At 60.2% G+C, this 115,343-nt stretch carries 94 protein-coding genes (2 of these 94 cut by a window edge); 52 read left to right on the plus strand and 42 right to left on the minus strand.

What is annotated here, in order from left to right; translation table 11 throughout:
• Nucleotides 1–394, plus strand: partial view of an acetylglutamate kinase gene (gene argB, locus K0H48_RS27015; RefSeq protein ID WP_138813307.1) — the final stretch only. The gene continues 512 nt to the left of window position 1, outside the view; 394 of the gene's 906 nt are visible here — the last part of the coding sequence; the start codon falls outside the window, past its left edge; its stop codon occupies nucleotides 392–394.
• A gap of 165 nt (nucleotides 395–559) precedes the next feature.
• On the opposite strand, the gene pyrE is transcribed toward argB, so the two are convergent.
• Nucleotides 560–1,204, minus strand: coding sequence for an orotate phosphoribosyltransferase (gene pyrE / locus K0H48_RS27020; protein WP_219270058.1), 645 nt, complete (start codon nucleotides 1,202–1,204; stop codon nucleotides 560–562).
• A gap of 82 nt (nucleotides 1,205–1,286) precedes the next feature.
• On the opposite strand from pyrE, the gene K0H48_RS27025 reads away from it, so the two are divergent.
• On the plus strand, nucleotides 1,287–2,066 hold the full coding sequence (locus K0H48_RS27025) for an exodeoxyribonuclease III (RefSeq protein ID WP_003176915.1): 780 nt from the start codon (nucleotides 1,287–1,289) through the stop codon (nucleotides 2,064–2,066).
• 58 nt (nucleotides 2,067–2,124) lie between these two features.
• Here K0H48_RS27025 and K0H48_RS27030 read toward each other — a convergent pair whose 3' ends face one another.
• A complete protein-coding gene (locus tag K0H48_RS27030; RefSeq protein ID WP_138813306.1) occupies nucleotides 2,125–2,493 on the minus strand; it encodes a DUF4870 domain-containing protein in 369 nt (122 codons plus the stop codon).
• Between the two features lie 22 nt (nucleotides 2,494–2,515).
• Nucleotides 2,516–3,238, minus strand: coding sequence for a ribonuclease PH (gene rph, locus K0H48_RS27035; protein WP_003213280.1), 723 nt, complete (start codon nucleotides 3,236–3,238; stop codon nucleotides 2,516–2,518).
• A 217-nt stretch (nucleotides 3,239–3,455) separates the two neighbouring features.
• On the opposite strand from rph, the gene K0H48_RS27040 reads away from it, so the two are divergent.
• The 6 genes from K0H48_RS27040 to K0H48_RS27065 all read left to right on the plus strand — a co-directional run bounded on the left by K0H48_RS27040 (nucleotide 3,456) and on the right by K0H48_RS27065 (nucleotide 8,752).
• The gene (locus K0H48_RS27040) at nucleotides 3,456–4,319 is read left to right on the plus strand and encodes a YicC/YloC family endoribonuclease (RefSeq protein WP_219270060.1); all 864 of its coding nucleotides are present in this window, start codon (nucleotides 3,456–3,458) and stop codon (nucleotides 4,317–4,319) included.
• Nucleotides 4,320–4,329: 10 nt separating this feature from the next.
• Nucleotides 4,330–4,950, plus strand: a complete 621-nt coding sequence (gene gmk / locus K0H48_RS27045) for a guanylate kinase (protein ID WP_219270062.1) — start codon at nucleotides 4,330–4,332, stop codon at nucleotides 4,948–4,950.
• A 167-nt stretch (nucleotides 4,951–5,117) separates the two neighbouring features.
• Nucleotides 5,118–5,381: a DNA-directed RNA polymerase subunit omega gene (rpoZ, locus tag K0H48_RS27050; protein WP_003176920.1), complete on the plus strand. Its 264-nt coding sequence runs from the start codon at nucleotides 5,118–5,120 to the stop codon at nucleotides 5,379–5,381.
• A gap of 60 nt (nucleotides 5,382–5,441) precedes the next feature.
• On the plus strand, nucleotides 5,442–7,547 hold the full coding sequence (gene spoT / locus K0H48_RS27055; protein ID WP_219270064.1) for a bifunctional GTP diphosphokinase/guanosine-3',5'-bis pyrophosphate 3'-pyrophosphohydrolase: 2,106 nt from the start codon (nucleotides 5,442–5,444) through the stop codon (nucleotides 7,545–7,547).
• 24 nt (nucleotides 7,548–7,571) lie between these two features.
• Nucleotides 7,572–7,952, plus strand: coding sequence for a RidA family protein (locus K0H48_RS27060; RefSeq protein ID WP_003176922.1), 381 nt, complete (start codon nucleotides 7,572–7,574; stop codon nucleotides 7,950–7,952).
• Between the two features lie 56 nt (nucleotides 7,953–8,008).
• A complete protein-coding gene (locus K0H48_RS27065) occupies nucleotides 8,009–8,752 on the plus strand; it encodes a hypothetical protein (RefSeq protein WP_219270066.1) in 744 nt (247 codons plus the stop codon).
• Between the two features lie 124 nt (nucleotides 8,753–8,876).
• On the opposite strand, the gene K0H48_RS27070 is transcribed toward K0H48_RS27065, so the two are convergent.
• Complete coding sequence (locus K0H48_RS27070) at nucleotides 8,877–9,728, minus strand: SDR family oxidoreductase (RefSeq protein WP_219270068.1); 852 nt, start codon at nucleotides 9,726–9,728, stop codon at nucleotides 8,877–8,879.
• A gap of 189 nt (nucleotides 9,729–9,917) precedes the next feature.
• On the opposite strand from K0H48_RS27070, the gene exbB reads away from it, so the two are divergent.
• The 9 genes from exbB (at nucleotide 9,918) to K0H48_RS27115 (ending at nucleotide 19,978) form a co-directional block, all read left to right on the plus strand.
• Entirely contained in the window at nucleotides 9,918–10,901 is a 984-nt protein-coding gene (exbB, locus tag K0H48_RS27075; protein WP_138813302.1) for a tonB-system energizer ExbB, read from the plus strand.
• 6 nt (nucleotides 10,902–10,907) lie between these two features.
• Entirely contained in the window at nucleotides 10,908–11,333 is a 426-nt protein-coding gene (gene exbD / locus K0H48_RS27080; RefSeq protein ID WP_003195519.1) for a TonB system transport protein ExbD, read from the plus strand.
• The gene (locus tag K0H48_RS27085; RefSeq protein ID WP_219270070.1) at nucleotides 11,330–12,079 is read left to right on the plus strand and encodes an energy transducer TonB; all 750 of its coding nucleotides are present in this window, start codon (nucleotides 11,330–11,332) and stop codon (nucleotides 12,077–12,079) included. Before exbD ends, K0H48_RS27085 begins: the two co-directional genes overlap by 4 nt.
• A gap of 232 nt (nucleotides 12,080–12,311) precedes the next feature.
• The gene (locus tag K0H48_RS27090) at nucleotides 12,312–13,232 is read left to right on the plus strand and encodes a hydrogen peroxide-inducible genes activator (protein WP_003213305.1); all 921 of its coding nucleotides are present in this window, start codon (nucleotides 12,312–12,314) and stop codon (nucleotides 13,230–13,232) included.
• A gap of 8 nt (nucleotides 13,233–13,240) precedes the next feature.
• On the plus strand, nucleotides 13,241–15,316 hold the full coding sequence (gene recG / locus K0H48_RS27095; RefSeq protein WP_138813299.1) for an ATP-dependent DNA helicase RecG: 2,076 nt from the start codon (nucleotides 13,241–13,243) through the stop codon (nucleotides 15,314–15,316).
• A gap of 77 nt (nucleotides 15,317–15,393) precedes the next feature.
• Nucleotides 15,394–16,794: an aminoacyl-tRNA deacylase and HDOD domain-containing protein gene (locus tag K0H48_RS27100; RefSeq protein ID WP_219270072.1), complete on the plus strand. Its 1,401-nt coding sequence runs from the start codon at nucleotides 15,394–15,396 to the stop codon at nucleotides 16,792–16,794.
• Nucleotides 16,795–17,206: 412 nt separating this feature from the next.
• Complete coding sequence (locus K0H48_RS27105; RefSeq protein WP_219270074.1) at nucleotides 17,207–18,013, plus strand: hypothetical protein; 807 nt, start codon at nucleotides 17,207–17,209, stop codon at nucleotides 18,011–18,013.
• 164 nt (nucleotides 18,014–18,177) lie between these two features.
• Complete coding sequence (locus K0H48_RS27110; protein WP_219270076.1) at nucleotides 18,178–18,948, plus strand: hypothetical protein; 771 nt, start codon at nucleotides 18,178–18,180, stop codon at nucleotides 18,946–18,948.
• Between the two features lie 139 nt (nucleotides 18,949–19,087).
• A complete protein-coding gene (locus tag K0H48_RS27115) occupies nucleotides 19,088–19,978 on the plus strand; it encodes a calcium-binding protein (RefSeq protein ID WP_219270078.1) in 891 nt (296 codons plus the stop codon).
• A 58-nt stretch (nucleotides 19,979–20,036) separates the two neighbouring features.
• Here K0H48_RS27115 and K0H48_RS27120 read toward each other — a convergent pair whose 3' ends face one another.
• From K0H48_RS27120 to tagH, 13 genes are all read right to left on the minus strand, one after another.
• Complete coding sequence (locus K0H48_RS27120; RefSeq protein ID WP_219270080.1) at nucleotides 20,037–20,417, minus strand: helicase; 381 nt, start codon at nucleotides 20,415–20,417, stop codon at nucleotides 20,037–20,039.
• Nucleotides 20,418–20,541: 124 nt separating this feature from the next.
• Nucleotides 20,542–21,468, minus strand: a complete 927-nt coding sequence (tagQ, locus tag K0H48_RS27125) for a type VI secretion system-associated lipoprotein TagQ (RefSeq protein WP_138813295.1) — start codon at nucleotides 21,466–21,468, stop codon at nucleotides 20,542–20,544.
• Nucleotides 21,469–21,552: 84 nt separating this feature from the next.
• Complete coding sequence (locus K0H48_RS27130; RefSeq protein WP_219270082.1) at nucleotides 21,553–23,265, minus strand: SUMF1/EgtB/PvdO family nonheme iron enzyme; 1,713 nt, start codon at nucleotides 23,263–23,265, stop codon at nucleotides 21,553–21,555.
• Nucleotides 23,258–24,442, minus strand: a complete 1,185-nt coding sequence (locus tag K0H48_RS27135) for an FtsX-like permease family protein (RefSeq protein ID WP_219270084.1) — start codon at nucleotides 24,440–24,442, stop codon at nucleotides 23,258–23,260. Before K0H48_RS27135 ends, K0H48_RS27130 begins: the two co-directional genes overlap by 8 nt.
• The gene (locus K0H48_RS27140; protein WP_219270086.1) at nucleotides 24,442–25,146 is read right to left on the minus strand and encodes an ABC transporter ATP-binding protein; all 705 of its coding nucleotides are present in this window, start codon (nucleotides 25,144–25,146) and stop codon (nucleotides 24,442–24,444) included. Before K0H48_RS27140 ends, K0H48_RS27135 begins: the two co-directional genes overlap by 1 nt.
• Nucleotides 25,146–28,124 (minus strand): serine/threonine-protein kinase, encoded by a 2,979-nt coding sequence (locus K0H48_RS27145; protein ID WP_219270088.1) that lies wholly within the window; start codon nucleotides 28,122–28,124, stop codon nucleotides 25,146–25,148. The genes K0H48_RS27140 and K0H48_RS27145 overlap by 1 nt, the downstream gene beginning before the upstream one ends.
• Nucleotides 28,121–28,840, minus strand: a complete 720-nt coding sequence (locus K0H48_RS27150; protein ID WP_219270090.1) for a PP2C family serine/threonine-protein phosphatase — start codon at nucleotides 28,838–28,840, stop codon at nucleotides 28,121–28,123. The genes K0H48_RS27145 and K0H48_RS27150 overlap by 4 nt, the downstream gene beginning before the upstream one ends.
• Nucleotides 28,841–29,494 (minus strand): type VI secretion system-associated protein TagF, encoded by a 654-nt coding sequence (tagF, locus tag K0H48_RS27155; protein ID WP_219270094.1) that lies wholly within the window; start codon nucleotides 29,492–29,494, stop codon nucleotides 28,841–28,843.
• On the minus strand, nucleotides 29,491–32,991 hold the full coding sequence (gene tssM / locus K0H48_RS27160; RefSeq protein ID WP_219270096.1) for a type VI secretion system membrane subunit TssM: 3,501 nt from the start codon (nucleotides 32,989–32,991) through the stop codon (nucleotides 29,491–29,493). The genes tagF and tssM overlap by 4 nt, the downstream gene beginning before the upstream one ends.
• Nucleotides 32,988–34,277 (minus strand): DotU family type VI secretion system protein, encoded by a 1,290-nt coding sequence (locus K0H48_RS27165; protein WP_058421128.1) that lies wholly within the window; start codon nucleotides 34,275–34,277, stop codon nucleotides 32,988–32,990. Before K0H48_RS27165 ends, tssM begins: the two co-directional genes overlap by 4 nt.
• A 6-nt stretch (nucleotides 34,278–34,283) precedes the next feature.
• Nucleotides 34,284–35,618, minus strand: coding sequence for a type VI secretion system baseplate subunit TssK (tssK, locus tag K0H48_RS27170; RefSeq protein WP_219270100.1), 1,335 nt, complete (start codon nucleotides 35,616–35,618; stop codon nucleotides 34,284–34,286).
• Nucleotides 35,619–35,636: 18 nt separating this feature from the next.
• The gene (gene tssJ / locus K0H48_RS27175) at nucleotides 35,637–36,146 is read right to left on the minus strand and encodes a type VI secretion system lipoprotein TssJ (protein ID WP_138813286.1); all 510 of its coding nucleotides are present in this window, start codon (nucleotides 36,144–36,146) and stop codon (nucleotides 35,637–35,639) included.
• A gap of 56 nt (nucleotides 36,147–36,202) precedes the next feature.
• Entirely contained in the window at nucleotides 36,203–37,525 is a 1,323-nt protein-coding gene (gene tagH, locus K0H48_RS27180) for a type VI secretion system-associated FHA domain protein TagH (protein ID WP_219270102.1), read from the minus strand.
• A 393-nt stretch (nucleotides 37,526–37,918) separates the two neighbouring features.
• On the opposite strand from tagH, the gene tssA reads away from it, so the two are divergent.
• From tssA to K0H48_RS27240, 12 genes are all read left to right on the plus strand, one after another.
• Nucleotides 37,919–38,938 carry a type VI secretion system protein TssA gene (tssA, locus tag K0H48_RS27185; RefSeq protein WP_219270104.1) on the plus strand — a complete coding sequence of 340 codons (1,020 nt, stop codon included), beginning with the start codon at nucleotides 37,919–37,921 and terminating at the stop codon, nucleotides 38,936–38,938.
• Nucleotides 38,939–38,992: 54 nt separating this feature from the next.
• A complete protein-coding gene (gene tssB, locus K0H48_RS27190) occupies nucleotides 38,993–39,499 on the plus strand; it encodes a type VI secretion system contractile sheath small subunit (protein ID WP_017135823.1) in 507 nt (168 codons plus the stop codon).
• 2 nt (nucleotides 39,500–39,501) lie between these two features.
• Nucleotides 39,502–40,998, plus strand: coding sequence for a type VI secretion system contractile sheath large subunit (tssC, locus tag K0H48_RS27195; protein ID WP_017135822.1), 1,497 nt, complete (start codon nucleotides 39,502–39,504; stop codon nucleotides 40,996–40,998).
• Nucleotides 40,999–41,147: 149 nt separating this feature from the next.
• A complete protein-coding gene (locus K0H48_RS27200; protein ID WP_005792512.1) occupies nucleotides 41,148–41,636 on the plus strand; it encodes a type VI secretion system tube protein Hcp in 489 nt (162 codons plus the stop codon).
• Between the two features lie 78 nt (nucleotides 41,637–41,714).
• Nucleotides 41,715–42,230 carry a type VI secretion system baseplate subunit TssE gene (gene tssE, locus K0H48_RS27205; protein ID WP_219270106.1) on the plus strand — a complete coding sequence of 172 codons (516 nt, stop codon included), beginning with the start codon at nucleotides 41,715–41,717 and terminating at the stop codon, nucleotides 42,228–42,230.
• Nucleotides 42,227–44,086 carry a type VI secretion system baseplate subunit TssF gene (gene tssF / locus K0H48_RS27210; RefSeq protein WP_219270108.1) on the plus strand — a complete coding sequence of 620 codons (1,860 nt, stop codon included), beginning with the start codon at nucleotides 42,227–42,229 and terminating at the stop codon, nucleotides 44,084–44,086. The genes tssE and tssF overlap by 4 nt, the downstream gene beginning before the upstream one ends.
• Entirely contained in the window at nucleotides 44,050–45,093 is a 1,044-nt protein-coding gene (gene tssG / locus K0H48_RS27215) for a type VI secretion system baseplate subunit TssG (protein ID WP_138813282.1), read from the plus strand. The genes tssF and tssG overlap by 37 nt, the downstream gene beginning before the upstream one ends.
• Nucleotides 45,086–47,743, plus strand: a complete 2,658-nt coding sequence (gene tssH / locus K0H48_RS27220) for a type VI secretion system ATPase TssH (protein WP_219270110.1) — start codon at nucleotides 45,086–45,088, stop codon at nucleotides 47,741–47,743. The genes tssG and tssH overlap by 8 nt, the downstream gene beginning before the upstream one ends.
• 188 nt (nucleotides 47,744–47,931) lie before the next feature.
• On the plus strand, nucleotides 47,932–49,872 hold the full coding sequence (locus K0H48_RS27225) for a type VI secretion system Vgr family protein (RefSeq protein ID WP_219270112.1): 1,941 nt from the start codon (nucleotides 47,932–47,934) through the stop codon (nucleotides 49,870–49,872).
• Between the two features lie 15 nt (nucleotides 49,873–49,887).
• Nucleotides 49,888–50,322, plus strand: coding sequence for a DcrB-related protein (locus tag K0H48_RS27230; protein ID WP_138449941.1), 435 nt, complete (start codon nucleotides 49,888–49,890; stop codon nucleotides 50,320–50,322).
• Nucleotides 50,323–50,334: 12 nt separating this feature from the next.
• A complete protein-coding gene (locus K0H48_RS27235) occupies nucleotides 50,335–54,777 on the plus strand; it encodes an RHS repeat-associated core domain-containing protein (RefSeq protein ID WP_219337438.1) in 4,443 nt (1,480 codons plus the stop codon).
• Nucleotides 54,778–54,785: 8 nt separating this feature from the next.
• Nucleotides 54,786–55,448 (plus strand): hypothetical protein, encoded by a 663-nt coding sequence (locus K0H48_RS27240; RefSeq protein WP_219337439.1) that lies wholly within the window; start codon nucleotides 54,786–54,788, stop codon nucleotides 55,446–55,448.
• 89 nt (nucleotides 55,449–55,537) lie between these two features.
• Here K0H48_RS27240 and K0H48_RS27245 read toward each other — a convergent pair whose 3' ends face one another.
• The 3 genes from K0H48_RS27245 to K0H48_RS27255 form a co-directional block, all read right to left on the minus strand.
• Entirely contained in the window at nucleotides 55,538–55,813 is a 276-nt protein-coding gene (locus K0H48_RS27245; protein WP_003213368.1) for an HU family DNA-binding protein, read from the minus strand.
• Between the two features lie 191 nt (nucleotides 55,814–56,004).
• Complete coding sequence (locus tag K0H48_RS27250; protein WP_219337440.1) at nucleotides 56,005–57,153, minus strand: NAD(P)/FAD-dependent oxidoreductase; 1,149 nt, start codon at nucleotides 57,151–57,153, stop codon at nucleotides 56,005–56,007.
• 36 nt (nucleotides 57,154–57,189) lie between these two features.
• Nucleotides 57,190–57,357, minus strand: coding sequence for a rubredoxin (locus K0H48_RS27255; protein ID WP_003213373.1), 168 nt, complete (start codon nucleotides 57,355–57,357; stop codon nucleotides 57,190–57,192).
• Between the two features lie 195 nt (nucleotides 57,358–57,552).
• On the opposite strand from K0H48_RS27255, the gene K0H48_RS27260 reads away from it, so the two are divergent.
• Complete coding sequence (locus K0H48_RS27260; protein ID WP_219337441.1) at nucleotides 57,553–58,116, plus strand: chorismate lyase; 564 nt, start codon at nucleotides 57,553–57,555, stop codon at nucleotides 58,114–58,116.
• Nucleotides 58,116–59,006, plus strand: coding sequence for a 4-hydroxybenzoate octaprenyltransferase (ubiA, locus tag K0H48_RS27265; RefSeq protein WP_219337442.1), 891 nt, complete (start codon nucleotides 58,116–58,118; stop codon nucleotides 59,004–59,006). Before K0H48_RS27260 ends, ubiA begins: the two co-directional genes overlap by 1 nt.
• Before the next feature lie 121 nt (nucleotides 59,007–59,127).
• Here ubiA and K0H48_RS27270 read toward each other — a convergent pair whose 3' ends face one another.
• Complete coding sequence (locus K0H48_RS27270) at nucleotides 59,128–59,505, minus strand: hypothetical protein (protein ID WP_219337443.1); 378 nt, start codon at nucleotides 59,503–59,505, stop codon at nucleotides 59,128–59,130.
• A 154-nt stretch (nucleotides 59,506–59,659) separates the two neighbouring features.
• On the opposite strand from K0H48_RS27270, the gene phoB reads away from it, so the two are divergent.
• The 3 genes from phoB (at nucleotide 59,660) to K0H48_RS27285 (ending at nucleotide 63,327) form a co-directional block, all read left to right on the plus strand.
• Nucleotides 59,660–60,349, plus strand: coding sequence for a phosphate regulon transcriptional regulator PhoB (phoB, locus tag K0H48_RS27275; protein ID WP_003195617.1), 690 nt, complete (start codon nucleotides 59,660–59,662; stop codon nucleotides 60,347–60,349).
• Between the two features lie 81 nt (nucleotides 60,350–60,430).
• Entirely contained in the window at nucleotides 60,431–61,717 is a 1,287-nt protein-coding gene (phoR, locus tag K0H48_RS27280; RefSeq protein ID WP_257627137.1) for a phosphate regulon sensor histidine kinase PhoR, read from the plus strand.
• A gap of 269 nt (nucleotides 61,718–61,986) precedes the next feature.
• Nucleotides 61,987–63,327 carry a hemolysin family protein gene (locus K0H48_RS27285; RefSeq protein ID WP_017135804.1) on the plus strand — a complete coding sequence of 447 codons (1,341 nt, stop codon included), beginning with the start codon at nucleotides 61,987–61,989 and terminating at the stop codon, nucleotides 63,325–63,327.
• A gap of 4 nt (nucleotides 63,328–63,331) precedes the next feature.
• Here K0H48_RS27285 and K0H48_RS27290 read toward each other — a convergent pair whose 3' ends face one another.
• The 11 genes from K0H48_RS27290 to K0H48_RS27340 all read right to left on the minus strand — a co-directional run bounded on the left by K0H48_RS27290 (nucleotide 63,332) and on the right by K0H48_RS27340 (nucleotide 76,003).
• Nucleotides 63,332–64,003, minus strand: coding sequence for a peptidoglycan DD-metalloendopeptidase family protein (locus K0H48_RS27290; RefSeq protein WP_219337445.1), 672 nt, complete (start codon nucleotides 64,001–64,003; stop codon nucleotides 63,332–63,334).
• Between the two features lie 53 nt (nucleotides 64,004–64,056).
• A complete protein-coding gene (locus K0H48_RS27295; RefSeq protein ID WP_219337446.1) occupies nucleotides 64,057–64,356 on the minus strand; it encodes a helix-turn-helix domain-containing protein in 300 nt (99 codons plus the stop codon).
• 4 nt (nucleotides 64,357–64,360) lie between these two features.
• Nucleotides 64,361–64,684: a type II toxin-antitoxin system RelE/ParE family toxin gene (locus K0H48_RS27300; protein ID WP_219337447.1), complete on the minus strand. Its 324-nt coding sequence runs from the start codon at nucleotides 64,682–64,684 to the stop codon at nucleotides 64,361–64,363.
• Between the two features lie 187 nt (nucleotides 64,685–64,871).
• Nucleotides 64,872–65,768, minus strand: coding sequence for a response regulator (locus K0H48_RS27305; RefSeq protein WP_219337448.1), 897 nt, complete (start codon nucleotides 65,766–65,768; stop codon nucleotides 64,872–64,874).
• Between the two features lie 168 nt (nucleotides 65,769–65,936).
• The gene (gene phoU, locus K0H48_RS27310; protein ID WP_053258703.1) at nucleotides 65,937–66,698 is read right to left on the minus strand and encodes a phosphate signaling complex protein PhoU; all 762 of its coding nucleotides are present in this window, start codon (nucleotides 66,696–66,698) and stop codon (nucleotides 65,937–65,939) included.
• Nucleotides 66,699–66,769: 71 nt separating this feature from the next.
• Nucleotides 66,770–67,603, minus strand: coding sequence for a phosphate ABC transporter ATP-binding protein PstB (pstB, locus tag K0H48_RS27315; RefSeq protein WP_048723523.1), 834 nt, complete (start codon nucleotides 67,601–67,603; stop codon nucleotides 66,770–66,772).
• Between the two features lie 191 nt (nucleotides 67,604–67,794).
• On the minus strand, nucleotides 67,795–69,465 hold the full coding sequence (gene pstA, locus K0H48_RS27320) for a phosphate ABC transporter permease PstA (RefSeq protein ID WP_219337449.1): 1,671 nt from the start codon (nucleotides 69,463–69,465) through the stop codon (nucleotides 67,795–67,797).
• 15 nt (nucleotides 69,466–69,480) lie between these two features.
• Nucleotides 69,481–71,514, minus strand: coding sequence for an ABC transporter permease subunit (locus tag K0H48_RS27325; RefSeq protein ID WP_219337620.1), 2,034 nt, complete (start codon nucleotides 71,512–71,514; stop codon nucleotides 69,481–69,483).
• 487 nt (nucleotides 71,515–72,001) lie between these two features.
• Complete coding sequence (locus tag K0H48_RS27330; protein ID WP_003213401.1) at nucleotides 72,002–72,991, minus strand: phosphate ABC transporter substrate-binding protein PstS; 990 nt, start codon at nucleotides 72,989–72,991, stop codon at nucleotides 72,002–72,004.
• 330 nt (nucleotides 72,992–73,321) lie between these two features.
• Entirely contained in the window at nucleotides 73,322–74,611 is a 1,290-nt protein-coding gene (locus K0H48_RS27335) for an MFS transporter (protein ID WP_219337450.1), read from the minus strand.
• Nucleotides 74,612–74,713: 102 nt separating this feature from the next.
• A complete protein-coding gene (locus tag K0H48_RS27340; RefSeq protein WP_219337451.1) occupies nucleotides 74,714–76,003 on the minus strand; it encodes an MFS transporter in 1,290 nt (429 codons plus the stop codon).
• A 384-nt stretch (nucleotides 76,004–76,387) separates the two neighbouring features.
• Between K0H48_RS27340 and K0H48_RS27345 the strand changes: the two genes are divergently transcribed.
• Together K0H48_RS27345 and K0H48_RS27350 are read left to right on the plus strand one after the other, a co-directional pair.
• Nucleotides 76,388–76,792, plus strand: a complete 405-nt coding sequence (locus tag K0H48_RS27345; protein ID WP_138813263.1) for an acyl-CoA thioesterase — start codon at nucleotides 76,388–76,390, stop codon at nucleotides 76,790–76,792.
• A gap of 57 nt (nucleotides 76,793–76,849) precedes the next feature.
• The gene (locus K0H48_RS27350) at nucleotides 76,850–77,749 is read left to right on the plus strand and encodes a D-hexose-6-phosphate mutarotase (RefSeq protein WP_219337452.1); all 900 of its coding nucleotides are present in this window, start codon (nucleotides 76,850–76,852) and stop codon (nucleotides 77,747–77,749) included.
• A 121-nt stretch (nucleotides 77,750–77,870) separates the two neighbouring features.
• On the opposite strand, the gene K0H48_RS27355 is transcribed toward K0H48_RS27350, so the two are convergent.
• From K0H48_RS27355 to purE, 4 genes are all read right to left on the minus strand, one after another.
• Nucleotides 77,871–78,407, minus strand: coding sequence for a DUF3299 domain-containing protein (locus K0H48_RS27355; RefSeq protein WP_017135795.1), 537 nt, complete (start codon nucleotides 78,405–78,407; stop codon nucleotides 77,871–77,873).
• Between the two features lie 78 nt (nucleotides 78,408–78,485).
• On the minus strand, nucleotides 78,486–78,731 hold the full coding sequence (locus K0H48_RS27360) for a GlsB/YeaQ/YmgE family stress response membrane protein (RefSeq protein ID WP_058424295.1): 246 nt from the start codon (nucleotides 78,729–78,731) through the stop codon (nucleotides 78,486–78,488).
• A 105-nt stretch (nucleotides 78,732–78,836) separates the two neighbouring features.
• Nucleotides 78,837–79,922 carry a 5-(carboxyamino)imidazole ribonucleotide synthase gene (locus K0H48_RS27365; RefSeq protein ID WP_219337453.1) on the minus strand — a complete coding sequence of 362 codons (1,086 nt, stop codon included), beginning with the start codon at nucleotides 79,920–79,922 and terminating at the stop codon, nucleotides 78,837–78,839.
• Between the two features lie 12 nt (nucleotides 79,923–79,934).
• Nucleotides 79,935–80,426, minus strand: coding sequence for a 5-(carboxyamino)imidazole ribonucleotide mutase (purE, locus tag K0H48_RS27370; RefSeq protein WP_003195648.1), 492 nt, complete (start codon nucleotides 80,424–80,426; stop codon nucleotides 79,935–79,937).
• Nucleotides 80,427–80,788: 362 nt separating this feature from the next.
• On the opposite strand from purE, the gene K0H48_RS27375 reads away from it, so the two are divergent.
• Nucleotides 80,789–81,442: a reprolysin-like metallopeptidase gene (locus K0H48_RS27375; RefSeq protein WP_219337454.1), complete on the plus strand. Its 654-nt coding sequence runs from the start codon at nucleotides 80,789–80,791 to the stop codon at nucleotides 81,440–81,442.
• Between the two features lie 62 nt (nucleotides 81,443–81,504).
• Here the strand turns inward: K0H48_RS27375 and K0H48_RS27380 are convergent, their stop codons facing one another.
• Nucleotides 81,505–82,419 carry a LysR substrate-binding domain-containing protein gene (locus tag K0H48_RS27380; RefSeq protein ID WP_219337455.1) on the minus strand — a complete coding sequence of 305 codons (915 nt, stop codon included), beginning with the start codon at nucleotides 82,417–82,419 and terminating at the stop codon, nucleotides 81,505–81,507.
• Between the two features lie 182 nt (nucleotides 82,420–82,601).
• On the opposite strand from K0H48_RS27380, the gene aspA reads away from it, so the two are divergent.
• The 8 genes from aspA (at nucleotide 82,602) to K0H48_RS27420 (ending at nucleotide 99,771) form a co-directional block, all read left to right on the plus strand.
• Nucleotides 82,602–84,026 (plus strand): aspartate ammonia-lyase, encoded by a 1,425-nt coding sequence (gene aspA, locus K0H48_RS27385; protein WP_017135792.1) that lies wholly within the window; start codon nucleotides 82,602–82,604, stop codon nucleotides 84,024–84,026.
• A 392-nt stretch (nucleotides 84,027–84,418) separates the two neighbouring features.
• Nucleotides 84,419–85,864: a sodium:alanine symporter family protein gene (locus K0H48_RS27390; protein WP_219337456.1), complete on the plus strand. Its 1,446-nt coding sequence runs from the start codon at nucleotides 84,419–84,421 to the stop codon at nucleotides 85,862–85,864.
• Between the two features lie 76 nt (nucleotides 85,865–85,940).
• Nucleotides 85,941–86,918: an asparaginase gene (locus tag K0H48_RS27395; RefSeq protein ID WP_219337457.1), complete on the plus strand. Its 978-nt coding sequence runs from the start codon at nucleotides 85,941–85,943 to the stop codon at nucleotides 86,916–86,918.
• Nucleotides 86,919–86,968: 50 nt separating this feature from the next.
• Nucleotides 86,969–87,955 (plus strand): AraC family transcriptional regulator, encoded by a 987-nt coding sequence (locus tag K0H48_RS27400; RefSeq protein WP_219337458.1) that lies wholly within the window; start codon nucleotides 86,969–86,971, stop codon nucleotides 87,953–87,955.
• A gap of 132 nt (nucleotides 87,956–88,087) precedes the next feature.
• Nucleotides 88,088–89,122, plus strand: coding sequence for a histone deacetylase family protein (locus K0H48_RS27405; protein WP_219337459.1), 1,035 nt, complete (start codon nucleotides 88,088–88,090; stop codon nucleotides 89,120–89,122).
• Nucleotides 89,119–90,210 carry a polyamine ABC transporter substrate-binding protein gene (locus tag K0H48_RS27410; RefSeq protein ID WP_219337460.1) on the plus strand — a complete coding sequence of 364 codons (1,092 nt, stop codon included), beginning with the start codon at nucleotides 89,119–89,121 and terminating at the stop codon, nucleotides 90,208–90,210. The genes K0H48_RS27405 and K0H48_RS27410 overlap by 4 nt, the downstream gene beginning before the upstream one ends.
• 154 nt (nucleotides 90,211–90,364) lie before the next feature.
• The gene (locus K0H48_RS27415) at nucleotides 90,365–94,972 is read left to right on the plus strand and encodes a DUF6543 domain-containing protein (protein ID WP_219337461.1); all 4,608 of its coding nucleotides are present in this window, start codon (nucleotides 90,365–90,367) and stop codon (nucleotides 94,970–94,972) included.
• A 179-nt stretch (nucleotides 94,973–95,151) separates the two neighbouring features.
• Complete coding sequence (locus K0H48_RS27420; RefSeq protein ID WP_219337462.1) at nucleotides 95,152–99,771, plus strand: DUF6543 domain-containing protein; 4,620 nt, start codon at nucleotides 95,152–95,154, stop codon at nucleotides 99,769–99,771.
• Nucleotides 99,772–99,784: 13 nt separating this feature from the next.
• Here the strand turns inward: K0H48_RS27420 and K0H48_RS27425 are convergent, their stop codons facing one another.
• Nucleotides 99,785–101,323, minus strand: coding sequence for a PLP-dependent aminotransferase family protein (locus K0H48_RS27425; RefSeq protein ID WP_219337463.1), 1,539 nt, complete (start codon nucleotides 101,321–101,323; stop codon nucleotides 99,785–99,787).
• Between the two features lie 87 nt (nucleotides 101,324–101,410).
• Between K0H48_RS27425 and K0H48_RS27430 the strand changes: the two genes are divergently transcribed.
• The 3 genes from K0H48_RS27430 to K0H48_RS27440 are packed head-to-tail and all read left to right on the plus strand — an operon-like array spanning nucleotide 101,411 to nucleotide 103,174.
• Nucleotides 101,411–102,049: an FMN-binding negative transcriptional regulator gene (locus K0H48_RS27430; RefSeq protein ID WP_219337464.1), complete on the plus strand. Its 639-nt coding sequence runs from the start codon at nucleotides 101,411–101,413 to the stop codon at nucleotides 102,047–102,049.
• Nucleotides 102,046–102,492: a GNAT family N-acetyltransferase gene (locus K0H48_RS27435; RefSeq protein WP_219337465.1), complete on the plus strand. Its 447-nt coding sequence runs from the start codon at nucleotides 102,046–102,048 to the stop codon at nucleotides 102,490–102,492. The genes K0H48_RS27430 and K0H48_RS27435 overlap by 4 nt, the downstream gene beginning before the upstream one ends.
• Before the next feature lie 10 nt (nucleotides 102,493–102,502).
• Nucleotides 102,503–103,174, plus strand: coding sequence for a GNAT family N-acetyltransferase (locus K0H48_RS27440; protein ID WP_219337466.1), 672 nt, complete (start codon nucleotides 102,503–102,505; stop codon nucleotides 103,172–103,174).
• Nucleotides 103,175–103,309: 135 nt separating this feature from the next.
• Here the strand turns inward: K0H48_RS27440 and K0H48_RS27445 are convergent, their stop codons facing one another.
• Together K0H48_RS27445 and K0H48_RS27450 are read right to left on the minus strand one after the other, a co-directional pair.
• Nucleotides 103,310–103,585 (minus strand): helix-turn-helix domain-containing protein, encoded by a 276-nt coding sequence (locus tag K0H48_RS27445; RefSeq protein ID WP_219337467.1) that lies wholly within the window; start codon nucleotides 103,583–103,585, stop codon nucleotides 103,310–103,312.
• On the minus strand, nucleotides 103,582–104,922 hold the full coding sequence (locus K0H48_RS27450) for a type II toxin-antitoxin system HipA family toxin (protein WP_219337468.1): 1,341 nt from the start codon (nucleotides 104,920–104,922) through the stop codon (nucleotides 103,582–103,584). Before K0H48_RS27450 ends, K0H48_RS27445 begins: the two co-directional genes overlap by 4 nt.
• Nucleotides 104,923–105,145: 223 nt before the next feature.
• On the opposite strand from K0H48_RS27450, the gene K0H48_RS27455 reads away from it, so the two are divergent.
• The 3 genes from K0H48_RS27455 to K0H48_RS27465 all read left to right on the plus strand — a co-directional run bounded on the left by K0H48_RS27455 (nucleotide 105,146) and on the right by K0H48_RS27465 (nucleotide 111,016).
• Complete coding sequence (locus K0H48_RS27455; protein WP_219337469.1) at nucleotides 105,146–108,115, plus strand: autotransporter domain-containing protein; 2,970 nt, start codon at nucleotides 105,146–105,148, stop codon at nucleotides 108,113–108,115.
• A gap of 109 nt (nucleotides 108,116–108,224) precedes the next feature.
• A complete protein-coding gene (locus K0H48_RS27460) occupies nucleotides 108,225–109,496 on the plus strand; it encodes an autotransporter domain-containing protein (RefSeq protein WP_219337470.1) in 1,272 nt (423 codons plus the stop codon).
• A 194-nt stretch (nucleotides 109,497–109,690) separates the two neighbouring features.
• On the plus strand, nucleotides 109,691–111,016 hold the full coding sequence (locus K0H48_RS27465; RefSeq protein ID WP_219337471.1) for a hypothetical protein: 1,326 nt from the start codon (nucleotides 109,691–109,693) through the stop codon (nucleotides 111,014–111,016).
• 67 nt (nucleotides 111,017–111,083) lie between these two features.
• On the opposite strand, the gene oadA is transcribed toward K0H48_RS27465, so the two are convergent.
• Nucleotides 111,084–112,892 carry a sodium-extruding oxaloacetate decarboxylase subunit alpha gene (oadA, locus tag K0H48_RS27470; RefSeq protein WP_219337472.1) on the minus strand — a complete coding sequence of 603 codons (1,809 nt, stop codon included), beginning with the start codon at nucleotides 112,890–112,892 and terminating at the stop codon, nucleotides 111,084–111,086.
• Between the two features lie 11 nt (nucleotides 112,893–112,903).
• Nucleotides 112,904–114,319: an acetyl-CoA carboxylase biotin carboxylase subunit gene (locus tag K0H48_RS27475; protein ID WP_003213442.1), complete on the minus strand. Its 1,416-nt coding sequence runs from the start codon at nucleotides 114,317–114,319 to the stop codon at nucleotides 112,904–112,906.
• A 195-nt stretch (nucleotides 114,320–114,514) separates the two neighbouring features.
• Here K0H48_RS27475 and K0H48_RS27480 point away from each other — a divergent pair, with 195 nt between their 5' ends.
• Nucleotides 114,515–115,343 carry the 5' portion of a LysR family transcriptional regulator gene (locus K0H48_RS27480; RefSeq protein WP_219337473.1) on the plus strand. The gene runs 146 nt beyond the window's last position, so the window shows 829 of its 975 coding nt (coding positions 1–829); the start codon lies at nucleotides 114,515–114,517; its stop codon lies off the right edge, out of view.

Below are 115,343 nucleotides of genomic sequence, written 5' to 3' on the forward strand. Positions count from 1 at the left end.
CCTGCTGGTCAAGGGCGATTTCATCCCGGTGATCGCGCCAATCGGCGTGGGCGCCAACGGTGAGTCCTACAACATCAACGCCGACCTGGTGGCCGGCAAAGTAGCTGAAGCGCTGAAGGCTGAGAAGCTGATGCTGCTGACCAACATCGCCGGCCTGATGGACAAGGAAGGCAAGGTGTTGACCGGCTTGACCACTCAACAAGTGGACGAACTGATCGCCGATGGCACCATTTACGGCGGCATGCTGCCCAAAATCCGTTGCGCACTGGAAGCCGTGCAAGGCGGCGTGGGCAGCTCGCTGATCCTGGATGGCCGCGTACCGAACGCGATTTTGCTGGAAATCTTCACCGATACCGGTGTGGGCACGCTGATCAGTAACCGCAAGCGGCCTTAAACGGCAAAAACAAAAGGCCCCGCTCAATCACATTGAGCGGGGCCTTTTGTTTGCACAGTTCCAATGTGGGAGCTGGCTTGCCTGCGATGACGGCGGCACATTCAAGAACTGCACCGCCTGACACACCGCTATCGCGGGCAAGCCCGCTCCCACATGGGTTCGGTGTCAGACGCCGAACTGCTCGCGGTACGCACGCACCGCCGGCAAATGCTGCTTGAGCTGCGCATCATCTTCCAGGTATTGCAGCACCTGGTTCAGCGACACGATGCTCACCACCGGAATACCGAAATCACGCTCCACTTCCTGGATTGCCGACAACTCACCGTTGCCGCGCTCCTGGCGGTTCAGCGCGATCAGCACGCCGGCGGCCTTGGCGCCTTCCTGGGAGGCGATGATCTGCATCACTTCACGGATGGCGGTGCCGGCGGTGATCACATCGTCGATGATCAGCACGTCGCCCTGGAGCGGAGCACCGACCAGGCTGCCGCCTTCGCCGTGAGCCTTGGCCTCTTTGCGGTTGAAGCACCATGGCAAATCCAGCTCATGATGTTCAGCCAGGGCCACGGCGGTCGCGGCCGCCAAAGGGATGCCCTTATAGGCTGGGCCGAACAGCACGTCGAAGGAAATACCGCTGTCAACGATGGCTGCCGCGTAGAAACGACCCAGCTGAGCCAGGGCCGAACCCGAGTTGAACAAGCCTGCATTGAAGAAGTAAGGGCTGGTGCGCCCAGACTTCAACGTGAACTCACCGAAGCGTAAAACGCCGCGATCGATGGCAAAACGAATGAAATCGCGTTGATACGCCTGCATGAAAAAAGCCTCAGATACCACGGATTTAGCTAATTAGGTAGACGGCGTGTATCATACACGCACGCGATTTTTGGGGCCATTTATGCGGATCATCAGTGTGAACGTCAATGGTATTCAGGCTGCAGTCGAGCGTGGTTTGCTCAGTTGGCTGCAAGCACAGAATGCCGACGTCATCTGCCTGCAGGACACCCGCGCCTCCGCCTTTGAACTGGACGACCCAGCCTTCCAACTGGATGGCTACTTCCTTTATGCCTGTGATGCCGAAGTCCCTGCCCAAGGTGGCGTGGCTCTGTACTCACGGTTGCAACCCAAGGCGGTCATCAGCGGCCTCGGCTTCGAGACAGCCGACCGCTACGGGCGCTACCTGCAAGCCGATTTCGACAAGGTCAGCATCGCGACCTTGCTGCTCCCTTCGGGGCAGAACGGCGATGAAGACTTGAACCAGAAGTTCAAGCTAATGGACGATTTCGCCCGTTACCTGGATAAACAGCGACGCAAACGTCGCGAGTACATTTACTGTGGCTCGCTGTACGTGGCGCAACAGAAGCTGGATATCAAGAACTGGCGCGACAGCCAGCAATCACCGGGCTTCCTGGCGCCGGAACGGGCCTGGATGGACGAGATTGTCGGCAACATGGGTTATGTGGATGCCCTGCGCGAAGTCAGCCGTGAAGGCGACCAGTACAGCTGGTGGCCGGATAACGAACAGGCTGAGATGCTCAACCTGGGCTGGCGTTTCGACTACCAGTTGCTGACCCCCGGCCTGCGCCGGTTTGTCCGCAGCGCACGCTTGCCGCGTCAACCGCGCTTTTCGCAGCACGCGCCGCTGATCGTGGACTACGACTGGACATTGACCATCTAAGGTCTTTTTCCAGGCACAAAAAAACCGACATCGCTGTCGGTTTTTTTGTGCCTGTTCATTATTTGACCACTCGCCAGGTCAGTGGGTAGCGATAGGCTATCCCCTTGTTGGCCTTGATGCTGCCGATGATCGTCAGCACCACCGTGGCAATCGCCAGGGCAAACATCAGGAAAAACCCGATAACTGCGAACGCCAGCACGATGCACGCCATCCAGGCGATGGCCACGGTGATCTGGAAGTTCAGGGCTTCCTTGCCCTGATCGTCAATGAACGGGTCCACTTCCTTCTTCATCTGCCACAGGATCAGTGGCCCCACGACACTGCCGAAGGGGAACACAAACCCCAGAAACGCCGAGAGATGACACAACATGGCCCCCTGGCGCACTTCGTAGGAAGGCGTAGGCACCGGCATTTGGCTGTCATTCATGGCGCTTCTCCTTGAGGCGGGCTCAGTCGGCCAGTGCGGCGTTCTGCAGTTCGAAGATTTCGGTCATGCCTTTCTGGGCCAGGGCGAGCATGGCGTTCAGGTCGGCTGGCTGGAATGGCGCGCCTTCGGCGGTGCCCTGCACTTCGATGAAACCACCGGTGCTGGTCATCACCACGTTCAGGTCGGTCTCGGCGGCCGAGTCTTCCAGGTAGTCCAGGTCCAGCACAGGCTCGCCTTGATACATGCCTACCGACACCGCGGCGATCATCTGCTTGAGCGGGTCGCCGCCTTTGAGGCCGCCGCGCTTCTTGATCACTTTAAGCGCATCCACCAAGGCCACCATGGCGCCGGTGATGGAGGCGGTGCGGGTGCCACCGTCAGCCTGGATGACGTCGCAATCGACGTACAGGGTCACGTCGCCCAGCTTGGACATGTCCAGGGCTGCGCGCAGCGAGCGGCCGATAAGGCGCTGGATTTCCAGGGTGCGGCCGCCTTGCTTGCCACGGCTGGCCTCACGCTGGTTACGCTCACCGGTAGCGCGCGGCAGCATGCCGTACTCGGCAGTCAACCAACCCTGGCCCTGGCCCTTGAGGAAACGCGGCACGCCGTTTTCGACGCTGACGGTGCAAATCACTTTGGTATCGCCAAACTCGACCAGTACAGATCCCTCGGCGTGTTTGGTGTAGTTGCGGGTAATGCGGATCGAGCGGAGCTGATCGGCAGCGCGACCACTTGGACGTTTCATAGGGGATACCTGTACGAAGGACGAAAAACTGCCGAGCATTATAGAGCCGCGAACCGTTTCGGGGCACTTCTAAAAAATTCGGTTACGAATGTTCAGACTATTGCCCATTGTTTGGGCGCGCTCGCCCCACTGCGCTACAATCCTGCGCCTTCGCAGCCTGTCGGCTCCAACTTACTTATCAGCCCGTATTTGCGGGACTGCATCGCGAGGTACTTCCATGGTGCACAGCATGACCGCCTTCGCCCGCGTCGAAAAAGCCGGCGCCCAGGGCACCCTGAGCTGGGAGCTGCGCTCGGTCAACAGCCGTTACCTGGAGCCGCACCTGCGCCTGCCGGAATCGTTCCGCGACCTCGAAGGCGCGGTGCGTGAAGCGTTGCGCCAGGGCATCTCGCGGGGCAAGCTGGAATGCACCCTGCGTTTTACCGAAGAAACCACCGGCAAACCGCTGCAGGTCGACCGTGACCGCGCCGCGCAACTGGTAGCCGCCGCCGAAACCATCGCCGGCCTGATCAAGCAGCCGGCCGCGTTGAACCCGCTGGAAGTGCTGGCCTGGCCCGGCGTACTGGTGGCCGATGCCACCGACCCGCAAGCCCTCAATGCCGAAGCCCTCGCCCTGTTTACCCAGGGTTTGAAGGAGCTCAAGGCCGGCCGCGAGCGCGAAGGCGCCGAACTGGCCCGCCTGATCAGCGAGCGCCTGACCTCGATCGAAGAAGACGTGGTCACCCTGCGCGAGCTGGTGCCGCAGATGCTTGCTACCCAGCGCCAAAAGGTCCTGGACCGCTTCACCGACATGAAGGCCGACCTCGACCCCGTGCGCCTGGAGCAGGAAATGGTGTTGCTGGCGCAAAAAAGCGACGTAGCCGAAGAACTCGACCGCCTGAGCACCCACATCCTTGAAGTGCGCCGCGTGCTCAAGTCCGCCGGTGCCGCCGGTCGGCGCCTGGACTTCCTGATGCAGGAACTCAACCGCGAAGCCAATACACTGGGGTCCAAGGCCTTTGATCCGCGCAGCACCACGGCTGCGGTCAACCTCAAAGTGTTGATCGAGCAGATGCGCGAACAAGTACAGAATATTGAGTAAGGCAAATTCCATGACCCACAGCACCGGCACCCTTTACATCATTTCCGCCCCTTCGGGCGCGGGCAAGAGCAGTTTGGTCAAAGCCCTGACCGACGCTGACGAGCAGATCCGCATTTCGGTCTCGCACACCACCCGGGCCATGCGTCCAGGTGACGTGAACGGCGTGCACTATCACTTCGTCGAGCATACTGAGTTCGTCAAGATGATCGAACACGGCGACTTCCTGGAACGCGCCGAAGTCTACGACAACCTCTATGGCACGTCGCGGAGCCATCTGCAGCAGACGCTGGACGAAGGCCACGACCTGATCCTGGAAATCGACTGGCAAGGTGCCGAGCAAGTGCGCCAACTGATGCCCAATGCGCGCTCGATCTTCATTCTGCCGCCGTCCTTGGAGGCGTTGCACCAGCGCCTGACCAACCGTGGCCAGGACAGCGACGAGATCATCGAAGGCCGCATGCGCAAAGCTGTCAGCGAAATGAGCCACTACGTCGACTACGACTACCTGATCATCAACGACGATTTTGCCCACGCCCTGGATGATTTGAAGGCTATTTTCCGCACCAATCAGCTCCAGCAAAAGCGTCAACAGCAGCGTTTTGGCAAATTACTGGCTGAACTGCTCGGTTGATTGGCTCTTCCCAAAACCGCTGCAAGGGCTTTACATTGGCACTTGTAGCGGTTTAGCGAGGGCACGGGGAAAATCAGCGCTTCCCTAAACGCTGGTGATTTTTTAAACTGTTTAGTCCGCTCGCCCAACCGGGCAGCGCGCATCTTGCATTCGCTCCGAGGAATACCATGGCCCGCGTAACCGTTGAAGACTGCCTAGAACACGTGGATAACCGCTTTGAGCTGGTCATGCTCTCTACCAAGCGTGCCCGTCAACTGGCCACCGGCGGCAAAGAGCCTCTGGTCCAGTGGGAAAACGACAAGCCTACCGTTGTAGCCCTGCGTGAAATCGCTGAAGGCCTGATGAGCTACGAGTTCATCGCCAACGCTGAAATCGTTGAAGACGAACCGCTGTTTGCAGCGTTCGAGGACGAGTCCAACGAGGCCGTCTAAGCCTATGCCTGGTCGACGTAGCACGGCGCGGGGTCACAGCCAACGGCAGGAGTTCATACTTTGCCGAGCATAGACGCCCTCGCCGATCGCTTATCGGCCTACCTCGGCCCAGACCAGGTCAACCTGGTCCGCCGAGCGTATTTCTACGCCGAACAAGCCCACGACGGCCAACGCCGCCGAAGCGGTGAGGCGTATGTCACGCATCCTCTTGCGGTGGCCAATATTCTTGCCGACATGCACATGGACCATCAGAGCCTGATGGCCGCGATGCTGCATGACGTGATCGAAGACACCGGCATCGCCAAGGAAGCGCTCAGCGCCCAATTTGGCGAAACCGTGGCCGAACTGGTCGACGGGGTCAGCAAGCTGACCCAGATGAACTTCGAGACCAAGGCCGAAGCCCAGGCAGAAAACTTCCAGAAAATGGCCATGGCCATGGCACGGGATATCCGTGTGATTCTGGTCAAGCTGGCCGACCGCCTGCACAACATGCGCACGCTGGAAGTGCTGTCCGGCGAAAAACGCCGGCGCATCGCCAAGGAAACCCTGGAAATCTACGCGCCCATCGCCAACCGGCTGGGCATGCATGCCATTCGTATCGAATTCGAAGACCTCGGTTTCAAGGCCATGCACCCAATGCGCTCGGCGCGCATCTACCAGGCAGTCAAGCGCGCACGCGGCAACCGCAAGGAAATCGTCAACAAGATCGAAGAGTCGCTGAGCCACTGCCTGGCGATCGACGAGATTGAAGGCGAAGTCAGCGGCCGGCAAAAACACATCTACGGCATCTACAAGAAGATGCGCGGCAAGCGCCGGGCCTTCAACGAGATCATGGACGTGTACGCGTTCCGGATCATCGTCGACAAGGTAGACACCTGCTACCGCGTGCTGGGCGCTGTACATAATTTGTACAAACCCCTGCCGGGCCGCTTCAAGGACTACATCGCCATTCCCAAGGCCAACGGCTATCAGTCGCTGCATACCACGCTGTTCGGTATGCACGGGGTGCCGATCGAGATCCAGATCCGTACGCGGGAAATGGAAGAAATGGCCAACAACGGCATCGCCGCCCACTGGCTATACAAGTCCAGCGGCGACGAACAGCCAAAAGGCACGCACGCCCGTGCTCGCCAGTGGGTCAAAGGCGTGCTGGAAATGCAGCAACGTGCTGGCAACTCCCTGGAATTTATCGAAAGCGTGAAGATCGACCTGTTTCCGGACGAGGTCTACGTGTTCACGCCCAAAGGCCGAATCATGGAGCTGCCCAAAGGCTCCACGGCGGTCGACTTTGCCTACGCGGTGCACACCGACGTCGGTAACAGCTGCATCGCCTGCCGGATCAACCGTCGTCTCGCGCCGCTGTCCGAACCGCTGCAAAGCGGCTCCACGGTCGAGATTGTCAGTGCACCAGGCGCGCGCCCGAACCCGGCCTGGCTCAACTTCGTGGTGACCGGCAAAGCGCGGACACATATCCGCCACGCCCTGAAGTTGCAACGCCGCTCCGAATCCATCAGCCTCGGCGAACGCCTGCTGAACAAGGTCCTCAACGGTTTCGACAGCGCCCTGGACAAGACCCCGGCAGAGCGCGTGCAAGCGATGCTCCATGAGTACCGCCAGGAAACCATCGAAGACCTGCTCGAAGATATCGGCCTGGGCAACCGCATGGCCTACGTCGTAGCTCGCCGCTTGCTCGGCGAAGGCGAGCAGTTGCCAAGCCCGGAAGGCCCGCTGGCGATTCGCGGTACCGAAGGCCTGGTACTCAGCTATGCCAAGTGCTGTACGCCGATCCCGGGCGACCCGATTGTCGGGCACTTGTCGGCGGGCAAAGGCATGGTGGTGCACCTGGACAACTGCCGCAATATCACCGAAATCCGCCACAACCCGGAAAAATGCATCCAGCTTTCCTGGGCCAAGGACGTGACCGGCGAATTCAACGTCGAGCTGCGGGTAGAGCTGGAACATCAGCGTGGCCTGATCGCCTTGCTGGCCAGCAGCGTCAACGCGGCCGACGGCAATATCGAAAAAATCAGCATGGATGAACGCGATGGCCGCATCAGCGTGGTCCAGCTGGTGGTCAGCGTCCACGACCGTGTGCACCTGGCCCGCGTGATCAAGAAACTGCGCGCCCTGACCGGAGTGATCCGCATCACCCGCATGCGTGCATAGCCCCTCTCTTACAAGGAGCAACTCATGACCAAGACTGTTATCACCAGCGACAAAGCCCCGGCCGCCATTGGCACTTACTCCCAGGCGATCAAAGCCGGCAACACCGTCTACATGTCCGGCCAGATCCCGCTGGACCCAAAGACCATGGAACTGGTTGAAGGCTTCGAAGCACAAACCGTACAAGTCTTCGAAAACCTGAAATCCGTAGCCGAAGCCGCCGGTGGTTCGTTCAAGGACATCGTCAAGCTGAACATCTTCCTCACCGACCTGAGCCACTTCGCCAAGGTCAACGAGATCATGGGCAAGTACTTCGAACAGCCGTACCCAGCCCGCGCCGCCATCGGCGTTGCCGCCCTGCCAAAGGGCGCACAGGTCGAGATGGACGCAATTCTGGTCATCGAGTAAAACACCCGGCGCAGCCTCAACAGGTTGCGCCGACTTCGTTTCAGAAGGATTTCATGATGCGCAAAGCGCTTGTAGCCACTTCGTTGCTCGCCCTGTTGCTCGGCGGCTGCGCCAGCAACCCCGCCGACCTGGATGTAAGCGGCACCTGGATCAACCAGGCCGCCATCAACGCGGCAGCCAAGGGCGGCCCTTTGCGTGAAGCGTTGCAGAGTTTTGGCCCGAACCTCGAATGGGAGGTCAACACCAAGGCTTTGCAGGCGCGCTACTACAACGGTTTTGAAGTCGCCGAAGGCAAGTTGCTCGGCGATAAATCCGGCGCCTGGAGCGTCGAGTTCTACGGCAGCTCCGCCACCGAACTCAAGCGCAAAGGCAAACAACTGCTGCAAGTGGCCAACGACAACGAGCCCGAGCAGTTGTTCGCCCGTGCCAAGGATCCCGCCCCGGAAGGCGCGCCACTGGGTGCCAACTTCGAACGGGCACTGTATGCAGCCTATATGGGCGGCGACTGGAAGATTACCGACGGCACCGGCGATGGCGCCACGGTGCAGTTCCAGGCCGACGGCAAGGTCGCCGGCCTGCCAGGCGTCGACCGCTACTCACTGTGCCTGGCGGGCGACTGCGCCTCCATGAGCGGCGGCTATGACAGCATCTGGCTGCAACTGAATGGCCAGGGCAACCCGTGGATCTTCACGCGCAAGGGCAAGCAGTTGGCGATATACCAAGCGATCAACACCGCCCTGGCTGACGAGGTGCCGCAGTTCACGCCCGGCCCGCGCCAATGGCTGCTTGAGAAGAAATAACAGCAAAATACATATCTCAATGTGGGAGCGGGCTTGCTCGCGAATACGGTGTGTCAGCCAGCATATTCATCGACTGATTCACCGCATTCGCGAGCAAGCCCGCTACCACATTTTTGACCGAGTTTCAGCCTTTCAATATCGCCGCATACCCTTCGCGATAACTCGGGTAGGTCGGCACCCAACCCAACGCCTTCGCCCGGGCATTACTGCACTGCTTACTGCCCGCACGCCGTACGCTGGCGTCATCCGCCCAGTCCGTTACGCCCAGGTATTCACGCAACCAACCGACCACCTCGGCCAATGGCGCCGGGGCGTCGTCGACGCCGATGTAGACCTTGCCCAGCGAGCCGCCCTGCTCTACACGACGCAGCAAAAAGGCCAGCAAACCCGCCGCATCATCCGCGTGAATCCGGTTGCCATATAAAGGCGGATCGATTGCCACGCGATAGCCTTGACGCACTTGGGTCAGCAACCATTCACGACCGGGGCCGTAAATACCGGTCAAGCGCACGATGCTCGCCGGGATGCCGCTATTGAGGGCCACCTGCTCGGCTTCCAGCATGACCTGGCCGGAATAGCCCGTCGCCTTGGTATCAGACGTTTCGTCGACCCATTCGCCGTTCTGCTGGCCATAAACACTGCTGCTGGAAACAAACAGCAGGTGCTTGGGCTCCTGGCCGTAATCACTCAGCCACTCCAACACATGCTGCAACCCTTGCACATACGCTGCTCGATAACCGGCCTCATCGTGGTCGGTGGCGGCTGCGCAATACACCAGGTAATCCACCCCACCGATCGGCCAGGTGTCAGGGCAATCCTTTTTAAACAGGTCGCCGGCAATGCCGATCACGCCATCGGGAAGCTTTGAAATATCACGGCGCAGGCCATGAACCTCCCAATTCGCGGCGAGTAATTGGCTAGCCAGCCGACTACCCACATCGCCGCAACCGGCAATCACAACAGAAGGCGCAGACATCATAAAACTCCGTTCTCAAAGGTCTAGATTAGCCTTCGCAGATGACGAGCGGCCAGAAAAAGCACAAATAAAGTTACTGTATTACTTCTGTTAACAAGAATTACTTGCAATAATAACCGCCCATTTGTCCTCGACCCCCAAGGGTCTGGCAGGACGATCACTCATTTTTTTCTCTCAGGTCCGGCCAGCATGACACGTAATACAAACCCCGCTTCGCCAACCAAGCTTCACAGCCCTTCCCGCGCCTGGCGTGCGATTGCTGCGCTGCTGTTCAGCGTACTGCTGGCACCGACCGCCGCCTTCGCTGATGCCACCGCCCCAGCTGCACCGGCTGCTGCCGAGCACACTGGCGCCACGCCAGCCGCTCCTGTTGCTGCGCCGGTTGCCACCGACCCGGCCCAGGCTGCAGGCGACGTCGCACCGGCCGACGAAACCGGTGTAGTGCTGGAAGAAGACAACAGCCTGGGCATGGCCCACGACCTGTCGCCGTGGGGCATGTACCAGAACGCTGACGTGGTGGTAAAAGCCGTGATGATCGGCCTGGCCATCGCCTCGATCATCACCTGGACCATCTGGATCGCCAAGGGCTTCGAGCTGCTGGGCGCCAAGCGCCGCCTGCGTACTGAGATCGTCCACCTGAAAAAAGCCACCACCCTCAAGGAAGCCAGCGACACCGCGACCAAGAAGGGCACCCTGGCCAACCTGCTGGTACACGACGCGCTGGAAGAAATGCGCCTGTCGGTCAATACCCGCGAAAAAGAAGGCATCAAGGAACGCGTCAGCTTCCGCCTCGAGCGCCTGGTTGCAGCCTGTGGCCGTAACATGAGCAGCGGCACCGGCGTGCTGGCTACCATCGGTTCCACCGCACCGTTTGTCGGCCTGTTCGGCACCGTGTGGGGCATCATGAACAGCTTCATCGGCATCGCCAAAACCCAGACCACCAACCTCGCCGTCGTCGCTCCCGGCATTGCCGAAGCCCTGCTGGCAACCGCCCTGGGCCTGGTTGCAGCAATCCCTGCGGTGGTGATCTACAACGTTTTCGCCCGTTCGATTGCCGGCTACAAGGCCCAGGTATCGGACGCGTCGGCAGAAGTCCTGCTGCTGGTGAGCCGCGACCTCGATCACCTGCCTACCGAGCGCAGCTCGCAACCGCACATGGTGAAAGTGGGGTAATCGGCCATGGGCCTGCATTTGAATCAAGGCGACGACGAGCTCGTCGAGAACCACGAGATCAACGTCACGCCGTTTATCGACGTAATGCTCGTGCTGCTGATCATCTTCATGGTGGCCGCTCCGCTGGCGACCGTGGATATCAAGGTCGACCTGCCCGCGTCCAGCGCCAAGCCTGCGCCGCGGCCGGAGAAGCCGATTTTCCTCAGCGTCAAGGCGGACCAACGCCTGTTCCTGGGCGAAGAAGAAGTCAAAGCTGAAACCTTGGGCCCGGTGCTCGACGCCAAGACCCAAGGTAAAAAAGACACGACGATCTTCTTCCAGGCCGACAAAGGCGTGGACTACGGCGACCTGATGAGCGTGATGGATGCCCTGCGGGCAGCCGGCTACCTCAAGGTAGGCCTGGTCGGACTAGAGACGGCAGCCAAGAAATGATCACGACGCGCCACAAACTGACGCGTTATGGCACCAGCCTCGCCGTCGTGCTGGGCGTGCATGCCGTCGCGATCATCATCGCGCTCCAATGGTCCGCGCCGCACCCGGTAACGTTGCCACCGGCGGCCATGGTCATCGACCTGGCGCCAATGCCTGCACCGCCGCCGCCGGCGCCGCCCAAGGTTGTCACGCCGCCGCAGCCGCCTGCACCCGTGGAAGAGCTGCCTTTGCCGAAACTGGCCGAGGCGCCCAAGCCAACGATCCAGGTGCCCAAGCCGGTCAAACCCAAACCCAAACCTCAGCCGCCCAAACCGGTGGAGAAGAAACCCGAGCCGCCCAAGGAAAAACCTTCCGAAGAGCCGCCGAGCGAATCGCCACAGAACAATGCGCCGGCTGAAAAATCGGCTCAACCGACTCCTGGCCCGTCGCCACAACAGATCGCGGCGAAAGCGTCCTGGGAAGGCACTCTGCTGGCGCACCTGCAGAAGTACAAGAAGTACCCGCCAGGTGCCCAACAGCGTGGCAAGGAAGGTTTGAACCGCCTGCGCTTTGTGGTCGATGCCGAAGGCAATGTGCTGTCCTACGAGCTGGTGGGCCGCTCCGGCAACGCCGACCTGGACCGTGCGACCCTGGACATGATCCGTCGTGCCCAGCCACTGCCCAAGCCACCGGCCGACATGCTGAAAGGCGGCAGCGTCGAAATCGTCGCGCCATTTGTTTACAACATTGAGAAGCGCCGCCGGTAAGCGGCAAACGGGAACCAGCTTGTGTGGGAGCTGGCTTGCCTGCGATGCAGACACCTTGGTCTATAAGTGATACCGAGGTGATCCTATCGCAGGCAAGCCAGCTCCCACATTTGGTTTCATCACTTCAGCAAAATCCTCAACATTCCCCGCTCAATCCCCATCAAAGTTCTGATAACGTGCGTCTATCGATTGCAGCCGGTATGCTTGGCCCGCAACCTCATGGACGCCCGCTATGACTCTTACAGAATTACGCTACATCGTGACCCTCGCCCAAGAGCAGCACTTCGGCCACGCGGCCGAGCGTTGCCATGTCAGCCAGCCGACGCTGTCGGTGGGTGTGAAAAAGCTTGAAGACGAACTCGGTGTGCTGATTTTCGAGCGCAGCAAGAGCGCCGTGCGCCTGACTCCAGTGGGCGAAGGTATCGTCGCCCAGGCGCAAAAAGTGCTGGAACAAGCCCAAAGCATTCGCGAACTGGCCCAGGCCGGCAAGAACCAGCTGACCGCACCGCTCAAAGTCGGCGCCATCTACACCGTCGGCCCGTACCTGTTCCCGCACCTGATTCCGCAACTGCACCGCGTTGCGCCGCAGATGCCGCTGTATATCGAAGAAAACTTCACCCACGTACTGCGCGACAAACTGCGCAATGGCGAGTTGGACGCGATCATCATCGCCCTGCCGTTCAACGAAGCAGACGTGTTGACCCTGCCACTCTACGATGAGCCGTTCTACGTGCTGATGCCGGCCTCCCACCCGTGGACGCAAAAAGACACCATCGACGCCGGCTTGCTCAACGACAAGAGCCTGCTGCTGCTCGGTGAAGGCCACTGCTTCCGCGACCAGGTACTGGAAGCCTGCCCGACCCTGACCAAGGGCAACGACGGCGCCAAACACACCACCGTGGAATCCAGCTCCCTGGAAACCATCCGTCACATGGTTGCGTCGGGCCTGGGCATTTCGATTCTGCCGCTGTCGGCTGTAGACAGCCATCACTACGCCCCTGGCGTAATCGCTGTACGCCCTCTCACGCCGCCGGTGCCGTTCCGTACCGTGGCGATTGCCTGGCGCGCCAGTTTTCCACGCCCCAAAGCCATTGAAATCCTGGCCGACTCGATCCGACTGTGTTCGGTGGCCAAGCCGCCTGCTGCGAGCTAAGTAGACGTATGACTGAGCTGTCGCAGGTGTCGGTGACGGCACTTAAAGGTGTCGGTGAAGCCATGGCCGAGAAGTTGGCCAAGGTCGGCCTGGAAAACCTCCAGGACGTGCTGTTCCACCTGCCCCTGCGTTACCAGGACCGCACGCGCGTCGTGCCCATCGGGCACTTGCGCCCTGGGCAGGATGCAGTGGTCGAAGGCACCGTCAGCGGCGCCGACGTGGTGATGGGCAAGCGCCGCAGTTTAGTTGTACGCCTGCAGGACGGCACCGGCGGCCTTAGCCTGCGCTTCTACCATTTCAGCAACGCGCAAAAGGACGGCCTTAAGCGCGGTACCCGCGTGCGTTGCTATGGCGAAGCACGCCCCGGCGCCTCCGGCCTGGAAATCTACCACCCGGAGTACCGTGCCATCACGGGTGACGAGCCGCCGCCGGTCGACACCACGCTCACGCCGATCTACCCGCTGACCGAAGGCCTGACTCAGCAACGCCTGCGCCAGCTGTGTATGCAAACGCTAACGATGCTCGGCCCCAAAAGCCTGCCCGACTGGTTACCTCTGGAGCTGGCGCGCGACTACCAACTGGCGCCGCTGGACGATGCGATTCGCTACCTGCATAACCCACCCGCCGACGCTGACGTCGACGAACTCGCACTGGGCCACCATTGGGCTCAGCATCGTCTGGCCTTCGAAGAACTGCTGACGCATCAACTGTCCCAGCAGCGCCTGCGCGAAAGCATGCGCTCCCTGCGCGCGCCGGCGATGCCCAAGGCCACGCGGCTGCCTGCGCAATACCTGGCCAACCTTGGCTTTGCACCCACCGGCGCGCAGCAACGCGTAGGTAATGAAATCGCCTACGACCTCAGCCAGCACGAACCCATGTTGCGGTTGATCCAGGGCGATGTGGGTGCGGGCAAGACCGTGGTCGCCGCCCTCGCCGCCTTGCAGGCATTGGAAGCTGGTTACCAGGTGGCGCTGATGGCGCCTACCGAAATCCTCGCCGAGCAGCACTTCATCACCTTCAAGCGTTGGCTCGAACCCTTGGGCCTGGAAGTGGCGTGGCTGGCCGGCAAGCTCAAGGGCAAGGTCCGCGCCGCAGCGCTGGAACAGATCGCGGGGGGCGCGCCGATGGTGGTGGGTACCCACGCGCTGTTCCAGGACGAAGTGCAGTTCAAGAACCTCGCCCTGGTGATCATCGACGAACAGCACCGCTTTGGCGTGCAACAGCGCCTGGCCCTGCGCCAGAAAGGCGTGGGCGGCCGGATGAATCCGCACCAGTTGATCATGACCGCCACACCGATCCCACGCACCCTGGCGATGAGCGCCTACGCCGACCTCGACACTTCGATTCTCGATGAGCTGCCGCCCGGCCGTACGCCGGTCAACACCGTGCTGGTCACCGACACGCGCCGCGTAGAAGTGATCGAGCGCGTGCGCGGCGCCTGCGCCGAAGGCCGCCAGGCGTACTGGGTCTGCACGCTGATCGAAGAATCCGAAGAGCTGACCTGCCAGGCCGCCGAGACCACGTTTGAGGACCTTACCAGCGCCCTGGGCGAGCTGAAGGTCGGGCTGATTCACGGGCGCATGAAGCCTGCAGAAAAAGCCGCAGTGATGGCCGAGTTTAAAGCTGGCAACCTGCAACTGCTGGTGGCAACCACCGTGATTGAAGTCGGCGTGGACGTGCCCAACGCCAGCCTGATGATCATCGAAAACCCCGAGCGCCTGGGCCTGGCCCAACTGCACCAACTGCGCGGCCGTGTCGGCCGGGGCAGCGCCGCCAGCCACTGCGTGCTGCTGTACCATCCGCCGCTGTCGCAGATCGGCCGTCAGCGCCTGGGCATCATGCGCGAGACCAACGACGGTTTTATCATCGCCGAAAAAGACCTCGAACTGCGCGGCCCCGGCGAAATGCTTGGCACACGCCAGACCGGCTTGCTGCAATTCAAGGTCGCCGACCTGATGCGCGATGCCGACTTGCTGCCTGCCGTGCGTGATGCGGCGCAAGCGCTGCTGGAGCGTTGGCCCGAGCATGTCAGCCCCTTGCTGGATCGCTGGCTCAGGCATGGGCAGCAATACGGCCAAGTGTGACGCCTGACTCACTTATCCAACCAACAGTTGTATCAAGCTGGTTATACTTCGATGACTGTACGAAATTGGATCAGGCCATGTCAGAAGTTGCCCTCGCCACAGCCCCACTGACCGCCCCGCCGGTCATTCGGGCTCTGCTCGCAAAGCTCGCCATCCCCTACACGGAAGTGACCGAAGACGCCGGCCTGAATCCCGCACGAAAGGTCCAGGCGGTACTGCTGGAAGATGCCGTGGGCGCACTCATGGTGCTGTTCCCGCAGAGCCAGTTGCTCGACCTCAACCGCCTGGCTGAACTCACCGGCCGCCGTCTCACGGCCGTGTCGCCGGACCGCATCGAGCGCATGCTGGCCAAACATGACCTGAGCTTGTTGCCGGGCCTGCCGGTCCTGACCAGCTCGCCGTGCCTGTATGAAGGCAGCCTGCTCAGCGAGCCAAGCCTGTTGGTACATTCCGGTGAAGCCGGGCTACTGCTGGAAATCGCCAGCAGCGATTTCAAGAGCATGCTCACCAAGGCCAGCGCCGGGCACTTCGGCGAGCCGCTGAGCAACATCCGCCCCAACCTCGACCGCCCAAACGATGACCGCGAGGAAATCACCCAGGCAATGCAGGCGTTCACCGCCCGCCGAATCCAGCAGCGCCTGGAAGCGACCATCGAGATTCCGCCGCTGGCCGACACCGCGCAGAAAATCATCAAACTGCGCGTCGACCCCAACGCCACCATCGATGACATCACCAGCGTCGTCGAAACCGACCCGGCCCTCGCTGCCCAAGTGGTGAGCTGGGCAGCGTCGCCGTACTACGCCTCGCCGGGCAAGATTCGTTCAGTGGAAGACGCCATCGTGCGCGTGCTGGGCTTTGATCTGGTGATCAACCTGGCACTCGGCCTGGCCCTGGGCAAAACCCTGAGCCTGCCCAAGGATCATCCACACCAGTCCACGCCTTACTGGCACCAGTCGATCTACACCGCCGCCGTCATCGAAGGCCTGACCCGCGCCATGCCGCGCGCCCAGCGCCCGGAAGCTGGCCTGACTTATCTGGCCGGCCTGTTGCACAACTTCGGTTACCTGCTGCTGGCCCACGTGTTCCCGCCGCACTTCTCGCTGATTTGCCGTCACTTGGAGGTCAACCCGCACCTGTGCCACAGCTATGTCGAGCAGCACCTGCTGGGCATCAGCCGCGAGCAGATCGGCGCCTGGCTGATGCGCTACTGGGACATGCCGGACGAACTGTCCACCGCCCTGCGCTTTCAGCACGACCCGACCTATGACGGGCAATATGCTGAATATCCGAACCTGGTGTGCTTGGCGGTACGTTTGCTGCGCAGTCGTGGAATTGGTTCCGGGCCGGATGAGGCGATACCCGACGCACTGATCGAACGTTTGGGCTTGAGCCGGGAAAAGGCTGAAGAAGTGGTCGACAAAGTACTGGATGCGGAAGTGCTGTTGCGCGAGCTGGCGTCTCAATTCAGCCAGGGCTGAAACTGTGGACGGTTACACGCTATCGCAGCATTGCTGCGACGGATCCCTTCGGCCTGGCTGAAGCACTAAGCTCTTCATTTATCTCGGGGTCCCATTTCCCCGAGGTTGATGAAAACACCCAACCATTGCAGATGCACGCCAAAGTTATACTTTGAAACTATCATTCAACTTAATAGTTTGCATCTCATTTCAAGAGACCCATTAAACGCATTACACCACCATCCCCCACGGATAAACAGCTGTTACTTTTTGAAGTCAAAATCGCCAGACAACAAATAGTTTTTTGACTAACATCTTTTCCTGTACACACAATTAAGTTAACTCACTCACCGCTCCCCATTTCGACACTCAAGCGTTTCGAACGAGTTAACCAAAACAAGTAACAAGTTACAACTTGTACAGGAATCAAATTATGATGATCGCCTCCAGTTCTTTCTCGTCCCTGTATGATATTTTTGCCGCAGCCACAAACGCAAATCAGCCTACAGCAAAGTCCAAGGACGTAAAAATAGAATATTCTCACACCCCTTTTACCGACACCGCAGAAATCAATGTAACGGGTGGTAAGTCCAACATCAGAATATCCGAAGATATTAATGGCGCATTTATTGCCAACATCAATGATGTCCTCTACGACCTGGGAATAGACAACAAAAGAACCAATGCAATAAAAATCAATACTGATAGTTTCGACGACACGATAATATTTGAAGATGGCGTCAAGGTTAAGGCCTATATTCATTCAGGGGCCGGTAACGACTATGTAAGAACAGGCGACCGCCGCAGTAGAGTAGACGCGGGGGACGGCGACAACGAGGTGCACTTGGGCGTCGAAGGCGGAACGGCGCGAGGCGGGAACGGTAATGACAAGCTGTACGGGGGAGGTATGTGGAATACGCTAGAGGGTGGAAGTGGAAATAATACTTTGTCCACAAGCCCGGACGCGCGCTCCACAACTTATATAACATCTGCTGGAGCAACGGATACGGTATCGGCTCTCGCTGGCATCGTAGATATTAAAGTGTCGGGCGGCGCCGACATTCACATCGCCGGCGGTCTTGAAAAACTCAGCATTTCGTTGGGTCAAAGCTCAACGGGCTCCACTATTACTTTGGATGACCCTCAGGACCTTCACAAGCTCCAACATATTCAGTCTGACTTCAAAATTCTTGGCAGCGTCCCTGACAAAGATGCGTTGCGGGTCAGACAAGACACATGAAGTTGCTAATACCCCCTTAGGGGTTCGCCCCTTGGCAACATCAACAACAGATTATTCTCAGGCAATCTCCACTGCACATACAACCACAGCAAGACCAGACTCACGGCTCAATCAGCTCCTGCTATTGAGACTTTCTATACCTTAATTAAATTTGGAACTCTCTTATGACCACCATCTCACCCTTCGCATTCACGCTCCTTCCAGCGCACTACCATCAGCCCAAGCCCATACAGAAAAGCCCGGTAACCATCATTCACGATGGAGATTCAAATGGTCAAATCGTCAACATCATAATCACTGATCGGCGGGCCGACATCAGGATTAACAAAGCTATTGACGGAAACCTCGTTGCAGTTATAAACGGCAGGCCACACGCGCTGGGTATACCAAACTCTGAACGTCATACCGTCAACATCACTACAGGCCACTACAATGATGATATAACCATCGATGACAATGTTATGACTTCAGTCCACGTAAAATCAGGAAGCGGTAGCGATTTTATAAAAACTGGAGGTGGCTTTGCTAACGTGGACGCCGGAAAGGGCGATGACCAAGTACAGCTCAGCACGGGTGGCGGGCATGCACACGGCGGGGCTGGCGACGACAAACTGTTTGGCGGCTCTGGCGATAGCAGGCTTTACGGTGACACGGGTGAAAACTACTTTTTCACCGATATAGCTGCACACGCACCCAAACTGACTCAAATATACTCATCGGGGACCAATGACAGAATACGCGCCCAAGCCGGCCAGGTGAACGTTACCGTTTACAGTGGAAAACCCAAAATTGATGTATTTCCAGATGCATCAGTTACCGTTGATCTTTATTCAAGCTCTGGCGGTTCTGAAATTAAGATTAAGAACAGTCATCTCAGGCCAAACAACGTCATCATTCCTAGGCTACGGAATACTGTTACCATTGTTGAAGATTAAATCAACTCTCCTCCATAGCAGTCGTTCGGGGCTCTTGCTGCCCCGACAGCCGACAACATTTAGCGAAGGCACCATCGCGCTTGATTAGTCCACATAAAGGGCGCAGGTAAAACCACATAATTAGCTCTGGATTCTGCTTATGTCTATTACATCCACCTCCCAAAACTTTATAACTAGCAATCCTATTATCTCCTACCCGCAACCTACAGCTACTGAGCCTTCTATAAATGTAAACGGCACTCTCACACCTCGCAGGGATCAATATGGCTCAGTATTGGTTGTAACGACTCCGGACCCAGGGGTACCCATAAACGTTATCGGCCGCGCCTATCACCCCGCCTCCGACATTAAAATTTACACAGGACACGTGGATGATAAGATCGATATAAAAGTTATGAATGATCGCGTAGTAGCTATTATCAATGGGCAAGCCGTCAACTTGGACATCAATGCTTCTAACTCCGACGGCAACCAAGGCAAACTGTTCATAGATAGCGGCGGCGGTGATGACAATGTAACGATAGGTCCTGACGTCAAGGTCAATGTAACCATTCACACTGGCCCAGGCAAAGACACCGTGAGCACGGGAGGCGGCTACGCTCAAGTACATCTGGGCGACGGCAATGATACCGGCAAGCTAGGCTCTGGCGGGGGAGAATTACACGGTGAAAACGGAGATGATATTTTAACAGGCGGTACAGGCAGTAATTTTATTAATGGTGGCGCGGGAAAAAACACCATAATGGGTGGTAAACCCAGCGACTCATCTCGAACGGCGATATCAGCCGTAGGAACAAGCGACACTATCATAGGCCGCTCTGACGACACGTATATTCAGACCAAGGCTCAATTCACAGTTATAAAACTTTACAGGCAATTTGATACCGAAGTCGATATTCATGAAACTGCCGGAAACACCGAAACCAATGAATATAAGAGCCGGCAACACGAGGCCGATGGAGATATACGGTTTTCAGGCAGATTCGACCCAACCAAAGACCGTCGAATACGCGTGAACCTAGAGGACTAACGGTCTCCTTACGCAGGCTCTCCTCGGGGCCTTCAGTGCCCCCGAGGACTCCAAAAAGCTACCTAGCTGTCTTTTTGCGCGGTTTCAAATACTTGGTCAGCCCCTGGAACCAGATCACCAGCGCCGGGTCGCCCTTGATCTGGATCGACTTGTCCTGAATCCCCGTCATGAACGCCAGTTGCTTGTTCTTCGCCTGCATCGTGGCGAAACCGTAGGCGGCATCTTTAAAGGCAATAGCAAAGGCCGGCGCTGGGTGAACACCTGAGCGGCTGGTGATGCGCTGGTCTTTGACGATGAAGTGACGGGCAACTTTGCCGTCGAGAGTCTGCAACTGGAACGCCAGGTCTTTGTCACCCAGCTGTTGCTGAAAGGCAGGATTGGTGCGGCTGGCTTTGCCCATCATCAGGCCCAGCACCCACAGAAGAAGACGAAATTTCATGCACACAGCCTCAGTGTATTTATTAAGTGGCCGCAGCAGTGTAACGATTTACCGACAGAACGCCACCGATCTCGCGCTTTAGCAGGAGATCGGCAGGCGTTTAACGCTTATAGCAACATGTTGCTTAAACGTTAGGGCACGGCACTGGCGCCCAGTCGGCCAGGTTCGGATCGCGGCAGGTGCCTTCGATCTGCGCCTTACCGGCGCTGGCGACCTGCTTGCTTTCAGCCTGCTTGGTTTGCACGGTCTGAATACTCTTCTCGGTGGTCACCGCTTCTTTCGGCACGGTTGGCAGCACCGGTTTTTTCGCGACTTTGGCAGGCGTCTTGCCTTTCTTCGCCGGCACCACCTGCGGCGTCGTGTCGGCCTGGGCCACGGTCACTACGTCAGCACGCTGCACACCCACTTGTTTCAGGTCTTGCTCGTAAGCCTGGGTGTAGTTGTTCAAGTCTTCGCTGGCCTTGCCGTTCACTGCAACGATCAGGTCATTGGACTCTTTCAAGCCAGCCACGATCTCCGCCAGGCGCTTGCGGCCTTCGGTGTCGTTGACGGTCTTGGCCTTGCGATCATTCACCAGCTTGGTGAATGCGCTCTGGTAGCACTGCTGGGATGCCTTGGCATACGCGGTGCTGCGGTCGATGTCAGAGGCGCTCTTGTTGAAGTCGGTGGAGTAGGACGCGATGCGCTGGTTGTCATCGGTGATCTGCTTCTGACGCTCGGTGTAGTAACCCGCCGCGCCACCCGCCAGGGCGCCGCCCGCTGCACCAATGGCAGCATTACGGCCGCGCTTGTCGGAGTCGCCGGTCAGCGCGCCCAGCAATGCACCGCCGGCTGCGCCCAGGGCGGCACCGGTGACGACCGACTTGGTCATGTTCGAATCGGTTGCACGCAGGTGCTGCACCGGCTCGTAGCAGTTGGGGTAGTACTCGACCTTGGTGCTCGACGCGACCTTGGAGGCCGGCGACGTAGCGCAACCTGTCAACACGGTGCTGAAACCGGCTGCGATCAGCAGCAGGTGACGCTTGGAAACCGCCTTACGGGAAAAAAGCATAGGTGTGTTCTCTGTTAAGTTTGACTTGCCCAGCACGGCCCACCGCCGCCTGAGTCCCTTCCAAGCTCGCCGCACAACCAACGGTCAAGACCGCTGACCGCTCGCTGCGAGCAGTTCCTTCAAGATCGCTGCCGGGTCGGCCCGCTGTTGCTTGCGGTAGTTGCCGACATGGCGAACGAACAGTGTCGCGCGCGTCACCAGGCTCTTGCCGAGCACTGGCTTGCGATCCAACTCTTCCTTGATCCTTTGAAACTGGGCCTGGATCACCGCATCGGTGTAGCGCGTGCCGGTTGCCAGGTTGTCGATATAAATCGCCACCGCGCCGTCGAGGGCGCTGCGGCCATTAGTGATGGCCATGTCGAACAGTTGCGCGCTGGCCTCATCCTTGTTGTCTTTGGCCTGCTGGCGGCTCTTCTGCAAGTTGGCCAGGCGGATGTTGTAGTTGCTGATGGTCTCGGCCACCAACGCGGCCGACTGGATAAGGTTGCCCGCCGCTTCTTCGCGTTGCTTGGCAATCATCGAGACGTTGCGTTTCAGCTCTTCGTTGACCAGGCCGAGTTCGGCTTGCAGCTTGGGGTCGACGCTGGCGGCGATGATGCTGTCCAGGCGCTTGGTCGGGTCCTGGGCGTCATCGATGGCGTCAGTCAGCGAGGCCAGGCGGCCTTCTTTCTGCCACTGGGCAAACAGTTCCTTGTAGCGCGAGCGCGGCGCCGACAGTGCACCGATTGCCACGCGAAAACCGGTGGTTTCGTTGCTTTGTTCGGTGCCATCGGCCGCGAACAACGGGTACTCGCGGCGCATGCCGGTAAACAGCGTGCCCTCGCCTTCCAGGTAGTTGCCACCCTTGACCACAAACCCGCCGTAGGTGCCCTGGCGGCGCCCGGCATGCACCAGCTGGAACGATTCCTGGACCATTTCTGCCGCGTTGCCGATCACGTCAAACAGGCCGATAGGGTTGGGCAATTTGGTACCGATGGGCATCAAGCGCGCCGCCTGACCGGTGCCGCCGGCGACCTGGTTGAACACCGCGTAATCTCCCAGCGGGCCGTCGCTTTCGCTGCCTTCGACGCGGCGTGGGAACAGGCGCCCTTCCAGCTCTTGACGGCTCACCGCCTGGCCACCGCGTGCGGCGTATTCCCATTCCACTTCGGTGGGCAGGCGCACAAAACCCAGGCCGCCATCTTCGGCCGAAGAACCGCGACCACTCACCGGCAGCAACTCACGGTGGTATTTCATCAGCCAGGCGCTGTACACCGCCGAAAAACGTTCAGCCTCGAAACGCGACAGTTTTACCTTGGGCAAACGCGCGGCCATGCCGGTCGGTGCATCACAGGCCGGAGCCGGTTCGCCGCTGGCCAGTGACTGTGCCTGGGACATCACCTGCGCATACTGGCGGGCCGTCACTTCGTACTTGCCGATGAAATACAGCATCGGCTTGAGCGGGGTTTTGGCGTCGGTTTTCGGCATCAACGGCGCGATGACTGTGTTCCAGCCCTTGGGCAAGTCCTTGAGGGTGAACTGGCCATTGATAAAGTCGCGGCGATAGCCGGAAATAAACGATTGCTGATAACCCGCCTCGCCTTCGGCAAAGGGGTAACCGAGGCTGATCTCGCGGTCATCCAGCGTGCCTTGGGCCAGCACGTAAGCGTAGCGAAACACCATGTTGCCTTCGCAGGGCAGCGGCAGGCTCACGTCATCGGGCAACGGTTTAGGGTTATCGAGTTTGTCACTCGCCTCATCGGCCCACGCCAGCGAAGCCAAGCTCAGCGCCACACAAGCGCCCAGTAACTTATACATCTCTGATTCCTTCAGAAGCCTGGACCCGCGCCACTCGCCAACCGCCACAAGCCGCCGCCACGGCGCTGACGCCGAGGATTGCAACCAGGGCCAGGCCGTAGTGACGCGCCAGCAGGTGACTGGCGTATTCGCCCGGCACCTGCACAAATAATTTATTCAAAGCTGCCTCGGCCAGGCCATACAGCCCGGCGCTGAGCACGGCGGCAAACCCTGCGCTGTACAGCGCCTGCAACACCACAAACAACAACAGCGCGCCGGTGGAAAACCCCAGCAGGCGCAACACCGACAATTCCCGCCGCTTGCGTGCAACCGCCGCCAGCGTCCCGGCGAAGATCGCTGCAAACGCCCCGGCCAAGGCCAACCCGGCAATAATCCAGAACACTAACGACAGGTTGCGGCTCAACGACTGCACTTGGGCAATGGTCTGTGCCTGAGTCGACACCAGCAGATTCTGCCCGGCGAAATACATCCGCAGCGGCTCCACATCGACGAGGTTGCGCGCGTAAAGTCGAAACGCCGGATACACACGCTGCTCGCTCACCCCAACTACATCCCCGTCCCAGCCCAACGCCGGTACGGCACGGCCATCGCGGTAATCTTCCGCCGCTTCCAGCAAGCCCAGATCCGCTAACAAGCCATCGCGGGCGAAGGCTTCCAACGGCAACACCGCCAGCACTTGCAGGCGCATACGCTGGGCTTCGACGCGCCCCGCCACTTGCCGTGCAAAACTGGTTTCCAGCCAGTCGCCAGGCCGCGCCGCGAGCTTTTCGGCGGCGGTGTGGCTCAGCACGATCTGGTCCAGGCCCCTGGGCATCGGCAAACCGCTGAGTAATGGATCACCCGCCGCCGTCGGCAGCATTTCCAACGTCAGCGTACCCACCTGCGCAGTCGCCGCGATTTGCCGGGTGCGCGGCACGGCAAACGCCACATCGCTGCGCTGGCCAAGCTGCTGGATAAATTCGCGGCTGAATCGGCCACCGCCCAATGGGATAATTTCACGGGTGGCCGGGTCGGTCTCCAAGCGTTCGGTCAAACTGCCAACCAGTCCAAATTTCAGGCCGAATAACACGAGTAAGGGCGCGATCACCGCCACCAGCGCCAGCACCGAACAGGCCGACAGCCAGGCGTCATTGCGGTAATCCTGCCAAGCCAGCGACGCCACCAAGCCGATGCGCATCAGCACACCTCCCCGAGCATGGCCGTGACGCCGCCATCAGGGTCACGACGGCAACCGATGCGCCGTACCTGCAAGCCACTGGCGCGGGCCAAGGGTTCGTCATGGGTGGCGATCACGCAGGCGGCACGCTGTTCGCGGGCCTGGGCCAGCAGCGCTTGCATCACGCGCTCGGCATTCAGCGGGTCCAGCGACGCGGTCGGCTCATCCGCCAGCACCAGCTGCGGCGCATGGGCCAGGGCACGGGCGCAACTCACGCGCTGGCGTTGGCCTACTGACAAATCCGCCGGTTTCTTCGCCAACTGGTCGCTGATCTCCAGCTGTTGGGCCAGGCGCGCCACGCTGCCATCATCTTTCAAACCGAGCAATTGCCGCGACAAGGCGATATTGCTGCGCACATCGAGAAAGCCCAGCAGGCCGCCGGTTTGCAGCACATAACCCAAGTGCTGGCAGCGCAGCGCAGCCAGTGTGGATTGCTGATCGGCACGCCACAGCCCACCGATGTCGGCCTGGTGAAATTCAAACTGTCCAACGTGATCCGGCGCCAACACCAGCGCCAACAGATCCAGCAAGGTGCTTTTGCCGCAACCACTGGGCCCGACAATCGCCAACTGCTCACCGGCACGCAGCTGCAAGGCCGGAATCAGCAGGCTGTAACGCTGGCTCCCCGTGCCCCGGCTTTTGTGTACCGCGCTCAAATTCAGCATTACGGCAGCGTCGACAACGGCACGCGGTACAACGCATCGCCCGGCTCGGCATCGCCGAAACGGACCCAGTTGGCCACGTCATTGTGGAAGGTTTCGTAGAGGCGGATTTTCGAATCCAGCTCGTCGATAAAGTCTTCCTGCTCGGCCACGCTCAGCGACAACCACAAATCCTGGGTCATGTTCAGCGACTTGCTGCGATACGGCAGGCCTTCCAGGTACTCGCCGAGCAGGCCGCCATCGGCCAGGTTGCCGCCCTTGCGCAGGGCCTGCGGGTCACGGCTCATATAAGCCGAAGCGCTGGCAATTTCCTGGAAGAAGTCCTTGGGCGAGGTCTGGGTTTTGCGCGCGGCATCCACGATCAGTTTCAGCGATTGCTGCAGGTCGTTGAGCTGCAACTTGGTGAGCATCACGCACACCTGGAACGCCGGCAGCGCCGGGTTGGTCAGGTCGCGGTCGGCGGTCCAGGCGCTGACCAGTTGCGGCGCCTGGCTTGCGGTTTTGCGGCCAAGGAAGTCCATGTGCATGGCGTAGCCGACCGCTGCGGATTTATCCGCCAGGCTCGGCGCGCCGCTCAGCAACGGTACCGGTTGCTGCGTGTCGCTGCGGACTTGGTGCACCAGATTGGCGAACACCGTGCCGATCTCATCCACCCGCTCACCCAGCTTGTGCACATCCCCACCGGGTACCGGCGTGTAGAGGTCGCCGATCTGCGGGTTGGCGTCGGCGGTGAGCACGCGGTACTGGGTTTCGGCACCGGCGTGGGTTTTCTTGCCGGCGTCGGTGCGCAGGTGCAGGGCGTAAATCTTGATCTGCTTGCCGAGTGCCGCCTGACGCACTTCGGCTTCGTTCATCTGGGTGGCGGCGAACGGATCGTTTTTGCGCAGCGCACCGGCATCGGTGACCAGCAGAATGATGCGCCCGCCATAGCCGGACCAGTCCATGCCATCGACCGCCTGCATGACCCCTGCAAATGCATCTTCGTTGAACGAATGGCTGGACACCGTGGACGCTTTGACCTGACGCGCCATGTCGAGGAAGCGCTGCGGGTCGCGGCCCTGATCCAGGGTGATAAGCGTCTTGGCGACGTATTCCAAACCGGGGGTTTTCTTGATGCTGTTGCGAAAGCCCACCAGCCCGAAGCTCACGCTATCAAGCTCGCCGCGCTCGGCAATGCGGGTTTGCAGCTCATGCACCACATCGCGAACCTGATCGATGTAAGGCTGCATCGAAACCGTGGTGTCGACCACCAACACCACCGCCGTGCGGAAAGCGTCCGCGGCGATCGCTTTGGTGGCCGGCCTGGCCGCCGTGCTGCCCGGGTCGATGGACGCCACATTGAGTAACTGCACCGGCTGGCCGTTTTCGTCGAAGCTCTCTTTGGAATCAAAAATCGGCAGCAGGTAAAACTGGTTTTGCGGCACGGCGCTGGCCGTCGGCTCAAGCGCCAGCACCTGTTGATTGTCGTCGCTGTTCTTCTGCGCCTTGGCCAATACGTTTTTGGCGGCGGCGGGATCAGCCAGCAGCTTTTCCACCTGCGTCGATTGGCGCAGGAACATCACTGGCGCTCGACCCGAACGCTCGGTGAACTTGAGCACCAGGCTTTGCTTCCAGTCGCTGACTTGAGCGGCGGGCAACCAACCATCGCTGCGCCCATCGGTAGCGGCACCGACGCGCACCCACGGGCTGCCGTCAATGTCTTTGCGCTGGTAAACGTAGAGCACCGAAAACGCCGGCAGGGCTTCACCTGCTGCACCACCGGCATCATGGGACAGCTTGGCGCCCGGCTTGCTGAGTACGCGCTGGAACAAGGTCTTTTTACCAGCCATCAGCAACGGCCGCTGGCCGCCATCCGCCTCGGCTACCACCGGTTTTACCTGCGGCGGCGGTGTGGTCTTGGGCACTACGGCAACGGGCGGTTTGGCAGGTTCATCGCTGCCACTCAGCCACCAATAACTGGCGCCACCAATGGCCAGCGCAACCGCCACGGCTACAGCCGCCAGCGCCAACACAGGTCCACGGCGCTGCTCGGACACAGCGCGGTGTTGCGTTGGCGTCACCACCGGCTGACGCACCGGTTGCGGCTGGGGTTTTTCGGTCGGAATCTCAATGGAAACTGGCGTCATTCCGGCCAAGTCAAAACTCAGCGGAATCGGCAACGGCCGCACCAGCGTGGCTTCCGGCGAATCTGCCGGCAGTTGGTCCAGCGCGCGCAGCAACGCCGCCGCATCCGGAAAACGCTCGGCCGGATCCTTGGCCAGCAGTTTGCGTAGCACGTCCTGATAACGGCCATGGTGCACCGGCAATTCCGGCAACGGCTCGGTCAGGTGCGCCAACGCCGTCGAAAGCGCATCGGTGCCGTTGTACGGCAGCTTGCCGACGAGAATCTCGTAGAGCACCACGCCCAACGCATACAGGTCGGCGCGGCCATCGATTTCCTGGCCACGCGCCTGCTCCGGGCTCATGTAGCTCGGCGTGCCCACGGCAAAGCCGGCTTGAGTGAACTGGGTGCGATCGTCCAGGGACTTGGCGATGCCGAAGTCCGAGAGCACGGCAGTGCCGTCAGCGCGAAACAGGATGTTCGCCGGTTTGACGTCGCGGTGTACCAGCCCTTGGGCATGCGCATAGCCCAACGCCGAAGCAATCTGGCGGATCAGCGTCACGCCCTGCTCCGGCGTCAGGCCGGCGGCGATGCGCTCTTTGAGCGTGCCGTTAGGCAGGTATTCCATGGCCATGTAGTACAGCTCACCGACATTGCCGATGTCATGGATGGTCACCGTGTGCGGGTGCGACAAACGCGCCAGGGTCTTCCCCTCACGCAGAAAACGCTCGCAAAAACTCGGGTCGGCCGCCAGCGCCGCCGCCATCACCTTCAAGGCCACCTTGCGCTCCAGCGAGCGCTGGGTCGCCAGGTACACGCTGGCCATGGCGCCTTCGCCGATCTCGCCTTCGATGTCGTAGCCCGGGATCACAATATTCATGGCGAGACCTTCACGACAATGGCAGTGATATTGTCCGGCGCGCCACGGTTGAGCCCCAGGTGCACCAGGCTGCGCACGATTTCGTCCGGCGCGTCGTGGCTCAGCACTTCACGAATTTCATAATCTTCGACGGTCTTGTTCAGGCCATCGCTGCACAGCAGGTAGCTGTCGCCGGGGGAAATCAACAGGTCAGCCACCGCCACTTCCAGCTGGGCTTCCACCCCCACCGCGCGGGTGACGATATTGGCGCGAGGATGCACGCGCGCGTCGGCTTCGCTGAGCAGGCCGCTGTCTTGCAGGTCTTGCACGTAGCTGTGATCGCGGGAAATGCTGTCCAACTGCCCCTCGCGCAGGCGGTACAGGCGACTGTCGCCAGCCCATAAACACACGCCACGCAGGCCACGTGCGGCGAGCACCACCACGGTACTGCCCATCATGGTCACGCCACGGTTGGCGGTTTCCTCACGCACGCTGGCGTTGATGCGGATCAGGTCATTGCGCAGCGCCGCCGAATATTCATCCAGAGAGCGCCCTACCGGCACATTGCGCAGGCTGTCGACGATCAAGCTGCTGACGTAATCGCCGGCCGCATGCCCGCCCATGCCATCGGCTACCACCCACAGGCGGTTTTCCGGCAGGTCCAGGCACGCATCTTCATTGACCTGGCGCACCATGCCCACATGGCTTTTGCTCGCGGATTTAAACGTCGCCCCCATCTACACCACACCTTCTTGTCCGAGCAAAAACTGCGCAAAATCGCCGGCAGCAGGCAAACCCTGGCACCGCAATAAACCTGGGGAAATACGTTCTGAACCACGGCCCCACCACAGGCTGGCGCCTTCACAGGCCTGCTCGGCCAGTGCGGTCATGCGGCTGTGGGGCACGGTGGCGGCGACCCGTTGCAGGCCCGCGAAGCGGCTGCCCACCGCACGCGGCCTACTGGCCGGGATGCCCAGGTTATCGAGGCCGTCGTTGAAACTTTCAAAGGTCGTGCCAGCATCCAGGCTGCTGAGCAACAGCTCTTCGGCCTGCTCAAACCATGTATCCGGCCCGCCCACCAGGGACGCCGGATTAGTGTCGTGATCGAGCAACGCCACCACCGCCAACGGGAAATAGCGCCCGACCCGATCAATGCTCGGCATCACCACACCCGTCGCCGCATCCGGCCCGCACACGCCCGGCGCCAACACAAAACGCCACAACGGGCTGACCAGATAGACGTTGAGCCAATCGCCGCCCAGGCTGTTCTGGCTGGCGAGCAAACCTGCGGCCAGCCAGCTGTCCCACGGGCCGATAAAACTCTGCGGCAAGGCGCGGCTGACAAAGTCACCGCGGCTGGCCAACTTGCCGTAGAAGCCGAGCGTGGTCATAACCGCTCCGGCAGGCTGAAGCCACTGAGTACGCGGCTCTTGAACGGGTTGAAGGCGCTGTTGGCGCGCAACTCGTAGGCGATGCTCGCGCCATCGACCCGCAGACGCAGGTTGAAGCGGTCCGGCGAATTGCCGGCGCTCAGGTCCGACTGCTCCAACAGACGGAACCACGCCCAAGGGCCGTCCAGGGTCACGCCGGAACGGCCGCTGGCTGACGGCGGCATGATCGAAATACGCACCACGCCGATGCTGCCGGGGTTTGGCCATTGCATCGCCACCGGGCGGCTGGGGCCGTGGTCGTAGCTCAGTTGCTGGCCGTCGAGGTCGAGCAGGAACTGGGTGATGGTCGGGTCCATCGACACCGGCTTGAGCTCGAAACGCACGATCGGCTGAGTGCCCCCCGATCTAAAGAACGCGTCACGAATAGCCGCCGCACGCTGGAAGGTTTGCAGCACGCCCGGTGCAATCCCAAGCTTCTGCGCCGCGCCCGGCTGCCAGCGCCAGGTCTGCGCGGACGTATCCACGTAAGGCTGCAGGTATTTGCGGAAGTAGTTATCCATCACCCCGCCCACGCCGAAGAACTGGCCGAAGTCATCCAGCGTGGCGTCCCGCGCGCTGCCCGGCGACATCGGATAACGCCCCGCCAGAGACTGGCGATACACGTTGACCACTTCACTCACCCACGCCGCATTCAGCTGGTTACGCACCCCGCCCATCATGCTGTTGGTGGTGGAGTTGACCACCGACTTAACCATGCCCAGCACCAGCGGCGGCTGGCGTTCGGCATTCAGGCTGACCCGCGTGGCCGCAGCCGCCGCCTGGTTCTTGGCTTCGCCGAGCAAGGCGTCGCCACTGGCGCCGACCATGGCGCTGACTTGCACATACAGCGCGTTCATGTCCGCCAGCAGACCGTCGATGGCCGCTGGTTCGCCTTCGTTTTTGCTGACGATGCTATTGAGTTCGGCAAAGTGCGCGGTCACCGGGTCATCCGCAGCGGCAGGTGCATTGGCCGTCGGTTGCTCCTGGCCGAGCAGGCTGCCGAGGCGCTCCTTGAGCTTGTCGACACCGCCTTCTACCGGCACGCCTTCGGCGGCCAGTTGGCGTTCTTCAGCCTGCAGGTCAGTCTCTTTGGCGACAGCTACCAGCAGTTTTTTCAGCGGCGAGGTCGGGCCGGAAATTACCCGCAGCACATCGGCCGCCTGGGCCACGCTGGTGATCGGCACAAAGTCGATGTCCGCAAGCAACGCATCCCACTGGCGCTGGTAGTCCTGGAAGTACAGGCGGCGCACATCGGCGGCCAGGCTCACCACGTTCTGCTGATCGGCTTGCTCGCGGCCCAGCACCCATTGCTCTTCGGCCAGGGTGCCGCTCTGGTTCAGGCTGCTGAACAGGAACGCCTGGCGATAGCCTTTGGCGGTGAAGAACCCACTCAGCGGTTCGCCCAATGGCTTGCCGCTTTTACGGCTGAACACCAGCGCAGCATCACGGCCGGCGGCTTCGTTGAGGCGAAAGTCCGCAATGCCCTCGGGCAGTTTCTGGCGTTTGACCCGGTCGTAAACACGCTGTGCAACCGGCAGCTGTTGCAACTGGCGACGCAGGTCGTCGATCAAGCGTGGGTCAAGACGCGCATTGGGCGGGTGGCGGTCGAACAGCGCCTGCAAGTGCCCGGTCAACGCCTGGCGCTGATCGGCCGGCAGGTCACGTGGCAGGTTGCGGTCCCAGTCCAGGGCGATCCAGGCCTTGATGAAGTCCGGGTCGTAATGCTCGCTGTCGGCGAGCATCAGATAGGCCTTGAGACCCTCGTAAAGGAAGTCGGACGTGCCGCCGCCGTGCAGTTGTTCTTCGATGCGCGTCACGAGTCGCGGCGCGAACACGGCGATCAATAGCTTGCGGTAGACGCTGGCGGATTCGGCTTCAAGCATGTCGCCCTGATACAGGCCCAGGCCTTCTGACCAACTCGGCGAATCACCCGCAAGGCTCTTCACCGCGTTGAGCAACGGCAACACGGCCAGCACTTCGCGCTGCGCCGGGCTGAGGTTCTGTACGACCTGGCCCAGCGGCGCGACCTTCTGATCAACCTGGGCGATATACGCCTGGTTGGCGCGATAACTCACCCACCACAGGCCACTGACCACCACCACCAAGGCGACGGTAGCTGCCAGCACACCGCGTGCAATCCACTTGCGACGGCGCTCGACTTTCGGGTTCACACCCACCAACCCACGCTCGGCAAACGCCACGGCAGTGAAGAGTTTTTCGATGAAATAACTGCGCCCGGTGCCGCTCTGACGCGCCAGGTGCTGGCGGTCCAGGTTCATGCTCTGGGCCATGGCGCCGATCAGGCGATCAATCGGGCTGCCTTCCTGGGTGCCGCTGGTGAAGTACACGCCGCGCAGCAACACGCGCTCTTCGAAGGCATTGGGTTTGAACACGCCTTCGAGGAAGCTTTGCAGGCAATCTTTCAACGCGCCGAACTGCTGCGGGAAGCCGTAGATCAGGTCGCGCCGTGCCGGGTCGCGCTCTTGTTGCAGGCGTTCCACCAGCCGTTCGTTAAGCCGCTGTTCCAGGCCCGCGAATTCGCTTTGCAGATGGGCCAGCGGGCTGTCGCTGTTTTTGCCGTCGTCCAGGGCGAAGGTCATGCCCCACACCTGGGCGCGGTCTTCCTTGCTCAGGTTGTCGAAGAACTCCATAAAGCCCGGCACCAGGTCGAGCTTGGTCAGCATCAGGTAGATCGGGAAACGCACGCCCAACTGGGTGTACAGCTCCTGGATCCGCAGGCGAATCGCGGCGGCATGGGCGGCGCGTTCGGCATCCGTACCGAGCAGCAGATCCGAGAGGCTGATGGCGATAAACGCGCCATCAATGGGCCGACGCGAACGCTGCTTTTTGAGCAGGTCGAGAAAGCCCAGCCACGCGGCTTTATCCACTGTGGAGTTGCTGTCCTGGGTGGTGTAGCGGCCAGCGGTATCGAGCAAAACGGCCTGGTCGGTAAACCACCAATCACAGTTACGCGTACCGCCAACGCCACGCACGGCACCGGCGCCCAACTGGGCAGCCAGTGGAAAGTGCAGGCCGGAATTGACCAGCGCGGTGGTCTTGCCCGAACCCGGCGGGCCGATGATCACGTACCACGGCAGCTCATAGAGGTTGCGGCGCTCATCACCGCCCAGCTTGGCCTTTTTCAGCAATGTCAGGGCTTCGTCCATGCGCTGGCGCAAGGTCGACAACTCTTCGGCCGTGGCCACGCTGTTGGGGTCAGCCGGGGTTTCGGCGGCGAGGCTGCGCATCACTTCGGCGGCCTGGCGGCGCGCCTGGATAATGCGCACTACGCGGTAGGCGATCCACAGCGCAAACACCAGAATGATCAGCGCCCAGCGCCGCCCTTCCGGCATCAGCACATCGAGCAACGGCCCCACAAACCAGATGATCAGGCTCAGGGCAATCAGGCCCAGTACGGGGATCACCCAGCGAATCATGAAACTGAAAAACGCCTTCACTCGACGCCCTCCGCCAGTACGGTGATTTCAACCCGACGATTGCGGGCACGGCCTTCGGCAGTGCTGTTGGTAGCCACCGGCTCGGTGTCGCTGCGGCCTTCGGCGCTGAAGCGATCCGCCTGGCCGGTCTTGGCCGCCAGAATTTCCAGCACCGACTTGGCGCGTGCTTCGGACAATGCCCAGTTGGACGGGAAACGCAGCGTGGCAATCGGGCGATTGTCGCTGTGCCCGGTGACACGCACCTGGCCCTTGACCTTGCGGATGGCGTCGGCGATGCGCAGCATCAGCGGCTCGAAATCATCGCGGATGCTGGAGCTGGCAGACGCGAACAGTTCATCGCCACGGATCGTCACCACGGAGCGGTCAACTTTGTCTTCCACCGCCACGCGGCCCGCCTTGATGTCTTCCACCAGGAAGCCGGCCAGGCGCGGCCGCTCGATGACTTTGGGCTGCGCCACCGGGCGGTCGATGGCCTGCACCGGAATCTCGCCCAGGGCATGGATATTCTTGAACACCGGCTCCGCATCCGACGCCAGCTTCATGCGCAAGCCAAACAGCAACGCCAGCAGCAGCGCCAGGCCGATAGCCACGGCGATCCACGGCGGCATGAATTGCGCCAGGCGATCACGCGCCACGGTCACGCCGCGCCAATGCGGCGACAGCTCGCGCTCGTGCTCGCCACGCGCACTGCGAATCGCAGCGGCGGTGCGCTCACGCAGGGCTTCCAATTGGCTGCGGCCATCGTTCATCACGCGGTAGCGGCCTTCAAAACCCAGGCACATGCACAGGTACAACAGCTCCAGCAGGTACAGGCGCTCACGCGGGCTTTGCAGGCAATGGTCGAGCAACTGGAAGACTTTCTCGCCGCCCCAGGCTTCGTTGTGCACGGTGATCAACAAGCTCTGCTTGCCCCAGTCGCTGGCACTGCCCCACGGCGTGCTAAGCACGGCTTCATCGAGCGCCGTACACAGCGCGTAACGCGCCAGCAGCACTTCGTTGCGCGCCACGCCGGCGGCCTCGGCGCGTTCTTCGAACTGGCGCAGGTAGGCCAGCAACTGCGCACGCAGGCTGGCCGGCGCTGGGTGGGCGATGGTGTTGCGCAGGCGCGTCAACAACGCCAACAACGGCCCGGCGGCGCTTTCCAGCGGGTTGAGGCCCTGGCTTTTGCCGGTGAGAATCGGTGCCGCCGGCATCGACAGCGGTGCCGGTTCAGCACGTGCAGGTTCTGGCGCACGGCCCCCTGGGCGCGGCATGAACTGGGTGCGGTCATCATCATTGGGATGCATCGCGGATTATCCTCGGATCGCCCAGAAGGCCAGGTTCAAGCCCGGGAACTGCCCGGCGATATGGAAGGCAAACCCGCCGGAGTTGTTCAGTTGCTGCCAGTGCTCGCTGCCACGGTCCAACTCGTAATAGGTGCTGCCTGCGTGGTACGGGATCTGGCGTGGCGCAACCGGCAACGGCAGCAGGCCGATGCCTGGCAATTGCAGGTTGACCATGTCGCGGATGTGTTCCACCGAGCCGACTTTGCTCTGCTGGCCGAAGCGTGCGCGCAGGGTCTCGCCGGGCACGTCGGCACGCACCACGAGGATGAAACTGGCGCTGTCGAGCAGGGTTTTGTCGGCGAGCATGGCCACGTGGATGCCGTAGGCTTTTTCCACAATCGGGATCGGCGTGGCTTTGCTGTCGATCAGCATCGACAGGGCTTCACGCAACGCCGCCACCACCGGGGCGAAGCTCAGGGACAGGTCGTCGTGCTGGTATTGCGGGTATTCCTGAGGGCGACGACCTGAGGTTGAAAAGGTCGAAAACTCACCGGCCAGGCTCACCAGCTCGCTGAAGAATCGCTCTGGGTGCAACGGGCTTAACTGGCTCAAATGCTGGATCAGCGGCTGTGCCCGGTTGACCAATTGCAGCAGCATGAAATCGGCAATTTCCGACGCCCCACCCGCACCCGAGGCGACCACGCGGCCCGCCAGGGCCTCGCCGCGCTGGTGCAGCAGGCCGAGCAATTCGCTGCGAAAGGCCGTCAGCGGTTTGCTCGCGGCCACGTCCAGCACCGGTGGGATGTAAGTGTCGTCGAGTACCAGCGCGCGGTCGGCGCGTTTTTCCTTGATGCGCACCAGGCCGATGGCGGCGTAGTCACTGATGCCGTCCTGGGCGGTCAACAGGCGCAGCGCTCGGGAGCCAACGGCCACCGGCGCGCGGTTTTCAAACGGGGCGTTGTCGTCGCGCACTTCGCGCACCTGGCTGACGTAGCGCGCGGCTTCCAGCGCTTCGCCTTCATCCACTGTGTCGCGCGCACCGGCGCGCTTGAGCGGCAACGCCAGGTACACCAGGCCATCGCGCAGGTTGTCGTCGATATTCAGCGGGCTCGGCGCCAGGTCGTCCTGGGGGATATTGAACGGTGTGCCGTCGGGCAACAGGCCACGCGCCGACACGATCGCCAGCTTGCCCTGGGCCAGCAGGCCCTGGTCAATCAGCAACTCGGAAAAGCCCCAGGCACCGGCGGACAACGGGCGGCTGCGCGCGTCGATGAGGTTTTCCAGGTAACGGTCATGCTGCTGGAAGTGCTGCGTTCCGATGAACATGCCTTCCGACCAGACCACGCGATTGTTCCAGGACATGGGGACTCCGAGGGTTTCTTATTGGGCAGGGCTGGATGGGGGAACCACGACGTCGGCGCGCACGGCGCGCACATCGAGGCTGATCTGGTATTCGGTGTATTGGCGCGCCGGAACGCTGAGCACCGTGCGCCATTGCGCGCGGTCCAGTTCGCGATAGCCCACCAGCAAGCCGATCTGGCGTGTGGAGGGGTCAAGGTCGCGCTGAATGCTCAGTTGCTGGCCGGGCTGGATCATCACTTCATCCTGGTCCAGCAGGTCCAGGCCAAGGGTGGATTGCGCGCGATCAGCCAAGGCGAAGTAGTCGGAGCGACTGAAGGTGGCGGCGTTTTTCAGCTCAAAAATACGCACCCGTACCGGCGCGGCCTGGCCGTTGGCGCCGGGGTTCAGCCCGGCAATGGCGTGAAAGTGCAGCTCGACGGCGGCAGTGCCTGCTTGCGCCTCAGCGGCAACCTCGGGTTTGACCGCGTCCTTGGCACACGCCGTCAGCAACAGCGCGGTGGCGGCTGCGAGTAAAAACCTGGGAATCATCCTGCGTCCTCAATGACGTACTTAGCTATCCGTTTTATCCATTATTGCGGCGCGTTTTAGCGTCGCTGTCGTGCGCTGTGTTCTTCGTAAGCCCGGCTGAATTCACGACCGAACAAGTCCTGGAAATCTTCCTGGGCCTCACGGGAAATATTGCTGTAGAGCTCGGTGAACTGCTGCCAGTACTGCGCCTGGCGCGAGCCGTTGAACAGGCTCGACAGCCCGGCGGGCTTGCCCATGCGTTCTTCCAGCTGTGCCGGTTCAAAACGCGTGAGCAGGTGCTTGATCGCCGCTTCCACACCGGCCATCACCGCCAGTTGGTGAGCGCGCAGGTCGTCGAAACTGTCGCGCACGGCAATGTCCGGCGCCATAAACGCTTGGTTTCCATGACGAAGCAGCAGCAGTAAGGCTTCGTCAGCATTCGGCGCAAATTTCAACGGGTTGTTTTCAGCCGGTTGGATCATGGTCTGCTGCATGCGGAACTCGCCTTTGAGGCTGGCGCGGGCACGCAACACATCGATCAACCCTTCGACCATTAGGCGGTAGCTGCGGCCGATGCTTTCCATCTGTGCTTCGGCTTGAGCCTTGTCGAGGCGCAACTGGTCCAGCCCGGCGCCGCGCAGGAAGGCTTGCAGCAAGTCGGGCTGTTGGGTGATGGCCGGGGCGGTTGGCTGGACGACCGGCGCTGCCGGCGGTTCAGGTGGCGCAACCGGCGGTGGCGTTGCAACAACGGGCGCGGGCGTGTCGCCGAACAAATCCCAGTCTTCGGGAATCACCGAGCCCGACACCACGGGATTTTCGACCACGGGCACCGCGACCGGCGTTGGCGGACGAAAATCGTGCTGCTCGCTGGGTACGTGGTCCGCCACGGTAGGCGGCGGTACGGTGGTCGGAGTGAGGAAGTCGAACAGGTCGGGCAACGTGTCCATCGACGACGCGCCCTGAAACTGCGGCGCGATCACAGGCACGGGTGCGGGTTTGTTCGCCACCGCGCCCATCAGCGCTTCAAAACTGTTCGGCGAATCGCCAGTAAACGGTTGGCTATCAAGCGCTTGCACGTTGAAATCGATACGCGCCTGGATCTCGTAATCGCCGATGCGGATCAACTCGCCATCTTGCAACGGCTCGCTGTTCCCTCTACGCATTCGGATACCGGCGTTAACCAGCTCCACTCCGTTTGTACTGTTATCGGTTAGATAGTAACGGCCATCTTTGTATTGGATAACGCAATGTTGCGAGGAGACTAACCGCTCTGGATCGGGCAATACCCAGTCATTGTCGGAACTGCGGCCGATAGCCATCACGCCCTGATTCATGGACTTTTCAGGGCATTGACCCGGGGTGATCTTGTGATAACTAGTGATAGTCAAACACAGCGACATCTTGCCTCCTTGCTGATACATCGCGCGCGGTCTATTCCAAGGGAGAGCGCTTCCCGCAAGCACCCTGCCAAGTCGTGCAAACGACCGTAAAATCTGCTTTTGTCAGCATGATTGCTGATCTTAACCGGCTTCTGTGACAAAAATCCTGTCTGGGGGCGCCGTCAGACCCGTCAGTCGCGCAGTGTGTTAAACACCGCACATCTGTCACAGAGGGCGAATAGCTTACCTTGACAACGCGTAACTACTACACCAAAAATGCACAACTTCTTGAACATAAGTGATGGCACCGTAGTGGCACGCTGAGTATATGACCAAGAAAACATGCAAAGTTCATTGCGCAACTAATGCATGAATTGCCCGCCATCTAACGGGCTGATAAGGAGATCGAATCAAGTGGATGTGCCGTTGCTGCTCGCCGCCGTTTCCGCGACTTCGCCCTGTGGCGAAGACCTGGAATATGACGCGCAATTCCTTCAACTGGAACGTGATGCCAAGGGCCAACCCGAGCGCAGCATGGGCGACTCGATCTTGCCCGCCGAACCACCACAATGGCGCAGCATCCAGCAGCAAAGCCTCGATTTGTTGCAACGCAGCAAAGACCTGCGTATCACCCATTTCCTGTTGCAAAGCTCCCTCGCCCTCCAGGGTGTGGCCGGGCTTGCCGAAGTCCTTAACCTGATCAACGCGCTGCTGCGCGAATACTGGGCCGAACTGTACCCGCGCCTGGATGCCGACGACGATAACGACCCCACGGTGCGCATCAACGCCCTGTCTGGCTTGACCAGCGACGCGACCATCCGCCTGCTGCGCGAGAGCATCCTCACGCGCTCGCGCACGTTCGGGCCGGTGAGCCTGCGCGCGGCGCTCAACGCCAGCGGCCTGTCGAACTTCCCGGATGAACAACTCGGCGCCCAGCAACTCAACGCCGCGTTCCTCGACAGCGACCCCGAGCAGCTGCAAGCCACCCGCGACGCCTTGAGTGCCGCGCGCGCCGCCTGCGAAGCCATCGAACAACAGGTCAGCGACCAAGTCGGCTCGGCCCAGGGCGTGGACCTGAGCCTGTTGAAACAGCCGCTCAAGCAGGCGCTGCAGATCCTCAATCAAGCCGTACCCGACCCTGCAGGCAGCAGCGAACCCGAGGCCGTCAGTGAAGACGATGCCCCCTCGGCCGATTTCGCCGCCGCCCCCGCCGCACCGCGCCCAACGGGCGACATCGCCACCCGCGATGATGTGCTGCGCAGCCTCGACAAAATCCTTGCGTACTACACCCGGCACGAGCCTTCGAGCCCGTTGCCGGTGCTGTTGAACCGTGCGAAGCATCTGGTGCACGCCGACTTTGCGGCCATCGTGCGCAATCTGATCCCCGACGGCATGTCCCAATTTGAAAACCTGCGCGGCCCGGAAGGCGAGTAAGCCGCCGGACTGTGCAGTAACAACACCGTCGCTCAAGCGACCAGGAGCAGCAACGTGGCGAAGCAAAGTTCTCAGAAATTCATCGCGCGCAACCGTGCGCCTCGAGTGCAGATCGAGTACGACGTCGAGCTTTACGGCGCCGAGAAAAAGGTCCAGCTGCCCTTCGTAATGGGCGTGATGGCCGACCTCGCCGGCAAGCCTGCCGAGCCGCTGGCGCCTGTGGCTGATCGCAAGTTCCTTGAGGTGGACGTCGACAACTTCGACTCGCGCCTCAAGGCCATGCAGCCACGCGTAGCCTTCCACGTACCGAATGAGCTGACCGGCGAAGGCAACCTGAGCCTGGACATCACCTTCGAAAGCATGGACGACTTCAGCCCCGCCGCCGTGGCCCGCAAAGTCGATTCGCTCAAGCAATTGCTCGAAGCCCGCACCCAATTGGCCAACCTGCTGACCTACATGGACGGCAAGACTGGCGCCGAAGAAATCATCATGAAGGCGATCAAGGACCCGGCACTGCTTCAGGCACTTGCCAGCGCGCCTAAGCCAGCAGGGGATCAGTAATCATGACCGACAATACCGCCCGCGAAGGCTCCCAGATTCTGGGGGCTACCGAAGAAGCCAGCGAGTTCGCCAACCTGCTGCTGCAAGAATTCAAACCCAAGACCGAGCGTGCCCGCGAAGCCGTGGAAACCGCTGTACGCACCCTGGCCGAACAGGCTCTGGCGCAGACGGACCTGGTCTCCAATGACGCGATCAAGTCGATCGAATCGATCATCGCCGCCATCGACGCCAAGCTCACCGCCCAGGTCAACCAGATCATCCACCACCCGGATTTCCAGCAACTGGAAAGCGCCTGGCGTGGCCTGCACTACCTGGTCAACAACACCGAGAGCGATGAGCAGCTGAAGATTCGCGTGCTCAATATCGCCAAACCTGAACTGCACAAGACCTTGAAGAAATTCAAGGGCACGGCGTGGGACCAGAGCCCGATCTTCAAGAAGATGTACGAAGAAGAATACGGCCAGTTCGGCGGCGAACCTTACGGCTGCCTGGTGGGCGACTACTACTTCGACCAGTCCCCGCCAGACGTAGAGCTGCTGGGCGAGCTGTCGAAAGTCTGCGCCGCCATGCACGCCCCGTTCATCGCTGCGGCCTCGCCGACCGTGATGGGCATGGGCTCGTGGCAGGAACTGTCGAACCCGCGCGACCTGACCAAGATCTTCACCACCCCGGAATACGCCGGCTGGCGTTCGCTGCGTGAATCGGAAGACTCGCGCTACATCGGCCTGACCATGCCGCGCTTCCTGGCGCGCCTGCCGTATGGCGCCAAGACCGACCCGGTGGAAGCCTTCGCGTTCGAAGAAAACACCGACGGCGCCGACAGCTCCAAGTACACCTGGGCAAACGCTGCCTACGCGATGGCGGTGAACATCAACCGTTCGTTCAAACACTACGGCTGGTGCTCACGCATCCGTGGCGTGGAGTCTGGCGGTGAAGTGGAAAACCTCCCGGCCCACACGTTCCCTACCGATGACGGTGGCGTGGACATGAAGTGCCCGACCGAAATCGCCATCAGCGACCGCCGTGAAGCGGAGCTGGCCAAAAACGGTTTCATGCCGCTGCTGCACAAGAAAAACACCGACTTCGCCGCGTTCATCGGCGCCCAGTCGTTGCAGAAACCGGCCGAATACGACGACCCGGACGCCACCGCCAACGCCAACCTGGCCGCGCGCCTGCCGTACCTGTTCGCCACCTGCCGTTTCGCGCACTACTTGAAGTGCATCGTGCGCGACAAGATCGGTTCCTTCAAAGAGAAGGACGAGATGCAGCGCTGGTTGCAGGACTGGATCCTCAACTACGTCGACGGCGACCCTGCGCACTCCACCGAAACCACCAAGGCCCAGCACCCGTTGGCCGCCGCCGAGGTGATCGTGGAAGACGTCGAAGGCAACCCGGGTTACTACAACTCCAAGTTCTACCTGCGCCCGCACTACCAGCTCGAAGGGCTGACCGTGTCGCTGCGCCTGGTATCGAAGCTGCCTTCGGCAAAAAGCGCCTAACTCGCTCGTTCCCACGCTCCGCGTGGGAATGCCGCCCGGGACGCTCCGCGTCCCAGTGACGCAGAGCGTCACAGGATGCGTTACCACGCAGAGCGTGGGAACGATCAGCGTTAATAAATTCTGTGGCTGAGACCACACAGGGAGAAAACATGGCTGTTGATATTTTCATCAAGATCGGCGACATCAAGGGCGAGTCCATGGACAAGGCCCACAAGGACGAAATCGACGTGCTGAACTGGAGCTGGGGCATGGCCCAGTCCGGCAACATGCATGTGGGCGGTGGCGGCGGCGCGGGCAAGGTGAATATCCAGGACCTGTCGCTGACCAAGTACGTCGACAAGGCTTCGCCCAACCTGATGATGCACTGCGCCAGCGGCAAGCACATCGACAAGGTCAAGCTGACCGTGCGCAAGGCCGGCGGCGAAAGCCAGGTCGAGTACATGGTGATCAACCTGGAAGAAGTGCTGGTCACGTCCCTGAGCACCGGCGGCTCGGGCACCGATGATCGCCTGACCGAAAACGTCACCCTGAACTTCGCTCAAGTGATGGTCGACTACCAGCCGCAGAAAGCTGACGGCACCAAAGACGGCGGCGCGATCAAGTTTGGCTGGAACATCCGTTCCAACACCAAGCGCTGATAGCCCTGGCGGCCGCAGCCCCTGGCTGCGGCCCCTGGCACCTTGTCCCTCTCTTAGCCCGTCCGTGGAGCTGCTTTGGTGGTAACTGAAATCGCTTCCCGCGACCGTCTGCAACCGTCCCTGCTGGACCGGCTGACCGACGACGACCCGACCAATCCCAAGGAAAGCGCCGATAAACGCGTGCTGTCCCTGACCCAATTAAAAACCTCGGTGCTGCGTGACCTGGCGTGGTTGCTTAACACCACGTCGCTACTCGACGCCGATGCGACGTTGCACACCCAAGCCGGTACTTCGGTGGTCAATTACGGCCTGCCGGCGCTGGCGGGCAATAGCGTTTCCAGTGTGGATATCAAAGCCCTGGAAGCCTTGATCTACCAAGCCATCGCCACCTTTGAGCCACGTATTTTGCGCCACACGCTGCGCGTCAAAGCCCGCGTGGGCCATGGCGAGATGAACCACAACGCGCTGAGTTTCGAGATCGAAGGCGACCTGTGGGCGCAGCCGGTGCCGTTGCGCCTGCTGCTGCAAACCGACCTCGACCTGGAGTCCGGGCATGTGCGTGTCGTCAATGCCGACCAGCGGAGGCGCCCATGAACCCGCGCCTGCTGGAGCTGTATAACCAGGAACTGCACCACGTGCGCGAAAGCGCCGCCGAGTTCGCCAAGGAATACCCGAAGATCGCCAGTCGGCTGACGTTGTCCGGCATGGACTGCGCCGACCCGTATGTCGAACGCTTGCTCGAGGGCTTTGCCTACCTCACGGCCCGGGTGCAGCTCAAGCTCGACGCCGAGTACCCGACCTTCACCCATAACCTGCTGGAAATCGCCTACCCGCACTACCTCGCGCCCACGCCGTCGATGACCGTGGTGCAATTGCAGACCGACCCCGACGAAGGCTCGCTGGCCAGCGGTTTCCCGTTGCCGCGCGACACCGTGCTGCGCGCCGCACTGGGCCGCGAAACCCAGACCTGCTGCGAGTACCGCACCGCGCACCCGGTGACGCTGTGGCCGTTGCAGGTCAGCAATGCTGAGTACTTCGGCAACCCTGGCGCCGTGCTGGGACGCCTGGCCGCCAGCGAACCCAAAGCCAAGGCGGGTTTGCGCCTGACCCTGCGCACCGGCGCCGATTTGCAGTTCAACAGCCTCGACCTCGACAGCCTGCCGCTGTACCTCAGCGGTGCCGATGAGCAGCCGTTTCGGCTCTACGAACAATTACTCGGCAATGCCTGCGCGGTGTTTGCCCGCAAACCCGGTGGTGATTGGGTCGAGCGCCTGCCGCAAGACGCGTTGCGCTCCCGTGGTTTTGATGACGCCGATGCGGCCATGCCGGTGGTGGCCCGCGCGTTTCAGGGTTATCGACTACTGCAGGAATACTTCGCCCTGCCCCACCGCTTCCTGTTCGTCGAATTCGCGCAGCTGAGCCGTGCGGTCAAACGCTGCGACGGCCAGGAGCTGGAGCTGATCGTGCTGTTCGACCGTCATGAGCCGAGCCTGGAAGGCAGCGTCGGCGCGGCGCAGTTCATGCCGTTCTGCACGCCGGCAATCAACTTGTTTCCCAAACGCGTGGACCGTATCCACCTGTCGGACCGCGTCAACGAACACCATGTGATTGCCGACCGCACGCGGCCGATGGATTTCGAGATTCACTCGTTGAGCGGCATTACCGGCCATGGCACTGGGCCGGAGCAGCCATTCCTGCCGTTCTATGCGGTGCGCGATCCATCCCGCTACGGCCGCGATCAGGCTTACTACACGCTGCGCCGCGAGCCTCGGGTGTTGTCCAGCGACCAACGCCGTAACGGTCCGCGCTCTACCTATGTGGGCAGCGAAACCTTCGTCAGCCTGGTCGACAGCCAGCAAGCGCCCTACCGCCATGACCTGCGCCAGCTCGGCGTGACCGCGCTGTGTACCAACCGCGATCTGCCGCTGTTCATGAGCGTGGGCAATGGCAAGACCGACTTCACCCTGGCCGACAGCGCGCCGGTGTTGTCGGTGCGTTGCGTCGCCGGGCCGAGTCGTCCGCGTGCCAGCCATGCCCATGACGCCAAGGCCTGGCGCCTGATCAGCCAGCTGTCGCTCAACTACCTGTCGCTGAGCGAACAAGGCCAGGGCGCCGGCGCCTTGCGTGAACTGCTGCGCCTGTACGGCGATAGCAATGATGCGGCGCTGCAATTGCAGATCGAAGGCCTGCGCGAAGTCAGCAGCAAAGCCGTGACCCGGCGCCTGCCGATGCCCGGCCCCATCGTGTTTGGCCGTGGCCTGGAAATCACCCTGGAATTCGATGAAAACGCGTTTCGCGGCACCGGCGTGTTCCTGCTCGGTGCGGTGCTGGAACGCTTCCTGGCACGTTACGTGTCGATCAACAGCTTTACCGAGACGGTGATCCGTACCACCGAACGCGGCGAGATCATGCGATGGAAAGCCAAGCCCGGGCGACGTCCGACCCTGTGAACACACTGGATGCGATGCATCAGGAGCCCTGGGAATACGATTTCTTCCAGGCGCTGCGGCGTATCGAGTGCGAATCGCCCGAGCTGCCGCGCCTGGGCCATTCCCTGCGTCTGGCGGATGACCCGCTGCGCCTCGGGCAACAGGCCGATTGCACCTTCGCCCCAGCCACATTGGCCTCGGTCGACCCCGGCGGTGATGGCAAACCGGCGCGGCTGGAGCAGTTCTTTTTCGGCCTCGGCGGCCCCAATGGCCCGCTACCGCTGCATATCACCGAGTACGTGCGTGAACGCCAGCGCAACAACGCCGACAGCACCAGCAAACAGTTTTTGGATGTGTTCCACCATCGCCTGCTCAGCCTGTTTTACCGAGCCTGGGCCGAGGCGCGGCCGACGGTCAGCCATGACCGCCCGGATGATGACTACTGGTCCGCGCGCCTCGCAGCGCTGAGTGGCCGAGGCATGCCGAGCCTGCTGAATCAGGGGCTGATTCCCGACACGGCGAAGCTGCATTACAGCGGCCACCTCTCGGCGCAAACCCGCTACCCGGACGGCTTGAAGGCCATTCTCAGCGAATACTTCGGCCTGCCGGTAGCCATCGAAGAATACGTCGGCCAATGGCTGGAACTGCCCGAACGCAGCCGCGTAAGCGTCAGCGCCAACCAGCTGGGCGTGGACTTTTGCCTGGGCCGCCATGTGTGGGATCGCCAACATAAATTTCGCATCCGTTTAGGCCCGCTCAAGCTGGACGATTACATGGGCATGCTGCCCGGCAGCCAGCCGTTCAACGAGCTGGTGGCGTGGGTGGCCGAGTACTTGGGCCATGAACTGGACTGGGACTTGAACCTGGTTTTGCAACAACCCGAAGTCCCAAAGCTGCAACTCAATGGTCAGTTCCGCCTGGGCTTCAACACCTGGCTTGGCCAACCCAAGCATGACGCCAACGACCTAATCCTGGCCCGGCACTACGCCGACCACGCCACCACCTCAAGGAATCCAGAGCATGGGTGAAATCAGCCGCGCCGCACTGTTCGGCAAACTCAACAGCGTGGCCTACAAGGCCATCGAAGCCGCCACCGTGTTCTGCAAATTGCGGGGCAACCCGTATGTGGAACTGGCCCACTGGTTTCACCAGTTGCTGCAACTGCAGGACTCGGACCTGCACCGCATCATCCGTCAGTTCAACGTGGAGCCGGCACGCCTGGCCCGTGACCTGACCGAAGCGCTGGACCGCCTGCCGCGCGGTTCGACGTCGATCACCGACTTGTCGTCGCATGTGGAAGAAGCCGTAGAGCGCGGCTGGGTCTATGGCAGCCTGATGTTTGGCGAAAGCCAGGTGCGTACCGGCTACCTGGTGCTGGGCATTCTGAAGACGCCGAGCCTGCGCCATGCGCTGCTGGGCTTGTCATCTGAGTTCGACAAGATCAAGGCCGAGGCCCTGAGCGAACGGTTTGACGAATACGTCGGCGATTCGCCGGAGAATGCGCTGAGTGCCAGCGATGGCTTCAGTGCCGGTGCCGTGCCAGGCGAAGCCAGCGGTGCCATGGCGCCGAGTGCGATGGGCAAGCAGGAAGCGCTCAAGCGCTTTACCGTCGACCTGACCGAACAGGCGCGCAGCGGCAAACTCGACCCGATCGTCGGGCGTGATGAAGAGATCCGCCAACTGGTGGACATCCTGATGCGCCGCCGCCAGAACAACCCGATCCTCACCGGTGAAGCCGGTGTGGGCAAAACCGCCGTGGTTGAAGGGTTCGCCCTGCGCATCGTCGCCGGTGACGTGCCGCCTGCGCTCAAGGATGTAGAACTGCGCAGCCTCGACGTGGGCCTGCTGCAAGCCGGCGCCAGCATGAAAGGCGAGTTCGAACAGCGCCTGCGCCAGGTCATCGAAGACGTGCAGGCCTCGCCCAAGCCGATCATTCTGTTTATCGACGAAGCCCACACCCTGGTAGGTGCCGGTGGCGCCGCCGGGACTGGCGATGCCGCTAACCTGCTCAAGCCTGCGCTGGCCCGTGGCACCTTGCGTACCGTGGCCGCCACGACCTGGGCCGAGTACAAAAAACACATCGAGAAAGACCCGGCCCTGACCCGCCGCTTCCAGGTCGTGCAGGTGGCCGAGCCGTCGGAAGACAAAGCGCTGCTGATGATGCGCGGCGTGGCCTCGACCATGGAAAAACACCATCAGGTGCAGATCCTCGACGAAGCGCTGGAAGCCTCGGTGAAACTGTCGCACCGCTACATCCCTGCGCGCCAGTTGCCGGATAAATCCGTGAGCTTGCTGGACACCGCCTGTGCCCGCGTTGCCATCAGCCTGCATGCTGTGCCAGCCGAAGTGGACGACAGCCGCCGCCGCATCGAAGCGCTGGAAACCGAGCTGCAAATCATCGCCCGTGAGCATGCCATCGGCATTGCCATTGGTGCGCGTCAAACCAACAGCGAAACGTTGCTGAGCGCCGAACGCGAACGCCTGGCGACCCTGGAAAGCCGCTGGGCCGAAGAAAAAACCCTGGTTGATGAGCTATTGGCAACTCGCGCGACCTTGCGGGAAAAGGCCGGCGTGGTAGACAGCGGCAACGATGAACTGCGCGCGCAATTGGTCGACCTGCAACAACGCCTCACCGCCCTGCAAGGCGAAACTCCGTTGATCCTGCCAACCGTGGACTACCAGGCCGTGGCCTCGGTAGTCGCCGACTGGACCGGCATCCCGGTGGGCCGCATGGCGCGCAACGAGCTGGAGACGGTGCTCAACCTCGACCAGCATCTGAAAAAACGCATCATCGGCCAGGACCATGCCTTGCAGATGATCGCCAAGCGCATCCAGACCTCCCGCGCCGGGCTCGATAACCCGAGCAAACCTATTGGCGTGTTCATGCTCGCCGGCACCTCGGGCGTGGGCAAGACCGAAACCGCCCTGGCCCTGGCCGAAGCCATGTACGGCGGTGAGCAGAACGTCATCACCATCAACATGAGCGAGTTCCAGGAAGCCCATACGGTGTCCACACTCAAGGGTGCGCCACCGGGTTATATCGGCTACGGCGAAGGCGGCGTGCTGACCGAAGCGGTGCGGCGCAAACCCTACAGCGTGGTGCTGTTGGACGAGGTGGAAAAAGCCCACCCGGACGTGCATGAGATCTTCTTCCAGGTGTTCGACAAGGGCGTGATGGAAGACGGCGAAGGCCGGGTGATCGACTTCAAGAACACCCTGATCCTGCTGACCACTAACGCCGGTACCGAGCTGATTTCCCAGGTGTGCAAAGACCCGGCGAACATCCCCGAGCCGGAAGAAATCGCCAAGGCTTTGCGCCAACCGCTGCTGGAGATTTTCCCGCCGGCACTGCTGGGTCGTTTGGTGACGATTCCGTACTACCCATTGAGCGACGAGATGCTCAAGGCGATCACCCGCCTGCAACTGGGCCGCATCAAAAAGCGCGTGGAGAATACCCATAAAGTTGCTTTCGATTACGACGACGCGGTGGTCGATTTGATCGTCTCGCGCTGCACCGAGACCGAAAGCGGCGGGCGCATGATCGACACCATCCTGACCAACAGCCTGCTGCCGGACATGAGCCGTGAATTCCTCACGCGCATGCTCGAAGGCAAGGCGCTGGCGGGTGTGCGTATCAGCAGCCGGGATAATGAATTGCACTACCAGTTCAACGATTGACCTGACGGAATACGATCAAAACTGTGGGAGCGGGCTTGTGTGGGAGCCGGGCTTGCCCGCGATGCAGGCACCTCGGTGTGTCAGGCACACCGAGGTGATGCTATCGCAGGCAAGCCAGCTCCCACACAGGCCAGCTCCCACAGTTGGATACGGTTTCTTCAGTTATTTAGGTATTTACGGGACTACCGATGCTATTCAACCAAAGCTCACGCCTGGCCAAAATCTCCAGCCCGCTCGGGCCGGATGTGCTGTTGCTCAATGAAATGGGCGGCGGCGAGGAGCTGGGCAGGTTGTTCTACTATGAGCTGCGACTGACCTCACTGGACGCCAACATCGACCTTAACCAGTTGCTCGGCAAGCCGATGAGCGTCAGCGTGCAGTTGGCGGACGGTGGCGAGCGGCACTTCCACGGCATCGTCGCGCGCTGCAGCCAGAATATCGACCAGGGCCAGTTCGCCAGTTATCAGGTGACCCTGCGCCCGTGGTTCTGGCTGCTCAGCCGCACCTCGGACTGCCGGATTTTCCAGAACCTGAGCATCCCGCAGATCATCAAGCAGGTGTTCCGCGACCTGGGTTTTTCCGACTTCGAAGACGCGCTGAGCCGCCCGTATCGCGAGTGGGAATACTGCGTGCAGTACCGCGAGACCAGTTTCGATTTCGTCAGCCGCTTGATGGAGCAGGAAGGTATTTACTACTTCTTCCGCCATGAACAGGACCGCCATGTGCTGGTGCTGGCCGATGCCTATGGCGCTCACACCACGGTGCCGGGCTACGCATCGATCCCGTACTACCCCAAGGACGAACAGCAGCGCGAACGCGACCATATGCACAACTGGCACCTGGCGCAGGAAGTACAGCCGGGGTCGCTGGAGCTTAACGACTACGACTTCCAGCGCCCCAGCGCCAGCATCGACGTGCGCTCGGCCATGCCGCGCCCGCACACCGCCGGCGACTACCCGCTGTACGACTACCCCGGCACCTACGTGCAAAGCGCCGATGGCGAACACTACGCGCGCACCCGCATTGAAGCCCTGCAAACCCTGCATGAGCAGATCGAGTTCAGCGGTAATGCGCGGGGCTTGGGCTCGGGCCATTTGTTCAGCCTCACCGGCTTCAGCCGCCAGGACCAGAACCGCGAATACCTGATCGTCGGCTGCCGCTATGTCATCGTCCAGGAAAGCCTGGAAAGCGGCGGCGGCTCGGGAGCGGCGCAGTTCGAAAGCAGCCTCACCTGTATTGACGCCCAGCAAAGCTTCCGCCCGCTGGCCAGCACCTATCGGCCCATTGTCAAAGGCCCGCAGACTGCACTGGTGGTCGGCCCCAAGGGCGAGGAAATCTGGACCGACCAGTACGGCCGCGTGAAGGTGCATTTTTACTGGGACCGGCACGATCAATCCAACGAAAACAGCTCGTGCTGGATTCGTGTGTCGCAGTCCTGGGCCGGTAAAAACTGGGGCTCGATGCAGATCCCACGGATCGGCCAGGAAGTGATCGTGAGCTTTCTGGAAGGCGACCCGGACCGGCCGATCATCACCGGGCGCGTCTACAACGCCGAGCAGACCGTGCCTTACGACCTGCCGGAAAACGCCACCCAGAGCGGCATGAAAAGCCGCTCCAGCAAAGGCGGCACGCCGGCGAACTTCAATGAAATCCGCATGGAGGACAAGAAGGGCCTGGAGCAGCTGTATATCCACGCCGAGCGCAACCAGGACATCGTGGTGGAAGTGGATGAAAGCCACTCGGTGGGGCATGACCGCAACAAGAGCATTGGGCATAACGAGACGGTGACCATTGGTAATAACCGCCTGCGCATCGTCAAGCAGGAGGACATCCTCTCGGTGGGCCAAAGGAAGACCGACAGCATCAGCCAGAGCTACGTGATTGAAGTGGGCGAGAACCTGCGGCTGGTCTGCGGCGAAAGCATTCTGGAGTTGAATGCCAGCGGGCAGATCAACCTCACCGGCGTGCAAATCAGCTTTTACGCCAGCGGCGACGCCGAGTTCAACACCGGCGGCGTGCTGCACCTGAACAACGGCGGCGGACCCGGTGCCACGCCCGATGGCCAGGGCCAAAAAGGCGCTATCGACGCCAACATTAAAGCCGCGTTCCCCGCGCCTAAAAGCTCCTGACGAGACCTGTTTGCCATGACGTACCGAATCAACGAATTTCAGTTTCAACTGCCCGCCAGTGAGTTGCAGGACGCGACGATCAATATTCTCAAGTTTCCTGAATTGGGGACTTCCTTGATCGTCAGTCGCAGCTTGCTGGCAGAAGGCGAAACCCTGCACAGCAACTTCGATGACCAGCTCAAGCGCCTGGAAAAACAGGTGCAGGATTTGCGTTTCCAACCCGGTGTGGATGTGCGTTTAGGCGCGGCTCAGGAAGTGGAAGGCATTGAACTGCGAAGCCAATTCAACAAGGGCAATGACAAGGTGTTCCAGTACCAATTAGCGCTGGTGCTGCCGGGGACGCGCAAGATGCTCGCGTTAAGTTATGTGAAGGCGGACAAGCTAGGGGATGCCGAGGCGGCACACTGGGCATTGATCAAAAACTCACTGTCGTTCGACGCTATTTCCTGATGAGCTGCCTGCATGTCTGACGCGTTATGGGCCGCCCGGATGGGCGATGCGCTGACCCACACCTCCATGATGGCCGATATCCTCGGCGGTGTGCTGGAGGTGGCAGCCAACGTGGCGATTACTGCGCTGGCGACTGCCGCTGTCGCAGCGGCCGTGGGGGTGACGATTGCTACCGCCGGTATCGGCGGCTGCATCCTCGGCGCGGTGGTGGGCATCGTCGTCGGCATGGCCATGAGCAAGACGGGGGCCGACAAGGGCCTCAGTAAGATGTGCGAGAGTTTCGCCAATGCGCTGTTTCCGCCGGTAGTGGAAGCCACCATTGCAGTCGGTTCGACCGACACCTTCGTCAACAGCATTCCGGCTGCGCGGGCCGCGGGTGCAACTCCCTCCCATGTCGCGCCCGCCGGGACCGAGCTGGAGCCCGACGAACCCGAACCTGATGTCGAAACTGCGCCAGAGCCTGGCTTCCTCGACATGGCCGAGGGATTCTTCTCTCAACTGTGGCGCCCTACCGTTGCGTCGCCAGCACCCGGTGTCGTGCCGCTACCCACCGACCTGGTCCTATGCGCCCGCCACCCGCCAATGCCCCCGCAGCTCCTTGCCGAGGGCTCCGATAAAGTCACTATCAACGGCCAACCCGCCGTACGCAGTGGCGACCGCAGCATGTGCGATGCGACGGTGGTTTCTTCAGGCCTAATTTCATCAAACGTCACAATTGGTGGCGGTACGGTAGTGGTGCAGGAGATTCGCAGCGGCAAGACGCCCGGTGTGGGGCTGGCGATTGAAGCCCTAATGATGCTCAAGGGCGCGAAGGGGAAAACGCTGAGTAATTTGCCCTGCATGTTGCTCAGTGGCGTGGGGTCTTACGCGGTGAGCCAAGCCATGGGGGCGATGGCAAACGCTGCGATGGGGTCGCCCAACCCCGTGCATGCGGCAACAGGCGCTAAAGTTCTGGGCAGCGATTTCGACTTGGACTTTTCCTTGCCTGGATTGTTGCCGATTGACTGGCAGCGCTTCTACAACAGCCGCGACGTTCGCCGCGATGGGCTGTTCGGTGCAGGCTGGAGCGTGCCTTATGAAGTCGCCGTGCAGATACTGTCTCACCCGGATGGCGGGGAAGAGCTGATCTATACCGATGAGCAGGGCCGTCGTATCAACCTGGGCTCAGTGGCGCTGGGTAGTGCGATGTTCAGCCCGGGCGAAGGTTTGAGCATTCGGCGCCACCGTAACGGGCAGCTATTGATTGAAAGCGACAACGGCCTGTATCGGCTATTTGACGTCTCCCCCGGCGACGCTTCGTCGCTGCGCCTGAGCCAATTGGGTGACCGCAACGACAATCGCATCTATCTGGACTATGACGCAGCGGGTCAACTGATGGCGCTGCGCGACACATTTGATCTGGTCCGAGTCGAGTTGATTCGCGAGCAAGGCCGTTTCGATCGGATTGAGCGGCTGTATCCCGATCATCGTCGGGAAGTCCTGGTCAGCTATGGCTACGACCAAGCCGGCGACCTGGCAGAAGTACGTGACGCTACGGATCAGGTCCAACGGCGCTTCGCATACGACGCCGGACGTCGCATGGTGGAGCATCAACTGCCTACCGGGCTGCGCTGCTTCTATGAATGGGGCTTGATTGAAGGCGTCGAGTGGCGTGTGACAGGTCACTGGACCAATGAAGGCGATCGCTATCATTTCGACTATGACCTGAACGTAGGAAAGACACGTATCACCGACGGCTTACAGCGGGTAAGCACACGCGTTTGGAATACCCAATATCAGGTTACCCAGTACACCGATAATCTGGGGCAAGCCTGGCTCTTTGAATGGAATGACGAACGCCAACTGCTCAGCGCAACAGACCCGCAAGGCGGACGCTATGAATACTGCTATGACGAATCTGGCAATTTAATCAGCGAAATGGACCCTCTGGGTCGCCGCGACACAACCCTTTGGCTTGATCATTGGGCATTGCCGTTAGTCGAGACTGACGCCGCCGGCAACAGCTGGAAATTCCTGTATGACCCGCGAGGCAACTGTATCCGTGAGACCGACCCTCTCGGCAACATCACACGCTATCAGTACGACACTCACGGTCAGCCTGTTGAAATCATCGATGCCACCGGCAGACGTAAAAAACTCCGCTGGAACCAGGCAGGGCAACTGATTGAGCACGTCGATTGCTCAGGCTCGCCCACACGGTTCATTTATGACGCACGCGGACATTTGCAGGCTATCTCTGATGCACTGGGAGAGCGGACTGAGTTCAATCACGATACGCAGGGCAGACTGATTGGGGTGCAACTGCCGGACGGTCGGGAGGAACACTATCAGCGCGATGCCAGCGGACAACTGGTCGGGTACACGGATCCCGCCGGCCACAGCACCTTTTACCAATACACACGACGCGGTCAGGTACGGCAACGCACTGATGCCCACGGTCGTAACGTGCAGTTTGGATACGACGCTTATGGCCGCCTTCTGTCTCTGACCAACGAGAATGGCGAAAGCTATCGATTTTCATGGGATGCAGGCGATCGCCTAACCGAGCAACAGGATCTGGATGGCAGTTCCAAACGCTATGAACACGATTGCCTGGATAATGTCATCCAGTTTGAAAGCGTTCCCTCACCTTACGGCAGCGGGACCGGGCTAGTAACGGAAATAGCCACCAAACCCATTGTTCATCGCCTCAAGCGTGATGCAATGGGGCGATTGAGCGCCAAGACAACCGATGATGGCCACACCCAATACACCTACGACATGTTGGACCAACTGACTGGCGTCCACTTTATGGACACGAGCGGCCAGTCACAGACACTAGCGTTCTCGTACGACGCTCTCGGGCAGATGCTGGAAGAACAGAACCAAGCGGGTTCGTTGCAACATCACTACGATGAATTGGGGAACCTGATCCAAAGCAAACTGCCCGACGGGCGCTGGATCAATCGTCTTTATTATGGCAGCGGCCATCTGCATCAAATTAACCTCGATGGCCAGGTCATCTGCGATTTCGAGCGCGACCGGCTGCACCGCGAAGTACTGCGCACACAGGGCCAGATCAGTACCCAGAGCAACTACGATCGTTCAGGACGCCTGCGTGCACGGCAACGCCTAAAGACCAGCCCGGGTGCGCTGGGAGCGACATCGTTACAAAAGCAGTTCGAATACGACGCGGCAGATAATCTGATCACTCAGTTAGACCGGCACCCTTCGAACCAAGCTCGCCAGTTGCTGCACTACGATGCCACCGCCCGGATTATTGCCAGCCAAGACAGCGGACTGGGGCAGCACGAAACCTTTTCCTATGACGCCGCCGCCAATTTATTGGATGGGCCTCCAACCGGTAGCGGACGGATTGTGCATAACCGTCTGCTGACTTACCAAGACAAACGTTATCGCTATGACGGCTTTGGCCGAATGGTCGAAAAGCGAAGCGGTCATCGTGGTGTACAGCACATGCGTTATGACGCTGAGCATCGTCTGATCGAAGTACGGAACCAGAACGGCAATGTGGTCCGCATGACCTACGACCCGCTGGGTCGACGCATTGAGAAAAACGAAACGAGCAGCGACGGGTACTTACTCGGGTCAACACACTTCAGTTGGGATGGCTTACGGCTCCTGCAAGAACACCGAAACAACCAGACCAGCCTCTATCTGTATGAAGAGGACGGTTATGAGCCATTAGCCAAGGTCGACGGCATAGGCGCTCAGCAAAAAATCCGCTACTACCATAACGATTTCAATGGACTCCCTCTTGAGCTCACTGAAGCCGACGGCCAAACACTGTGGCAGGCTTCCTATCGAGTATGGGGAAACACCATACGGGAAACCCGTGAACCGTCTTACATTGAGGAGCAAAACCTCAGATTCCAAGGCCAGTACCTGGATAGAGAAACGGGGCTTCACTTCAATACCTTCCGGTTTTATGACCCGGATATTGGCCGCTTCACGACACCGGATCCTATCGGGCTACTGGGTGGGCTCAATTTGTACGCCTACGGTCCCAACCCGATCACCTGGATAGATCCACTAGGATTGTCCTGCACAAGCAAAAAACCTACAGCAGCCAGTCTGTCGGATAAGGATTTCGTCAAAAAAATTGCCAGCAAGGCGGAAAAATGGGGCGTTAAAAACAAACATGGTGCTGCAGGTACTGGTCCGGTCCAAGGCAGTAAAAAGCACACCTACGCCGACAAATTGCTAAATCGCTATCAGCGCATGACCGGTCAAAAGACTCACTTGGCAGTGGAGAAATCCTACTTGAAAGGCGTCGAGGTCCCGAAGGGAACCGCCGGCAGCGCGCGGCCAGATGTTTACAACAAGAACACCGGGGAAGTACTGGATTACAAGTTCACGAAAGACCCGAACGGGCCGATTAGCAGTCGACAACAGACCAACAATAATAATAACCTCCCGATAAAACCACCTTCACAGACAGCGATACACCCCTGAGACACCTTATGAAAAAAATGACGGCCACTGAAAAAAAGGCAATTACCCAAGACTGGAAAGAAGTAATGGGGACGTATGAGATATATAAGCCCCTTCACTTGTTAAAGCGTAACGGCCCTCTATTGACCGGCATTTACCTCAAGCCTGTTTATGGTGAGGAACACTATGTTCCGGTCTACCATACTCACTCATTGATGATGTCCTTCCCGGTGGTCTCGCTGGTTGCGCCAATATCACTCTTAAACAGCAAAGGTATTGAGGAATCGATAAGCCCATTGCGCCACTCAAACAAATTCGAAGAACTTGTTGAACGTTTTCGATCGCAATGCCCTACCGCGTTCCTCGATACACTTTCATGCACCCTGTTGGACTCTATTTATCAAACTACTGTAGCCGGCGCAGACAACTTTCCAGTACAGGCCATGACCGACAATATATTGTTATTGGCCTGGTGCAAGAAGCGTGAAATGGCCCACGAACGCATCGAGTATTACAAGTCCATCCTTCAAGGATGGCCGGATGGAGTGACGCAACGTGTAGGCGGAGCAGCGGGCTGGGAGCGTGAAGTTAAAACGCTGATGGCCCCGGAGCATCTTGAGAGCTCCGTCGCACAAGAATTAAAGAAGTTTAAGCTGAGCCAATTGCCGGATCACTCGCTGGTGTGTGATTAACCAGCAAGGCCCTCACAAAAAATGGGCACCCAACCCAGTCGGCGTGCCCATTTTCTTACCCACCCGCCTCCCTTCAGACGGTCCTGCTCTTACGGGTTGACGCTGTCTTTGAGCGACTTGCCCGGCTTGAATGCAACGGTGTTGCTCGCCTTGATTTTCACTGGCTCGCCGGTTTGCGGGTTTTTACCGGTGCGGGCGCCGCGGTGGCGTTGCAGGAAGGTGCCGAAGCCCACCAGGGTGACGCTGTCTTTGCGGTGCAGGGCGCCGGTGATTTCTTCGAGAACGGCGTTGAGAACGCGGTTGGCCTGTTCTTTGGTCAGGTCTGCTTTTTCTGCAATAGCGGCTGCGAGTTCTGGTTTACGCATAAGTGAAGCCTCTTTGACGGTTTTTTGTTGTTATGTCCGTGCTGCTCTCTGGTGGAGCAGCGCCCAAGGCGCCGCAGGCTCTACTCTGCGGCAGACGGGAGTGAGGATGGCATGCCCTCGCACGCTCCGCCAGTCTCGCGGCGACCTTTCTGGGGGTAAGAAGGTGCTGATTCCGACAGAACGACCGGTATTTACGCCAGCAATGGCGGAAGTTCTTTGTTAAGGGCGAGTTTTTCCATGACGGCGCTGCCGGTCAGCGCATAACCTAGCAGGCGGCCGCTGGCATCGCGGCACAAGGCCTTGATGTCGGCGCCTTGGCCTTCGACGCTCCACACGCCTTCGGTGCCGCGTGGCGGTGGCGATACCACCAGCGGGCAGATCGGGGTTTTCACGGTGATCGGCATCGGCCCATAGCTGACGGCCGTGGCGTTGCCGGCCAAGGTTTGGGCCAGGGCGCGGGCGCAGCTCATCAATGGCATCACGTAGAGCAGATTGAGGCCATCGACCTCGGCGCAGTCGCCCAGGGCGTAGATGTTGGCGTGGGAGGTCTTGAGGTGGCGGTCCACCATGATTCCACGGTTGATCTGCAGGCCGGCAGCGGCGGCGAGGTCCACGCGCGGGCGCAGGCCGATGGCCGAAACCACCAGGTCGCAATGGATCACTTCACCATCCGACAGGTGCGCTTCCAGGCCATCCGCGGTGCGCTGCAGGCGGTTGAGCACCGGGCCCAGATGGAACCGCGCACCGAGGCCTTCCAGGCCGGCCTTTACCGCTGCGGCCGCCGCCGGGTGCAGCAGGGTCGGCATGACTTGCTCGCACGGTGCCACCAGGTCGATTTCATAACCACCCAGGATCAGGTCGTTGGCAAATTCGCAGCCAATCAGGCCGGCGCCCAGCAGCAGCACACGGCGTTTGCCGGCGGCAGCTGCACGAAAGCGTGCGTAGTCTTCGAGGTCGTTGATCGGGAAAATCAGTTCCGCCGCATCGCCTTCTACCGGCACGCGCACGGTTTCTGCGCCCCAGGCCAGGATCAGGTCGCGGTAGGCCACCGCTTCCTCGCCGATCCACAGGCGCTTGTGACCCGGGTCGATGCCGCTGATGCGCGTGTGGGTGCGCACTTCGGCCTTGAGTTGCTCGGCCATGGCGCCCGGCTCAGCCATGCTCAGGCCATCGGCTTCCTTGTTCTTGCCAAAGCCGGTGGAGAGCATGGGCTTGGAGTAGGAGCGCCCGTCATCCGCGGTGATCAGCAGCAACGGGGTCTCGCTGTCGAGCTTGCGAAACTCCCGGGCCACGTTGTAACCGGCCAATCCTGTGCCGATGATCACGACAGGTGCGTTCATTCCTTTCTCCTTGTAGTACGTTTCTTAAAGCGATGATTAGCCGATTTCGATCATTTCGAAATCCATTTTGCCCACGCCGCAGTCCGGGCACAGCCAGTCTTCCGGGACGTCCTGCCACAGGGTTCCCGGTGCGATACCGTCATCCGGCCAGCCGTCTTTTTCGTCATAGATCAGGCCGCAGACTACACATTGCCACTTCTTCATTACTTGCTTCCTCAGGGTCCAGGCGTCTTGGCCGACGGTCGATAGACCAACGTTGCCGTGCGGCTCAGGGCGTTTTGTACTGATCGGGGCCGACAGATGCAAGCATGTTCGGCGCAAACGGCCGGTTCAGCCCGGCAAAAGCTCAGGACGCCATGGTAAGCTCGCCGCCTCTTTTGCTGCCAATATTGACTCACTGTGCCGCACTCAATCGCCCATCCCGATGCTTGCCAATGGCTGACCCAGAGCCTTCTGAGCCCAATGCCTGGGCCTTTGACCCTCAACTGGCTGTTCGACGAAGGCTCGCTGACGCGCCGGCTCACGTGGCTGTCCAACGACGGCTTCAGCGTGACGCCGCTGTTCGAAGGCTGGCAGCCACTGCGCGAGGATGAATGTGCCGCGCTAGGCATGGCTCCCGCCACTGTCGGCTGGGTGCGCGAAGTGTATTTGCGTGGGCATGGCCAGCCGTGGGTGTTTGCCCGCAGCGTGGCGGCGCGCAGTGCCTTGCAGGGCGACGGCTTGCACATGGACGAGCTGGGCAGCCGTTCGCTGGGCGAATTGCTGTTCTGCGACCGCGCCTTCACTCGCCAGGCGATCGAGGTGTGCCATTACCCACGGCAATGGCTGCCGAGCGTCGACCAGGCCGATGGCCTGTGGGCGCGCCGCTCACGCTTTGATCGCGGGCCGTTGAGCGTGCTGGTCGCGGAAATTTTCCTGCCCAGCTTCTGGCATGCGCTGCATGACCACCCGGAGAACTGCTGATGTATCAACGTCTGCTCAAGTCCTTGAACCGCCTGAACCCCAGGGCGTGGGATTTCATTCAGTTGACCCGCATGGACAAACCCATCGGCATTTACCTGCTGCTGTGGCCGACGCTGTGGGCGCTGTGGATTGCGGGCAAGGGCTCGCCGTCGTTGCTCAATATCGTGATTTTCGTGCTCGGCGTAGTGCTGACCCGTGCCGGTGGCTGCGTGATCAATGACTGGGCCGACCGCAAAGTCGACGGCCATGTGAAACGCACCGAACAGCGGCCGCTGGTGAGCGGCAAGATAAGCTCCAAAGAGGCACTGGTGTTTTTTGCGGTGCTGATGGGCATCAGTTTTCTGCTGGTGCTGCTGACCAACGCCACCACCATCCTGCTGTCCCTGGGCGGCCTGGCGCTGGCGGCGAGCTACCCGTTCATGAAGCGCTACACCTATTACCCGCAGGTGGTACTGGGCGCGGCGTTTTCGTGGGGCATGCCGATGGCGTTCACTGCCGAGACCGGGCATTTGCCGGCCACGGCGTGGCTGCTGTACATCGCCAACCTGCTGTGGACAGTGGGCTATGACACCTATTACGCGATGACCGACCGCGATGACGACTTGAAGATCGGTGTGAAATCCACCGCCATTCTGTTCGGCGATGCGGACCGCGTGATCATTCTGAGCCTGCAAGGTTTGTCGCTGGTGTGCCTGCTATTGGCGGGGCAGCGGTTCGAGCTGGGTGGCTGGTTCCACCTGGGGTTGCTGGCGGCGGCGGGCTGTTTTGCCTGGGAGTTCTGGTACACCCGGGACAAGGATCGAATGAAATGCTTCAAGGCGTTTTTGCACAACCACTGGGCGGGGTTGGCGATTTTTGTGGGGATTGTGGCGGATTACGCTCTTCGCTAAGAGTTTTGCGGTGGCTGTTCGGACGCTTTCGCGAGCAAGCCCGCTCCCACATTTGAACTGTATTCACAAATCAAAATGTGGGAGCGGGCTTGCTCGCGAAGGTCTCAGTGGCGCCGAGTAGTCAAGGTTTGATGACGTGCCATGCCCCACCCTTACCATCACCGGTTTTGTCACCCGCCTTGTGGTCATCCTTGTAGGTATAGACCGGCTTGCCGTCATAGGCCCACTGGCTGGTCTGATCGTCGCGGGTGATCACCGTCCATTTGCCCATCGACTTGTCAGTAGACTCAGCCTTCAGCGGCGGCCAGTTGGTAGCGCACTGGTCTTTGCACACCGACTTGCCGTCGGCATCCTTGTCGAAGGTGTAAAGGGTCAGCCCTTTGTGGTCCACCAGCATCCCGTCTTTGGTCATCGCCGGTTCCGCCGCAAATGCCAGGCCCGGCAGCGTCAACGCAGCCGATACCAGCAGGGCTTTCCATGAAACTGTGCTGTAAGTCATCGGAACCTTCCTTTTGTGGTTGTCAGGATTCGGACCCAAAGGGTAGTCCAGAGTGCCGCGAATTGCCCGATCGACTAAATTACTGTCACACGACTGCAATAATTCCGTTATCTAATGCGGCGCAAGACAGTTAAATGACAAGAGGATTTTGAGCATGGTTGGCAGGAGCATTCTGATCGTTGACGACGAAGCGCCCATTCGCGAGATGATCGCCGTTGCGTTGGAAATGGCCGGCTACGACTGCCTGGAGGCGGAGAACTCCCAGCAGGCCCATGCCATTATCGTCGACCGCAAGCCGGACCTGATCCTGCTGGACTGGATGCTGCCCGGCACCTCCGGCATCGAACTGGCTCGCCGCCTCAAGCGTGACGAATTGACCGGGGATATCCCGATCATCATGCTCACCGCCAAGGGTGAAGAGGACAACAAGATCCAGGGCCTGGAAGTCGGCGCTGATGACTACATCACCAAGCCATTTTCCCCACGCGAGCTGGTCGCGCGCCTGAAGGCCGTACTGCGCCGTGCCGGCCCGACTGATGGCGAAGCGCCGATCGAAGTCGACGGGCTGATCCTGGACCCGATCAGCCACCGTGTAACCATCGATGGCAAGCCGGCCGAGATGGGGCCGACCGAATACCGCCTGCTGCAATTTTTCATGACCCACCAGGAGCGCGCCTACACCCGTGGCCAATTGCTCGACCAGGTGTGGGGCGGCAACGTGTATGTGGAGGAGCGCACGGTTGACGTGCATATCCGCCGCCTGCGCAAAGCCTTGGGCGATGCCTACGAGAATCTGGTACAAACCGTGCGCGGCACCGGCTATCGCTTTTCCACCAAAGGCTGAGCCGGCCCTTCCTTTCCTTAACAGCTGACAAGGACGCATGTTTAAGTGAACCAGAACTGGCATGGCACCCTGATTCGCCACATGCTTCTGTTGATCACCGGCTGCTTGGTGGTGGGTTTGATCAGCGGTTATTACGGTTGGAGCCTGGCCGTTGGTATCGGCCTGTACCTGGGCTGGACCCTCAAACAATTGCTGCGCCTGCATGAATGGCTGCGCCAGCACAAACCCGATGAAGCGCCACCCGACGGCTATGGCCTGTGGGGCGAGGTGTTCGACAGCATCTACCACCTGCAACGCCGCGACCAACGGGTTCGCGGGCGCCTGCAAGCGGTGATCGACCGGGTGCAGGAGTCCACCGCTGCGCTCAAAGACGCGGTGATCATGCTCGACAGCGACGGCAACCTGGAGTGGTGGAACCGCGCCGCCGAGACCCTGCTGGGCCTCAAGACGCCCCAGGACAGCGGCCAGCCGGTGACCAACCTGGTGCGTCACCCGCGCTTCAAGGAGTACTTCGAACAGGACAACTACGAAGAAGCCCTGGAAATACCCTCGCCCACCAATGACCGCGTGCGCATCCAGCTGTACCTGACGCGCTATGGCAACAACGAGCACCTGATGCTGGTACGCGACGTGACCCGCATTCACCAGTTGGAACAGATGCGCAAAGACTTCGTCGCCAACGTCTCCCACGAGCTGCGCACCCCATTGACGGTGATCTGCGGCTATCTGGAGACGCTGCTGGACAACGTCGACGAGATCAACCCGCGCTGGAGCCGTGCCCTGCAGCAGATGCAGCAGCAGGGCTCACGCATGCAAACCCTGCTCAATGATTTGCTGTTGCTGGCCAAGCTGGAAGCCACTGATTACCCATCGGACAACCATCCGGTGGCGGTGCAAAGCCTGCTGCAGACCATCAAGAATGACGCCCAGGCGCTTTCCGGCGAGCGCGGGCAACAGATCACCCTGGAGGCCGACCCGCAGGTGTTGCTCAAAGGCAGCGAAGGTGAGTTGCGCAGCGCGTTTTCCAACCTGGTGTTCAACGCCGTGAAGTACACCCAGGACAAGGGCAATATCCGCATCCGCTGGTGGAGCGACGAACACGGCGCCCACTTGAGCGTGCAGGACTCCGGCATCGGTATCGACGCCAAGCACCTGCCGCGCCTGACCGAACGCTTCTACCGCGTCGACTCCAGCCGCAACTCCAACACCGGCGGCACCGGGCTGGGCCTGGCGATCGTCAAACATGTGCTGTTGCGCCATCGCGCACGGTTGGAGATCAGCAGCGTGCTGGGCCATGGCAGCACCTTCACCTGCCATTTCCCACCGGCGCAGGTGACCCGCTCGCGGGTGATCGGCACAGATAAATAACCCGAAAACGACGCTGGACTAAGTGTGGGAGCGGGCTTGCTCGCGAAGGCGGTGGGTCAGCTATGAATGTGTTGACTGACCCACCGCTTTCGCGAGCAAGCCCGCTCCCACATTGGTCATGCAGCGTGTTGACGGATGCTTTCCAGGCTCCGCCCGGCAGCGGGCACTAGGCAAGCGCCCCGTCAGCCGCTACATTGGCCGACTTGCGCCTGCCTTTCAGGCCTGTCTGTCACCCCTTATTGAACACACGGAACCTGCAAAACCCCATCATGGACCCTTCCCCTGGTATCACCCTCGCTACACTCTTCGCCGATTTCGGCATGATTCTTTTTGCACTGATCCTGGTACTGCTCAACGGTTTCTTCGTTGCGGCGGAATTTGCCATGGTCAAACTGCGCGCTACCCGGGTCGAGGCCATCGCCCACAAGAACGGCTGGCGCGGGCAGATCCTGCGCACCGTCCACAGCCAGCTCGACGCCTACCTGTCGGCCTGCCAGTTGGGTATTACCCTTGCCTCCCTGGGCCTGGGCTGGGTCGGTGAACCGGCCTTTGCGCACATCCTCGAACCATTGCTGGGCGCCATCGGCGTGCAATCGCCTGAAGTGATCAAGGGCGTGTCGTTCTTTGCCGCCTTCTTCGTGATTTCCTACCTGCACATCGTGGTCGGTGAATTGGCCCCCAAGTCCTGGGCAATTCGCAAACCCGAGCTGCTGTCGCTGTGGACGGCGGTGCCGCTGTACCTGTTCTACTGGGCCATGTACCCGGCGATCTACCTGCTCAACGCCAGTGCCAACGCCATCTTGCGTATCGCCGGCCAAGGCGAGCCTGGCCCGCACCATGAGCACCATTACAGCCGCGAAGAACTCAAGCTGATCCTGCACTCCAGCCGTGGCCAGGACCCCAGCGACCAAGGCATGCGCGTACTGGCTTCGGCCGTGGAAATGGGCGAGCTGGAAGTGGTGGACTGGGCTAACTCCCGCGAAGACCTGGTAACCCTGGACTTCAACGCCCCGCTCAAGGAAATCCTCGCGCTGTTCCGCCGCCACAAATTCAGCCGCTACCCGGTGTATGACGCCGACCGCAATGAGTTTGTCGGCCTGCTGCACATCAAGGACCTGCTGCTGGAACTGGCCGCCCTGGACCACATTCCCGAGTCGTTCAACCTGGCCGAGCTGACCCGCCCGCTGGAGCGCGTATCGCGCCACATGCCGCTGTCGCAGTTGCTGGAGCAGTTCCGCAAAGGCGGCGCGCACTTTGCCCTGGTGGAAGAAGCCGACGGCAAAGTCATCGGCTACCTGACCATGGAAGATGTGCTGGAAGTGCTGGTCGGCGATATTCAGGACGAACACCGCAAAGCCGAGCGTGGCATCCTCGCCTACCAGCCGGGCAAGCTGCTGGTGCGTGGCGATACGCCGCTGTTCAAGGTCGAGCGTCTGTTGGGCGTGGACCTGGACCACATCGAAGCCGAAACCCTGGCGGGCTTGATCTACGACACGCTCAAACGCGTGCCGGAAGAGGAAGAAGTGCTGGAAGTTGAAGGCTTGCGCATCATCATCAAGAAGATGAAAGGGCCGAAGATCGTGCTGGCCAAGGTGTTGTTGCTGGATTGACGCCTTAATTGCCCAACGCAAAGTTGGGCAAATTGCCAAGCGGCTGGTTGAACTCATACGGAATCGAAACCAGCCCGGCCTCGGAAGCCTTCTGCACCACAAAATGCAGGTGCGGCCCGCTGCTGTTGCCGGTATTGCCCGACAACGCCAGCGGGCTTCCCACTACTACACGCTGCCCTGCCCTGACGCTGACCGAACCTTGCTTGAGGTGCAGATACACGCCCTCGGTGCTGTCATCGTGGCGTATGCGCACGAAATTTCCTGAGGCATCACCTCCACGCCCCGCCTGCTGGTTTTCAGTCTTCACCACCACACCGCTACGTGCCGCAATGATCGGCGTGCCCTCGGGCATGGCGATGTCCATGGCATAGCGGCTCTTGGCGTCAGTGTGGCTGAAGCTGCCATTAGGCCCTTGAGTCAAGCGAAACGGCCCACCACGCCAGGGCAAAGGATAGCGATAGGCCTGTTGTGGGTAACTCGATCGTGGGATATCCAGCACTGGCCGTTCAGCCCGCTCAACCTTACGCTCCTGCATCACAAACGCCTGGGCGCCCGGCGTTTGCCGGTCGCTGAAAGACACCACGCCATTGGCATCGGTGGATTTGTAGAGGGTCATGGCCAGGGTCGACGTACAAACCGTGGCCAGCCCGCAGAACAGGACTAGGCGAATGAACATGGCGTACCTGCCGGGATGACTGAACGGCAGGCTAGCAAGGGTTGATGACAGCTCTAAGCGGGCAACGCGGTAAAGCAGATATCCACATTCATCTGGGCGGCGGCCGACAGGTTGACCAGCGCATCGAGGGAAAACTTGTCGATCTTGCCGTTGAGCACGTCGTTCAAGCGCGGCTGACTGATACCGAGTCTATGTGCCGCGTCTTTCTGAGAAAGCTCCCAACTGCGGATGGCGTTGCACAACTCCAACAGTAATTTTGAGCGCAGGCGCATATTGGCGGCTTGTTGGGGTGTGTCTTCCAGAGCATCCCAGACGCTGCTGAAACGTTCGGTGTGGATTTTTGAGTCTGTCATGGGCTTAACCTATCTCCTGCAATCTGGCACGAGCCAGTTCGATATCCCGCCCTTCGGTTTTCTGTGTGGTCTTGCGCAGCGCGTGCAGCACATAGACCGCTTCCGGCCGATTGACCACGTAGAACACTCGAAACACTCCCGATTCCTCAGTGATCCGAATTTCGCTGACGCCCCTCCCGATAGTCTTCATCGGCTTGCAATCAAAAGGCTGTTCACCCTGCTGCAAGAGATCCAACTGAAAGCCGGCAGCCCTTCGGGCGTCGAGAGGGAATTCTTTGAGATCCTTGAGCGAGCTTCCTAAAAACACCACATCCTTGTGCCTTGGCATTGATTTCTCCTTTCCTGGAAAGAAGAAGCCTAATCGACGATTCAGCCAGAGGCGTTACGGGTGTGTTTCAAGGCATAGCAAAGGCTCGATAACACTGACGCGTTATCGAGAGACTATATCGAAACAGATATAAATCAAGCGACCCAGCGGGAATCAGACAGTCGGTCGATTCCCTCAATTCAGGCGATTAAGCACCCGGCACAAAGTGCTTCTGCGCCGTACCGCGCGCGATCAGGCGGGAGATGTAGTCGAGCTTCTGCGCATCCTGGTCGATAAACCGGAAGGTCAGTTGCAGCCAATCGCTGTCGGGCCTGGGCTCATAGGCGACGACGGCGTGCAGGTAGCCGTTGAGGCGCGCGACTTCGGCGTTTTCGCCTTGCTCAAGGTCGAGTACGGCGCTTTCCAGTACCTGGGGCAGCACTTCGCCGCGACGCACCACCAGCAGCGCTTCCTTGATGCTCAGCGCCTTGATCACGCATTGCTGGTTGCCGCTGGACAGTCGCAACTGGCCTTGACCACGACCACCGGCGGGCGATGCGGCAGGGGCTGCAACAGGCGGGCTGTTGAGCAGACCTTTGCTCGGTGCAGCAACCGGCGCCGCTTTGATCGCTTCGGGCTTGCCGCCGGTCAGGGCGCTCAAAGAGTCGTTGCCGAAGGCCGAATTCATCTTGGTCGGCGCGCTGGCGATCAGGGCGTCGAGGCGGCCAATCTTGTGCAAAGCCTGCTTGACCTTGTTCAACAGTTGCTCGTTGGTGAACGGCTTGCTCACATAACCGGAAACCCCGGCCTGAATCGCCTGCACCACGTTTTCCTTGTCGCCACGACTGGTCACCATCACGAACGGCATGGCCTTCAGATGGGCTTGCTCTCGGCACCAGGTCAACAGCTCAAGGCCGGACATCTCAGGCATTTCCCAGTCGCACAGCACCAGGTCGAAGGTCTCGCGCATCAGGATGGATTGCGCCTTTTTGCCGTTCACCGCGTCTTCAATCTTGATGCCCGGGAAGTAGTTGCGCAGGCACTTCTTCACCAAATCGCGGATAAACGAGGCGTCGTCCACCACCAATACACTGACTTTACTCATCGACCCTTCATCCTATTAAAACGTCGGCATGCAAAACGCCTGACTGATGGCATTTTGCCAAAACCCGCTGGTCACAGAAGGACTTTATTGCTCCTGCTGCGCAAAAAATTCAGATGCCACAAACGAAAACGCCCGACCAAAGGCCGGGCGTTATTTTCTCGGGCAACCTTACTTATCGTCAGATTCGCCAGGAACATTAGGGATTTGATCGGCCGTGCCTTCAACTTCGGCTTTCATGCGCTTGAGGCCCATGTGCCGCACGTCGGTGCCGCGCACCAGGTAAATCACCAGTTCCGAGATATTACGGGCGTGGTCGCCGATACGTTCCAGGGAGCGCAGCACCCAGATGATGTTCAAGACCCGCGAGATAGAGCGTGGGTCTTCCATCATGTAGGTGGCCAGCTCGCGCAGTGCGGTCTTGTATTCGCGGTCGATGGTCTTGTCGTATTGCGCCACCGACAATGCCAGTTCGGCGTCGAAGCGGGCGAACGCGTCCAGCGCATCGCGCACCATGTTGCGCACCTGGTCGCCGATGTGGCGCACTTCCACATAACCGCGTGGCGCTTCGCCTTCTTCGCACAGCTGGATGGCGCGGCGGGCGATTTTGGTGGCCTCGTCGCCGATGCGCTCCAGGTCGATCACCGACTTGGAAATGCTGATGATCAAACGCAGGTCGGAGGCCGCCGGCTGGCGACGGGCCAGGATGCGCAGGCATTCTTCGTCGATGTTGCGTTCCATCTGGTTGATCTGGTCATCGATCTCGCGCACTTGCTGGGCCAGGCCCGAGTCGGCCTCGATCAGCGCGGTGACCGCATCGTTGACTTGCTTCTCCACCAGCCCGCCCATCGCCAGGAGGTGGCTGCGCACTTCCTCAAGCTCGGCGTTGAACTGCGCGGAGATGTGGTGGGTAAGGCCTTCTTTGCTAATCATGTTGGCGTCCTTGGAACGTCCGGTAAGGTGCGGAGAACCGCAGCATTCAATGCAATCAGAACCACCGCGTACTAGCCGTAACGACCGGTGATGTAGTCTTCGGTCTGCTTCTTCGCCGGGTTGGTGAACAAGGTGTCGGTGTCGCCGAATTCCACCAGCTTGCCCATGTACATGAACGCGGTGTAGTCGGAAACCCGCGCCGCCTGTTGCATGTTGTGGGTCACGATGACGATGGTGAACTTGGATTTCAGCTCGTAGATCAGCTCTTCGACTTTCAGCGTCGAGATCGGGTCGAGTGCCGAGCACGGTTCGTCGAGCAGCAATACTTCCGGCTCCACGGCGATGGTACGGGCGATCACCAGACGCTGCTGCTGGCCGCCGGACAGGCCGAGTGCCGATTCATGCAGGCGGTCTTTGACTTCGTCCCACAGCGCCGCGCCTTTCAAGGCCCACTCAACGGCTTCGTCGAGGATGCGTTTTTTGTTGATGCCCTGGATGCGCAGGCCATACACCACGTTTTCGTAGATGGTCTTGGGGAACGGGTTTGGCTTCTGGAACACCATGCCCACGCGGCGACGCAGCTCGGCCACGTCTTCGCCTTTACGGTAGATGTTGGTGCCGTAGAGGTTGATCGCGCCTTCTACGCGGCAACCGTCAACCAGGTCATTCATGCGGTTGAAGGTGCGCAGCAGCGTGGACTTGCCGCAACCCGATGGGCCGATAAAGGCGGTCACGCGTTGCTTGGGGATGTTCATGCTGACGTCGAACAGCGCCTGCTTCTCACCGTAGTACAGACTCAGGCCCGGCACTTCGATGGCCACGGTTTCCTGGGCCAGGCTCAGGCTCTGCTTGTCGCGACCCAGGGCTGACATGTTGATGCCGTGGGAATGGGTTTCATGTTGCATGGGATGCTCCCTGTGCTACCAATTCGTTTGGTTGAACCGCCGAGGCGGTTTACTCAAAAATCTGCGTGTTACGCGGTCGAGTGTGGGAGCGGGCTTGCTCGCGAAAGCGGTGGTTCAGCCAGCAAACAGGTTTCTGATACACCGCATTCGCGAGCAAGCCCGCTCCCACATTTAGTCCGCGTTCACTTCAATTAACTGTCCAGTGCTTTGTATTTTTCGCGCAGGTGGTTACGAATCCACACCGCCGACAAGTTCAGCGTGGCGATCACCAGCACCAGCAACAGCGCGGTGGCGTACACCAGCGGGCGCGCCGCTTCGACGTTGGGGCTCTGGAAACCGACGTCATAAATATGGAAGCCCAGGTGCATGATCTTTTGGTCCAGGTGCAGGTACGGGTAGTTGCCATCCAGCGGCAGCGACGGTGCCAGCTTGACCACACCCACCAGCATCAGCGGCGCCACTTCACCGGCGGCGCGGGCCACGGCGAGGATCATGCCGGTCATCATCGCCGGGCTGGCCATCGGCAGCACGATCTTCCACAGCGTTTCCGCCTTGGTTGCGCCGAGTGCCAGGGAACCTTCACGCACGGTGCGGGGAATCCGCGCCAGGCCTTCTTCGGTGGCCACGATCACCACCGGCACGGCCAGCAGCGCCAGGGTCAGCGAGGCCCACAACAGGCCCGGCGTACCGAAGGTCGGCGCCGGCAGGGCTTCGGCGAAGAACAGGCGGTCCACCGAGCCACCCAGTACATAAACGAAGAAGCCCAGGCCAAACACGCCGTAAACGATGGCCGGTACGCCGGCCAGGTTGTTCACCGCGATACGGATGATGCGGGTCAGCGTGTTCTGCTTGGCGTATTCACGCAGGTACACCGCCGCCAGCACGCCAAACGGGGTCACGATCATCGCCATGATCAGGGTCATCATCACGGTGCCGAAGATGGCCGGGAAAATCCCGCCTTCCGTGTTGGCTTCCCGTGGGTCGTCGCTCAAGAATTCCCAGACTTTGCTGAAGTAGAAACCCACCTTGGTCAGGGTGCCCATGGCGTTCGGCTGGTAGGCGTGCACCACTTTGCCGATGCCGATCTCGATTTCTTTGCCGTTACCGTCGCGGGCCGTCAGGCTGTCGCGGTTGAACTGGGTGTGCAGGTCGGCCAGGCGCGCTTCGATGTCCTGGTAACGGGCATTCAGCTCGGCGCGGCCGGAGTCCATGTCGGCCTGGGCGGCAGCGTCGAGCTTGCCTTCCAGCTCCAGCTTGCGGCCGTGCAGGCGGATGCGTTCCAGGCCTGCGTTGATCGCGCCTATGTCGGTTTTCTCAAGGCTCTTGAGCTGGGCGGCCAGCTTGTTCACACGGTCGACGCGGGCTTGCAGCTGCGGCCATGCGGCTTCGCCTTCGGCGATCACCTTGCCATCTTGCTTGACGTTGACCAGGGTGCCGTAGAAGTTGCCCCACTCACGGCGTTCAATGGCCATCAGGTTCTTCGGCGTAGTCTGGTCTTTCAACCACTCGCCGACGATCCAGGTGAAGTCGTTGCCATTCAAGTCGCGGTTACCGACCTTGATCAGCTCGCGGGTCATGAACTCCGGGCCTTGGTCCGGCACCGGCAGGCCCGCGCTTTTCAGGCGTTCGCGCGGCACTTCTTCCTTCTGCACCACTTCGCCGATGACGATATGGTTTTCCTGGCCAGGCACGCTGTAGTTGGCCTGGATCAGGTCGGCCGGCCAGAAGTGGCCCAGACCACGCACGGCGATCACGGCCAGCAAACCAATGGTCATGATGACCGCGATGGACACCGCGCCACCGCTGATCCAGACGCCCGGGGCGCCGCTCTTGAACCATCCATTCAGGGAGTTCTGTTTCACAGACTTCTACCTTTCTTAAAGCGACGAGTATTTCTTGCGCAGACGCTGACGAATCAGCTCGGCGAGGGTGTTCATGATGAAGGTGAACAGCAGCAGCACCAGCGCCGAGAGGAACAGCACGCGGTAGTGACTGCCACCGACCTCCGACTCAGGCATCTCCACCGCAACGTTGGCCGCCAATGTGCGCAGGCCTTCGAACAGGTTCATCTCCATCACCGGCGTGTTACCGGTGGCCATCAGCACGATCATGGTTTCACCCACTGCGCGGCCCATGCCGATCATCAGTGCGGAGAAGATGCCTGGGCTGGCGGTCAGGATCACCACGCGCGTCATGGTCTGCCATGGCGTGGCGCCCAGGGCCAACGAGCCCAGGGTGAGGCCGCGCGGCACGCTGAACACGGCATCTTCGGCGATGGAGTAGATGTTCGGGATCACCGCAAAGCCCATGGCCAGGCCGACTACCAGTGCGTTGCGCTGGTCGTAAGTGATGCCCAGATCGTGGGAGATCCACATGCGCATGTCGCCGCCGAAGAACCAGGTTTCCAGGTACGGGCTCATGTACAGCGAGAGCCAGCCCACAAACAGGATCACCGGGATCAGGATCGCGCTTTCCCAGCCATCCGGAACCCGCAGGCGGATCGACTCAGGCAAACGGCTGAAGACAAAACCGGCGACCAGGATGCCAATCGGCAGCAACATCAGCAGGCTGAAAATCCCCGGCAAGTGCCCTTCCACGTACGGTGCCAGGAACAGGCCGGCGAAGAAGCCGAGGATCACCGTCGGCATTGCTTCCATCAGTTCGATCACCGGCTTGACCTTGCGGCGCAGGCTCGGGGCCATGAAGTAAGCGGTGTAGATTGCCGCAGCCACCGCCAGTGGTGCCGCCAGCAGCATGGCGTAGAACGCAGCCTTGAGGGTACCGAAGGTCAGCGGGGCCAAACTCATTTTGGGTTCGAAGTCGGTGTTGGCGGCGGTCGATTGCCAGACGTATTTAGGCTCGTCGTAGTTTTCGTACCAGACCTTGCTCCACAGCGCGCTCCACGACACTTCCGGATGTGGGTTGTCGAGCAGCAGTGGTTGCAGCTTGCCGCCGGCCTCGACGATCACGCGATTGGCGCGTGGCGACATGCCAAACAGGCCTTGGCCATCCACCACCGGGTCGACCAGCAGGGTGCGGTGCGCGGTGCTGTGGAACACGCCGAACTTGCCGGATGCGTCCAGGGCGGTGAAGCCTTTGCGACGTTCCTCGGCGGTGATTTCCACGATAGGCGCGGTGCCCATCTGGAAGGTGCGGATCTGCTTCAGGCGTTGCTCGCCGTCCGGGTCACGGGCCATGAACCACTGGGCCAGGCCACCCTTGGAGTTACCGACGATCAGCGAAATACCGCCCACCAGCTGGGTGCTGGCGGTGATTTCGGCGTTGCCGTCTTCCAGCAGTTTGTAGCGACCGTTGAGGCTGTTGTCGCGCAAGCTGAAGACGTCAGCGAGGGCACGGCCGTTGATCACATACAGCCACTGCTGGCGCGGGTCGACGAAAATCGCCTTCACCGGCTCGGTCATTTGCGGCAGCTCGATGCGCTTCTGCTCGCTGGTGACTTCACCGGTCATCATGTTTTCTTCGCGGCTCAGGCTCAGTACGTTCAAGAACGAACCAGCGGAGCCTGCCACCACCAGCGATGAATCGGTGGCGTTGAGCGCGACGTGCTCCAGCGGGCGGCCCTGCTCGTCAAGGACGATAGGCGTTTCGCCGTAAGGGTATTCAATGGCTGGCGTAATGGTCTTTTTGCCGTCCGGGTAGGACACCTTATAGGTGTGACGGAACACCAGGGACTGGCCATTGGACAAACCGAGGATCACCAACGGGCTGCCTGGCTGGTCTTTGCCGATCGAAACCACAGTGGCGCCCGCAGGCAATGGCAGGTCGACACGCTTGAGCTCCGCACCGGTGCTCACGTCAAAGAACAACGCCTGGCCCTTGTCGGAAACCCGCATGGCAACCTGGTTCTGTTCTTCGAGGGAGATCATCAACGGCTTGCCGGCATCCTGCATCCAGGCGGGTGTCAGCGCGTCTTCCTTGGTCAGCGAGGCACCTTGGAACAGGGGCGCAACTACATAGGCCAGGAAGAAGAAGATCAGGGTAATCGCGCCGAGCACGGCGAGGCCGCCGATCAACACATACCAGCGGGTCAGGCGATCTTTGAGCGCGCGAATGCGGCGCTTGCGTTGCAGCTCAGGCGTATTGAAATCAATACGCTTGGGGGGAGAAGTCGTCGTCATGGTGGAATTGGCCAGATCATTCATGCGCACACCCTAGCGATCCTGTATGACAGAAAGATGACAATGCAGTGACGCAAGAAATCCGCCGCGTAGCAGGGCTGGCAGCGGATTAAAGAATTAGAGATGCGGGCGGGCTTTGTGTGGGAGCGGGCTTGCTCGCGAAGGCGGTGTGTCAGTCGCCAGATGAGTTGAATGACACACCGTCTTCGCGAGCAAGCTCGCTCCCACAGGGCCCGCTGCTACATCAGGTATTGCAGGCTTACTTACCGCCTTCTTTCAGGCCCAGGTCAGCCAGTGCCTTGGCGGCAACTTTGGCTGGCAGTGGGATGTAACCGTCTTTAACTACTACTTCCTGGCCCTGTTTGGACAGAACCAGTTTCACGAACTCAGCTTCCAGCGGGGCCAGAGGCTTGTTCGGGGCTTTGTTGACGTACACGTAGAGGAAGCGCGACAGCGGGTATTTGCCGTTCAGGGCGTTTTCTTCGCTGTCTTCGATGAAGTCAGTACTGCCTTTTTTGGCCAGGGCCACGGTCTTCACGCTGGCGGTTTTGTAGCCGATGCCCGAGTAACCAATGCCGTTCAGCGAGGAGCTGATCGACTGCACGACCGAAGCCGAGCCTGGTTGTTCGTTGACGTTTGGCTTGTAGTCGCCTTTGCACAGGGCTTCTTCTTTGAAGTAGCCGTAGGTGCCGGATACCGAGTTACGACCGAACAGCTGAACTGGCTTGTTGGCCAGGTCGCCGGTCACACCCAGGTCACCCCAGGTTTTAACGTCGGCTTTAGCGCCGCACAGGCGAGTCGAGGAGAAGATCGCGTCGACTTGTTCCATGGTCAGGTGCTGGATCGGGTTGTCCTTGTGCACGAACACGGCCAGGGCATCCACGGCAACCGGGATAGCGGTTGGCTTGTAGCCGTACTTCTGCTCGAAGGCCGCCAGTTCGGTGTCCTTCATCTTGCGGCTCATCGGGCCCAGGTTGGAGGTGCCTTCAGTCAGCGCAGGAGGTGCAGTGGCGGAGCCGGCGGCCTGAATCTGGATGTTGACGTTCGGGTATTCCTTTTTGTAACCCTCGGCCCACAGGGTCATCAGGTTAGCCAGGGTATCGGAACCGACGCTGGACAAGTTGCCCGACACACCAGTGGTCTTAACGTAAGCCGGGATTGCCGGATCAACACCAGCGGCCACCGCGTTGGCGGTCGCAACGCCAGCAGCGACAAAAGTCATTGCCGCCATCAAACGTTTCAGTTTCATGCCTTGCTCCTAGCAGATAGGGATAGTTGGATCGGGGCCAAGTATCGGTAGGCCGTGTGAACACTCTATGTCTGGAATATGACAATTAGATGAAAGGCCAGTATTTATGAAAAACCTGACAGGAAGGGGAAAGTGCAATAAATCCGGGGCTTGCGAGGAGGTTCAGGCGGTTGGCGCGATGTTTCGGAAACACTCTGTAATCTATGCTGACATTGATCGTTCCCACGCTCTGCGTGGGAACGCATCCAGTGACGCTCTGCGTCACGACCTTCAAAAGCGGACGCAGAGCGTCCAGGCCGGCATTCCCACGCAGAGCGTGGGAACGATCAATCAGCGCCCGCGCTTCCACAGGTAACCACCGACCGCTATCCCCATCACACACAGCACAGCCACGTAGTAAGCAGGCCCCATCGGGCTTTCCTTCATCAGCAGCGATACCGCCAATGGCGTCAGGCCGCCGAATACGGCATAGGCGACGTTGTAAGAGAACGATAAGCCGCTGAAACGCACCACCGGCGGGAAGGCTTTCACCATCACGTAAGGCACTACACCGATGGTGCCCACGAACAGGCCGGTCAATGCGTACAACGGGAACAGCCAGTCCGGGTGGGCCATCAGGCTGTGATACAGCGTCCAGGAGGTGGCCAGCAGCAACGCGCAACCGGTGACCAAAACGCGACCGGCACCAAAACGGTCAGCCAGCGCGCCGGAAGCGATGCAACCCAGGCTCAGCGTAACGATCGCCAGGCTATTGGCTTGCAGCGCCACGGTCGGGCTGAAGTGGTAGACGGTTTGCAGCACGGTCGGGGTCATCAGGATGACCACAACCACACCCGCCGACAGCAACCATGTCAGCAGCATCGACAGCACAATGGCGCCACGGTGGTCACGCAGTACCGCGCGCAATGGCAACTCGGCAGCCAGGGTTTTGCGCTGCTGCATCTCAGCGAAGATCGGTGTTTCATGCAGCCAACGGCGCAAGTACACCGACAGCAGGCCGAACACACCGCCAAGCAGGAACGGGATACGCCACGCGTAATCCGAGACCTGCTCCGGGGTATAGAGGGTGTTGATGGCGGTCGCCACCAGCGAACCCAGCAAAATACCGGCGGTAAGGCCGCTGGTCAGGGTGCCGCAGGCATAGCCGATATGGCGCGGCGGTACGTGTTCGGAAACAAACACCCAGGCGCCCGGTACTTCGCCGCCAATGGCGGCGCCCTGGATGACGCGCATCAACAGCAACAGCAGCGGCGCCCACAGGCCGATCTGTGCGTAGGTCGGCAGCAGGCCCATGATCAGGGTCGGCACGGCCATCATGAAGATGCTCAGGGTGAACATTTTCTTGCGGCCCAGCAGGTCACCGAAGTGCGCCATGATGATGCCGCCCAGCGGGCGTGCCAGGTAGCCGGCGGCGAAGATGCCGAAGGTCTGCATCATGCGCAGCCATTCGGGCATGTCGACGGGGAAGAACAGCTTCCCGACCACCGTGGCGAAAAACACGAAGATGATGAAGTCGTAGAATTCCAGCGCCCCGCCCAAGGCAGACAGCGACAGGGTTTTGTAGTCGTTGCGGGTCAGCGGGCGCGAAGGTTGCGCACTGCTTGCAGGCACGGAGGACATGGCAAGGCTTCTCTTATTGTCAGAACGGCGAACGCGAGACCCCGGCAAGCGCCGGGGTCGGTTCGGCACGATAACAAATCGCCCGCAAAAGCACAGCGTTGCTTAACGCCCGCGCTTCCATAGATAGGCACCGACAGCCATGCCCATCACGCACACCAGCGCCACATAGTAAGCCGGGCCCATCGGGCTCTCTTTGAGCAGCAGTGACACGAACACCGGGCTCAGGCCACCCAATACCGCATAGGCCAGGTTGTAGGAAAACGACAGGCCACTGAAACGCACCGCCGGTGCAAAGCCGGTGACCATCACAAACGGCGCCGCCGTCACCGTGCCCACGAACAGGCCGGTCAGCGTGTAGAGCGGGAATAGCCACTCAGGGTGAATCGCCAGGCTGGCATACAGCGCCCAGCACACCACCATCAAGCCGAAGCAGCCAAACACCAGCACCCGGCCCGCGCCAATGCGATCGCAGAGCTTGCCGGCAATCACCAGGCCCAGCGCCATGCTGACAATCGCCAGGCTATTGGCCTGCAGCGCGGTTTTGGCCGCGAAGTGGTAAACGCCTTGCAGCAGCGCGGGCGTCATCAGGATCACCACCACGACGCCAGCCGACAGAAACCAGGTCATCAACATCGACAGCACGATCGACTCACGGCTCTCGCGCAGCACCGTGCGCAACGGCACCTCCCGCGACAATGCCTTGCGCTGCTGCAACTCGGCAAATACCGGCGTTTCATGCAGCCAGCGGCGCAGGTACACCGACAACAGCCCGAACACTCCACCCAGCAGAAACGGAATGCGCCACGCGTAATCCGCCACCTGCTCCGGGCTATACGTGCTGTTAATGCCCGTGGCGATCAGCGAGCCGAGCAAGATTCCCAGGTTCAGGCCCACCGACAGCACGCCCACTGCATAACCGATGCGCTTGGCCGGCACGTGTTCAGCCACAAAGATCCACGCACCCGGCACCTCACCGCCAATCGCCGCGCCCTGGATCATGCGCATCAACAGCAAAAGTACCGGCGCTAACAGGCCGACTTGGGCATAGGTCGGCAACAGGCCGATGGCCAGGGTCGGCAGCGCCATCAGGAAGATGCTCAAGCTGAACATCTTTTTGCGCCCCAGCAGGTCACCGAAGTGCGCCATGACGATGCCGCCCAACGGGCGAATCAGGTAGCCGGCGGCAAAAATGCCGAAGGTCTGTACCAGGCGCATCCACTCGGGCATGTCCGGCGGGAAAAACAGCTTGCCCACCATCGCGGCAAAAAATACGAAGATGATGAAGTCGTAAAACTCCAGGGCGCTGCCCAAGGCAGACAGCGCCAAGGTTTTGTAGTCAGTGCGCGTCAACGGGCGGGCAGCTTGCACGGCGCTCGCGGGAACGGTGGGCATATCGGGCTTCTCTTCTAAAGGTGCTGACCCGGATAACAGTCCAGATGCCGCAAATATTCCCGGCGATAGGCACAGTTTCTGCAAAAAGCCGCGATACAGCGCAGATTTGCCGACCAAATGAGCGTGCAGAGGTCGTCGCCGCCACAGGGTCTCGATATACTCGGCCCGTGCAAGCGCCAAACCCGCTGTCTTGAGGGGCTGCTGTGCCAAAACGTTGTTGGGTGACCCTAAGGGTGTATTCCAGCCGCTTTGGCAGAGTTTCCCTTTAGTGCGCCTTACGAGAAACGTATCGAGCGGTGTAGGTTGGTGCTGAAACGTTTTTCCAGAAGACGGCTATCCACTTGAAATACCCATGAAGCGTCACGGGTCAGAGGCACCCTCGGCATGATCGAATTCGAACAAGAAGATCCTATCCCGCAAGGCGATCTCGCCTTGCAAATCACCGCACTGCCGCGTGAAACCAACGGATTTGGCGATATCTTCGGCGGCTGGCTGGTCGCGCAGATGGACCTGGCCGGCACGGCCATGGCCAGCAAGGTCGCCGGTGGCCGCGTGGCTACCGTGGCCATTGATCGCATGGCATTCCTGGTGCCGGTAGCGGTGGGCGCGCAACTCTCCTTCTATACCCAAGCCCTGGAAATCGGCCGCAGCTCGATCCAGATGATGGTTGAAGTGTGGAGCGACGACCCGCTGTCCAGTGAATGGCGCAAAGTCACCGAGGCGGTGTTTGTGTTTGTCGCCATCGATGGCAGCGGCCGCACGCGTTCGGTGCCGTCACGCGCGCGTTAAACCTCACCGGGTTTTGACGGTCAATTGCCCCATTGCCTGCCATAAAGAGTGCTTTGTATGCCTGTGCCCCACGTTGAAAGCGTAAAAATCGACGAGTTGGACTGCTGGCGCATTCGCCACAACGGCGCCGAACTGATGGTGGCCCAACAGGGCGCGCACATCTTCAGTTACCAGCGCCAGGGCGAACAGCCGCTGATCTGGCCGAACCCTGAAGCGGTGTTCAAGCAAGGCAAAGGCATTCGTACCGGCGTGCCGGTGTGCTGGCCGTGGTTTGGCGTATTTGATCGCAACCCGCAGAGCGTGAAAGCGATGCGCCAGAGCGAGCAACCGGCCGGTGCCCATGGTTTTGTGCGCACCGCACTGTGGGAGCTGGCTGCAAGCGAACTCGAAGGCCAAGCGCTGCGGGTGGATTTGGTGCTGCCAGTTCCCGCGGGCGGCTTCCCCGGCTGGCCGCATCAGGTCGACCTGACACTGAGCCTGTTGCTGGACGATCAACTGCACATCCGCCTGACCAGTCACAACCGTGGCACCGACACCGTGGCCCTCAGCCAGGCATTGCACACTTACTTTGCAGTGAGTGACGTGCGCAAGGTGCAAGTCGAAGGGTTGGATGGACTCGCGTATATCGACACCGCCGATGGCTGGGCCGAGAAGAAGCAATCCGGCCTGCTGCACTTCAGCGGCGAGACTGACCGTATCTACCTGGATACTCCGGCGCAATTGAATATCGTCGATAAGGATTGGCAGCGTTGCATCCAGCTCACCAGTCAGGGTTCGAACTCGACCGTGATCTGGAACCCATGGACCGAACGTGCCAAGGCGTTTGACGACATGGCCGATGATGGCTGGCAGGGCATGCTGTGCATCGAGACGGCAAATGTGCGGGATGATGTGGTGAGCTTGGCGCCGGGCGAAAGCCATACTTTGGGCGTGAGCATCACCAGTATCGGCCTGTAAACCCAATCAAAAATGTGGGAGCGGGCTTGCTCGCGAATGCGGTGGACCAGTCAAAGTTATATTGACTGACACTACGCCTTCGCGAGCAAGCCCGCTCCCACATTAGGTTCTGCGTCATGATCTAGAGATCGGACTCTTTCACTACCCTGACCTTCCCAGCATCCAGCGCATACGCCGCGTCCGCCAAATCGTTGTTGACCTTCTCCACCTTCAATGTGCCCGTCACCCACAGTGGCGTGTAGATATCATCCAGCTTCAGCCCCTTGGGATAACGCACCAGCACCAACTGGTTAGGCGGCGGTGGCGGCACGTGGATGCAGGCGCCTGGGTACGGCACCAGGAAAAACAGCGTGCTGCGGCCCTTGGCGTCAGTTTCCAACGGCACTGGGTAGCCGCCGATGCGAATGTTCTTGCCGTTCATGGCGGCCACGGTCTTGGTCGAATACATCACCGCCGGCAAGCCTTTGCTCTGCTTCAAGCCACCTTTGTCGGTGAACGTGCCTTGGGCTTCGGGGGAGTTGTGGTCGATCTCGGGCATGGCTTCGAGGGCTTTCTGGTCTGAAAGCGGCATCAGGTCGAGCCAATCGGTTTCCGGCAGTTCGCCGGCGTGCGCCAGGCCAGAGCCCAACAGGAGGAGTGTGAATAAAAGACGGCGCATGAAAAAGCTCGGCAAGTTCAGATGCCGAGCATTCTAGCCCTCTGCGCCTGCGCAGCGCAGAGGGCTTTGTCGCTTAGATCATTTCTTTTTCAGCAGGCCGTAGATCACCAGCAGCACGATGGCGCCGATCAGCGCGCCGAGGAAGCCCGCGCCTTGACCCGCCTGGTAGATGCCCAGGGCCTGACCACCGTAGGTGGCGACCAGAGAACCTGCGATACCCAGCAGGATGGTCATGATCCAGCCCATGCTGTCGTCGCCAGGCTTGAGGAAACGCGCCAGCAGGCCGACGATCAAGCCGATAAAGATGGTTCCGATGATACCCATGGCATTTCCCTCTGAATGAAGTGAACTACACAAAAGCCTAGTCAGACTTTAGCGTCCTGCAATCAGAGAGGCGGCGATAACCAATGGTTCCCGCCGCCCTCAAGGTTATTGCTCGGCGATCAACGCTTCGACTTTGAGGATCTGCGCCTCAAGGGTCGCACGGTCCTTGCAACGCAGGTTGGCGTGGCCGACCTTGCGCCCGACCTTGAACGCCTTGCCGTAGTGATGCAGGTGGCAGTCATCAATGGCGATGACTTTTTCCACCGGTGGCACTGCACCGATAAAGTTGAGCATCGCGCTCTCGCCAACCTTGGCCGTGGAGCCCAACGGCAAGCCTGCCACCGCCCGCAGGTGGTTTTCGAACTGGCTGCACTCGGCGCCTTCGGTGGTCCAGTGCCCGGAGTTGTGTACGCGCGGGGCGATTTCGTTGGCCTTGAGGCCGCCGTCGACTTCAAAGAACTCGAACGCCATCACGCCGACATAATCCAGCTGCTTGAGCACGCGACCGGAATAGTCTTCGGCCAGGGCCTGCAACGGGTGGTCGGTGCTGGCCACGGACAGCTTGAGGATGCCGCTGTCGTGGGTGTTGTGCACCAACGGGTAGAAGCGGGTCTCGCCATCGCGGGCGCGCACGGCGATCAGCGACACTTCACCGGTGAACGGCACGAAGCCTTCCAGCAGGCAGGCAACGCTGCCCAGTTCGGCAAAAGTACCAACCACATCGGCAGCGGTGCGCAGGACTTTCTGGCCCTTGCCGTCATAACCCAATGTGCGGGTTTTAAGCACGGCCGGCAGGCCGATGCTGGCGACGGCCGCTTCCAGGTCCGCTTGGGACTGGATATCGGCGAAGGCCGGGGTCGGAATGCCCAGGTCCTTGAACATGCTCTTCTCGAACCAGCGGTCGCGAGCGATGCGCAAGGCTTCGGCGCTCGGGTATACCGGCACGAACTGCGACAGGAAGGCCACGGTTTCGGCCGGGACGCTTTCGAATTCGAAGGTCACCAGGTCGACTTCATCGGCCAGTTGGCGCAGATGGTCGGGGTCGCTGTAGTCAGCGCGAAGGTGTTCACCCAAGGCCGCCGCGCAGGCGTCGGGCGCCGGGTCCAGGAAAGCGAAGTTCATCCCCAGCGGGGTGCCCGCCAAGGCCAGCATGCGACCCAGTTGGCCGCCACCGATTACACCGATTTTCATCAATCAATACCTTCAGGCGATACGTGGGTCTGGGTTGTCCAGCACGCTGTCTGTCTGCTCAGCACGGAATTTTTTCAGCACCGCGTGAAACTGCGGGTGCTTGGCGCCCAGGATGCTGGCGGACAGCAATGCGGCGTTGATCGCGCCGGCCTTGCCGATCGCCAGGGTGGCCACCGGAATACCGGCCGGCATCTGCACGATGGACAACAGCGAATCCACGCCCGAGAGCATCGACGACTGCACCGGCACACCGAGCACCGGCAGGTGGGTCTTGGCCGCACACATGCCTGGCAGGTGCGCCGCACCGCCGGCACCGGCGATGATCACCTCGATGCCACGGGATTCTGCTTCATCGGCATACTGGAACAGCAAATCCGGGGTGCGGTGGGCAGAGACCACTTTCACTTCATACGGAATGCCGAGTTTTTCCAGCATATCGGCGGTGTGGCTAAGGGTGGACCAATCGGACTTGGAGCCCATGATCACGCCAACCAATGCACTCATCGTCGTGCCTCTTCTCTCTGGGCGCCCGCAGGCGCGTCAAAAAACAACAAGCCACGCGGGAAATCCGGCGTGGCTTGGTGTACGAATTAAGGCCGGTTGGACCGGCCGAAGGCCGCGCAGTATACCGTAATAATCCAGATAAACAGCCCCTGGGATGACCATCTGTCATTCCTTGCTACCGAGGGATTTATTGACTCTAAGGTCAGCCTCTAACGCACGCCAAAGCACACACTCACGTCCGCTCGCCAAACCGCCGTACCGTCGAGCATTAATTACCGCCCGGTGGAATGCCCTCATTCAATAAACTCACTGACATCCTGATTCACTATCAGTAACTTTGAACTTCTTGAAAGGATTAAAGGATGACTCAGACAATCGAAGACCTACCCAAAAAAGACATTACCATTATCGCTGTTATTCATAATGACGTGGCGCAGTCAAAACGAGAAACCATTTACGCTGATTATTTTCACGCAGTCGTAAACGAGCTGGAGAGCTTCGCAGAGCGGAAAATCCATGTCGTCTTCGCGCAACGCGAGCCCCAAAGCAGCATGGAATACAAAGGCGATGTTTTTGATGACGCTGCAACACGCTGGCAAACTGTCGGCACTCAAATTCTCGAAGAAATGACAAATGACGGCTTAAAAACCAATGAGTTGACCAAAGTCGTTCTCGTTACCAACGATCAATTAAACGATAACGTTTTAGGCGTCGCGAGCACATATGGGGAAACCAAAGGCGGAACATTCGCCATCGCATCATTGGTCTCGCCAGAAGTCGTCGCGCATGAGATCGGTCATTTATTAGGGGCCAAACATGACGACTCTGAAGTGCATATCAAGCGCCGCTGGGCCAATGGCCTTAAGCTCCTCAAGGCTTGGTGGCTATTCGGAAGCTGGTACGAGGACATTAAGACTTATACCTACATGGCACCCCACAGTAGCAGTTCCACCACTTATACTTTCAGCCCCGCCAATCGGCAAAATATTAAGAATTATCTGGCCAGCAAAGATTAATACCAACAGCCCTTTTACCGTTTTACTTCCATCAGTTCGAACAATCACTGACCTCCCTCCGCTCATGCGGAGGAACTCACTGCGCTGCCACTTTCGAGCTTGCGCCACAACAACCGCACATTCGCCTTGCGCACCAGTGCGCAGCGATACAAGCGAATCTCCAGCGGCACATGCCATTGCGGGCCGCCGCACACTACCAGCTCGCCACGGGCCAGTTCCGCCCGTACGCTCAACTGCGGCACCCAGGCGATGCCCAGCCCTTCCAGCGCCATGCTCTTGAGGCTGTCGGCCATGGCGGTTTCATAGATGGTGGTAAAGCGCAGAGCCCTCTGGCGCAGCAGCAAATTCACCGAGCGCCCCAGGAACGCACCGGCACTGTAGGCCAGCAACGGCACGCTGCCCTCACCTTCCAGGTCGAACAGCGGTTTGCCGTTGGCGTCGGCGGCGCACACCGGGAGCATCTCGGTGTTGCCCAGGTGCAGCGAGGGAAAGATCTCGGCGTCCATCTGCATGGCCGCGTCCGGGTCGTAGAACGCGAGCATCAGGTCGCAGCCACCTTCGCGCAGCGCGTGCACGGCGTCACCGACGTTAGTGGCAACCAATCGCGTGGCAATGTTCAAACCTTCGTTGCGCAGTTGCGCGATCCAACGGGGGAAGAAGCCCAGCGCCAAGGAGTGGGCAGCCGCGACTTGCATGACCTCCCCTTGCCCGCCTTCCAGGTGATGCAAATGGCGCAGTACTTCACCGAGCTGTTCGACCACCGTGCGCGCGGTGACCAGAAACAATTGCCCCGCCGCCGTCAGCTCCACCGGTGTGCGTGAGCGATTGACCAGGGTCAGCCCCAGCGCCGCTTCCAGGCTGCGAATACGTCGACTGAACGCCGGCTGGGTCACAAAGCGCCGCTCCGCCGCCTGGGAAAAGCTGCGCGTCGCCGCCAGGGCGCTGAAGTCTTCCAGCCATTTGCTCTCAAGGTTCATCACTTCCTCCCACGGGTACGCACCATTTTGGCACACACGCCCGCCATGATAACCGGGTCACACCTACATTATGCCGTTTGTGCATAGGCCAGTGCTGAACAGCATTGGCCCAAAAACTTCTACAAGCCTAGCATTCGCAGCGTTCCGGCCTGTTCCGGGTCCATATCGAGATGATTTCCGTCATGTCCTCCGCTGCATCATTCCGCACAGAAAAAGACCTGCTTGGCGTACTCGAAGTACCAGCTCAAGCGTATTACGGCATCCAGACCCTGCGAGCGGTGAATAACTTCCGCCTCTCGGGCGTTCCGATTTCGCATTACCCGAAATTGGTGGTCGGCCTGGCAATGGTCAAGCAAGCAGCCGCTGACGCCAACCGCGAGTTGGGCCAGCTCAGCGAAGCCAAGCACGCTGCCATCAGCGAAGCCTGTGCCCGTCTGATCCGCGGCGATTTCCACGAAGAGTTCGTGGTGGACATGATTCAAGGCGGCGCCGGCACTTCAACCAACATGAATGCCAACGAAGTCATCGCCAACATCGCGTTGGAGGCCATGGGCCACAACAAGGGCGAGTACCAGTACCTGCACCCTAACAACGACGTGAACATGGCGCAGTCGACCAACGACGCCTACCCGACCGCGATCCGCCTGGGTCTGCTGCTGGGCCATGACGCGCTGCTGGCCAGCCTCGACAGCCTGATTCAGGCATTCGCCGCCAAAGGCGTCGAGTTCGGCCACGTGCTGAAAATGGGCCGCACCCAATTGCAAGACGCCGTGCCGATGACCCTCGGCCAGGAATTCCGCGCCTTCGCCACTACCCTGGGTGAAGACCTGGCGCGCCTGAAAACCCTGGCGCCAGAGCTGCTGACCGAAGTAAACCTGGGCGGCACCGCCATCGGCACCGGCATCAACGCCGACCCGCGCTACCAGGCCCTGGCCGTACAACGCCTGGCGCTGATCAGCGGCCAGCCGCTGGTTCCAGCTGCCGACTTGATCGAAGCCACCTCCGACATGGGCGCTTTCGTGCTGTTCTCCGGCATGCTCAAGCGTACGGCGGTGAAGCTGTCGAAGATCTGCAACGACCTGCGCCTGCTGTCCAGCGGCCCACGCACCGGCATCAACGAGATCAACCTGCCGGCACGCCAGCCAGGCAGCTCGATCATGCCCGGCAAGGTCAACCCGGTGATCCCGGAAGCCGTGAACCAGGTAGCGTTCCAAGTCATCGGCAACGACCTGGCGCTGACCATGGCAGCCGAAGGCGGCCAACTGCAGTTGAACGTGATGGAGCCGCTGATCGCTTTCAAGATCTTCGACTCGATCCGCCTGCTGCAACGCGCCATGGACATGCTGCGCGAGCACTGCATCGTCGGCATCACCGCCAACGAAGCACGCTGCCGCGAACTGGTGGAACACTCCATCGGCCTGGTCACCGCGCTGAACCCGTACATCGGCTATGAAAACGCCACCCGCATTGCGCGTATCGCCCTCGAAAGCGGCCGCGGCGTGCTGGAACTGGTGCGCGAAGAAGGCTTGCTCGACGACGCCATGCTCGACGACATCCTGCGCCCCGAAAACATGATTGCCCCACGCTTGGTCCCGCTGAAGGCCTAAGCGTTTGATGCACCGCTCACCAGGTTGAGGGACTAGACACCTCTCACCTTTTGAGGGCCTGAAGGCTCGTTCTTCAGGCCCTTTTTTTTGCCCCAAGGTTGTGAAATGAAGCCCATAAAAAATCCAATATCGCCCTGCAAACCCTCCTTGCCTGCAACCGCCTGGCTGAAACCTTTAATCGCCCCGTGCAGACGGATCACGCTCGCCTAGGTATAGTGCCGCCCCTCTTCGCGTCTGCGGCCGTCGGTAACGAGGCCCGGATACAACGCGAAAGCGCATGAATAACAACACCCGCAAAAGGATTGGGTCGAAGCGTCGTGCACTGCCTGGTGCCGAGCGATGAGTCGCACCGTCCTGCGTTTGCCATTAGAAAAATCAGCGAGGAACACTCCATGCTCGAAGTCATCAACGACTTCCTCTCAGGGAAAGTACTGATCGTGCTCATTGTCGGGCTCGGCGGTTATTTCACGATCCGCTCGCGTTTCGTACAGTTGCGTCACTTTTTCCACATGTTCTCGGTGTTCAAAGACAGCCTGAAGAGCAGCTCCGGCCAGCTCAGTTCCTTCCAGGCGCTGATGCTCAGCCTGGCCGGCCGCGTGGGTGCCGGTAACATCGCCGGTGTCGGCATTGCCGTGACCCTGGGCGGCCCGGGCGCCGTGTTCTGGATGTGGGTCACCGCGCTGGTGGGCATGTCTTCGAGCTTTATCGAGTGCTCCCTCGGCCAGTTGTACAAGCGTACTGACGCTGACGGCACCTACCGTGGTGGCCCGGCTTACTACATCCAGCACGGTCTGCAAAAACGCTGGCTGGGTATGGTCGTCGCGTTCCTGTTGCTGGTGACCTTCGGGTTCGCCTTCAACGGCCTGCAAGCCCACGCCGTCACCCACTCGCTGAACAGCGCCTTTGGCCTGGACACCACCTACACCGGCCTGGCGCTGGCGGTATTGCTGGGCCTGGTGTTCATCGGCGGGATCAAGCGCATCGCGTCGATCGCCGACCTGCTGGTGCCGGTCAAGACCCTGGTCTACATCGCCGTGACCCTGTACGTGATCGTGCTGCAATTTGACCACGTGCCGGCCATGCTCGCGACCATCGTCAAGAGCGCCTTCGGCCTCGACCAAGCCTTTGGTGGCCTGGTCGGCAGCGCGATCATCATGGGTGTGAAGCGCGGCGTGTTCGCCAACGAAGCAGGTTTAGGCAGTGCGCCTAACGTGGCAGCGGTGGCTTCGGTAGAGCACCCGATCGCCCAAGGCGTGGTGCAAGCGTTCAGCGTGTTCCTCGACACGTTTGTGATCTGCACCTGCACCGCGTTGCTGATCCTGCTCTCCGGCTTCTACACCCCAGGTTTTGAAGGCGACGGCATTGCCCTGACCCAGAACTCCCTGGCGGCGGTGGTCGGTGACTGGGGCCGCATGTTCATCTCGGTGGCCCTGGCGTTGTTCGTGTTCACCTCGATCATGTACAACTACTACTTGGGCGAGAGCAACCTGCGCTTCCTGGTCGGCAATAACCGCAAGGTGTTGATGGGCTACCGTGCGCTGGTGCTGGTGCTGATTTTCTGGGGTTCGATCGAGAACCTGAGCACCGTGTTCGCCTTCGCCGACATCACCATGACCATGCTCGCGTTCGTGAACCTGTTCGCCCTGGCGTTCCTGTTCAAGATTGCCATGCGCATCCTCAATGACTACGACAACCAGCGTGCAGCGGGTATCAAGACGCCGGTGTTCGACTCCAGCCAGTTCCCCGACCTGGACCTCGACCGCAAGGCCTGGCCGGCTAACCCGGCAAAGCCGCAAGCAGTCGCTTCGGCTGAACTGAGCGCTCAAGCGCAGCGTTAATCACCGCTAGATGACACGCCGCCCGGCCTTGGGCATGCTCTGGGCCCGGCGGCGTTTTTCGTTCAGGAGATTTTTCATGCAACCAGCTAACAACGTGATGGTGCTCTACACCGGCGGCACCATTGGCATGCAGGCCAGCGCCAACGGCCTGGCGCCGGCGTCGGGTTTTGAAGCACGCATGCGCGAACAGCTTGTCGATGCCGCGCTACCGGCCTGGCGCTTTCAAGAGATGTCGCCGCTGATCGACAGCGCCAACATGACGCCCACTTACTGGCAGCATCTGCGCAGCGCCGTGGTTGAGGCGGTGGACGCAGGCTGCGATGCGGTGCTGATCCTGCACGGCACCGACACCCTGGCCTACAGCGCGGCAGCCATGAGCTTTCAACTGCTGGGCCTGCCGGCGCCGGTAGTCTTCACCGGTTCCATGCTGCCGGCCGGCGTGCCCGACAGCGATGCCTGGGAAAACGTCAGCGGCGCCTTGACGGCCTTGGGCGAAGGCCTGGCGCCGGGCGTGCAGCTGTACTTCCACGGCGCGCTGATGGCGCCGACCCGTTGCGCGAAAATCCGCAGCTTCGGTCGCCACCCGTTTGCAGCCCTGCAGCGCAATGGCGGCGTCGCCCAGGCCGACATGATCCCGGCCGCCCTGCATTACCGCCAGCCCAAAGCCTTGGCCAATGTCGGCGTGTTGCCGCTGGTGCCGGGCATCGCCGCCGCGCAACTGAACGCGTTGATCGACAGCGGCATCCAGGCGCTGGTGCTGGAATGCTTCGGCAGCGGCACCGGGCCGAGCGATAACCCTGAGTTCCTCGCCAGCCTCAAGCGTGCGCAGGATCTGGGTGTGGTCGTAGTCGCAATCACCCAATGCCATGAAGGCGGCGTGGAGCTGGACGTGTACGAAGCTGGCAGCCGCTTGCGTGGCGTGGGCGTGCTGTCCGGTGGCGGCATGACCCGCGAAGCGGCGTTCGGCAAGCTCAATGCCTTGCTCGGCGCCGGGCTTGAGGCCAGCGAAGTGCGCCGTCTGGTGGAACTGGACCTGTGCGGCGAGCTGAGCTGACCGGCATATAACTTGCTGCCCTTCCAGCCATCCCCTGGCTGGAAGTTCCCATGCTGCATTCCCACCTCACCACACTCAATGCTGTTTCGCTGGTGCTCAACACCTTCAAAGGCTTGCCCCACGAAGCACTGCTGGCCGGCAGCGGCATCTGTGCGGCGGACTTGAGCCGGGCCGACACGCGCATCACCACCAATCAGGAAATGCGCGTGTGCGCCAATGCCGTGGCTTTGCGCCGCGATGTCGGCCTGGAGCTGGGCGCACAAATGCATGTGTCGGCTTACGGCATGCTCGGTTACGCCCTGCTCACCAGTGCCACCTTTGGTGACGCGTTACGTTTGGCGCTGCGCTATCCGGCGCTGCTGGGAACACTGTTCGAGCTGAGCCTTGAAGAGGACGGCGAGCGCATCTGGTTCACCGCCGGCGACTACCGGGAAAACCCCAGCCTGGAAATGTTCAACGTCGAGCTGTGCCTGGCGTCATTGAAAGTGATCTGCGACGACCTGCTCGGCCAGCCTCTGCCCTTACTGGCTGCACGTTTTGAACATGACGCCCCCGACTACCGCGCGCGCTACGCCGAACGTTTCCCCTGCACGCTGCAATTTCAGGCCACCGCCAATGCCTTTGCCTTCGATAAACACTGGCTGGACCAGCCTCTGCCCCTGGCCGACGCCATCACCCACCAGGCCATGGCTGAGCGTTGCCGCAAACAAAACCTGGAGTTCACCGGCCGCCAGGCCTGGCTCGGCCGGATTCGCCAACTGCTCACCGCACAGCTCAATGCCGCGCCCGGCCTTGAGGGTTTGGCCGAGCAGATGAACTGTTCGGCGCGCACCCTGCGCCGGCACCTGCATGACCTGGGCTGCAGCTACCAGGAGCTGCTGGACGAGCTGCGTTTCGAGCGTGCCAAGCAACTGCTGGCCGAGGACCAGTGGCCGATCTACCGGATTGCCGAGGCACTGGGCTTCAGCGAAACGGCAAGTTTCAGGCATGCCTTTGTGCGTTGGAGTGGCGTGGCGCCGAGCCAATTTCGAGCGTGATGCTCCATCAAGGGGCGAATTTCGGACAGACACTTTGGCCATATTAATCCCCTTTTGGCCGCTCCTGCCGTTCTCTTAAAGCACGCCCGCCGCAAGACTGGACCCACCGATACAGCCTGCGGAGAACAACAAATGTTGACGATCTACTCGGACGATCACCACCTGCACCATGGCCGCTGTGAATTGATGGACGGGCAACTGATGCCCTGCTTTGAAATGCCCTCGCGCGCCGACCACGTGTTGCAACGGGTCAAAGACCGCGAACTGGGCCAGGTACACGCGCCGCAGGATTTCGGCCTGGCACCGCTGCAGCGTATCCACAGCCACGACTACCTCGACTTCTTCCAAGGCGCCTGGCAGCGCTGGACCGAGTACGGCCAGGAGGGCGACTTGCTGCCCTACACCTGGCCCGCGCGCACGCTGCGGCGGGTGATCCCCACAAGCCTGCATGGCCAACTGGGCTATTACAGTTTCGACGGCGGCGCGCCAATTACCGCCGGCACCTGGCAAGCGGCCTACAGCGCGGCGCAAGTGGCCCTCACGGCGCAGCAGGCCATCCAGAACGGCGCCCACAGTGCCTTCGCCCTGTGCCGCCCACCCGGGCACCACGCCGCTGGTGACTTGATGGGCGGTTATTGCTACCTCAACAACGCGGCGATCGCAGCTCAAGCGTTCCTCGACCAGGGCCACAAGCGCGTCGCGATCCTGGATGTGGATTACCACCACGGCAACGGCACCCAGTCGATTTTCTACGCACGCAACGACGTGTTGTTCACCTCGATTCATGGCCACCCGGAAGCGGAGTTTCCGTTTTTCCTCGGCTATGCCGACGAGCTGGGCGAAGGTGACGGCGAAGGCTTCAACTTCAACTACCCACTGCCGGCCGGTTCCGGTTGGGCGGCCTGGAGTGCCGCACTGGAAGAAGCCTGCACCGAGATCGAACGCTATGGCGCCGACATCATCGTCGTGTCCCTGGGCGTGGACACGTTCAAGGACGACCCTATCTCACAGTTCAAACTCGACAGCCCGGACTACCTGGCCATGGGCGCGCGCATTGCCCGCCTGGGCAAGCCCACGCTGTTTGTGATGGAAGGCGGCTACGCCGTGGAAGAAATCGGCATCAACGCCGTCAACGTCCTCGAAGGTTTTGAAGGAGCTGCCCAATGAACAGGCTCAAGTCGCTCGCCCTCTGTGCCGCCGTCATCGGTGGTGCAGCCCACGCCGAAGAGAAAACCCTCAAGGTCTACAACTGGTTCGACTACATCACGCCCAAGGCGCTGGAAGACTTCAAGGCGCAGAACCCCACTATCAAATTGGTCTACGACATCTTCGACACCAACGAAGCGCTGGAAGCCAAGCTGCTCACCGGCAATTCCGGCTATGACGTGGTGGTGCCGTCCAACGTGTTCCTGGCCAAGCAGATTGAGGCCGGGGTGTTCCAGCCGCTGGACCGCAGCAAGCTGCCGAACTGGAACCACCTCGACCCCAAGCTGATGAAGCTGATCGAAGCCAACGACCCCGGCAATAAATTCGCCGTGCCCTACATGTACGGCACCATCCTCATTGGCTTCAACCCGGCCAAGGTCAAGGCCGCCCTGGGTGACAATGCGCCGGTCGACAGTTGGGATTTGATCTTCAAGGAAGAGAACATCAGCAAGCTCAAGCAGTGCGGGGTGGCGTTGCTGGATTCGCCATCAGAAATCCTGCCCCTGGCTTTGCAGCACCTGGGCCTGGACCCCAACAGCAGCAACCCCAAGGACTACGAAAAGGCCGAAGCGCTGCTGATGAAGATCCGCCCGTACATCACCTACTTTCACTCGTCCAAATACATGGCCGACATCGCCAACGGTGATATCTGCGTGGCCGTGGGCTATTCGGGCAGTTTCTCCCAGGCCGCCAACCGCGCCAAAGAGGCCAAAAACGGCGTGACCGTGGACATGCGCCTGCCCAAAGAAGGCGCGCCGATCTGGTTCGACATGCTCGCCATCCCCAAGGGCGCTAAAAACCCGGACGACGCCTACACCTTCATCAACTACCTGCTGCAACCCAATGTGATTGCGCCGGTCAGCGACTTTGTCGGCTACCCCAACCCCAACAAAGACGCCACCGAACTGGTCGACCCGGCCATTCGCCACAACCCCAACCTGTACCCGACCGAGGCGGCGATGGCCACGCTCTACACCCTCAAACCCCTGGACAGCAAAGCCGAACGGGCCAGGACCAGGGCCTGGACCAAGATCAAATCCGGCACCTGAAGTGCCTTGATAAGACGGCCACCTTCGCCGAATGCAGATTTGAAGGTGTGCCTAATTAAGCACCGCCTCTCTGCCTGGCCGCGCCCTAGCATGGAAATCCCTAGCCTTTACCTCGGGCTAGTTCCATCTAACGGCCAGACAGGGATGCCTCACCATGAACTCCCCCGCTTCAAATGCTACGCCCTTGAACACCCATCGCCCGGATAAACGGATAGCGCTGCTCACACAACTCTATATCGTCCCTTCATTCAGAGAGACAGCGACCCTCCTGTTGCGTGAGGCGTTGCAGGAACATTACCCGACACTGGATATCGACCCGGACACCGTCATGCTCGCGACGTCGACTTGGCAACTCGAGGACGACCAGGTCAGAGCCGGCCCCACTGAGTACCAGGCCCTCAGTGACGTCCTCGCCAAACAAGCGGTGCTGGCGGTGCCACTCTTGTGCATCGAAGGCGAGCACTTTCTCACCCGTCAACCGATCGTGGAGCCCGCGGTACACCTGCCCGTGCGTGTCACTGAAATCGCCAAGACCATTAACTTGCTGGCGCCCTCGATGCTGCGGGCCTACCAGCAACAAATGATCACCCACTGGAACCAAACTAACGGCAGCGGTCCGCATTGGCATGAGTTATCGCACCTGTTGCGTGCGGTGTGGAATGTCGAGACCGCCGATGACTGGAGTGCGACTGAGTGCGCCATGGCCCGCGCTCTGTTCACTCACCCCGACAAAGCCGATAGAAAGGACAACGACCTCTATAAGCTCAGGGCCTGCCTGGTCGATATCGACCGAGTCGATGATGATGGGCAGGTCAAGCACCTCAATGATGTGATCATCGCGGTATTGATCGGCGAACATGAAGGGAAAACCACGGTCCTCACCCATTCGCTGCTCAAGGGTTATGAAAAGTTTCCCTCGCTGGAGCACCTGGGCAACTCCTTGCCCGCACACCTGTTGGACGCTGCCACGGACCAACAAATCCAATGGCGCCTGTTTGAGCCGGACGGCGATTTCTTTGATCACCAGGCCTGTGCATTGGTGTCACTGCAAGTCGATAGCATCGCTGAAATCGACTTCTCCGACCTGCGCAAAGCCAACAACGTCGATGTCGCCCTGGGCACGCCACCTGCTGCTGCCCCGCCGCCTGCGCAAAGCAGCCCGGACCTGGCGTGGTACCGCAACCAGATGCCCGATTGGCTGACAAACGCCTCACCCAGCGACTCGAATTTTTATGCTCGGCACCTCAAAGACCTTGCCGCGCTGCATAACCAGAATACCGGTCGCTCTTTCCTGGACGACATTCCGACTATCGAGGCCTACGCGTTGAAGGTCATCAAGGCAAAGGTGATCAAGGACCACCCAGATAGCACCCACCTGCCCTTGGAGAAGATTTTCCTACAAGTAAAGAACCCGGTCGTCTGGGGTACTTTCGTAGTTCCGGGCCAGGTTGAGACCACTACCTTCAGCCTGGTTGAACTGGCCCTGCAAAACCTGATTGCGGTGCCGGTTGGCACCAAAATCGTCAAGACCACCAATGGTTTCAACCTGCCTGAGTGGATGACCACAACTTATTTTGAATCGCTGGTCACCGCTGTCGATATAGGCCGCACCTACCCCGCGCTGATCAAGGAAAAGCTGCTGGACGACACTCAGGAATCGGCACGCCGTAATACGCTATACAGCCAACACCTGCGTATCCAACTGCCAATGCAGGCCCTGCAGGCCAAGATTCGCCAGGAAGACAACATTGACGAGCGTGGCTACCGTTATGTGACCGCGGTGATGCAAGAGGAGGCCACTGACCGCAAAGTCGACGGGCAGACCATTGTGCTCAGGCCCTTGGCCTTTGTACCCCTAAGACGCACAGACGCCTCTACGGACACGGTCGCCAACATGTACGTGATCGGCCCCGAAGACCCGGTGGCCGGCCCATGCCTGTTGTACCGGCCGCTGTTCACACCGGCCCTGATGCAGTTCCCATCGCCGGCCAACCTCATCTATACGATCGCGCAATCGAGCAGCTTGTGCGAGTCGGTCCTGGCCTGGCTGCCGGACGCGGTCCGCAGCGACTACAGCAACTATGTATTTCCAGGCTCGCTGCCTTCGCCTTGGGCGGTCGCCGATTACCTGGTGGAGCCTGACAAGCTATGGACCATGAGCGGGCCAATGAGCCTGGCCCCCCAGGAACTCAACGGTGATCGATTCACCACACTGTACAAGGCTAATGCCCAGGCGCTGGTAGAGCTGGCCGACCGCCAATCGGTATCCAATGCCGAAAGCCGTTGGGCAACTTTCAAACACGCCGGCTGGGTGATCTTCAATGGTGTACTGCCGTTTCTCGGACGCACCATCGGCACAGGGGCCTGGATTTGGCAGGTGGTCGATCAACTGCAAACCTTTGTGCAAGCGCATGAACACGGTGAGAAACAAGCCGAGTGGTCGGCATTCACCGATGTCCTGTTGAACCTGGGCATGGCGATCACGTTGCACGCCGCCAGCCGCAGCCACCGTACCGGCTACCCACGCAAGACCGCGCCAAAACTGGCCGAGGCAATCCGCGCCAAACAGGTCACGATCAAACAAGAGGCGACCCTGACCAAGGAGTTGCCGGCCACACATTTACCGCATTTGCACACCAGCGGCGCAATCAAGCGCATGCCCGGCGAACTCGCCACCGTGCTCGACAGCTTCAAGGTCAGCAAACCGCAAGGCCTCGGCAAGGCTGAAACTTCAGGAAACCAGTACCAGCACCTCTTTCATCAGGCACAAAAATACTACGCCCCCGTAGGGGAACGCTGGTTTGAGGTGAGTGCCGGTGAAGATGAAGCAGTGGTCATCATCGACCCGAAGCAACCCGGACGAACAGGGCCGGCGTTGATTCATAACGCTCAGGGCCAATGGTTTATCGACACTCGACTGCGTCTGCGCGGTGCCGGCTCCAAGCACCTGCAGGAGCAGTCAAAATCCAAGGCTGAGATCAACGCGCTAGAAGCCAAAAGACGCTTGAGGCTATTTGAGCTAAACAAACCCACTGCGCAATTTGAGTTGCAACAGGCCCGGCTGGCGATGTCGGACAGCGCCTCCCCCTCCTCCCCCGAGGTCAGCCGCCAAACCTACCTGCAAAAACTCGAGAGCCAGAGCGGCGACTACGAAGAGGCACTGCAACAGCTCAAAATATTGAACGTGTTCTCCCCGAGCGCTGACTATCAGCAACACGCGATCCGTTACGTGAACGCCCAATTGGAGCTGACCCGAACCGGTATCACCGAAGCGCAAGTGGCCTTCACACCTCAACTCAAAACCGTGCTGGATCAGATCGAGCACCAAATCAACCATCCCGAGGAACGTCATATCGACGATGCCCGCATCATGACCGAATTGAGCCAGGACATGATCCAGCGCCTGAATTACACCCAAACGCGGCTCACTCAACTCAAAGCGCTGGGTGAGTTGGGATTCGAGCAAATTCGCAAATTCAGAACAAAATTGCCGGGCTACACCGCCCGCGACCTCAGGGCCTTGCAAGTGTCGATGGCGCGCAATTTATGCCTGGACGACAACAGCATCGCCACAGACTCCTCAGCCTGGAGTGCCATTGACACCATCGTCGACAACGCCAGCCTGTCGATTCAGGCCTTGCATGAAACCTCGGTGGAGCGTAGCCAGGCGCGCTTGGATGAACGCATCGAAACCCTCGGCAGCCTGGTCGAACAGCTCAAGATCATCGACGAACGCCTGCAGGATTTTCCAGACGAGTTTCCTGACGCAGCGCTGCCTACACGTATCACGACCCTGCGCGAAAAAATCCGCGATTTCTACCGCGAAACCCTGGGTAACCTGGAACTGCTGCACGCGGATCGGGACACGCTCAGAAGCCGCCCGACACCGCCGTCAACACCGCCAAGAGCAAAGAAAAAAATCATTCACACCCGCTACAACGGTGTATTGGTGGGGGTACCACGACTGACAGAGACTGGCGATGAAACCGGCATGGTGGATGTCATCTCTCCTCTCAACCAGCAGATCATGGCGACCTTCCATGAAAAAACTCCAGGTGTGTGGGTGCAGCACGTCAATCCCATCGAGACCACCACTACCACCACGACCCTGGACGTCGCCACCAGTATCAGCCAGGCGAAGGAACTGCTGGACGGGCTGGGAGCCTTCAAGCAACGCACTGGCCAACAGGCCATCAAACCTGAGCGCAGCGCCACTGGCATCGAATGGCTGTACCACCAGCACGCGTTGAAACTGGAACAGGCCTCTGCAAACATTGAGCAGGCCCTCACCCAAAGCAACGCCACCGATAGCAACCAGGGCTCGGCGGTTCTGGTCGGCAAACAGCTGAGCGACGCGGCACAGGCACTCTATCAAGAGGCTGCGCGCCAAAAACTGCAAATGATCAAACAACGCCCACCCACAATCAGTGGCGTGGAATGGCTTAAGCAAAACAACGAGATCGTGATCAAGAAAACCGTCAAACGCCGCCGACTCAAAGGGCCTGCCAAGGTCTACCTGGATGAGTACACCCTGAGTAACCGCAGTGATAAAACGGTGCTGTGGTATGCACACTTCCATTATTCGGCCGAATGGGTACCCGCCAGGACTTTTCTCCGGGGCCGCTTGAAAACCCCGCAAGAGCACGCCCGAGGAGTAGATGCCGACAGTCTTGATGGCCTCGACGAAAAGCAAAAAACCGCGTTCTACCTCAGCGAAATCAACCGGGACCAGGCCCAACGGTTGTTTTTCAAGGTGAAATAACCTCAGTGCCCGTGAAGGACTCATGTTCACACCTTGTGCATGGGGCCTTTGCGGGCAAGCTTCTCTGATCTGATTCAGCGGCGCCGCCGCTATTTAACTACCGTCCTCCCGGCAACGGCCATCGCTACCTTGCACATCCTCAACGCCCGTCCAGGCTAGCCATTGCAGAGGAGCAACCCATGCCCAATGATCTACTTAACAACAATCATCGCCCCCCCAGCACCTATGAACTGCTCACCCAGTTAACCACCGGGCCTACCCTCCATGAGGTCGCCGCCACCACGTTGCGCTCGGCACTCAGAGAACTCTACCCCACCCTCAATATCGACCCCGACCTGGCGATGGTGGTCAGCCCTCGCTGGCATATCGTGGGCAACGCCGTCGAACCGGCGCCAGCCGTTATCCAACCCCTGACCTCAGTGCTGGCTCATCAAGCGCTGTCCAGCGAGCGGGTCACTTACATCGATGGCGAGCATTTTCTCACGCTGCAGCCGAACGCCACGGCGCCAGTGCACCTTGCGGTGAAGATCGATGCCATCGCACGCTTGATCAACGAGTTATCCGATTTGCTGTTCACCGCTTTTCAGGAACAGCAACTTAACTTCTGGAACGCCTCCAACGGTAGCAGCGGACCACGCTGGCAGGCGTTTTCCAATTCGCTGAGGAAAGTGTGGAATGTCACCGAAGAGCAAGGCCTGGATGAACACCAAGCGGCCATGGCCCGTGGAGTGTTCCAGGAACCCGACCGGGACAGGCGCTCGCTGAATGATCGCTACAAGTGTCACGCTTACCTGGTTGACGTCGACCTGCTTCGGGACGGCGAGTCCATTCACCTCAGCTTCATGGACATGACTGTACTGGTTGGCGAGCATGACAAACGCCAAATGATCCTGACGCACTCGCTGGTCAGTGGCTATAACACCTTCGAGTCACTTGAAGCATTCGGCGCCTCACTGCCGGCCCGGCTCAGTGCGCCACAGCGCGATACCACGTTGCAATGGCGCCTGTATGAGCCCGCTGGAAATTTTTTCGATACCCTGGCCTGCACCCTGATAGAGCTGCAAATCCGCGCCATCGGCAGTTACAGCCAAGACGTTGTCGATGAGCCGGCAGAGGTCCAGCCAAGCCCCACCACCGTCGCCCGCATTGTGCCCAGCATCGAAGAGTTGAGCGATCACCAACTCTCGAGTATCCGAGAGGTTCATCAGCAACTGCCCGACTGGCTGGCTTCGGCGTCGGACTCGGACACCGCCGCCTATAGCCGCTACATGATCGACCTGGCCCAACTGCATGCCCGTTACCACGGCGAAACATTCCAGGACGGCATTGCGCCCATTCGGGACTATGCCCGCGCACAGCTGAAAAGCCGCATCCAGTCGCATAAAGACGGTGCACGCCTGAACCTGGACAAAATTGAGGTAGTGATCGAAAGCCCGGTGGTATGGGGCACGTTCATCGTGCCGGGCAGCGTGGACATCACCCGTCGCGGCCTGATCGATCTGGCGCTGGACAACCTCACCGGCCTGCCCACAGGCAACGCCACGGTGCGCTACAACGGCAATGACAATGGTGCCCCCAGCTGGCTGACCTTCAGCTACTTAAAAGACCTGATCGAAGGCATTGATATCGGCGAACACTACCCCGCGCTGATAAAACAGAAACTGCTTGATGACACTGCGCAATCCAGTCACCGGCAACAGCTCTACATCAGCCATCTACGCCTGCAACTGCCGTTGCTGGCCCTGCAAATGAAAATCCGCAAACAAGGCGCAATTGATGAGCGCGGCTACCGCTACGTTGCCGCCGTGATGCACGCCGATGAACACGACCGTCATGTAGACGGGCAGCTCATTGTTATCCGCGCCCTGGCCTTCGTACCCACCTTGCGGCCCGGCAATGAGCGCGACGTGGTTGCCAATATGTTCGTGATCGGTCCAAGGGACGCCGACGCCGGTCCGTCCCTGCTTTATCGCCCATTGCTGGAACCGGTACTGATGCAATACCCGTCACGGCAAAACCTGCTGTACGCCATCAAACATGAGCGCCCCTTGCGCGAATCGGTGCTGGCCTGGCTGCCGCAAGCGCAGAGCTTCAATTACGCCCAATACGTGTTTCCCGACAGCTTGCCCTCGCCGTGGACGGTGGTGCGGGCCCTGGTCGAGCCCCTCACTTTGCTTTACATGAGCGGCCCCGTGACCCTGGCCGATGAAGAAGTGGGCAATGACGCCCTGGCAACGCTGTTCAAGGCCAATGCCGGCGCCATGGTCGAATTGGCGGACCGTCAGTCGGTGTCCAATGTACAGAAACGCTGGGCGACCTTTCGACACACCGGCTGGCAAATATTCAACGCGGCCCTGCCGTTCATGGGCCGCACCGTCGGCATTGCCGCCTGGATCTGGCAAATCATGGACGATCTGCAAGCCACCGAGGAAGCTGTGAACAAGGGCGATCAACAAGCCTCGTGGACAGCGTTAGTGGATGTATTCCTTAACTTGGGCATGGCTCTGACCCTGCACATTGCCCTACGCCACCCTCGCCTGCTGGAACAGTACGATACACCGAAGATCAAAACTGAATCCGAATCAACAACGCTCGAAACCGCCGGTAAACCACCCGTTATCGAGAAAAAATACAACTCTATTCAACAAGCAAATATTCCCGACAGCCAACTGCCCGCCAAGCATCAAGGCGCCGTACACATCCTGGGGGCCCTGAGCCATAGCCGCTTGGGCCTGGCCAAGACACTCGACAGTTTCAATATCACCAAACCCGATAAGCTTGGCGAGCAAAACAAAACGCCCGGGCGCCACCTGAATCTGTACCCCCTTGCAGACAAGTGGTATGCACCGGTTGGTGAGCGTTGGTTCGAGGTAAGGGTGGATGACAACGACAGTGTCATCATCATTGACCCGAAGGTACCGTTGCGTACTGGCCCGCCGCTGATCGGCAATCTGGCGGGCCAGTGGTTCGTTGACACCCGTTTGCGTCTGCGCGGCGGCGGCCTTCGAAACCGTCAGCGTGCGGTCAAGGTCAATCAGCCTGAGCGCATTGCGGCACTCATGAGCCAGATCAACGCCTTTGATGCGGTCGCCGCCAGACAACAGCTGGACTTGCTTGAGTCAGAGCCGGCACTGGACGCCGCCCCTGGCCCTTCCACTGACCTGCGGCGTACAGCGTTCATAGGTAAAGTCGAAAACCGGCTGAAGGCGTACGACGAGGCGATCAGCCAGTTGAAGTCCTTGAGCGTCATCGAGGCCGTGCCCACCTATGAAAGCGGCATGAGTGAATACCTGAAGCAGCAAATACAAATGACTCAATTAGCCATGGAACAACAATTGGTGGGCTATAAGCAGGCCTTGAAATCGTCGTCCACAATCCTCGATGCCGAGGTAGACATAGGCTATAAAAACCAGGCGCAAAGCGCGCAAAACCTGTCCACCTTGAACCTGGCAATCATCAAACGCATGGAGTTCATCAATAACCGCTTCAGCGACCTCAAAGCGCTGGGAAAGGAAGGCGCGGCGGTCATTCTCAAAACCATGAGCGAGTTGCCAACGCTCACCCTCACTGAGCTCAAATCTCTTGAGATCGGCTTGGCTCGCTACTTGTGTATCGATGAAGAGCAAAGCCAGATCCCCTCTACGCTGCGAGAGCAGATGGACCAGTGCGTCGAGACAGCCGAACTTAACGTCGAGAGTTTCACTGAAATCATCGAAAGGGGTAACGACACGTCGCTGGATGAGCGCATTGACGTGCTCAACAGCCTGGTTGAGCAATTTTCCAGTGCAGATGAACGTCTGCTGGACCTGCACGCCGAACACCCGCAGTTTCTGCTGAAAACCCGCCTTCAGAGTTTTCGCCAGCAGATTGGCGAATTCAGCCAGCGCGCCATTCATGACCTGGCGCAACTGCTACGCGAGAAAAAAGCCCTGGAACCCAAACCCGGCAGCTCAAAAGCGCCGCGCGCGCCACAACGCAAAGTCATCAAGACACGCTACGACGGGGTTTTAATAGCTCAACCCCGTGAGTCCGACAGTACGCTGTTCGATGTCAAAGCGTCGGTGACGGGCAAAGTACTCGCTACGTTTCATGAAAAAACCCCAGGCGTCTGGGTCAAGCGGCAAAAGGTCACCCCTCCACCGCCAGTGCCTGCCACGGTGGACCTGGATACCAGCATTAACACCGGGCAAACGCTGTTGGATAGCGCGCCAGCTGAAACCCGCAAGTATCAGGGCTTCTCGAGTAAACCCTGGCACACGCCCCAGGATATCCAAGATATGTTCGAGGCCTATGCGAAAAAACTGGAGGATGCGTCAAACGATATCGAGCAAGCGCTGACCCGGCGCAATCTCACCGAAAGTGATCATGTCTCAGCCGCATCGACCAAACGCAACCTCAACGACGAAGCACAGCGGCTTTATCGCCTGGGTAGAAAAACCTACATCGCCATGATCAAACAGCAACCGCCCACTGCGGCGCGGGTGGAGTGGTTGCATAGCCAAGGGCTGATAAGTATCCACAAAACCTTAACTCGCAGCGTCGTCAAAGGGCCGCCAAAGGGCTATCTGGACGAGTACGAAGTACGCGATAAAGAGACCAATACCGTGCTGTGGTACGCGCACTTTCACTACTCAAAGAAAAACGCTGCCCTGGAGGTATTCGATAAGGCTCATCTCAAAACCCGCGAACAACGACGGCTCGGTGGTTCCCGCCAGCGCACGGGGCGTAACGACTGGGAGGAGATCGAAATTCATCGCAGCTCGATTAGCGATCAACTGGCCAAGTCGCTGTTTTTTTAGCCATTAATCGGCTTCAACCGCGCCATGCCTGGCGCAACCGCGCCAGCGCTTGCGCGATAGCCGACTCGGGCACGGCGGCAAAGCCCATCACCAGGCCGGCACGCTGGTCCGGCGGTGGGCCGCTGTCTGCCAGCCAATAGCCGCTCAAACCATTGATCTCGACATCCGCCGCGTGGGCCTGGGCGAGCAACGCCTGCTCACGGGCCAGGCTGTCCACCCGCACCGTCAGGTGCAACCCCGCCGCAACGCTGGGCAGGGCACCCACGCCGGGCAGCCCGTCGGGCCAGCCGGCCAGCAAGACGTTGCGCCGGCTCAAGGCCGCGCGGCGCATGCGACGGATGTGCCGCTGGAAATGCCCGGCCGCCATGAATTCGGCCATCACCGCCTGGGTACTGACTTCGGAATGGCGCATGTCCACCGCACGACGTCGGGTGAAGGCTTGCACCAGCCCCGGCGGTAAAACCAGATAACCCAGGCGCAATGCCGGGAACGCCACTTTGCCGAAGGTGCCGACATACAACACGCGTCCACTGCGATCCAGCGCCGCCAAGGGCGACAGGGGCGCCCCGCTGTAACGGTATTCACCGTCGTAATCGTCCTCGATGATCCAGCCGCCGCTACGCTCGGCCCAGGCCAGCAATTCCAGGCGCCGCGCCAGGCTCATTACCACACCCAGCGGGTACTGGTGGGACGGCGTGACATAGGCCACACGACAGTCATCAAGGGTATTGAGCACCTGGCTATCCATGCCCTCACTGTCTACCGGCACGCCATGTAATCGCGCGCCAGCCAAGGCGAACGCGTGGCCGGCAGCGCGATAACCAGGGTTTTCCACCGCCACGCCGTCCCCAGGCTCTACCAGCAACTGTGCACAAAGGCTAATCGCTTGCTGTGCGCCACTGGTGATCACAATTTGTTCAGCCGTGCATTGCATGCCACGCGAACTGCGCAAATACGCAGCGATCAAACCACGCAAACGATCGTCACCGGCCGGGTCGCCATAGCACAGCAGTTCCAGGTTTGGCTTGCGCCAGAACGCCCCATTCAGCTTGGCCCATATATCAAACGGGAACAGGTCGAAGGCCGGCACACCCACACGAAAGGCCCGAGGCGGTCCCGCTGGAGGGTGAGCCAGGTGGTTGTTTTTTACCCGCGCCAGGCCCGCACTGTGGATAACTTCATTGTCCAGATCGTCCGGCAAATCCGCCCATTTTGTGGATAAGGCTGGGGATAACCCTGTTGAAAACCCTGTGGATACTTTTGTGGATAGTTTTTTTGCCGTGGGCAGTTGGGCCACATAGGTGCCGTCACCCACCCGGCTTTCAATAAACCCCTCCGCATATAGCTGATCGTAGGCACGCACCACGCTGTTGCGCGAGATCGACAGCGCCGCCGCCAGATCACGTGTGGCGGGTAATCGCGTACCGCTGACCAGTCGCCCGTCCAGCACCCGCTGGCGCAGGGCCTCATACAGTTGACGCGTCAGCCCCTGACGGCGATCCAGCTCGATACCTGCGGGGTTGAACGACAGCGGTGGTGTGATGGGCGACATATTGGACCTATGAAATTGGTGCCAGATGGCTCTTACAACGAACCATTAGCCTGCCTAGGATGCAGGCATTCGCCAAGGAAAATTTCCATGTACACACCGCGCGCCTTTGCCCTCGATGATTTGCCTGAACTGCAGCAACTGATCCAGCACACCCGCCTGGCGCAGTTGGTGACCTTTGGCGAACAAGGCCTGCTGGCCAGCCACTTGCCGCTGCTGCTCAACCCCGATGAAGGCCCCAATGGCACGCTGTACGGGCATTTGGCCAAGGCCAACCCGCAGTGGCGTGACCTGCAAAATGGCAGCGAAGCATTGGTGATCTTTGCCGGTGCCGACGCTTATGTCAGCCCGGCGTTTTATCCGGCGAAGGCCGAGCACGGCAAAGTGGTGCCGACCTGGAATTACCTCGCCGTGCATGCCTACGGCAAGGCTGAGGTATTTACCGATGCCGAGCGTCTGCTCGCAGTGGTCACGGCACTTACCGATCGCCATGAAGGCAACCGCGCCCAGCCATGGAAAGTCAGCGACGCGCCGGCCGACTACATAGACGGCATGCTCAAGGCCATCGTCGGCTTCGCCCTGCCCGTCGAGCGCCTGATCGGCAAACGCAAACTCAGCCAGAACCGCAGCGCTGCCGATATCGCCGGCGTGCGCGAAGGCCTGGCTGCCAGCATTGATGTGCGCGACCAGACCCTCGCGCGCTTTATTCCCCAAGGAGTTTCAGAATGAGTCAGATCGACATCCGCCAGGTGACTGCCGTCGACCACGCCGCGTGGCTACCGCTGTGGCAGGCGTATTTGAAGTTCTACGAAACCGAACTGCCGGACGCCGTCAGCCAAAACACCTGGCAACGCCTGATCGATGCCAACGAGCCGACCCATTCGGCGCTTGCCTGGCAGGACGGCAAGGCGGTGGGCATGGTCAACTTTATCTACCATCGCTCCAACTGGAGCATCGAGAATTCCTGCTACCTTCAGGACCTGCTGGTGGATCCGTCCCAACGCGGCACCGGCGTGGGCCGCAAATTGATCGAATTCGTCTACGCCACCGCCAAGGCCGATAACTGTGCCAAGGTGCACTGGTTGACCCACGAGACCAACGCCACCGCGATCCAGCTGTACGAGCGCATCGCCGAACGCCCAGGTTTTATTCAATTTCGCAAAGGTCTTTAAGGAGCGCAGCATGCCTATCTCACCCGCCGACTGGAAAGGCGTCCCGGCGCCCACCGTTCAACTGCTGGAAGGGCGGTTTATCCGCCTGGAAAAACTCGACCCGGCGCGGCATGCCGACGGCCTGTTCCGCGCCCTTGAAGGCCCCGGTGCCGACCCGAAACTCTGGGACTATTTACCTTACGGCCCCTTCCCCGAGCGCGCTGCCTTTGATGCTTGGCTGAATAATCACGCAGCCAATAGCGACCCGTACTTCTTCAGCGTGATCGACCGCGCCACCGGCGACGTGCAGGGCATCCTCAGCCTGATGTCCATCGTCCCGGCCCAGGGCCGTATCGAAATCGGCCACGTCACCTTCGGCGCGCCGATGCAACGCTCGCCCAAAAGCACCGAGGCGGTGTACTTGTTGGCCAAATACGCGTTCGAGCAGGGCTACCGTCGGCTGGAGTGGAAGTGCAACAACGGCAACGCCCGCTCAAAATACGCCGCCGAACGACTGGGCTTCAGCTTTGAAGGCGTGTTCCGCCAGCACATGGTGGTCAAAGGGCAGAACCGTGATACGGCGTGGTATTCGATCCTGGATTCGGAATGGCCAACCGTGGGCGCAGGCTTTGAAGCGTGGTTGTCAGAAGCCAACCAGCACGGTGATGGCCAAGTGAAAACTCTGGCCGAGTGCCGCGCCTGAATCTCAGGTACAACACAAAATAAATCTGGGAGCGGGCTTGCTCGCGAAAGCGCTAGATCAGTCACCAAATGCTGTGACTGTCACACCGCATTCGCGGGCAAGCCCGCTTCCACATGGATCTTCAGCGTTTTCCAGTTATGCGCTCCTGCGAACTTTCACAACACCCATCTTCAGCCCAAACGGCCTGAACACCGCATTCAACGACTTCAGCGTCTGATTCCCTTCACCATGCTCGATATGCACCAAGGTACGTACGGAAATTTTGCACATCTTGGCGAACTGACTTTGATGCAGACCGGTAACTTCGGTGCGCAGGCGGCGAACAGCATCGCCTATCTCCAGCGAGCCGTCGGCCAAACCTTGTTCGACGCTCTCGATCAGCAGGGCACGGGCGTCCAAAGTGATAGTCATCTCAGTCCCCATTGCTTCAGGCGCAAGTCCAGTTTCCCCAATGGAATGCTGGGATGATTCAAGGTCACAGCGGGCAAACCACTGGTCACTAGAAGATCCGGCAACGCACGCAGGTGCTCTGCGTCTTGTCGTAACCGTTCAAAGCTTTGCTCGGGGTCGACAATATCGGCTATCGCCTCGCATACCCCTCTCCAATTGATATCACCCGCGACCTCCAGTGCTTTGGGCCACTTGGTGGTTCGAGTCACAGCTTCAGCGTCCATGACCATCGGGGCCAGGTCATAAATAGGGGCCAGCCGCAAAGCATCACGCTCTCGGATGATCGATGTATTGCGCCCGTGGTTATCTGAGTTGCCCAACACCTTATTCAGCAAATCCCGGCGCAAGTACTCAGCGACCAGATCAACAACTTGCGCCTCTTGCCCCACCGCTCGCCATTGCTCCACCAACAGCCTCACGACCTCTGAATGATCCATGTAACTGCCAGGGTTCGTCACACCCGCTAACGAGTAGATCGACTCGACTGCCAACCTTTCAACACCGCTTTCAGTGAGCCTGCGATCAAAACGGTGCATCCACAGACTCGGCTTTGTGGCCTCCTCCAAAGCCAACCCTTCGGTGGCAACTGTGTCGATTCCAAGCGTCTGAAGTGCTCTGTAGTAGTGGTACTCACTTCTCAGAATGTCTTGATCATTCTGCGTAGCCTGGTTGCGGGCGAACTTGATGAACCAGTGCTGAGCAACGTTATCGTCATTCAGGACGGCGTCTGGATACAACAAGCCGTCGGTACTCTGTGTCATCAACAGCTTAGGCGCCTCGCCACCCGCGCCAGTAGCCCCTCCTATTGCGGCACCTTGCTCGTAGGCATACTCCAGAAAGCGGTTATCGCGACTGATTACATCCTGTCGCGCGAAGCCAATCGGTGCTTCACCCTCAAGGGCTTGCACGGATTCCCTGATGCGCATATTCCCAATGGGTGCCGGGGTACTGCGCGCCAATAAAAACAAATCAGCATCGACGTCCTGCGGTTTCTCACGCCCAATACGCTTCATCAAAAACCGCTTGGCCGCACCAGCGGGCGCAATATCGTGCAAGAAGGCAGGCGCCGACTTAAGCAAGACAACATCCCACTCTAGAGGGAGCCGCGCACTGACAGCGTTGGAGAAAGGTCGCTGGATGTCCTCCAGGTTATCGACGAGATAATCCTGACGGTAATGGAACCTGCAAGCCCCATTGAAGCCCTTCTGAGGCTCAGCAAACTCCAGCCGCATAGCATCACGCCATTGCCCATCGGCGAAAATCTGCAACATCAAAGAGTAGGGGGCTTCCATCTGCATTTTAGTGCACCTGTTAAGCAGTTACGCGAGTGACTCTTGCAATATAGTGCATTTGAGCTAAGCCGAGCGGTTCTTTTTATGCACTATAATGCATATATCGGGGTTAGATCGCTCAAAAAACGCAATTTAATGCAGACGAATAAGCCGTCATCGCTCTGACACATTCCTGCAATCCCCCTCCGCTATACAGGTCGCCTCGTTTTCCATAACAAGGTCGTCCGCCATGCCCCCGTCGCCCCATCGCCTCGCGCTTGCCATTGCCTTATTGGCCAGCGGCCTCGCAGAAGCTGCGCCTGCCCCTACCAAAAACCTGCAAATCGACACCCCCACTACCACCGGGCAAACCCTGGGCGGCAGTGATTCGTTGAAGGTTTCGGCGCCAGGCAGCATCACCACCTCCGGGGTGGCGGTCGGTCTCAAGGATGGCACCAGCGGCGCAGGCGTGGTGGTGGATAACGCGGGCAAGATCCTGTCCACAGGCGGCCGGGCCATCGACGTCACGGGGGACGCCAACACCACGCGCAACTACAGCCTTTATAACCGCACGGGCGGTGTGATCCAGGGCAGCAACGACGCCTTGCGCATCAACAGCAACTTCGCCAATGGCAGCGTGTTGATTGATAACAGTGGCACCCTGCGTTCCGCCACCGGCCGGGGTTTGAACCTGGATGCACTGCGCAGCGCCAACGTCACCACCACTATCATCAACCGCGCCGGGGGCTTGATTCGTGGCGATGCCAACGACGGCATGAAGACCGGCGCCAATGCCAGCATCACCAACTACGGCGAGATCTCCAGCGGCGATACCCATAACCGCGATGAGAAGTTCGACGGCGTGGACATCGACTCCGCCACCGGCGTGACCGTGACCAACTACGGGCTGATTTCCGGTGGCCGTCACGGCATCACCACTGACCTGGGCGCCACGCTGACCAACTACGGCACGGTGATCGGCCGCAACGGTTCGGGTTTTGGCTCCGATGGCGACGGCACGGTGATCAACTACGGCACCATCACCGGCGCGTTCTCCGGGCTGCAACCGGATGGCGACGGCGATGGCGTGGATATCGACAAAATCGCCCATATCGAAAACTACGGGATCATCCAGGGCATCGGCGCGGGCGGCGTCGACAAGAACGGCTTTGCCAACGGCAGTGAAGGCATCGCCTTGGGCGGCGGTTATGTGTACAACGCCAAGGGCGCGCTGGTCAGCGGCGCCAACAATGCGGTGCTGGTGGACGATGGCAGCGACGGCCCGGGCGTGGCCGCGACCACCCTGGAGAACCACGGCGTTATTCAAGGCCTGGATGGTTTTGGGGTGAAGTTCGTCGGCAACTTCGCCGACACCGTGATCAACGGCGGTACGATCAGCGCCAGCAACGGCCTGGCCCTTGACCTGGGCGGCGGCGACGACAAGCTGGTGCTGCTCGGTGGCAGCCGCTTTGTCGGCCTGGTGGACGGCGGTACTGGTTACGACCGTGTGAGCATGGATGACCCGGCGGGCGGCAGTTTCGGCAACAGCCGTAACTTCGAGTGGCTGGACGTCAAACAAGGCATTTGGACGCTCACCAGCAATGGCGACTTCAGCGATGGCGGTGAGATTTTCAGCGGCGCCGCGCTGATCAACCAAGGCAGTATTGCCGGTAATGTGACGGTCGATGCCGGCGGTATTTATGCCGGTGGCGGTTCGGTGGGCGGTCTGGTGGTCAACGGCACCTTGCAGACCAACACGGCCCTGGGCACCGCGACCATCACCCGCGACTTGAAGATGGGCAGCGGTTCAACCCTGGCCTACGGCGTGAACGCCGATGGCAGCAGTGCGCCGATCAAAGTCGGGGGTACGGCTTATCTCAATGGCGCGACCCTGGCGGTCAACCCCGGCGAAGGCGCGTACCCGTGGCAGAGCCACTACACCGTATTGCAAGCAGGCAGCATCAACGGCACCTTTGGCAACGTCACCAGCGACTACGCCTTCTTGACCCCGACCCTGGAGTACAGCCCCACCCAGGTTGGCCTGACGTATAGCCGCAATGACATCGCTTTCAACCAGTTCGCCACGACCCGCAACGGCGCCAACGCGGCCACCAGCCTGGCGGGCCTAGGCAAGAACAGCCCGCTGTATACCGCCTTGCTTAACACCACCAATGCCACGGCAGGTGGGGCGATTGAGCAACTGGCAGGCAGCAGCACCGCCAACCTCACCAACGCCACCCTGGGCGCCAGCGCCCAAGTGGGCAACAGCATGCTGGCCGCCATGCAGCAAATGGGCGGTGGTGCCGGACTGCTGGTTGGGCTGGATCAAAAAGACACACCTGCGCTCGCCGCTACCGGCGTGCCCAGCGATGCACGCAACCTCAACGATCCGAACGCACGCGGTCGCTTATGGCTGCAAGGCATCGCCAGCTACGGCAAGCTCGACGGCGAGCACGGCAGCAACGGGCTGACCCAGCGCACCAAGGGCACGCTGTTGGGCGCCGACTGGGCGCTCGACAGCGACTGGCGCGTGGGCGTGCTGGGCGGCTATTCGAAGACCGACCTGGACACCACCGGCGTCGACGGCAGCGTCGACAGCTGGCACGCAGGCGTCTATGCCCTGCGCCAAAGCGGCCCATTGGCCCTGCGCCTGGGCGCTGCGTACAGCGGGCACCAAGGCGACAGCAAACGCACGGTGGCCTTCAACGGCTTCAGCGACCGCCCCAAGGGCGACTATGACGCCAACAGCCAGCAGGCCTTTGCCGAACTCGGCTACGCCCTGGGCAATGGGCGCCTGAGTGCCGAGCCGTTCGCCAACCTTGGCTACCAGCGCTACCAGCGTGACAGCTACAGCGAAAAAGGCGGGGCTGCCGCGCTGCATGTGGACGGCCAGACCCAGGACAATTTCAACAGCACCTTCGGCCTGCGCCTGGCGCACCTGAACCAACTGGACAATGGCATCAGCCTCACGCCGCGCGTCAGCGCGGGCTGGAAGCACACCTACGGCAATGTCGACAGCAACACGCGCCAGGCTTTCGTGGCCGGCGGCACGGCGTTCAATGTTGAGGGCAGCGCGCTGGACCGCGACAGCCTGTTGCTGGAAGCAGGCCTGGACGTGGGCTTGTCGGCCCGCCACAGCCTGGGCCTTGGGTATACCGGCGAGCTGGGCAACAACAGCCACAACCACGCGCTGACGGGCCAATGGCAAATGCGATTTTAATCGCAACGCAGTAGAGAAAACTCCCGCGAATCACGGGTCGATAGCCTGACAGTTATCGCCCCGCCATCTCGCTAAATTCCCGGCCTCAATCACCAGAGGCTATGACTTCATGCCCTTCTCCGTCCTAAACCTTGCACGCGCTATCAGCCTGGCTGTTGGCGTAGCCAGTACCCCGTTTGCCCTGGCAGGCACACCTTTTCAGTACGAACTGGACTTTTCCAACGGCACCCTGGCTTACCAGCCACCGGCCCCAATCGTGCCCCTCGACAGCTACTTCAACCAGGCGACGACTCACAACGGCCAGCAACTGGCTGCGGTGCTTAAACCTGCTTTGCAACGTGCACTGCAAGCCGGCGACCTGACCTCGGAAGAAATCAAAGGCCTGCAAAAAGCCGGTGAAGCACTGTCCCAACAACCGGGCGGCCTGGGTGCGGCGTTCGAACAGTTGGCAGGCAGCCAGAATGCCAACTTGGCTGGCGCGACCCAAAACGCCACCGCACACATCAGCCACTCATTGCTCTCTTCCCTGCGCACGCTGCCCAACGACGGCAACGGTCACTTTTGGATGCAAGGCCTGGGCAACGGCGGCAAGCTCGATAAACAAGGCGGCAGCGACGGTCTCAAGCACAGCACTAAAGGCCTGATGCTGGGCGCCGACTGGGCCGTGGACCATGCATGGCGAGTTGGTGTAATGGGCGCCAAGTCCACCAGCGAGCTCCAAGCTCAACGTTTCAAAGGCGAACTCGACAGCTTGCACCTGGGCGGTTATGCCGTGCGCCAGGACGGCCCGTTGGCCCTGCGCCTGGGGGCGTTCTACAGCAATCACGCGGGCAAGAACAAACGTGACGTCAACCTGCTCGGTTTCAAGGAGCAACTCCAGGGCAAATACGACGCCCAAAGCCAAACGGTGTTTTCCGAGCTGGGTTACCAACTGGGCAATGCTGACGTACACGTAGAGCCCTTCGCAGGCCTGGGCTATCAGCGCTACCACCGTGACAGCTTCAAAGAAAAGGGCGGTTTCACCGCGCTTAACGTCGGCTCACAAACCCAACAAAACCTGAGCAGCACCTTTGGCCTGCGGCTGGCCACGGTGTACCGGCTCGACAATCGGATGAGCCTCACACCCCACCTGAGTACCGGCTGGAAGCACCTCTATGGCGAAGTCGACAGCCAAGTGCGTCAATCCTCGCGCGCCACACCGGGGATCATCGACAGCTTTACCATCACCGGCACTTCGCTGGACCGCAATAGCCTCGACATGCAAGCCGGCCTGGACCTCGCCTTGTCCACCGAACACAGCTTGGGCCTGACCTACAGCGCCCAAGCCGGTACCAACAGCCGAAACCATGGCCTGATGGGCGAGTGGAAGATGAGTTTCTAAACGCAAGTGCTGCATGGATAGCGAGCGGTCTTACGCTCGTCGGCTCAATCAGCCGACATAAAACGGCAAGCGCCTACGTTAGTTTTCGACCTCAAGCACACACGAGGTCGAAATCTATGTCACGCGTATCCTTGCATCCTCCTGCCTATACTCCCTCCCTTCCAGCGGCTGCACCCCATGCAGCCGGCGCCTCTGTGCATGCTGAAGCAGGTAACGCCGTTGAGATCACCACAGGCGGCGTGTTCAGAAACGATGGGCACATTTCCACCGGCCCTTCCATGCGGTTCAAAGAGTCTTACAGCGGCATCAGCCTGAACCGCGCAGGGGGCACGGTCGTCAATCACGGCAGTGTGGGCGGCGGCAGCAATGGCATAAAAGCAACCGACGACGTGGCGCTTCTCAATTCAGGCCTGCTACGCGGCCAAAAAGGTGCTGGCTTAAAGTCCAAAGGCAATGCACAGGTCATCAACTACGGCATCATCACAGGAGCTGATACCCAGCGCTCCAAGCAGAATGACGGCGATGGCGATGGCCTGGATATCGACAAGCTCGCCCGGATTCGCAACTACGGCATCATTGAGGGCACAGGCGCCAATGGTGCAGATAAAAACGGGGCGCCCAATACCAGCGAAGGCATCGCCATGGGCGGCGGCGAAATCCACAACTACGGGGTCATTCGCGGCGCCCATCACGGCGTACTGGTAGACAATGGTGACTTGGGGCCAGCCCATGGGAAAACCCGGCTGGTCAACGAGGGCACCATCAGCGGCCATAACGGCTACGGGGTAAAACTGATCGGCGCGTTTAATGACAGCATCACCAATAACGGCGTGATCAGCGGGACCAACGGCCTCGCCCTGGACATGGGCGGTGGCGACGACGTGTTGACCGTGCAAAATGGCGCCCAATTCAACGGCATCGTAGACGGTGGCAGCGGCTCCAACCGCGTCATTCTGGAGGATGCCAAGGGCGGCACCTTCAACGGCGCCCGCCGGATGCAGCACCTGAAGGTGAGCACTGGCACCTGGACACTTAACGGCACGCTGGATGCCAACCAGCAAGGTCGGGTCCATAGCGGTGCAACGCTGATCAACCAAAGCCGCATCAGCGGCGCCATGACGGTTGAGTCGGGTGCCACCTACATGGGCGGCACGGTGGACAGGCTCAATGTCGCAGGTACGCTGCGGCTGGACACGCCCCCTCAGAACCGCACCCGAATCAAGCACGACCTGCACATGAAGCGCGGCTCAAGCCTCGCGTTCTGCGTCGGCAAGGACGAGGCCCACAGTACGTTGAAAGTTGGCAATCGCGTCAACCTCGAAGGTGCCACGCTCAACCTCAATGTCGATAACGAAAGCGACGAGTTGCTTACCCGCCAACTGCGCATCATCGACGCCGGACAGATCGAAGGCCGATTCGACAGCATCACCAGCAACTTAAAAACCTTTATCCCGCAGCTGATCTACACGCCAACGGGCGCCTTTATCAGCTTCACCCGCAAAGCGCCTGCCAGCGCCTGAATTTCAGGCAAAAAAAAAGGGGGGCACCTGCCCCCCCGAGGATTAAGCGGTAGTGTCGAAGGCTGTATCAGCCTTCGATTTCAATCAGGATTTCGCCAGGGTTGACCCGGTCGCCCTTGGCCACATGAACGGCGGTGACCTTGCCGGCAATCGCTGCCTGCACTTCGGTTTCCATCTTCATGGCTTCGGTAATCAGCACGGCTTGGCCCGCTTTGACCACGTCGCCTTCCTTGACCAATACGTCGACGATGTTGCCCGGCATCGCCGTGCTGACATGGCCCGGCTCGGTTGCATGCTTGCGCTTGCTGCCGCCGCTGCTGACAAACTCGTTGAGCGGTTCGAACACCACTTCTTCGGGCATGCCGTCGATGGACAAGTAGAAGTGCCGCTTGCCTTCGGCTTTCACACCGACACCGGTGATGTCCACACGATAGCTTTCGCCGTGTACGTCGATGACGAACTCGGTCGGCACGCCTTCGCCACCGGCACGCGCCACGCCGCCGGCTTCAGGGATCGGCAACAGCACTTCAGGCGCCAGGGTGCCGGCATCGCGCTCTTCGAGGAACTTGCGCCCGATGTCCGGGAACATGGCGTAGGTCAGCACGTCTTCTTCGGACTTGGCCAATGCGCCGATTTCGCCGCGCAGCTTGGTCATCTCCGGCTTGAGCAGGTCGGCCGGGCGATGGTCGATCACCTCTTCGCTGCCAATGGCCTGGCGACGCAGCTTCTCGTTCACCGTGCCCGGCGCCTTGCCGTAACCGCCTTGCAGGTAGAGCTTCACTTCGTTGGTGATGGTTTTGTAGCGCTCGCCGGCCAGCACGTTGAAGAACGCCTGGGTGCCGACGATCTGCGAGGTCGGCGTGACCAGCGGCGGGAAGCCAAGGTCTTCACGCACGCGCGGGATTTCGGCCAGCACTTCGCTCATGCGGTTGAGTGCGCCCTGCTCTTTCAATTGGTTGGCCAGGTTGGAAATCATCCCGCCCGGCACCTGGTTGACTTGCACGCGGGTGTCGACGGCGGTGAATTCGCTTTCGAACTGGTGGTACTTCTTGCGCACGGCGTAGAAGTACAGGCCAATTTCCTGCAGCAGTTCCAGGCTCAGGCCAGTGTCGAATTCGCTGCCTTTAAGGGCTGCGACCATCGACTCGGTGCCCGGGTGGCTGGTGCCCCAGGCGAAGCTGGAAATGGCGGTGTCGATATGGTCGGCACCGTTTTCGATCGCCTTGAGTTGGCACATCGCAGCCAAGCCGGCGGTGTCGTGGGAGTGGATGAAGATCGGCAAGCTCTGCTCGGCCTTCAGCGCCTTGACTAGTTCGCCGGTGGCGTATGGGGTCAGCAAGCCGGCCATGTCTTTGATGGCTACCGAGTCGCAACCCATGGCTTCCATTTGCTTGGCCTGGGCCACAAATGCCTCGATGGTGTGCACCGGGCTGGTGGTGTAGGCGATGGTGCCCTGGGCGTGTTTGCCGGCGGCTTTGACCGCTTCGATGGCCACGCGCAGGTTACGCACGTCGTTCATGGCGTCGAAGATGCGGAACACGTCGATGCCGTTGACCGCAGCCTTGGCGACGAAGGCTTTGACCACGTCGTCGCTGTAGTGGCGGTAGCCCAGCAGGTTCTGGCCACGCAGCAGCATTTGCAGGCGTGTGTTCGGCAACGCGGCGCGCAGTTTGCGCAGGCGCTCCCACGGGTCTTCCTTGAGGAAGCGCACGCAGGCGTCAAAGGTCGCGCCGCCCCAGACTTCCAGGGACCAGTAGCCCACTTTATCGAGCTTGTCGCAGATCGGCAGCATGTCGTCGGTGCGCATGCGGGTCGCCAGCAGCGATTGGTGGGCGTCGCGCAGGATGGTATCGGTTACGAATATTTTTTTGGACATTGTTGTATTCCTCACAGGCCTGCGTGGGCGGCGATGGCGGCGGCGATGGCCAGGGCCAGCTCTTCGGGTTTGCGCTTGATCGAGTAGTTGGTCAGCTCAGGGTGGCTTTCCACAAAGCTGGTGTTGAACTGGCCGCTGCGGAATTCCGGGTTGCGCAGGATTTCCTGATAGTAGGCGGCGGTGGTCTTCACGCCTTGCAGGCGCATGTCGTCCAGGGCGCGCAGGCCGCGGTCCATGGCTTCTTCCCAGGTCAACGCCCACACCACCAGTTTCAGGCACATGGAGTCGTAGAACGGCGGGATGGTGTAACCGGTGTAGATCGCCGTGTCGGTGCGCACGCCGGGGCCGCCGGGCGCGTAGTAACGGGTGATCTTGCCGAAACTTGGCAGGAAGTTGTTCTTCGGGTCTTCGGCGTTGATACGGAACTGCAACGCGAAACCACGGTGCTGAATGTCTTCCTGTTTCACCGACAGCGGCAGGCCCGAGGCGATGCGGATCTGTTCACGCACGATATCGATGCCGGTGATTTCTTCGGTGATGGTGTGTTCCACCTGCACCCGGGTGTTCATTTCCATGAAGTACACCTCGCCCTCGGCGAGCAGGAACTCCACGGTGCCGGCGTTCTCGTAACCCACGGCCTTGGCCGCGCGCACCGACAGATCGCCGATATAGGCGCGTTGTTCAGGCGTCAATTGCGGGCTTGGGGCGATTTCGATGAGCTTCTGGTTACGACGCTGGATCGAGCAATCGCGCTCGAACAGATGCACCACGTTGCCAAAGCTGTCACCGAGGATCTGCGCCTCGATGTGCTTGGGATTGACGATGCATTTTTCCAGGAACACTTCCGCCGAACCGAACGCCTTGGTGGCCTCGGAAATAACACGGGGGAAGGCTTGTTCAAGTTCTTCGCGGCTGTTGCAGCGACGGATGCCGCGACCGCCACCACCGGAGGTGGCCTTGAGCATCACTGGGTAACCAATGCGGTCGCCTTCGGTGAGGGCTTCGGCGATATCGGCGACGTTGCCTTCGGTGCCCGGCGTGACCGGCACACCGGCCTTGATCATGCTGCGGCGTGCTTCGGTCTTGTCGCCCATGCGGCGGATCACTTCGGCCGACGGGCCGATGAACTTGATCCCGCGCTCGGCGCAGATGTCTGCCAATTCGGCGTTTTCCGAGAGGAAACCATAGCCCGGGTGCAAGGCGTCACAACCGGTTTCCACGGCCAGGTTCACCAGCTTGCGCGGGTTCAGGTAACCGGCCAGCGGCTCGGCACCAATGCTGTGGGCTTCGTCAGCACGTTTAACGTGCAACGCGTGGCGGTCGGCGTCCGAGTAAACCGCGACCGAGCGAATGCCCATCTCGGCGCAGGCACGCACGATTCGTACGGCAATTTCACCACGGTTGGCGATCAGGATCTTTTTTATCACTTGGAAATTCCCTTGAGCCGATTGCTGCGTTCTACGACCCATTGGATCCGGGTCGGCGCGTGACCAAATGTTTCATGACAGTCGCGAGACACACACTAGGCGTAACGGAGGATTAACAAAAATCAATAATTATTGGGTCGTGTATAAGTAAAGACTTATAGTTAGCCGGTCGGCTTGAGGCGAGAGGATATAAATATGCGTAAGTCATTGATGCGATTGACATTACGTCAGCTGCAAATCTTCCATGAAGTGTGTGATTTACGGTCCTACAGCCGCGCGGCCGAGGAAATGTCGCTCACGCAACCTGCCGTCAGCCTGCAAATCCGCCAGCTTGAAGAGCTGATCGGCCAGCCGCTGTTCGATTACGTCGGCAAAAAGCTCTACATGACTGAAGCAGCCGAAGCCTTGCAACGGGCCAGCCGGGATATTTTCGGGCGCCTGGAAAACCTCGATATGCAGCTGTCGGACATGCAAGGTTCGCTGCAAGGCCAGCTGAAGCTGGCGATCGAATCCAGCGCCAAGTACTTCGTGCCACACCTGTTTGCCGCCTTCAAACGCCAGCACCCGGAGGTACAGTTGCACCTCACGGTGGTCAACCGCGCCCAAGTGATTCGCAGGCTGTCGGACAACCGCGACGACCTGGTGATCATGTCCATGGTGCCCCAGGACATGGGCCTGGAATTCCTGCCGTTTCTGAATAACCCGATTGTTGCCGTGGCGCCGCTCGACCACCCGCTGAGCCTGCAAGGGCCGCTGCGCCTTCAAGACCTGGAACCCTACACGCTGCTCATCCGCGAACCAGGTTCCGGCACGCGACTGGCCTGCGAGGAGTACTTCAAGGAAAAACGCGTGCACTTCACCCAGACGGTGGAAGTGGCCTCGGCCGAGGCGCAGCGCGAGTGCGTCAGCGCAGGGTTGGGCGTGGCGTTGCTGACGCGCCACGCAGTCAACCTGGAGCTGGCCACCGGCGGGCTCAAGGAGCTGCCGGTGGAAGAACTGCCGCTGTACCGCAGTTGGTGCCTGG

It is taken from the genome of Pseudomonas sp. Xaverov 259, assembly GCF_019352915.1.
Lineage (GTDB): Bacteria > Pseudomonadota > Gammaproteobacteria > Pseudomonadales > Pseudomonadaceae > Aquipseudomonas.

Excerpts from the sequence above, each read along its gene's own strand:
- K0H48_RS27460 (WP_219337470.1), top strand. The coding sequence starts at position 108,225 with ATGCCCTTCTCCGTCCTAAACCTTGCACGCGCTATCAGCCTGGCTGTT.
- K0H48_RS27085 (WP_219270070.1), top strand. The coding sequence starts at position 11,330 with ATGATCACGACGCGCCACAAACTGACGCGTTATGGCACCAGCCTCGCC.
- tagF (WP_219270094.1), bottom strand. The coding sequence starts at position 29,494 with ATGACCACGCTCGGCTTCTACGGCAAGTTGGCCAGCCGCGGTGACTTT.
- K0H48_RS27360 (WP_058424295.1), bottom strand. The coding sequence starts at position 78,731 with ATGGGTATCATCGGAACCATCTTTATCGGCTTGATCGTCGGCCTGCTG.
- gmk (WP_219270062.1), top strand. The coding sequence starts at position 4,330 with ATGACCCACAGCACCGGCACCCTTTACATCATTTCCGCCCCTTCGGGC.
- K0H48_RS27200 (WP_005792512.1), top strand. The coding sequence starts at position 41,148 with ATGGCTGTTGATATTTTCATCAAGATCGGCGACATCAAGGGCGAGTCC.
- K0H48_RS27300 (WP_219337447.1), bottom strand. The coding sequence starts at position 64,684 with ATGCCAAGGCACAAGGATGTGGTGTTTTTAGGAAGCTCGCTCAAGGAT.
- pyrE (WP_219270058.1), bottom strand. The coding sequence starts at position 1,204 with ATGCAGGCGTATCAACGCGATTTCATTCGTTTTGCCATCGATCGCGGC.
- K0H48_RS27025 (WP_003176915.1), top strand. The coding sequence starts at position 1,287 with ATGCGGATCATCAGTGTGAACGTCAATGGTATTCAGGCTGCAGTCGAG.
- K0H48_RS27130 (WP_219270082.1), bottom strand. The coding sequence starts at position 23,265 with ATGTATAAGTTACTGGGCGCTTGTGTGGCGCTGAGCTTGGCTTCGCTG.
- K0H48_RS27395 (WP_219337457.1), top strand. The coding sequence starts at position 85,941 with ATGCAACCAGCTAACAACGTGATGGTGCTCTACACCGGCGGCACCATT.
- K0H48_RS27065 (WP_219270066.1), top strand. The coding sequence starts at position 8,009 with ATGCGCAAAGCGCTTGTAGCCACTTCGTTGCTCGCCCTGTTGCTCGGC.
- K0H48_RS27060 (WP_003176922.1), top strand. The coding sequence starts at position 7,572 with ATGACCAAGACTGTTATCACCAGCGACAAAGCCCCGGCCGCCATTGGC.
- K0H48_RS27250 (WP_219337440.1), bottom strand. The coding sequence starts at position 57,153 with ATGAACGCACCTGTCGTGATCATCGGCACAGGATTGGCCGGTTACAAC.
- K0H48_RS27375 (WP_219337454.1), top strand. The coding sequence starts at position 80,789 with ATGACTCAGACAATCGAAGACCTACCCAAAAAAGACATTACCATTATC.
- K0H48_RS27350 (WP_219337452.1), top strand. The coding sequence starts at position 76,850 with ATGCCTGTGCCCCACGTTGAAAGCGTAAAAATCGACGAGTTGGACTGC.
- K0H48_RS27430 (WP_219337464.1), top strand. The coding sequence starts at position 101,411 with ATGTACACACCGCGCGCCTTTGCCCTCGATGATTTGCCTGAACTGCAG.
- phoR (WP_257627137.1), top strand. The coding sequence starts at position 60,431 with ATGCTTCTGTTGATCACCGGCTGCTTGGTGGTGGGTTTGATCAGCGGT.
- tagH (WP_219270102.1), bottom strand. The coding sequence starts at position 37,525 with ATGTCGCTGTGTTTGACTATCACTAGTTATCACAAGATCACCCCGGGT.
- K0H48_RS27440 (WP_219337466.1), top strand. The coding sequence starts at position 102,503 with ATGCCTATCTCACCCGCCGACTGGAAAGGCGTCCCGGCGCCCACCGTT.
- K0H48_RS27400 (WP_219337458.1), top strand. The coding sequence starts at position 86,969 with ATGCTGCATTCCCACCTCACCACACTCAATGCTGTTTCGCTGGTGCTC.
- K0H48_RS27410 (WP_219337460.1), top strand. The coding sequence starts at position 89,119 with ATGAACAGGCTCAAGTCGCTCGCCCTCTGTGCCGCCGTCATCGGTGGT.
- K0H48_RS27150 (WP_219270090.1), bottom strand. The coding sequence starts at position 28,840 with ATGGGGGCGACGTTTAAATCCGCGAGCAAAAGCCATGTGGGCATGGTG.
- purE (WP_003195648.1), bottom strand. The coding sequence starts at position 80,426 with ATGAGTGCATTGGTTGGCGTGATCATGGGCTCCAAGTCCGATTGGTCC.
- K0H48_RS27270 (WP_219337443.1), bottom strand. The coding sequence starts at position 59,505 with ATGACTTACAGCACAGTTTCATGGAAAGCCCTGCTGGTATCGGCTGCG.
- phoB (WP_003195617.1), top strand. The coding sequence starts at position 59,660 with ATGGTTGGCAGGAGCATTCTGATCGTTGACGACGAAGCGCCCATTCGC.
- K0H48_RS27100 (WP_219270072.1), top strand. The coding sequence starts at position 15,394 with ATGTCAGAAGTTGCCCTCGCCACAGCCCCACTGACCGCCCCGCCGGTC.
- tssH (WP_219270110.1), top strand. The coding sequence starts at position 45,086 with ATGGGTGAAATCAGCCGCGCCGCACTGTTCGGCAAACTCAACAGCGTG.
- K0H48_RS27120 (WP_219270080.1), bottom strand. The coding sequence starts at position 20,417 with ATGAAATTTCGTCTTCTTCTGTGGGTGCTGGGCCTGATGATGGGCAAA.
- K0H48_RS27240 (WP_219337439.1), top strand. The coding sequence starts at position 54,786 with ATGAAAAAAATGACGGCCACTGAAAAAAAGGCAATTACCCAAGACTGG.
- K0H48_RS27090 (WP_003213305.1), top strand. The coding sequence starts at position 12,312 with ATGACTCTTACAGAATTACGCTACATCGTGACCCTCGCCCAAGAGCAG.
- aspA (WP_017135792.1), top strand. The coding sequence starts at position 82,602 with ATGTCCTCCGCTGCATCATTCCGCACAGAAAAAGACCTGCTTGGCGTA.
- pstB (WP_048723523.1), bottom strand. The coding sequence starts at position 67,603 with ATGCAACATGAAACCCATTCCCACGGCATCAACATGTCAGCCCTGGGT.
- K0H48_RS27345 (WP_138813263.1), top strand. The coding sequence starts at position 76,388 with ATGATCGAATTCGAACAAGAAGATCCTATCCCGCAAGGCGATCTCGCC.
- K0H48_RS27390 (WP_219337456.1), top strand. The coding sequence starts at position 84,419 with ATGCTCGAAGTCATCAACGACTTCCTCTCAGGGAAAGTACTGATCGTG.
- recG (WP_138813299.1), top strand. The coding sequence starts at position 13,241 with ATGACTGAGCTGTCGCAGGTGTCGGTGACGGCACTTAAAGGTGTCGGT.
- K0H48_RS27285 (WP_017135804.1), top strand. The coding sequence starts at position 61,987 with ATGGACCCTTCCCCTGGTATCACCCTCGCTACACTCTTCGCCGATTTC.
- K0H48_RS27405 (WP_219337459.1), top strand. The coding sequence starts at position 88,088 with ATGTTGACGATCTACTCGGACGATCACCACCTGCACCATGGCCGCTGT.
- tssK (WP_219270100.1), bottom strand. The coding sequence starts at position 35,618 with ATGTCCTGGAACAATCGCGTGGTCTGGTCGGAAGGCATGTTCATCGGA.
- K0H48_RS27140 (WP_219270086.1), bottom strand. The coding sequence starts at position 25,146 with ATGCTGAATTTGAGCGCGGTACACAAAAGCCGGGGCACGGGGAGCCAG.
- K0H48_RS27115 (WP_219270078.1), top strand. The coding sequence starts at position 19,088 with ATGTCTATTACATCCACCTCCCAAAACTTTATAACTAGCAATCCTATT.
- K0H48_RS27340 (WP_219337451.1), bottom strand. The coding sequence starts at position 76,003 with ATGCCCACCGTTCCCGCGAGCGCCGTGCAAGCTGCCCGCCCGTTGACG.
- K0H48_RS27135 (WP_219270084.1), bottom strand. The coding sequence starts at position 24,442 with ATGCGCATCGGCTTGGTGGCGTCGCTGGCTTGGCAGGATTACCGCAAT.
- K0H48_RS27225 (WP_219270112.1), top strand. The coding sequence starts at position 47,932 with ATGCTATTCAACCAAAGCTCACGCCTGGCCAAAATCTCCAGCCCGCTC.
- K0H48_RS27030 (WP_138813306.1), bottom strand. The coding sequence starts at position 2,493 with ATGAATGACAGCCAAATGCCGGTGCCTACGCCTTCCTACGAAGTGCGC.
- K0H48_RS27445 (WP_219337467.1), bottom strand. The coding sequence starts at position 103,585 with ATGACTATCACTTTGGACGCCCGTGCCCTGCTGATCGAGAGCGTCGAA.
- K0H48_RS27235 (WP_219337438.1), top strand. The coding sequence starts at position 50,335 with ATGTCTGACGCGTTATGGGCCGCCCGGATGGGCGATGCGCTGACCCAC.
- K0H48_RS27415 (WP_219337461.1), top strand. The coding sequence starts at position 90,365 with ATGAACTCCCCCGCTTCAAATGCTACGCCCTTGAACACCCATCGCCCG.
- K0H48_RS27105 (WP_219270074.1), top strand. The coding sequence starts at position 17,207 with ATGATGATCGCCTCCAGTTCTTTCTCGTCCCTGTATGATATTTTTGCC.
- tagQ (WP_138813295.1), bottom strand. The coding sequence starts at position 21,468 with ATGCTTTTTTCCCGTAAGGCGGTTTCCAAGCGTCACCTGCTGCTGATC.
- K0H48_RS27290 (WP_219337445.1), bottom strand. The coding sequence starts at position 64,003 with ATGTTCATTCGCCTAGTCCTGTTCTGCGGGCTGGCCACGGTTTGTACG.
- K0H48_RS27450 (WP_219337468.1), bottom strand. The coding sequence starts at position 104,922 with ATGCAGATGGAAGCCCCCTACTCTTTGATGTTGCAGATTTTCGCCGAT.
- K0H48_RS27230 (WP_138449941.1), top strand. The coding sequence starts at position 49,888 with ATGACGTACCGAATCAACGAATTTCAGTTTCAACTGCCCGCCAGTGAG.
- ubiA (WP_219337442.1), top strand. The coding sequence starts at position 58,116 with ATGTATCAACGTCTGCTCAAGTCCTTGAACCGCCTGAACCCCAGGGCG.
- oadA (WP_219337472.1), bottom strand. The coding sequence starts at position 112,892 with ATGTCCAAAAAAATATTCGTAACCGATACCATCCTGCGCGACGCCCAC.
- K0H48_RS27335 (WP_219337450.1), bottom strand. The coding sequence starts at position 74,611 with ATGTCCTCCGTGCCTGCAAGCAGTGCGCAACCTTCGCGCCCGCTGACC.
- K0H48_RS27305 (WP_219337448.1), bottom strand. The coding sequence starts at position 65,768 with ATGAGTAAAGTCAGTGTATTGGTGGTGGACGACGCCTCGTTTATCCGC.
- K0H48_RS27455 (WP_219337469.1), top strand. The coding sequence starts at position 105,146 with ATGCCCCCGTCGCCCCATCGCCTCGCGCTTGCCATTGCCTTATTGGCC.
- tssJ (WP_138813286.1), bottom strand. The coding sequence starts at position 36,146 with ATGATTCCCAGGTTTTTACTCGCAGCCGCCACCGCGCTGTTGCTGACG.
- K0H48_RS27330 (WP_003213401.1), bottom strand. The coding sequence starts at position 72,991 with ATGAAACTGAAACGTTTGATGGCGGCAATGACTTTTGTCGCTGCTGGC.
- K0H48_RS27425 (WP_219337463.1), bottom strand. The coding sequence starts at position 101,323 with ATGTCGCCCATCACACCACCGCTGTCGTTCAACCCCGCAGGTATCGAG.
- rpoZ (WP_003176920.1), top strand. The coding sequence starts at position 5,118 with ATGGCCCGCGTAACCGTTGAAGACTGCCTAGAACACGTGGATAACCGC.
- rph (WP_003213280.1), bottom strand. The coding sequence starts at position 3,238 with ATGAAACGTCCAAGTGGTCGCGCTGCCGATCAGCTCCGCTCGATCCGC.
- K0H48_RS27435 (WP_219337465.1), top strand. The coding sequence starts at position 102,046 with ATGAGTCAGATCGACATCCGCCAGGTGACTGCCGTCGACCACGCCGCG.
- K0H48_RS27165 (WP_058421128.1), bottom strand. The coding sequence starts at position 34,277 with ATGCATCCCAATGATGATGACCGCACCCAGTTCATGCCGCGCCCAGGG.
- K0H48_RS27325 (WP_219337620.1), bottom strand. The coding sequence starts at position 71,514 with ATGCAGGATGCCGGCAAGCCGTTGATGATCTCCCTCGAAGAACAGAAC.
- tssF (WP_219270108.1), top strand. The coding sequence starts at position 42,227 with ATGAACCCGCGCCTGCTGGAGCTGTATAACCAGGAACTGCACCACGTG.
- exbD (WP_003195519.1), top strand. The coding sequence starts at position 10,908 with ATGGGCCTGCATTTGAATCAAGGCGACGACGAGCTCGTCGAGAACCAC.
- exbB (WP_138813302.1), top strand. The coding sequence starts at position 9,918 with ATGACACGTAATACAAACCCCGCTTCGCCAACCAAGCTTCACAGCCCT.
- K0H48_RS27245 (WP_003213368.1), bottom strand. The coding sequence starts at position 55,813 with ATGCGTAAACCAGAACTCGCAGCCGCTATTGCAGAAAAAGCAGACCTG.
- phoU (WP_053258703.1), bottom strand. The coding sequence starts at position 66,698 with ATGATTAGCAAAGAAGGCCTTACCCACCACATCTCCGCGCAGTTCAAC.
- K0H48_RS27365 (WP_219337453.1), bottom strand. The coding sequence starts at position 79,922 with ATGAAAATCGGTGTAATCGGTGGCGGCCAACTGGGTCGCATGCTGGCC.
- tssC (WP_017135822.1), top strand. The coding sequence starts at position 39,502 with ATGACCGACAATACCGCCCGCGAAGGCTCCCAGATTCTGGGGGCTACC.
- tssG (WP_138813282.1), top strand. The coding sequence starts at position 44,050 with ATGGAAAGCCAAGCCCGGGCGACGTCCGACCCTGTGAACACACTGGAT.
- K0H48_RS27420 (WP_219337462.1), top strand. The coding sequence starts at position 95,152 with ATGCCCAATGATCTACTTAACAACAATCATCGCCCCCCCAGCACCTAT.
- K0H48_RS27110 (WP_219270076.1), top strand. The coding sequence starts at position 18,178 with ATGACCACCATCTCACCCTTCGCATTCACGCTCCTTCCAGCGCACTAC.
- K0H48_RS27380 (WP_219337455.1), bottom strand. The coding sequence starts at position 82,419 with ATGAACCTTGAGAGCAAATGGCTGGAAGACTTCAGCGCCCTGGCGGCG.
- K0H48_RS27355 (WP_017135795.1), bottom strand. The coding sequence starts at position 78,407 with ATGCGCCGTCTTTTATTCACACTCCTCCTGTTGGGCTCTGGCCTGGCG.
- K0H48_RS27295 (WP_219337446.1), bottom strand. The coding sequence starts at position 64,356 with ATGACAGACTCAAAAATCCACACCGAACGTTTCAGCAGCGTCTGGGAT.
- K0H48_RS27145 (WP_219270088.1), bottom strand. The coding sequence starts at position 28,124 with ATGAATATTGTGATCCCGGGCTACGACATCGAAGGCGAGATCGGCGAA.
- K0H48_RS27070 (WP_219270068.1), bottom strand. The coding sequence starts at position 9,728 with ATGTCTGCGCCTTCTGTTGTGATTGCCGGTTGCGGCGATGTGGGTAGT.
- K0H48_RS27040 (WP_219270060.1), top strand. The coding sequence starts at position 3,456 with ATGGTGCACAGCATGACCGCCTTCGCCCGCGTCGAAAAAGCCGGCGCC.
- K0H48_RS27255 (WP_003213373.1), bottom strand. The coding sequence starts at position 57,357 with ATGAAGAAGTGGCAATGTGTAGTCTGCGGCCTGATCTATGACGAAAAA.